At 69.8% G+C, this 112,440-nt stretch carries 116 protein-coding genes, 1 tRNA gene and 1 riboswitch (2 of these 118 running past the window's edge); of the genes, 50 read left to right on the top strand and 67 right to left on the bottom strand.

What is annotated here, in order from left to right:
- A protein-coding gene (locus BKA24_RS05985; RefSeq protein WP_184216122.1) for an anthranilate synthase family protein crosses the window boundary here: on the top strand, positions 1–174 show its 3' end. 1,737 nt of this gene lie to the left of the window's left edge; 174 of the gene's 1,911 nt are visible here — the last part of the coding sequence; its start codon lies beyond the left edge, outside the window; its stop codon occupies positions 172–174.
- Between the two features lie 21 nt (positions 175–195).
- Here the strand turns inward: BKA24_RS05985 and BKA24_RS05980 are convergent, their stop codons facing one another.
- Complete coding sequence (locus BKA24_RS05980; RefSeq protein ID WP_184216120.1) at positions 196–1,497, bottom strand: site-2 protease family protein; 1,302 nt, start codon at positions 1,495–1,497, stop codon at positions 196–198.
- A gap of 84 nt (positions 1,498–1,581) precedes the next feature.
- Between BKA24_RS05980 and BKA24_RS05975 the strand changes: the two genes are divergently transcribed.
- From BKA24_RS05975 to BKA24_RS05965, 3 genes are all read left to right on the top strand, one after another.
- On the top strand, positions 1,582–2,154 hold the full coding sequence (locus tag BKA24_RS05975) for a hypothetical protein (RefSeq protein ID WP_184216118.1): 573 nt from the start codon (positions 1,582–1,584) through the stop codon (positions 2,152–2,154).
- 71 nt (positions 2,155–2,225) lie between these two features.
- Entirely contained in the window at positions 2,226–2,900 is a 675-nt protein-coding gene (locus BKA24_RS05970) for a DUF1775 domain-containing protein (protein ID WP_184216116.1), read from the top strand.
- Between the two features lie 45 nt (positions 2,901–2,945).
- Positions 2,946–4,526 (top strand): Mur ligase family protein, encoded by a 1,581-nt coding sequence (locus tag BKA24_RS05965; RefSeq protein ID WP_184216114.1) that lies wholly within the window; start codon positions 2,946–2,948, stop codon positions 4,524–4,526.
- A 12-nt stretch (positions 4,527–4,538) separates the two neighbouring features.
- Here the strand turns inward: BKA24_RS05965 and dxr are convergent, their stop codons facing one another.
- Both dxr and BKA24_RS05955 read right to left on the bottom strand, forming a co-directional pair.
- Positions 4,539–5,621 carry a 1-deoxy-D-xylulose-5-phosphate reductoisomerase gene (gene dxr, locus BKA24_RS05960; RefSeq protein WP_184216112.1) on the bottom strand — a complete coding sequence of 361 codons (1,083 nt, stop codon included), beginning with the start codon at positions 5,619–5,621 and terminating at the stop codon, positions 4,539–4,541.
- A gap of 46 nt (positions 5,622–5,667) precedes the next feature.
- Complete coding sequence (locus BKA24_RS05955) at positions 5,668–6,618, bottom strand: FKBP-type peptidyl-prolyl cis-trans isomerase (RefSeq protein ID WP_184216110.1); 951 nt, start codon at positions 6,616–6,618, stop codon at positions 5,668–5,670.
- A gap of 124 nt (positions 6,619–6,742) precedes the next feature.
- Here BKA24_RS05955 and BKA24_RS05950 point away from each other — a divergent pair, with 124 nt between their 5' ends.
- Positions 6,743–7,522 (top strand): 1-acyl-sn-glycerol-3-phosphate acyltransferase, encoded by a 780-nt coding sequence (locus tag BKA24_RS05950; protein WP_184216108.1) that lies wholly within the window; start codon positions 6,743–6,745, stop codon positions 7,520–7,522.
- A 3-nt stretch (positions 7,523–7,525) separates the two neighbouring features.
- Here BKA24_RS05950 and BKA24_RS05945 read toward each other — a convergent pair whose 3' ends face one another.
- Complete coding sequence (locus BKA24_RS05945; RefSeq protein WP_184216106.1) at positions 7,526–7,996, bottom strand: OsmC family protein; 471 nt, start codon at positions 7,994–7,996, stop codon at positions 7,526–7,528.
- A 77-nt stretch (positions 7,997–8,073) separates the two neighbouring features.
- On the opposite strand from BKA24_RS05945, the gene BKA24_RS05940 reads away from it, so the two are divergent.
- Positions 8,074–9,063, top strand: coding sequence for an asparaginase (locus tag BKA24_RS05940; protein WP_184216104.1), 990 nt, complete (start codon positions 8,074–8,076; stop codon positions 9,061–9,063).
- A gap of 11 nt (positions 9,064–9,074) precedes the next feature.
- Here the strand turns inward: BKA24_RS05940 and BKA24_RS05935 are convergent, their stop codons facing one another.
- Together BKA24_RS05935 and BKA24_RS05930 are read right to left on the bottom strand one after the other, a co-directional pair.
- A complete protein-coding gene (locus BKA24_RS05935; RefSeq protein WP_343065959.1) occupies positions 9,075–11,819 on the bottom strand; it encodes an FtsK/SpoIIIE domain-containing protein in 2,745 nt (914 codons plus the stop codon).
- A gap of 66 nt (positions 11,820–11,885) precedes the next feature.
- Positions 11,886–12,671, bottom strand: coding sequence for a protein phosphatase 2C domain-containing protein (locus BKA24_RS05930; RefSeq protein ID WP_184216102.1), 786 nt, complete (start codon positions 12,669–12,671; stop codon positions 11,886–11,888).
- Between the two features lie 206 nt (positions 12,672–12,877).
- Here BKA24_RS05930 and BKA24_RS05925 point away from each other — a divergent pair, with 206 nt between their 5' ends.
- On the top strand, positions 12,878–13,429 hold the full coding sequence (locus tag BKA24_RS05925; RefSeq protein ID WP_184216100.1) for a DUF4870 domain-containing protein: 552 nt from the start codon (positions 12,878–12,880) through the stop codon (positions 13,427–13,429).
- 67 nt (positions 13,430–13,496) lie between these two features.
- On the opposite strand, the gene BKA24_RS05920 is transcribed toward BKA24_RS05925, so the two are convergent.
- The 13 genes from BKA24_RS05920 to prmC form a co-directional block, all read right to left on the bottom strand.
- Positions 13,497–14,246, bottom strand: a complete 750-nt coding sequence (locus tag BKA24_RS05920) for a peroxide stress protein YaaA (protein WP_184216098.1) — start codon at positions 14,244–14,246, stop codon at positions 13,497–13,499.
- A 67-nt stretch (positions 14,247–14,313) separates the two neighbouring features.
- Positions 14,314–14,574: a F0F1 ATP synthase subunit epsilon gene (locus BKA24_RS05915; protein WP_184216096.1), complete on the bottom strand. Its 261-nt coding sequence runs from the start codon at positions 14,572–14,574 to the stop codon at positions 14,314–14,316.
- A 1-nt stretch (position 14,575) separates the two neighbouring features.
- On the bottom strand, positions 14,576–16,024 hold the full coding sequence (atpD, locus tag BKA24_RS05910) for a F0F1 ATP synthase subunit beta (RefSeq protein WP_184216094.1): 1,449 nt from the start codon (positions 16,022–16,024) through the stop codon (positions 14,576–14,578).
- A gap of 22 nt (positions 16,025–16,046) precedes the next feature.
- Entirely contained in the window at positions 16,047–16,943 is an 897-nt protein-coding gene (locus BKA24_RS05905; protein WP_184216092.1) for a F0F1 ATP synthase subunit gamma, read from the bottom strand.
- A 23-nt stretch (positions 16,944–16,966) separates the two neighbouring features.
- Complete coding sequence (gene atpA, locus BKA24_RS05900) at positions 16,967–18,607, bottom strand: F0F1 ATP synthase subunit alpha (protein ID WP_184216090.1); 1,641 nt, start codon at positions 18,605–18,607, stop codon at positions 16,967–16,969.
- A 68-nt stretch (positions 18,608–18,675) separates the two neighbouring features.
- Positions 18,676–19,464, bottom strand: a complete 789-nt coding sequence (locus tag BKA24_RS05895; protein WP_184216088.1) for a F0F1 ATP synthase subunit delta — start codon at positions 19,462–19,464, stop codon at positions 18,676–18,678.
- A complete protein-coding gene (locus tag BKA24_RS05890) occupies positions 19,464–20,018 on the bottom strand; it encodes a F0F1 ATP synthase subunit B (protein ID WP_184216086.1) in 555 nt (184 codons plus the stop codon). Before BKA24_RS05890 ends, BKA24_RS05895 begins: the two co-directional genes overlap by 1 nt.
- A 28-nt stretch (positions 20,019–20,046) precedes the next feature.
- Complete coding sequence (atpE, locus tag BKA24_RS05885; protein ID WP_064001481.1) at positions 20,047–20,280, bottom strand: ATP synthase F0 subunit C; 234 nt, start codon at positions 20,278–20,280, stop codon at positions 20,047–20,049.
- Between the two features lie 46 nt (positions 20,281–20,326).
- Positions 20,327–21,151: a F0F1 ATP synthase subunit A gene (gene atpB / locus BKA24_RS05880; RefSeq protein ID WP_184216084.1), complete on the bottom strand. Its 825-nt coding sequence runs from the start codon at positions 21,149–21,151 to the stop codon at positions 20,327–20,329.
- Between the two features lie 93 nt (positions 21,152–21,244).
- Positions 21,245–21,745, bottom strand: coding sequence for a Cg1360 family ATP-synthase-associated protein (locus tag BKA24_RS05875; protein WP_184216083.1), 501 nt, complete (start codon positions 21,743–21,745; stop codon positions 21,245–21,247).
- The gene (locus tag BKA24_RS05870; protein ID WP_184216082.1) at positions 21,742–22,902 is read right to left on the bottom strand and encodes an MraY family glycosyltransferase; all 1,161 of its coding nucleotides are present in this window, start codon (positions 22,900–22,902) and stop codon (positions 21,742–21,744) included. The genes BKA24_RS05875 and BKA24_RS05870 overlap by 4 nt, the downstream gene beginning before the upstream one ends.
- A complete protein-coding gene (locus BKA24_RS05865) occupies positions 22,899–23,594 on the bottom strand; it encodes an L-threonylcarbamoyladenylate synthase (protein WP_184216080.1) in 696 nt (231 codons plus the stop codon). Before BKA24_RS05865 ends, BKA24_RS05870 begins: the two co-directional genes overlap by 4 nt.
- 57 nt (positions 23,595–23,651) lie before the next feature.
- Positions 23,652–24,542, bottom strand: coding sequence for a peptide chain release factor N(5)-glutamine methyltransferase (prmC, locus tag BKA24_RS05860; protein WP_184216078.1), 891 nt, complete (start codon positions 24,540–24,542; stop codon positions 23,652–23,654).
- 154 nt (positions 24,543–24,696) lie between these two features.
- Here prmC and cysK (BKA24_RS05855) point away from each other — a divergent pair, with 154 nt between their 5' ends.
- Genes cysK (BKA24_RS05855) through epsC form a run of 3 tightly spaced genes read left to right on the top strand, consistent with a single transcriptional unit; the run spans position 24,697 to position 27,190 of the window.
- On the top strand, positions 24,697–25,632 hold the full coding sequence (gene cysK / locus BKA24_RS05855; RefSeq protein WP_184216076.1) for a cysteine synthase A: 936 nt from the start codon (positions 24,697–24,699) through the stop codon (positions 25,630–25,632).
- A 35-nt stretch (positions 25,633–25,667) separates the two neighbouring features.
- Positions 25,668–26,615 (top strand): cysteine synthase A, encoded by a 948-nt coding sequence (gene cysK / locus BKA24_RS05850; RefSeq protein ID WP_184216074.1) that lies wholly within the window; start codon positions 25,668–25,670, stop codon positions 26,613–26,615.
- A gap of 11 nt (positions 26,616–26,626) precedes the next feature.
- Complete coding sequence (epsC, locus tag BKA24_RS05845; protein ID WP_184220473.1) at positions 26,627–27,190, top strand: serine O-acetyltransferase EpsC; 564 nt, start codon at positions 26,627–26,629, stop codon at positions 27,188–27,190.
- 7 nt (positions 27,191–27,197) lie between these two features.
- Here the strand turns inward: epsC and BKA24_RS05840 are convergent, their stop codons facing one another.
- The 11 genes from BKA24_RS05840 to BKA24_RS05790 all read right to left on the bottom strand — a co-directional run bounded on the left by BKA24_RS05840 (position 27,198) and on the right by BKA24_RS05790 (position 41,058).
- Complete coding sequence (locus BKA24_RS05840) at positions 27,198–28,367, bottom strand: MalY/PatB family protein (protein WP_184216072.1); 1,170 nt, start codon at positions 28,365–28,367, stop codon at positions 27,198–27,200.
- Positions 28,368–28,387: 20 nt separating this feature from the next.
- Positions 28,388–29,467 (bottom strand): peptide chain release factor 1, encoded by a 1,080-nt coding sequence (gene prfA / locus BKA24_RS05835; protein ID WP_184216070.1) that lies wholly within the window; start codon positions 29,465–29,467, stop codon positions 28,388–28,390.
- 12 nt (positions 29,468–29,479) lie between these two features.
- On the bottom strand, positions 29,480–31,435 hold the full coding sequence (gene rho, locus BKA24_RS05830) for a transcription termination factor Rho (protein WP_184216068.1): 1,956 nt from the start codon (positions 31,433–31,435) through the stop codon (positions 29,480–29,482).
- A 166-nt stretch (positions 31,436–31,601) separates the two neighbouring features.
- The gene (gene thrB / locus BKA24_RS05825; RefSeq protein WP_184216066.1) at positions 31,602–32,534 is read right to left on the bottom strand and encodes a homoserine kinase; all 933 of its coding nucleotides are present in this window, start codon (positions 32,532–32,534) and stop codon (positions 31,602–31,604) included.
- Positions 32,531–33,613, bottom strand: a complete 1,083-nt coding sequence (gene thrC / locus BKA24_RS05820) for a threonine synthase (RefSeq protein ID WP_184216065.1) — start codon at positions 33,611–33,613, stop codon at positions 32,531–32,533. The genes thrB and thrC overlap by 4 nt, the downstream gene beginning before the upstream one ends.
- 1 nt (position 33,614) lies before the next feature.
- Positions 33,615–34,952 (bottom strand): homoserine dehydrogenase, encoded by a 1,338-nt coding sequence (locus BKA24_RS05815; protein ID WP_184216063.1) that lies wholly within the window; start codon positions 34,950–34,952, stop codon positions 33,615–33,617.
- Positions 34,949–36,370, bottom strand: coding sequence for a diaminopimelate decarboxylase (lysA, locus tag BKA24_RS05810; protein WP_184216061.1), 1,422 nt, complete (start codon positions 36,368–36,370; stop codon positions 34,949–34,951). The genes BKA24_RS05815 and lysA overlap by 4 nt, the downstream gene beginning before the upstream one ends.
- 108 nt (positions 36,371–36,478) lie before the next feature.
- Positions 36,479–37,255, bottom strand: coding sequence for an LmeA family phospholipid-binding protein (locus BKA24_RS05805; protein ID WP_184216059.1), 777 nt, complete (start codon positions 37,253–37,255; stop codon positions 36,479–36,481).
- Between the two features lies 1 nt (position 37,256).
- The gene (gene argS, locus BKA24_RS05800) at positions 37,257–38,924 is read right to left on the bottom strand and encodes an arginine--tRNA ligase (protein WP_184216057.1); all 1,668 of its coding nucleotides are present in this window, start codon (positions 38,922–38,924) and stop codon (positions 37,257–37,259) included.
- A gap of 47 nt (positions 38,925–38,971) precedes the next feature.
- Positions 38,972–40,141, bottom strand: a complete 1,170-nt coding sequence (locus BKA24_RS05795) for an ATP-binding protein (RefSeq protein ID WP_184216055.1) — start codon at positions 40,139–40,141, stop codon at positions 38,972–38,974.
- 92 nt (positions 40,142–40,233) lie between these two features.
- Entirely contained in the window at positions 40,234–41,058 is an 825-nt protein-coding gene (locus tag BKA24_RS05790; protein WP_184216053.1) for a transglutaminase domain-containing protein, read from the bottom strand.
- A gap of 68 nt (positions 41,059–41,126) precedes the next feature.
- On the opposite strand from BKA24_RS05790, the gene BKA24_RS05785 reads away from it, so the two are divergent.
- Positions 41,127–41,912 carry an SGNH/GDSL hydrolase family protein gene (locus BKA24_RS05785; protein WP_184216051.1) on the top strand — a complete coding sequence of 262 codons (786 nt, stop codon included), beginning with the start codon at positions 41,127–41,129 and terminating at the stop codon, positions 41,910–41,912.
- 5 nt (positions 41,913–41,917) lie between these two features.
- Here BKA24_RS05785 and BKA24_RS05780 read toward each other — a convergent pair whose 3' ends face one another.
- A complete protein-coding gene (locus tag BKA24_RS05780) occupies positions 41,918–42,562 on the bottom strand; it encodes an SDR family oxidoreductase (protein WP_184216049.1) in 645 nt (214 codons plus the stop codon).
- Positions 42,563–42,702: 140 nt separating this feature from the next.
- The gene (locus BKA24_RS05775) at positions 42,703–43,416 is read right to left on the bottom strand and encodes an NUDIX hydrolase (RefSeq protein ID WP_184216047.1); all 714 of its coding nucleotides are present in this window, start codon (positions 43,414–43,416) and stop codon (positions 42,703–42,705) included.
- An 80-nt stretch (positions 43,417–43,496) separates the two neighbouring features.
- On the opposite strand from BKA24_RS05775, the gene BKA24_RS05770 reads away from it, so the two are divergent.
- A tRNA-Arg gene (locus tag BKA24_RS05770) sits at positions 43,497–43,569 on the top strand.
- Between the two features lie 139 nt (positions 43,570–43,708).
- Positions 43,709–43,975: a hypothetical protein gene (locus tag BKA24_RS05765; protein ID WP_184216045.1), complete on the top strand. Its 267-nt coding sequence runs from the start codon at positions 43,709–43,711 to the stop codon at positions 43,973–43,975.
- Between the two features lie 113 nt (positions 43,976–44,088).
- Here BKA24_RS05765 and BKA24_RS05760 read toward each other — a convergent pair whose 3' ends face one another.
- Positions 44,089–44,310: a DUF3263 domain-containing protein gene (locus BKA24_RS05760; RefSeq protein ID WP_184216043.1), complete on the bottom strand. Its 222-nt coding sequence runs from the start codon at positions 44,308–44,310 to the stop codon at positions 44,089–44,091.
- A gap of 200 nt (positions 44,311–44,510) precedes the next feature.
- Positions 44,511–45,089 carry a GIY-YIG nuclease family protein gene (locus BKA24_RS05755; RefSeq protein WP_184216041.1) on the bottom strand — a complete coding sequence of 193 codons (579 nt, stop codon included), beginning with the start codon at positions 45,087–45,089 and terminating at the stop codon, positions 44,511–44,513.
- A 73-nt stretch (positions 45,090–45,162) separates the two neighbouring features.
- On the opposite strand from BKA24_RS05755, the gene BKA24_RS05750 reads away from it, so the two are divergent.
- The 6 genes from BKA24_RS05750 (at position 45,163) to BKA24_RS05725 (ending at position 51,479) form a co-directional block, all read left to right on the top strand.
- Entirely contained in the window at positions 45,163–46,848 is a 1,686-nt protein-coding gene (locus tag BKA24_RS05750) for a hypothetical protein (protein WP_184216039.1), read from the top strand.
- A gap of 47 nt (positions 46,849–46,895) precedes the next feature.
- Positions 46,896–47,186: a hypothetical protein gene (locus BKA24_RS05745; protein ID WP_184216037.1), complete on the top strand. Its 291-nt coding sequence runs from the start codon at positions 46,896–46,898 to the stop codon at positions 47,184–47,186.
- A 199-nt stretch (positions 47,187–47,385) separates the two neighbouring features.
- The gene (locus BKA24_RS05740; protein WP_343065954.1) at positions 47,386–47,790 is read left to right on the top strand and encodes a helix-turn-helix domain-containing protein; all 405 of its coding nucleotides are present in this window, start codon (positions 47,386–47,388) and stop codon (positions 47,788–47,790) included.
- Positions 47,787–50,012, top strand: coding sequence for a protein kinase domain-containing protein (locus BKA24_RS05735; RefSeq protein ID WP_184216035.1), 2,226 nt, complete (start codon positions 47,787–47,789; stop codon positions 50,010–50,012). The genes BKA24_RS05740 and BKA24_RS05735 overlap by 4 nt, the downstream gene beginning before the upstream one ends.
- 54 nt (positions 50,013–50,066) lie before the next feature.
- Positions 50,067–50,738, top strand: a complete 672-nt coding sequence (locus tag BKA24_RS05730; RefSeq protein ID WP_184216033.1) for a vWA domain-containing protein — start codon at positions 50,067–50,069, stop codon at positions 50,736–50,738.
- A 24-nt stretch (positions 50,739–50,762) separates the two neighbouring features.
- The gene (locus BKA24_RS05725; RefSeq protein ID WP_343065953.1) at positions 50,763–51,479 is read left to right on the top strand and encodes a PP2C family serine/threonine-protein phosphatase; all 717 of its coding nucleotides are present in this window, start codon (positions 50,763–50,765) and stop codon (positions 51,477–51,479) included.
- Between the two features lie 223 nt (positions 51,480–51,702).
- Here BKA24_RS05725 and BKA24_RS05720 read toward each other — a convergent pair whose 3' ends face one another.
- Together BKA24_RS05720 and BKA24_RS05715 are read right to left on the bottom strand one after the other, a co-directional pair.
- The gene (locus BKA24_RS05720; protein ID WP_184216029.1) at positions 51,703–52,005 is read right to left on the bottom strand and encodes a hypothetical protein; all 303 of its coding nucleotides are present in this window, start codon (positions 52,003–52,005) and stop codon (positions 51,703–51,705) included.
- Between the two features lie 214 nt (positions 52,006–52,219).
- Positions 52,220–52,543, bottom strand: coding sequence for a DMT family transporter (locus tag BKA24_RS05715; protein ID WP_221417485.1), 324 nt, complete (start codon positions 52,541–52,543; stop codon positions 52,220–52,222).
- 13 nt (positions 52,544–52,556) lie between these two features.
- Positions 52,557–52,620, bottom strand: a riboswitch (guanidine-III (ykkC-III) riboswitch).
- 130 nt (positions 52,621–52,750) lie between these two features.
- Here BKA24_RS05715 and BKA24_RS05710 point away from each other — a divergent pair.
- Positions 52,751–52,930 carry a hypothetical protein gene (locus tag BKA24_RS05710; protein WP_184216025.1) on the top strand — a complete coding sequence of 60 codons (180 nt, stop codon included), beginning with the start codon at positions 52,751–52,753 and terminating at the stop codon, positions 52,928–52,930.
- A 6-nt stretch (positions 52,931–52,936) separates the two neighbouring features.
- Here BKA24_RS05710 and BKA24_RS05705 read toward each other — a convergent pair whose 3' ends face one another.
- The 5 genes from BKA24_RS05705 to BKA24_RS05685 all read right to left on the bottom strand — a co-directional run bounded on the left by BKA24_RS05705 (position 52,937) and on the right by BKA24_RS05685 (position 56,307).
- Positions 52,937–53,419 (bottom strand): pyridoxamine 5'-phosphate oxidase family protein, encoded by a 483-nt coding sequence (locus tag BKA24_RS05705; RefSeq protein WP_184216023.1) that lies wholly within the window; start codon positions 53,417–53,419, stop codon positions 52,937–52,939.
- Positions 53,420–53,508: 89 nt separating this feature from the next.
- The gene (locus BKA24_RS05700; protein WP_184216021.1) at positions 53,509–53,673 is read right to left on the bottom strand and encodes a hypothetical protein; all 165 of its coding nucleotides are present in this window, start codon (positions 53,671–53,673) and stop codon (positions 53,509–53,511) included.
- A 95-nt stretch (positions 53,674–53,768) separates the two neighbouring features.
- Positions 53,769–54,671 (bottom strand): CPBP family intramembrane glutamic endopeptidase, encoded by a 903-nt coding sequence (locus BKA24_RS05695; RefSeq protein WP_425488706.1) that lies wholly within the window; start codon positions 54,669–54,671, stop codon positions 53,769–53,771.
- A 2-nt stretch (positions 54,672–54,673) separates the two neighbouring features.
- Entirely contained in the window at positions 54,674–55,342 is a 669-nt protein-coding gene (gene trmB, locus BKA24_RS05690) for a tRNA (guanosine(46)-N7)-methyltransferase TrmB (RefSeq protein ID WP_221417484.1), read from the bottom strand.
- A gap of 131 nt (positions 55,343–55,473) precedes the next feature.
- A complete protein-coding gene (locus BKA24_RS05685) occupies positions 55,474–56,307 on the bottom strand; it encodes a DUF3097 family protein (RefSeq protein ID WP_184216017.1) in 834 nt (277 codons plus the stop codon).
- Positions 56,308–56,448: 141 nt separating this feature from the next.
- Between BKA24_RS05685 and BKA24_RS05680 the strand changes: the two genes are divergently transcribed.
- From BKA24_RS05680 to BKA24_RS05665, 4 genes are all read left to right on the top strand, one after another.
- The gene (locus BKA24_RS05680; RefSeq protein ID WP_184216015.1) at positions 56,449–58,422 is read left to right on the top strand and encodes a TPM domain-containing protein; all 1,974 of its coding nucleotides are present in this window, start codon (positions 56,449–56,451) and stop codon (positions 58,420–58,422) included.
- A gap of 77 nt (positions 58,423–58,499) precedes the next feature.
- Positions 58,500–59,234, top strand: a complete 735-nt coding sequence (locus BKA24_RS05675; protein WP_184216013.1) for a PspA/IM30 family protein — start codon at positions 58,500–58,502, stop codon at positions 59,232–59,234.
- Positions 59,235–59,297: 63 nt separating this feature from the next.
- Positions 59,298–60,113 (top strand): arginase family protein, encoded by an 816-nt coding sequence (locus BKA24_RS05670; protein WP_184216011.1) that lies wholly within the window; start codon positions 59,298–59,300, stop codon positions 60,111–60,113.
- Positions 60,110–60,556 (top strand): Fe-S oxidoreductase, encoded by a 447-nt coding sequence (locus BKA24_RS05665; RefSeq protein ID WP_184216010.1) that lies wholly within the window; start codon positions 60,110–60,112, stop codon positions 60,554–60,556. The genes BKA24_RS05670 and BKA24_RS05665 overlap by 4 nt, the downstream gene beginning before the upstream one ends.
- Before the next feature lie 5 nt (positions 60,557–60,561).
- Here the strand turns inward: BKA24_RS05665 and BKA24_RS05660 are convergent, their stop codons facing one another.
- Positions 60,562–61,275 (bottom strand): tyrosine-protein phosphatase, encoded by a 714-nt coding sequence (locus BKA24_RS05660; protein ID WP_184216008.1) that lies wholly within the window; start codon positions 61,273–61,275, stop codon positions 60,562–60,564.
- The gene (locus BKA24_RS05655; RefSeq protein WP_184216006.1) at positions 61,272–61,745 is read right to left on the bottom strand and encodes a carboxymuconolactone decarboxylase family protein; all 474 of its coding nucleotides are present in this window, start codon (positions 61,743–61,745) and stop codon (positions 61,272–61,274) included. Before BKA24_RS05655 ends, BKA24_RS05660 begins: the two co-directional genes overlap by 4 nt.
- Positions 61,746–61,801: 56 nt before the next feature.
- Here BKA24_RS05655 and BKA24_RS05650 point away from each other — a divergent pair, with 56 nt between their 5' ends.
- The 8 genes from BKA24_RS05650 (at position 61,802) to BKA24_RS05615 (ending at position 69,238) form a co-directional block, all read left to right on the top strand.
- The gene (locus tag BKA24_RS05650; protein WP_184216004.1) at positions 61,802–62,764 is read left to right on the top strand and encodes an alpha/beta fold hydrolase; all 963 of its coding nucleotides are present in this window, start codon (positions 61,802–61,804) and stop codon (positions 62,762–62,764) included.
- A gap of 98 nt (positions 62,765–62,862) precedes the next feature.
- The gene (locus BKA24_RS05645; protein ID WP_184216002.1) at positions 62,863–64,371 is read left to right on the top strand and encodes an ABC transporter substrate-binding protein; all 1,509 of its coding nucleotides are present in this window, start codon (positions 62,863–62,865) and stop codon (positions 64,369–64,371) included.
- On the top strand, positions 64,368–65,321 hold the full coding sequence (locus tag BKA24_RS05640) for an ABC transporter permease subunit (protein WP_184216000.1): 954 nt from the start codon (positions 64,368–64,370) through the stop codon (positions 65,319–65,321). Before BKA24_RS05645 ends, BKA24_RS05640 begins: the two co-directional genes overlap by 4 nt.
- Positions 65,318–66,205 carry an ABC transporter permease gene (locus BKA24_RS05635; RefSeq protein WP_184215998.1) on the top strand — a complete coding sequence of 296 codons (888 nt, stop codon included), beginning with the start codon at positions 65,318–65,320 and terminating at the stop codon, positions 66,203–66,205. The genes BKA24_RS05640 and BKA24_RS05635 overlap by 4 nt, the downstream gene beginning before the upstream one ends.
- Positions 66,202–66,993: an ATP-binding cassette domain-containing protein gene (locus tag BKA24_RS05630; RefSeq protein WP_184215995.1), complete on the top strand. Its 792-nt coding sequence runs from the start codon at positions 66,202–66,204 to the stop codon at positions 66,991–66,993. The genes BKA24_RS05635 and BKA24_RS05630 overlap by 4 nt, the downstream gene beginning before the upstream one ends.
- Positions 66,990–67,784, top strand: a complete 795-nt coding sequence (locus tag BKA24_RS05625) for an ABC transporter ATP-binding protein (protein ID WP_184215993.1) — start codon at positions 66,990–66,992, stop codon at positions 67,782–67,784. Before BKA24_RS05630 ends, BKA24_RS05625 begins: the two co-directional genes overlap by 4 nt.
- Before the next feature lie 37 nt (positions 67,785–67,821).
- Positions 67,822–68,880, top strand: a complete 1,059-nt coding sequence (locus tag BKA24_RS05620; protein ID WP_184215991.1) for a M4 family metallopeptidase — start codon at positions 67,822–67,824, stop codon at positions 68,878–68,880.
- Complete coding sequence (locus tag BKA24_RS05615; RefSeq protein WP_184215989.1) at positions 68,864–69,238, top strand: protealysin inhibitor emfourin; 375 nt, start codon at positions 68,864–68,866, stop codon at positions 69,236–69,238. Before BKA24_RS05620 ends, BKA24_RS05615 begins: the two co-directional genes overlap by 17 nt.
- 10 nt (positions 69,239–69,248) lie before the next feature.
- Here the strand turns inward: BKA24_RS05615 and BKA24_RS05610 are convergent, their stop codons facing one another.
- The 3 genes from BKA24_RS05610 to BKA24_RS05600 are packed head-to-tail and all read right to left on the bottom strand — an operon-like array spanning position 69,249 to position 71,078.
- Positions 69,249–69,875: a GNAT family N-acetyltransferase gene (locus BKA24_RS05610; RefSeq protein WP_184215987.1), complete on the bottom strand. Its 627-nt coding sequence runs from the start codon at positions 69,873–69,875 to the stop codon at positions 69,249–69,251.
- A gap of 16 nt (positions 69,876–69,891) precedes the next feature.
- Positions 69,892–70,575 (bottom strand): uracil-DNA glycosylase, encoded by a 684-nt coding sequence (locus tag BKA24_RS05605; RefSeq protein ID WP_184215985.1) that lies wholly within the window; start codon positions 70,573–70,575, stop codon positions 69,892–69,894.
- Positions 70,575–71,078, bottom strand: coding sequence for a phosphoribosyltransferase (locus tag BKA24_RS05600; RefSeq protein ID WP_184215983.1), 504 nt, complete (start codon positions 71,076–71,078; stop codon positions 70,575–70,577). Before BKA24_RS05600 ends, BKA24_RS05605 begins: the two co-directional genes overlap by 1 nt.
- A 225-nt stretch (positions 71,079–71,303) precedes the next feature.
- On the opposite strand from BKA24_RS05600, the gene BKA24_RS05595 reads away from it, so the two are divergent.
- A complete protein-coding gene (locus BKA24_RS05595; RefSeq protein ID WP_425488705.1) occupies positions 71,304–72,473 on the top strand; it encodes a DUF222 domain-containing protein in 1,170 nt (389 codons plus the stop codon).
- 302 nt (positions 72,474–72,775) lie between these two features.
- A complete protein-coding gene (locus BKA24_RS05590) occupies positions 72,776–74,203 on the top strand; it encodes an MFS transporter (RefSeq protein WP_184220463.1) in 1,428 nt (475 codons plus the stop codon).
- Here the strand turns inward: BKA24_RS05590 and BKA24_RS05585 are convergent, their stop codons facing one another.
- A complete protein-coding gene (locus BKA24_RS05585; protein ID WP_184215981.1) occupies positions 74,204–74,989 on the bottom strand; it encodes an SDR family oxidoreductase in 786 nt (261 codons plus the stop codon).
- A gap of 151 nt (positions 74,990–75,140) precedes the next feature.
- Here BKA24_RS05585 and BKA24_RS05580 point away from each other — a divergent pair, with 151 nt between their 5' ends.
- Positions 75,141–76,463 (top strand): bifunctional o-acetylhomoserine/o-acetylserine sulfhydrylase, encoded by a 1,323-nt coding sequence (locus tag BKA24_RS05580; protein ID WP_184215979.1) that lies wholly within the window; start codon positions 75,141–75,143, stop codon positions 76,461–76,463.
- A 115-nt stretch (positions 76,464–76,578) separates the two neighbouring features.
- Positions 76,579–77,025 (top strand): hypothetical protein, encoded by a 447-nt coding sequence (locus tag BKA24_RS05575; RefSeq protein ID WP_133400224.1) that lies wholly within the window; start codon positions 76,579–76,581, stop codon positions 77,023–77,025.
- On the opposite strand, the gene BKA24_RS05570 is transcribed toward BKA24_RS05575, so the two are convergent.
- Complete coding sequence (locus tag BKA24_RS05570) at positions 77,022–77,297, bottom strand: hypothetical protein (RefSeq protein WP_343065948.1); 276 nt, start codon at positions 77,295–77,297, stop codon at positions 77,022–77,024. The two genes, BKA24_RS05575 and BKA24_RS05570, sit on opposite strands and share 4 nt — an antisense overlap.
- The gene (locus BKA24_RS05565; protein ID WP_184215977.1) at positions 77,294–78,100 is read right to left on the bottom strand and encodes a hypothetical protein; all 807 of its coding nucleotides are present in this window, start codon (positions 78,098–78,100) and stop codon (positions 77,294–77,296) included. The genes BKA24_RS05570 and BKA24_RS05565 overlap by 4 nt, the downstream gene beginning before the upstream one ends.
- A gap of 165 nt (positions 78,101–78,265) precedes the next feature.
- Here BKA24_RS05565 and metX point away from each other — a divergent pair, with 165 nt between their 5' ends.
- On the top strand, positions 78,266–79,468 hold the full coding sequence (gene metX / locus BKA24_RS05560) for a homoserine O-acetyltransferase MetX (protein WP_184215975.1): 1,203 nt from the start codon (positions 78,266–78,268) through the stop codon (positions 79,466–79,468).
- Position 79,469: 1 nt separating this feature from the next.
- Here metX and BKA24_RS05555 read toward each other — a convergent pair whose 3' ends face one another.
- From BKA24_RS05555 to BKA24_RS05530, 6 genes are all read right to left on the bottom strand, one after another.
- Entirely contained in the window at positions 79,470–80,921 is a 1,452-nt protein-coding gene (locus BKA24_RS05555) for an FAD-dependent oxidoreductase (RefSeq protein WP_184215973.1), read from the bottom strand.
- Entirely contained in the window at positions 80,918–81,400 is a 483-nt protein-coding gene (locus BKA24_RS05550) for an SRPBCC family protein (protein ID WP_184215971.1), read from the bottom strand. Before BKA24_RS05550 ends, BKA24_RS05555 begins: the two co-directional genes overlap by 4 nt.
- A 63-nt stretch (positions 81,401–81,463) precedes the next feature.
- On the bottom strand, positions 81,464–82,693 hold the full coding sequence (locus BKA24_RS05545; RefSeq protein WP_184215969.1) for an MFS transporter: 1,230 nt from the start codon (positions 82,691–82,693) through the stop codon (positions 81,464–81,466).
- Positions 82,690–83,031, bottom strand: coding sequence for a thiamine-binding protein (locus tag BKA24_RS05540; protein WP_184215967.1), 342 nt, complete (start codon positions 83,029–83,031; stop codon positions 82,690–82,692). The genes BKA24_RS05545 and BKA24_RS05540 overlap by 4 nt, the downstream gene beginning before the upstream one ends.
- 14 nt (positions 83,032–83,045) lie before the next feature.
- On the bottom strand, positions 83,046–84,257 hold the full coding sequence (locus BKA24_RS05535) for a glycosyltransferase 87 family protein (protein WP_184215965.1): 1,212 nt from the start codon (positions 84,255–84,257) through the stop codon (positions 83,046–83,048).
- 34 nt (positions 84,258–84,291) lie between these two features.
- Entirely contained in the window at positions 84,292–85,104 is an 813-nt protein-coding gene (locus BKA24_RS05530; RefSeq protein ID WP_184215963.1) for an ADP-dependent NAD(P)H-hydrate dehydratase, read from the bottom strand.
- A gap of 29 nt (positions 85,105–85,133) precedes the next feature.
- Between BKA24_RS05530 and BKA24_RS05525 the strand changes: the two genes are divergently transcribed.
- Complete coding sequence (locus BKA24_RS05525) at positions 85,134–86,207, top strand: NADH:flavin oxidoreductase/NADH oxidase (RefSeq protein ID WP_184215961.1); 1,074 nt, start codon at positions 85,134–85,136, stop codon at positions 86,205–86,207.
- A 64-nt stretch (positions 86,208–86,271) separates the two neighbouring features.
- Here the strand turns inward: BKA24_RS05525 and BKA24_RS05520 are convergent, their stop codons facing one another.
- The 3 genes from BKA24_RS05520 to guaB1 form a co-directional block, all read right to left on the bottom strand.
- Positions 86,272–87,324: a hemolysin family protein gene (locus BKA24_RS05520; protein WP_184215958.1), complete on the bottom strand. Its 1,053-nt coding sequence runs from the start codon at positions 87,322–87,324 to the stop codon at positions 86,272–86,274.
- Positions 87,321–88,649 (bottom strand): hemolysin family protein, encoded by a 1,329-nt coding sequence (locus BKA24_RS05515; protein WP_184215956.1) that lies wholly within the window; start codon positions 88,647–88,649, stop codon positions 87,321–87,323. The genes BKA24_RS05520 and BKA24_RS05515 overlap by 4 nt, the downstream gene beginning before the upstream one ends.
- 185 nt (positions 88,650–88,834) lie before the next feature.
- The gene (gene guaB1 / locus BKA24_RS05510) at positions 88,835–90,289 is read right to left on the bottom strand and encodes a GMP reductase (protein WP_184215954.1); all 1,455 of its coding nucleotides are present in this window, start codon (positions 90,287–90,289) and stop codon (positions 88,835–88,837) included.
- 183 nt (positions 90,290–90,472) lie between these two features.
- On the opposite strand from guaB1, the gene BKA24_RS05505 reads away from it, so the two are divergent.
- The gene (locus tag BKA24_RS05505) at positions 90,473–94,186 is read left to right on the top strand and encodes a multifunctional oxoglutarate decarboxylase/oxoglutarate dehydrogenase thiamine pyrophosphate-binding subunit/dihydrolipoyllysine-residue succinyltransferase subunit (RefSeq protein ID WP_184215951.1); all 3,714 of its coding nucleotides are present in this window, start codon (positions 90,473–90,475) and stop codon (positions 94,184–94,186) included.
- Between the two features lie 11 nt (positions 94,187–94,197).
- Positions 94,198–95,100, top strand: coding sequence for a diacylglycerol kinase family protein (locus BKA24_RS05500; RefSeq protein WP_184215949.1), 903 nt, complete (start codon positions 94,198–94,200; stop codon positions 95,098–95,100).
- Positions 95,101–95,118: 18 nt separating this feature from the next.
- Here the strand turns inward: BKA24_RS05500 and BKA24_RS05495 are convergent, their stop codons facing one another.
- Together BKA24_RS05495 and BKA24_RS05490 are read right to left on the bottom strand one after the other, a co-directional pair.
- Positions 95,119–95,364 (bottom strand): zf-HC2 domain-containing protein, encoded by a 246-nt coding sequence (locus BKA24_RS05495; RefSeq protein ID WP_184215947.1) that lies wholly within the window; start codon positions 95,362–95,364, stop codon positions 95,119–95,121.
- On the bottom strand, positions 95,361–96,014 hold the full coding sequence (locus BKA24_RS05490) for a sigma-70 family RNA polymerase sigma factor (RefSeq protein WP_281385736.1): 654 nt from the start codon (positions 96,012–96,014) through the stop codon (positions 95,361–95,363). The genes BKA24_RS05495 and BKA24_RS05490 overlap by 4 nt, the downstream gene beginning before the upstream one ends.
- Before the next feature lie 45 nt (positions 96,015–96,059).
- Between BKA24_RS05490 and aroA the strand changes: the two genes are divergently transcribed.
- Genes aroA through bcp form a run of 3 tightly spaced genes read left to right on the top strand, consistent with a single transcriptional unit; the run spans position 96,060 to position 98,911 of the window.
- Positions 96,060–97,376: a 3-phosphoshikimate 1-carboxyvinyltransferase gene (gene aroA / locus BKA24_RS05485; protein ID WP_184215943.1), complete on the top strand. Its 1,317-nt coding sequence runs from the start codon at positions 96,060–96,062 to the stop codon at positions 97,374–97,376.
- Positions 97,373–98,410, top strand: coding sequence for a ribosome small subunit-dependent GTPase A (gene rsgA, locus BKA24_RS05480; protein WP_184215941.1), 1,038 nt, complete (start codon positions 97,373–97,375; stop codon positions 98,408–98,410). Before aroA ends, rsgA begins: the two co-directional genes overlap by 4 nt.
- Before the next feature lie 36 nt (positions 98,411–98,446).
- Positions 98,447–98,911, top strand: coding sequence for a thioredoxin-dependent thiol peroxidase (gene bcp, locus BKA24_RS05475; RefSeq protein ID WP_184215939.1), 465 nt, complete (start codon positions 98,447–98,449; stop codon positions 98,909–98,911).
- A gap of 7 nt (positions 98,912–98,918) precedes the next feature.
- Here bcp and BKA24_RS05470 read toward each other — a convergent pair whose 3' ends face one another.
- Positions 98,919–99,329 (bottom strand): histidine kinase, encoded by a 411-nt coding sequence (locus BKA24_RS05470; protein WP_184215937.1) that lies wholly within the window; start codon positions 99,327–99,329, stop codon positions 98,919–98,921.
- Between the two features lie 220 nt (positions 99,330–99,549).
- On the opposite strand from BKA24_RS05470, the gene BKA24_RS05465 reads away from it, so the two are divergent.
- Positions 99,550–99,798, top strand: coding sequence for a WhiB family transcriptional regulator (locus tag BKA24_RS05465; RefSeq protein ID WP_184215935.1), 249 nt, complete (start codon positions 99,550–99,552; stop codon positions 99,796–99,798).
- A 24-nt stretch (positions 99,799–99,822) separates the two neighbouring features.
- Here the strand turns inward: BKA24_RS05465 and BKA24_RS05460 are convergent, their stop codons facing one another.
- From BKA24_RS05460 to BKA24_RS05450, 3 genes are read right to left on the bottom strand one after another with little or no spacing between them, the layout of a single operon-like run.
- Positions 99,823–101,316 (bottom strand): histidine kinase N-terminal domain-containing protein, encoded by a 1,494-nt coding sequence (locus tag BKA24_RS05460; protein WP_184215933.1) that lies wholly within the window; start codon positions 101,314–101,316, stop codon positions 99,823–99,825.
- 56 nt (positions 101,317–101,372) lie between these two features.
- Positions 101,373–102,614, bottom strand: coding sequence for a CpaE/TadZ family protein (locus tag BKA24_RS05455; RefSeq protein ID WP_184215931.1), 1,242 nt, complete (start codon positions 102,612–102,614; stop codon positions 101,373–101,375).
- Positions 102,611–103,240 carry an SAF domain-containing protein gene (locus tag BKA24_RS05450; RefSeq protein ID WP_184215929.1) on the bottom strand — a complete coding sequence of 210 codons (630 nt, stop codon included), beginning with the start codon at positions 103,238–103,240 and terminating at the stop codon, positions 102,611–102,613. The genes BKA24_RS05455 and BKA24_RS05450 overlap by 4 nt, the downstream gene beginning before the upstream one ends.
- Before the next feature lie 98 nt (positions 103,241–103,338).
- Between BKA24_RS05450 and BKA24_RS05445 the strand changes: the two genes are divergently transcribed.
- From BKA24_RS05445 to BKA24_RS05435, 3 genes are read left to right on the top strand one after another with little or no spacing between them, the layout of a single operon-like run.
- On the top strand, positions 103,339–103,611 hold the full coding sequence (locus BKA24_RS05445; protein WP_246367031.1) for a helix-turn-helix domain-containing protein: 273 nt from the start codon (positions 103,339–103,341) through the stop codon (positions 103,609–103,611).
- A gap of 60 nt (positions 103,612–103,671) precedes the next feature.
- Positions 103,672–105,003 carry a D-alanyl-D-alanine carboxypeptidase gene (locus tag BKA24_RS05440; RefSeq protein ID WP_184215927.1) on the top strand — a complete coding sequence of 444 codons (1,332 nt, stop codon included), beginning with the start codon at positions 103,672–103,674 and terminating at the stop codon, positions 105,001–105,003.
- A 2-nt stretch (positions 105,004–105,005) separates the two neighbouring features.
- Positions 105,006–105,350, top strand: a complete 345-nt coding sequence (locus tag BKA24_RS05435; protein WP_184215925.1) for a LysR family transcriptional regulator — start codon at positions 105,006–105,008, stop codon at positions 105,348–105,350.
- Positions 105,351–105,356: 6 nt separating this feature from the next.
- Here the strand turns inward: BKA24_RS05435 and BKA24_RS05430 are convergent, their stop codons facing one another.
- Entirely contained in the window at positions 105,357–105,953 is a 597-nt protein-coding gene (locus BKA24_RS05430) for a hypothetical protein (RefSeq protein WP_184215923.1), read from the bottom strand.
- A gap of 141 nt (positions 105,954–106,094) precedes the next feature.
- On the opposite strand from BKA24_RS05430, the gene BKA24_RS05425 reads away from it, so the two are divergent.
- A complete protein-coding gene (locus BKA24_RS05425; protein WP_184215921.1) occupies positions 106,095–106,532 on the top strand; it encodes an Rv3235 family protein in 438 nt (145 codons plus the stop codon).
- Positions 106,533–106,534: 2 nt separating this feature from the next.
- Here the strand turns inward: BKA24_RS05425 and BKA24_RS05420 are convergent, their stop codons facing one another.
- A complete protein-coding gene (locus BKA24_RS05420) occupies positions 106,535–107,758 on the bottom strand; it encodes a pyridoxal phosphate-dependent aminotransferase (RefSeq protein ID WP_184215919.1) in 1,224 nt (407 codons plus the stop codon).
- Positions 107,759–107,830: 72 nt separating this feature from the next.
- Entirely contained in the window at positions 107,831–110,620 is a 2,790-nt protein-coding gene (gene secA / locus BKA24_RS05415) for a preprotein translocase subunit SecA (protein WP_184215917.1), read from the bottom strand.
- Between the two features lie 150 nt (positions 110,621–110,770).
- On the opposite strand from secA, the gene BKA24_RS05410 reads away from it, so the two are divergent.
- Both BKA24_RS05410 and BKA24_RS05405 read left to right on the top strand, forming a co-directional pair.
- Positions 110,771–112,096: a hypothetical protein gene (locus BKA24_RS05410; protein WP_184215915.1), complete on the top strand. Its 1,326-nt coding sequence runs from the start codon at positions 110,771–110,773 to the stop codon at positions 112,094–112,096.
- Positions 112,096–112,440: the 5' portion of a serine hydrolase domain-containing protein gene (locus BKA24_RS05405; protein ID WP_184215913.1), read on the top strand. The gene runs 486 nt beyond the window's last position; the window shows 345 of its 831 coding nt (coding positions 1–345); it begins with the start codon at positions 112,096–112,098; its stop codon lies beyond the right edge, outside the window. The genes BKA24_RS05410 and BKA24_RS05405 overlap by 1 nt, the downstream gene beginning before the upstream one ends.

Below are 112,440 nucleotides of genomic sequence, written 5' to 3'. Positions count from 1 at the left end.
CAGCACCTGGGTGAGACGGAGGTCGCGGCCGACCTGTCCACCGGCGATGTCTACGCCCTCCGCGGGCCGCGCTATGCGTCGATCCAGGGCCACCTCGAGTCGATCCTGTCCGGCGACGGACTCATCACGCTGGAGCGCCTCGTCACGCACGCGCTGACGCCGACGCACGCCTGAGCCGGCGCGGCATCCGCCCGCTCAGCCGAACAGCTGCACCGGGTTGACGATGTCGGCGAGGATCAGCGTGCCGCCCATCAGGATCAGTCCGATCACCACGACGTACGTCACCGGGACCAGCTTGGTCGCATCGACCGGACGCGGGTCTCCCCGCCGGGTGAGGCGAGCCCACAGCCGCTTCACCCCGTCCCACAGCGCCACGACGACGTGCCCGCCATCGAGCGGGAGGAGGGGGATCAGGTTGAAGATGAACAGTGCGATGTTGAGCGATCCCAGCAGCGCGAGAATGCCCGAGACGCGGTTGACGATCGGCTGATCCGTCGCCGCCACCTCGCCCGCCAGCCGACCCGCGCCGACGACGGAGAGCGGACCGTTCGGGTCGCGCCCGGCACCGGTGAAGGTGTCGACCGCCGTCTCGTACACGCGCACCGGCAGCTGCCACATGATGCCGACGACCTGTCCCGCCTGCTCGATGGCGGCCTGGGGACCCTGCCAGATCGGCTGCGGAACGTACTCGACGCTCGCCGTCATGCCGACGAAGCCGACCTCGGCGGTCCGCACCTCACCGTCGGCGCCCTGCACCTCGCGCTCGGCCAGCACGGGAGTGACCTGCAGAGACTCTCGCGCGCCATCCCGGTCGACCACGATGGTCACCGGCTCCTCCGGGGATTCCTGGATGATCGCCGATGCCTCGGCGAACGTCGCGACGTCGGCGCCGTCGACCGAGACGATGACATCCCCCGGCAGGATGCCGCCGGCGGCAGCCGGTGATGCGGGATCGCCCGGAGCACACTCGGTCTGCTCCGTGCCGGCGGGCAGGACGCATTCGTTCACGGCGGCGACCGTCGTGGTCGCCGTCTGCACCCCGATACCGGAGAACATGATCGCGAAGAGCACCAGGGCGAGGAAGAAGTTCATCGCCGGTCCGCCCAGCATGATGACGACACGCTTGAGGACGGGAAGCTGATAGAACGCACGTCCCGCGCCGTCGCCGGCGAGCGTCTCGTCGTTGACCGCGCGTGCGTCTTGGATCATCGTGGCGAACATCCGCCCTCGACGCGACGGCACGGCGTCGTCCGTCGACGAGGGCGGATACATGCCCGCCATCGAGATGTACCCGCCGAGCGGCAGAGCCTTCACGCCGTACTCGGTCTCGCCGAAGCGGCGCGACCACAGCGTGGGCCCGAAGCCGATCATGTACTGGCCGACGCGAACCCCGAAGGCCTTCGCCGGAAGAAGATGCCCGATCTCGTGGAGGGCGATCGAGACGGCGAGCCCCAGCACGAGGACGACGACACCGATGACGAATGCGAGAACGGTCACGAGGCGACGCTACTCCGGCCCGCTATGAATGCGCCGCCACCTCCCCCCGCCGGGCGGGGGCGGCGATCCCGGTACGCTCGGAGGGTGCCCGCCCGTCAGAACGCCGATCGTCGCATCCGCACGATCCGGGCAGGCGCAGCATCGGCCACGGCTGTGATGATCGCGGGCGCCTCACACACCCTCGCGGGCGGCGCCGCTCCCCCGGCGTGGCTCATGCTCGCCGTGGTCATCCTCGCCTGGCCCCTCGCGCTCACGCTCGTGAGTCGACGCGCGTCGACAGCCCGCACCGCCGCCGTCGTCGCCGTGGCCCAGGTGCTCCTGCACACGGCGTTCGCCACGGTCGGCACCGGATCGCCGGAGGGTCTCGGTCATCACCCGCACGGGATCGTCGAGCTCAGCGCCGTGACCGGGACAGCGACGGTCCACCCGTCGATGGTGGTCGGTCACATCCTCGCCGCGATCGTCACCACCGCGGCTGTGCGCCACGGCGAGCGCCTCCTCGCGGTGATCGCCGCCGGTGTCCGTGCGATCCTCCCCACGGTCCCGGTGCCCCTGCCCGCCCCGTCGTCCGTGCCGGCGACGGTCACCGCCTACGCAGCGCCCCACTCGTCGCCCGTCTTCCTCACCGGCCTCTCACGCCGCGGCCCTCCGAGCTGAGCCCCGTCGCCCGGCGCGACACACGCTCACCCTCATCCGCGGCATCCGCCGCACGCTCAGAGAGACCTGCAATGACCCTTCGTTCCTCGCGCCGTTCGGCGCTCGCGCTCACCGGAATCGCCCTCGGAGGCGCCCTCGCCCTCGCCGTGCCGATGGCCGCCTCCGCTCACGTCCACGCCCATGCCGACGGCGCCGCCGCCGGCGCCACCAGCCGCGTCGAGTTCAGCTTCAGCCACGGCTGCGACGGCTCGCCCACGACCGCGCTCATCGTCGACGTCCCGGAGGGTGTCGACAACGCGACGCCCGTTGTCGACGGTGCATGGACCATCAGCCGCGAGATCGGTGACGACGGACTCGCCACCCAGATCACCTACACGGCGGTGACCCCCGTCGAGGACGGTCTTGCCGCCTCGATCGAACTCGACGCCCTCTTCGGGTCGGAGACGGGCGGCACCGAGATCGCCTTCCCCGTCACCCAGACGTGCGAGACCGGCGAGACGGCGTGGGTCGAGGTCGCCGAAGACGGCGAGGACCCCGAGCAGCTCGAGTCCCCCGCCCCGACCGTCGCCGTCGCCGCAGCCTCGGATGCACCCGCCGACGAACACGGTGAGCACACGGATGCCGCGGACTCGGCGTCCGCCGCGTCCGACGACTCCGCCCCCGTCGCGACCTGGCTGGCCGGTGGCGCCCTCGTCGTGAGCGTGGCCGCGCTCGCGGCCGCGCTCATCCGCCGCCGCCGCGCCTGACCCGCTTCCGGCTGCGCCGGAGGCGGGTGAGATGATGGGAGGACCATGCCACAAGCAGCGTCCGCCCCTCTCCCGCCCGTGCTCCGGCCGTCGGAACCGCCGCGCCGCTCGCTCGCCGAGCTGGCCGATGTCTTCGATGCCGCGACGACCTCCGATCTGAGCGGGATCGAGGTGCGCGGGGTCACCCTCGCGACCGGCGACCTCCGCGAGGGAGAGCTGTTCGTGGCGGTGCAGGGGGCTAACCGGCACGGCGCCGAGGTCGCCGACGTCGCCATCTCGAAGGGTGCGGTCGCGGTCCTGACCGACGCCGTGGGTGCCGCGGCGCTCTCAGGCGCGGGTGTTCCGGTCCTCGTCGTGGACGACCCGCGCGCCCGCCTCGGCGCGATCTCGGCCTGGGTGTACGGCACCGGTGCCGACGGGGATCTCCCCCCGATCCTCGCGGTCACCGGGACCAACGGCAAGACGAGCGTGACCCACCTCATGCAGGGGATCCTCCACGGCCTCGGCGTCGTCACCGGACTCTCCTCGACCGCCGAGCGCCACATCGCCGGGCAGGTCGTCCCCTCCCGGTTGACCACACCGGAAGCCTCTGAGGTCCACGCTCTGCTGGCTCTCATGACGGAGCGGGAGGTGGGTGCCATCCTGCTCGAGGTGAGCGCGCAAGCACTCACCCGCCACCGCGTGGACGGCATCCGATTCGACGTCGCCGGGTTCACGAATCTCTCGCACGATCATCTCGACGACTACGGCGACATGGCGACCTACCTCGAGGCGAAGCTCCAGCTGTTCCGCGAGGGGCGCTCCCGTCGCGCGGTCGTCGTCGTCGATCAGCCTGAGGGTGTCGAGGTGGCATCCCGATCGGAGATCCCCGTCGTCACGATCCTGACCCCCGAGATCGCCACCGATCCCGACGTGCCGGCCGACTGGCGCGTCGACCTCGTGGGCGAGACGCCCGACGGCGTCACCTTCACCCTCACGGGGCCCGCCGGAGCACTCACCACGACGGTCCCCGTCATCGGTCCGCACATGGCGTCCAATGCCGCCCTCGCGATCGTGATGCTGCTGGAGGCGGGCTTCGAGTGGAGGCGCATCTCCGACCTCATCGGCGGGGCACGGATCGACGCGCACCTCCCCGGCCGGATCCAGCGCCTGTCGGGCGCGCGCGGCCCGGCGCTGTATTTGGACTTCGGACACTCCCCCGACGCCTTCGAGAAGACCCTCTCCGCCGTGCGGCGGGTCACGCCGGGCTCGGTGATCATGGTGTGCGGCGCGAACGGTGACCGCGACACCACCAAGCGCGCCGACATGGGACGCGCGGCCGCCCTCGGCAGCGACATCGTCGTGTTCACCGACCAGCACCCCCGCTCGGAGGACCCCGCCGCCATCCGGGCAGCGTTGGTCGCCGGCGCGCTGGATGCCGACCCTCACGCCGTCATCCATCAGGTGACTCCCCCCGAAGACGCGATCGCGTTCGCGGTGACTCTCGCCGGTGAGCAGGATGCCATCCTGTGGGCGGGGCCGGGCCACCAGCACTATCGAGAGATCGCCGGGGTGCGGACGCCGTTCGACGCCGAGGCCGCGGCTCGCTCGGCGCTGCGCGCGGGCGGCTGGCCGATGCCGGACTGAGACGACCGCGTCTCAGTGGGCCGCGATGAGCCGGTCCGCTTCAGCGCGCGCCCAGCGCTCGGCGTCGGCGAGCGCTTCGCGAGTGAGGTCCGCCGGGGCGTCGTGCGCGTCCACCACGCGCGCGATCGTCTCCACGATCCCGAGGAAGCCCAGCCGCCCCTCGTGGAAGGCGTCCACCGCCTGCTCGTTGGCGGCGTTGAAGACCGCGGGGTAAGTGCTCCCCGCGCCGCCGACGCGTTTGGCGAGGTCGACGCTCGGGAATGCCGCGGCATCCAACGGTTCGAACGTCCAGCTCGATGCCGTTGTCCAGTCCAGCGGCGCGCCGACGCCGGCGACACGATGGGGCCAGTCCAGCGCGAGCGAGATGGGCAGCCGCATGTCGGGCGGCGAGGCCTGGGCGATGGTGGAGCCGTCCACGAACTCGACCATCGAGTGCACGATCGACTGCGGGTGGACGGTCACGTCGATCCGGTCGTACGGCACGTCGAAGAGGAGGTGCGCCTCGATGACCTCGAGTCCCTTGTTGACGAGCGTGGCGGAGTTCGTCGTCACCACGCGCCCCATGTCCCATGTCGGATGCGCGAGCGCCTCTGCAGGGGTCACCTCGGCGAGTTCGTCTCGGCTACGTCCGCGGAAGGGGCCACCGGATGCCGTGAGCACGAGCCGCCGCACCTCGTCGGGCGATCCGGCACGCAGGGCCTGAGCGAGTGCGGAGTGCTCGGAGTCGACGGGCACGATCTGCCCCGGGGCGGCGAGGGCGGTGACGAGCTCGCCACCGACGATGAGGGACTCCTTGTTGGCGAGGGCGAGGGTTCGTCCGCACTCGAGTGCCGCCAGCGTCGGCCCGAGGCCCACGGACCCGGTGATGCCGTTGACGACCACGTCGGCGTCGACCGCGCGGACCAGCTGCTCCGCCTCTTCCGCTCCGAGGGCGGTGTCGGTGACGCCGAAGGTGCGGGCCTGCGCGGCCATGCCCTCGCGATCCCGGCCAGCGGCGAGCCCGACGACCTGGAAGCGATCGCGGTTGGCCGCGATCACATCCAGCGCCTGGGTGCCGATCGAACCTGTGGACCCGAGGATGACGACGCGCCGCATGCCGTTCAGCCTATCCGCGGGCGCGCGTCATGAACGGCCCGGCGCCTCACTCGGTGCCGGTTGCGGCCGCCTGTCCCCCGAGGATGTCGACCACGAAGACGATGGTCTCGCCCTTGAGGTCCTCTTCGTTGATGGTGCCTTCGCCGTAGCCCTCGGCGGGCGGGATGACGACGAGCACCTGGGAACCGACCTTCTGCCCCTCGAGCGCCTTCTGGAAGCCGGCGACGTAGTTGGTCGTCGGGTACGCGATGGGCGCGCCCCCGTCCCACGTCGAGTCGAAGGTCTCGCCGTTGGACCAGCGGACGCCGGTGTACTGGATCAGGGCGTAGTCGCCCTTCTTGATCTCATATCCGTCGCCCTGCTTGAGGGTGGCGATCTCGGTCTCCGTCGGTGCGTCGCCCTCCGGGATCGTGATCGACGGCGCTCCGTCGTCGGCGAGCTTCACGGTCGGCATGCCGGCCACGGGCTCCTGAGCATCGCCGGATGCCGCCGTGGGCACCGTGCCGAGCAGGTCGAGCACGTACACCTCGGAACCGGCGCTCTCGGTCGCGGGGAAGGCCGCGACGACGCGCTTGCCGACATGGCCGCAGCCGAAGACCTGGCCCTGGATCGTGTCGGCCGCCAGCTGCGAGGGCAGCAGCTCTCCGGGCTCGTAACCGACGGTGGCGAGCGGCTCGCCCGTCTCACCGTTGTAGGCGGTCATCGCGTAGGAGATGAACTCACCCGCTTCGACGGCCTCGCCGTCGCCCTCGTCGAGCACGGTGACCTCGAGGTCCTCGGGCGCGATGGGGGTGTCGAAGGTGGCCTCCGCGGCCTCGCCGACGTCGCCCGAGACCTTCACGGAGTCCGAGGCGCTGCCCGAAGCGGCCGCGGCGTCGCACAGGTTTGCGGCGGCGGTCCCGCTGGGGGACGGGGCGGCTTCACCGCTGGCGCAACCGGCCAGCAGGAGCGCGGAGACCGCGGCGGCGGACAGGGCAGCGAGGGGGCGCAGGCGCACGAGAAACCTCTCGATCGAAGCAGGGGATCGTCCCATCCTCCCCCATCTTCTTCAGAGCGGGGTGTGAGTGCGGGCGCCCGGCGCCATGCCAGGGGTGGCATGGAAATGGCAGTACCCTCTTCTGGTGACCGAAGCGACGACTCCCTCAGAGACCCCCGCCGAGGTGACCGATGACGAGCTCGCTCGCGCTGGCGCCCTGTACTACCTCGTCCGCTGGGGGCTCGGCCCCCTGGCCCGGCTCATCTACCGCCCCCGGATCGAGGGTGCCGCGAACATCCCGCGCAGCGGCCCCATCATCCTGGCGAGCAACCACCTGAGCTTCATCGACTCCTTCGTGCTCCCGCTGTTCGCTCCGCGCCCCGTGTACTTCCTCGCCAAGTCGAGCTACTTCGAAGGCGGCGGCCTCGCAGGGTGGTTCAGCAACCGCTTCTTCCGCGCACTCGGCGCGACTCCGGTGCGTCGTGGTGCGGGTCAGGCGGCGCTCGACGCCCTCGACCAGCAGCGCCGCATCCTGCAGTCCGGCCGCGCGATCGCGCTGTACCCGGAAGGCACGCGCTCGCTCGATGGGCGGCTGTACAAGGGGCGCACCGGCGTCGCCTTCCTCGCGCTCGAGACCGGTGCGAAGGTGGTGCCGGTCGGCATCAGCGGGACGAACGACGCGATGCCCGTGGGGGCCAAGTGGCCGGCGCTGTCTCCGCGCGTCACGATCCGCTACGGGGAAGCGATCGACCTGTCGGGGCACGGTCCCGCATCGTCAGGTCGTGCGCGGCGGCAGGCCACCGATGAGATCATGACGGCCATTCACGCTCTGTCCGGCCAGGAGCTGGCGAACGCCTATAACGAGGTGCCGGCACAGAACCCGGTCGAGCGGCTGAAGCAGGTCCTCCCGCACGAGCGGCGCTGACCCTCAGGCGACGGAGACCGTCGCCTCGTGCCGAACCGGGAAGTTCACGGAGTTCGCGATGAAGCACCATTCGTTCGCCTGCGCGTGGGCCGCGTGCGCCGCCGGGATCATGGCCGCGTCGGCGACGGTGACGCGCGGCCGCAGGACGACCTCGCGGAAGGCGCCGCCTCCCCTTCCATCGAGCACCATGGTCCCGCTCGCGTCGTCCTCGTAGGAGGTGACCACGACGCCGGCCGTGACGCAGGCGTGCAGGTACGACAGCAGGTGACACTCCGACAGCGCCGCCAGGAGCATGTCCTCCGGATTCCATCGCGCCGGGTCACCGCGGAAGGGGCGGTCAGCGGAGGCGAGGAGCTCGGGCTTGCCCTCGACCTGGATCGTGACGGCCCGGTCGTAGTCGCGATAGCCGCTCGTCCCGGTGCCGCGATCGCCGGTCCAGCGGCTCGTCAGTCGGTAATGGTGTTCGCCGTGCACGTCGTCAGTCTCGCACAGGGGGCGATCCCCGCCGCGGCTCGACCGGGGCGAGGGGCACGCGTCGGTAGGCTGGTGCGGTGCCTGAGACCTTCGCCGTGACCGATGCCGTGGAACTCGCCGTCGTCGAGCGCAGCGGCTTCGTGGAGTCCCGTCACAGTGGCTCCGCGATCGTGCTCGCGCCGGACGGCGCGGTGGTGAACGCGCTCGGCCCCGTCGATGAGCCGATCCTCCCGCGGTCGACCCTCAAGCCCTTGCAGGCGCTGGCGAGCGTCACTGCCGGTGCCGCTCTCGAGGGCGCGCACCTGGCGGTGGCGACCGCGAGCCATTCGGGCACAGACCGGCACGTGTCCCTCGTCACCGACATCCTGTCCACGGCGGGTCTGAGCGAGGACGCGCTGCAGTGCCCGCCGTCGTGGCCGGGGGATGCCGCGGCGCGGGACGACATGACACGGGAGCTCATCGGACCTCAGCGCGTGCGGATGAACTGCTCGGGCAAGCATGCGGCGATGCTCCTGGCCTGCACCGCCAGCGGGTGGGACCCTGCGTCCTACCTCGACCCGATGCATCCGTTGCAGGTGCACACCCGAGAGGTGATCGAACGCCTCACGGGGACGAAGATCACGGCGACGGCGACGGACGGCTGCGGCGCCCCGGTCTACGGGATGAGTCTGCAGGCGCTCGCCCGCGCGGTGCACCGCATCGGAGCATCGTCTGAACGCTCCCCCTTTGCGCTGCACCGATCCGCGGGGGCATTGGTCCGCGCTGTACGCGAGAACCCGTGGGTCATCCAGGGGCCGGGCCTCCCCGACACCGTGGTCGTCGAGCGTCTCGGCGTCTTCGCGAAGCACGGAGCCGAGGGCGTGATGATCATGATCGCCCCCGACGGGACGACCGTCGCGATGAAGATGCTGGATGGCAGCAGTCGCGCATCGGCGGTCACCGCGCTCACCCTGCTGGTGCGGGCGGGGGCCCTCGGCGCAGCCGACGTCGCGGCGATGCTCGCCGATCTCCCCCTCACCATCACCGGCGGTGGGCGGGACGTGGGCGTCATCCGCCCGACCGTCTGACGCCCGCCCCGTCAGTCCGCCGCAAGGACGATACGTCGCGGCATCCGGTCCGGCGCATTCCACCAGGCGCGGTCCGCTCCGGGCAGCGCGAACGGCGGCAGGTCGCGCGCACCGACGAGCGCGCGATACTCCGCCGCGCACGCGGCATCCACGATGAGATCCGCCTCGGCGCGCGCCTGCGCGAGCAGCCGCCACTGCGCGAGCCACGCGTCGGGGGGTCCTACGAGGACCGTCCCCCGGCGGAGTTCGGTCGCCCCCTCGACCGTCGCCACCTCGACACCCCAGCTCTCCCACTGGGCCACCAGCCGCCTCGAGCGACGCCCCGCCGGGAGCACGACGGCCGCGGCGCGACGCCCGGGCTGCCACGATAAGACGCTCCCCGCCCCGGCACTCCGCACCGTCGCCTCGTCCGACGCGACGGCGAACTGCACGAGGGTGCGGCCGATCCGACCGCGACCGACCGGGAGATCCGCGACGTGGTCGGAGGCCTCCCCTCCTGCGGCGACGTGATCGGCCCGGGATGCGAACCCGAGGATCACGCGGCGATGCATCCCTTCGATCAACCGCGCGACACCTCCGTGAAGGCGTTGCGCCGAGACGCACACCCGGATGCCGCGGGCTCGACCGCCGCGCACCGCGCTCTCGAGCGCGTCGAGGACCTGGGCTCCGTACTCCCCAGGCAGCCGCGCGACGAGGGCGTCGAGATCGTCCACGACGACGGTCGACCCCGCGGGGAGGTCGGCCAGCCGGGTGATCCCGTCCCACGCGCCCTCCGCATCGGACGGGATGACCACGGCGCCGGTCTGGTCCGCGATCGTGCGGAGCACGCTCGAACGCCCGCTGGACGGACCGCCGATGACCGCGAGCGAGGTGTCCGCCGGGTGCCACACGACGGGGCTCTGCCGCTGGAGCTCGGGCTCGTCCGCGATCCCGAGGACGACGGCGTCGGCGCGCCGGATGCCGTCGAGGTCGATCCGGGGTGGCAGGGCGGGCAGCCAGGGCCTCCGCGCCGGATCACCGCCACGCCCCGCAATCTCCTCGATCGTCCCGCCCTCGCAGCGCGCGACCTGCGCCGCCTGCGGCACCGTGTCGCCGGCCCGCCGGATCAGGGCGACACCGCGGGCGTGGGGGCGACCCGAGAGTCGGCTGGCATCGTCGACGCCGAGGACGGCTCGAGAATCGGCGGCATCCGTCACGCGCAGAGCGATCCGCAAGGGCGCGTTCGCGAGGACGGCGTCTCGGAAGACACCCGCGGCTCGCTGGGCCGAGAGGACGAGGTGGATGCCGAGCGCCCGGCCGCGCGCAGCGAGATCGCCGAAGAGGTCATGGAGCCCCGGTTGGGCGGCGACGAGCGCCGCGTACTCGTCGACGACGATCACCAGCCGGCCGAGAGCGTCGCCAGCCTCGGCCACGTCACGTGCGCCGAGGCCGCCGAGGACCCGCTCGCGATGACGCACCTCGGCGCGCAGGCTCTCGATCGCCCGCACGGCTGCCGCTTCGTCGAGATCGGTCAGCACTCCGGTGACGTGCGGTAGCGGCAGGAGGTGGTCGAAGGTGCGACCTCCCTTGAAGTCCACGAGAAGGAAAGCGACCTGCTGAGGCGTGTGACGCGCGCACAGAGACACCACCCACGACGTCAGGAGTTCGCTCTTCCCCGACCCGGTGACGCCGATGACGACGGCATGCGGCCCGTCGCGGACGAGGTCCACGGCGAGCGCCTCGGCCGTCACCGAGGCGAAGGACGCCACCAGCGCGTCGGGGCGCGGAGCGGGCGCGAGACGGATGAGATCGTCGAGTGGGAGCGGGGCCTCACCTGCGCGATGACCGAGTGCGCTCTCCGCGCGCGTGGTCAACATGTTGGCTGCCTGAACCGCCTGGCCGAGGGAGATCGGCTCGACGTCGACATCGTGCGTGCGGCCGTCGATGTCGAGTCTCGCCCGCGCCGGACCGGTCAGACGGAGGACAGCCGCGCAGCGCGGCGGGGGCGGCGCGCCCTCCGCGACGACGACGATGGGGATGTCCACGTCGGCGCCGACCAGGCCGCCGTCTTCGCTGAGCTGCAGGAGGTGACCGGTGGCGGCGTGCCGGTGCGGCGCGGCATCCGCCCACGACGGGCCCTCGTCGCCGAGCCGCACCCTTCCGGGAGCCAGACACAGGCACGCCTGCAGCGCCAAGCCGCGCGCGACCGCCGCGGCGAACGGCTGCGGGCCGATCACGGCGACTCCCGCCGTCATCGGGACCAGCACAGGCACCCGCGCGATGCGCGCGGCGTCTCGGCGGACGTCGATCGCCTGCTGGTCCCCCTCCCCACCGCTGATCCTCACCTCGCTGCGCCCGTCCCCGGCACCGACGACCAGGACCCCCTCGCGCTCCGGCACCGCCCGCCAGATCGACGCGGGATGGCGCAGGTAGCCGAGCACGTCCGGATGCCGGGTCCACCGCTCCTCCCGTTCGACGTCGTGCCGTCGTGCGACCTCGCGTCGGGTGCGGTCGATGGCACGCGCGGCTTCGGCGGTGTCGCGACGCCGCAAACGCCGGGAATTCCGGGCGCCGTCCGCGATCGAGGCGACGGCGATCAACGGACCGAGGAGGGCGAACCACAGCGCGTAGACGGAGCCGGTGACGGCCCAGAGCACCACCGCGCCCGCGACGGGAACGATCGCGGTCAGCAGCGGCAACGGCGGACGAGGCGCCGGCATGGCGGCGCGAGGAAGCGTGAGCGGCTCATCGGGCAGGACGGGGATGGAGGTGGTCACCCCGCCAGGATCGTGCTGCCGCGGCACTGCGACCGGGGTCGGTGCGACCGACGGGAGGGAACCCGATCAGTCGGCGGCTGGGGAGGAGTCGGTGCGCGCGACGTTGAGGACGATGATGGTCACGTTGTCACGACCGCCGTTCTCCAGGGCGGCCTCGAGCATCGCGTCCACGGCCTCGGTGGGGTCTTCGTGCTGGAGCAGGAAGTGAAGGATGCCGTAGTCGGTGAGCTCTTTGGTGAGACCGTCGCTGCAGATGACGAAGCGGTCGCCGTCCAACACTTCGAGTCGCACGTAATCGGGCACCACACCGTCGCTCGGACCCACGGCCCGGGTGATCACGTTGCCGTAGGGGTGGTTCTCGGCCTCTTCGGGGCTGAGCCGTCCGGCGGAGATGAGCTCCTGGACGACCGAGTGATCAGTAGTGACCTGCGCGAGAGCACCATCGCGGAACAGGTACACCCGCGAATCGCCGATGTTCAGCGTCACCCAGGTCGGGTCATCGCCGGTCAGGTCGAGGAACACCCCGGTGACCGTCGTCCCGGTGCCGTCGTCGGTCGTCTCCGTGTGCGAGGCGATGTCGTCGACAGCCTGCTCCAGAGCCGACTCGATCGTCGCCGGGGACACCTCCCCCGCAGCGACCGCGGCCGACAGGCGCTCGATCGTGCGGGAGCTGGCGATCTCGCCGCCGATGTGGCCGCCCATCCCGTCGGCGACGACGAAAAGAGGGAAGGCCGAGAGGACGGCATCCTGATTGTTCTCGCGGCGTCGACCCCGATGCGTGACATCGGACCAACGCAGCTCGATCGTCCCGGACGCGAAAGGCACGACGCGGGATTCGGTGGCTTCGGGCACGCTCCCACCCTTTCGTGATCGGTGCGGCGGCGTCCTCACACTCTAGTGGACGGTGCCGCCCGAGCCGCGCGACGCCACGACCATTGCCTCCGAGGTCGTCACGGCGCTACGGTGACGCTGTGGCGGCGCGTGGGCGTCGCCGCAGGCGTACGCCGCCGGTCGCGGCTCATGCAGATGCCGCGACGCACAACAGAAGGGCACGAGCCATGACCGACCCGACCACGCCCGCCCCGCAGGGCGAGCCGACTCCCCCGCCGCCGGGCGCGACAACTCCCCCTCCCGCAGGCGGGCCCGCGTCGCCGCCGCCGAGCGGATACACCGCACCGCCTCCCGGCTACGGCCAGCAGCCCCCCGCCTACGCGCAGCAGCCGCAGGGATACGGCCAGCCCGGCGCCGCCCCCGCCGGCGCACCCCTGACCCCCGATCAGGACAAGCAGTGGGCGATGTGGGCCCACATCGGCGGCATCATCGGCTTCCTGCCGTCGCTCATCATCTGGCTGGTCTTCAAGGACCGGGGCCCGCGGGTGGACACGGAGGGCAAAGAGGCGCTGAACTGGCAGATCACGTTCACGATCATCTACATCGCCGCGTACATCGTGTTCACGATCCTGTCGTTCATCCCGTTCGCCGGGCTGATCGTGTGGATCCTCCCCCTGGGAGTCTGGGTCGTGAACATCGTCTTCAGCATCCAGGGCGGCATGAAGGTGAACGCGGGCGGCAGCTACCGCTACCCGATCAACTTCCGATTCATCAAGTGACGCGCTCCACGCACTGAACGGACTGAGGGCCGGATGCAGCTCGCATCCGGCCCTCAGTGCATTCCCGTCACATTAGGAGCTCGACGACACCGTCCCCGGCGTCGCGGAAGCTCCAGTCGTGCGCACGACCCCAGGCAATGAGGTCGGCGAGCGATGCGACCTCGGGGCGGGCCTGCGCGAGCGCGCGGACCAGATCGCCCTTCGCGTGCTTGTTGAAATGGTTCAGCGCCCGGACGACGCCACCGTCCGACTCCGTCACGACGCGGACGTAGGCCTGCGGCACCCCCGCCGGCACCGGCCCGAGCGCGACATACGCCTCCGAGCGGAGGTCGAGCACGAATGACGGCTCGGATGCCGCGATCGCCGCGCCCGCGGCATCCGCCCACAGCCGCCGCAGTGGCGGCAAGCCCGGCACCGACGTCCCCGCTGCGAGACGGTACGCGGGGATCTCGTCCAGTGCGCAGATCGGACCGAACGGCGCGGACTGGATCGCGACGTGCGCGCCGAGCCACTCGCGCGCGGCGACATCCAGCGAACCCGCGTCGAGCGCATCGAAGAGAACACCGGTGTACCGGTCGACGGCGGGCATGGTGGGTGAGGTCCGGAGTGTCGCGTTCGCGGCGACGTCACCGCGTTGCCGCTCCGACAGCTTGAGGACGCGCATCGCCGTGTCCGCGTCCGCGCTGAGCTCCACGAGCGCGCGCACGACCTGCGTACGCAGTCGCCGCAGCGACCCGAACGCGGGCGACGTCTTCGGCCACGGTGCACCGTCACCACCGGGACGCTTCGTCTCTGACGGCGGGAGGAGGATCAGCACGGGCGGCTCCAGGAAGAACGGCGCAGCGCCGCCCGACGAACCGGACGGCGCTGCGCGTGAAAGGCGATCAGGACTGCAGAGCTGCGTTCCCGGCCACGATGGTGAGCTCGTCGCCCTCCATCGAGAGGAAGCCGTCCTGAGCCGTGGCGACGATCTTCGCCCCGTCGGTCTGCGTGATGCGGACCTGACCCTCGGCGAGGATCGCCAGGACGGGCTCGTGACCGGACATGAAGCCGATCTCGCCCTCGACCGTCTTGGCGACGACAAGGCTCGCCTCGCCGTGCCAGACCTCCGCTTCAGCGGAGACGAGGGTGACGGTCAGAGCCATGTCAGCTGTTCTCCTTCTGGATCTGCGCCCACTTCTCCTCGACGTCGGAGATGCCACCGACGTTGAAGAAGGCCTGCTCGGCCACGTGGTCGAAGTCACCCTTGACGATCGCGTCGAACGACTCGATGGTCTCCTTGATCGGGACCGTGGAGCCCTCGACACCGGTGAACTTCTTCGCCATGTAGGTGTTCTGCGAGAGGAACTGCTGGATGCGACGTGCACGCGACACGACGATCTTGTCCTCTTCGGAGAGCTCGTCGACACCGAGGATCGCGATGATCTCCTGCAGCTCCTTGTTCTTCTGCAGGATCTGCTTCACGGCGGTCGCCACGCGGTAGTGGTCCTCACCGATGTAGCGCGGGTCGAGGATACGGCTCGTCGAGGTGAGCGGGTCGATCGCGGGGTACAGACCCTTCGAGGCGATCTCACGCGAGAGCTCGGTGGTCGCGTCGAGGTGCGCGAACGTCGTCGCCGGGGCCGGGTCGGTGTAGTCGTCGGCGGGGACGTAGATCGCCTGGAGCGACGTGATCGAGTGTCCGCGGGTCGAGGTGATGCGCTCCTGGAGCACACCCATCTCGTCGGCGAGGTTCGGCTGGTAGCCCACGGCCGAGGGCATGCGGCCCAGCAGCGTGGAGACCTCGGAACCGGCCTGCGTGAAGCGGAAGATGTTGTCGATGAACAGGAGGACGTCCTGCTTCTGGACGTCACGGAAGTACTCCGCCATCGTCAGCGCCGACAGGGCGACGCGGAGGCGCGTCCCCGGCGGCTCGTCCATCTGGCCGAAGACGAGCGCGGTCTTGTCGAAGACACCCGCCTCTTCCATCTCGCCGATGAGGTCGTTGCCCTCACGGGTACGCTCACCGACACCGGCGAACACCGACACACCACCGTGGTCCTGCGCGACGCGCTGGATCATCTCCTGGATGAGGACGGTCTTGCCGACACCGGCACCGCCGAAGAGGCCGATCTTTCCACCCTGGACGTACGGGGTGAGGAGGTCGATCGACTTGATGCCGGTCTCGAACATCTCGGTCTTGGACTCGAGCTGGTCGAAGTTCGGCGCCTGGCGGTGAATGCCCCAGCGCTCGGTGACCTCGATGGTCTCGCCCTCGGCGGCGTTGAGCACGTCGCCGGTGACGTTGAAGACCTTGCCCTTGGTGACGTCGCCGACGGGGACCGTGATGGGGCCGCCGGTGTCACGGACTTCCTGGCCGCGGACCATGCCGTCGGTGGGCTTCAGCGAGATCGCGCGGACGAGGTCATCGCCCAGGTGCTGCGCGACCTCGAGCGTGATCTCGCTCGACGTGTCGCCGATCGTGATGGTGGTCTTGAGGGCGTTGTAGACCTCGGGGATCGAGTCGTGCGGGAACTCGATGTCGACGACCGGCCCGGTGACGCGCGCGACGCGACCGACGACGGGGGTCTCCGTCTTCTCAGCGGTGAGGCTCATGGCTTCTCTTCTTTCGTGTGGTCTATTTGCCCGACGCCAGCGCGTCGGCGCCGCCGACGATCTCGGCGATCTGCTGCGTGATCTCTGCCTGACGCGCGTTGTTGCGCAGGCGGGTGTAGTCGGTGATGAGCTTGTCGGCGTTGTCGCTCGCAGACTTCATCGCCTTCTGCGTCGCGGCCTGCTTCGCGGCGGACGACTGCAGCAGTGCGTTGAAGACGCGGCTCTGCACGTACACCGGGAGCAGTGCGTCGAGCACCGTCTCGGGGCCGGGCTCGAACTCGTAGAGCGGGTAGATCTGGCTGGACGCCTCGTCTTCCGCCTCGACGACCTCGAGCGGGAGCAGGCGGACCGTCTCCGGCGTCTGCGTCATCATGCTGACGAAGCGGTTGTACACGAGGTGGATCTCGTCCACGCCGCCGTCGGTGCCGCCCAGCTCGTAGGCCTCCAGCAGCGCGCCGGCGATCTCCTCGGCCGTCGAGAACTGCGGGGTGTCGGTGTCACCGATCCACTCCCCGGCCGTCTCGATGCGCCGGAACTGGAAGAAGCCCACGGGCTTGCGTCCGACAAGGTAGTACACCGGCTCGCGTCCCTCGGAACGCAGCAGCTGCCCGAGCTCCAGAGCCTCGCGGATGACCTGCGAGTTGAAGGCGCCGGCGAGTCCGCGGTCGGAACCGAAGACGACGACGGCGGACCGACGGATCTCTTCGCGCTCCGTCGTCAGCGGGTGCTGGACGTTCGAGTGCGTCGCCACGGCGGAGACGGCCCTCGTCACGGCACGCGCGAAGGGATTCGACGCGCGTACGCGCGCCATCGCCTTCTGGATGCGCGAAGCCGCGATGAGTTCCATCGCCTTCGTGATCTTCTTGGTCGTCTGAGCAGAAGAGATCTTCTGCTTGTAGACCCTGAGTTGTGCGCCCATTGGTTATGAGTCTCCCGTCGGCGTCAGCCGCGGCGGCCCTTGACGATCTTCTCCTGGTTCACGTCGTCGACGTCCGCAGCAGCGACCTCTTCGTGGCCGGGCTTGTTGATGGCCTGGCCCTTTCCGCCCTGGAACTCGAGCACGAAGGCATCGGTCGCCTTGTCGAGCTCGGCGAGCGTCGCGTCGTCGAGGACGTTCGTCTCGCGCAGGGTGTCGAGGATCGACGAGTTGCGCTTCAGGTGGTCGAGCAGCTCGCGCTCGAACCGCAGCACATCCTCGACCTCGATGGAGTCGAGCTTGCCGTTGGTTCCGGCCCAGATCGAGACGACCTGCTCCTCGACGGGGTACGGCGAGTACTGCGGCTGCTTGAGCAGCTCGGTCAGACGTGCACCACGCGCCAGCTGGCGACGCGATGCGGCATCCAGGTCGGAGGCGAACATGGCGAACGCCTCGAGCGAGCGGTACTGCGCCAGCTCGAGCTTGAGCGTGCCGGAGACCTTCTTGATGGACTTGACCTGTGCGTCACCACCGACACGCGAGACCGAGATACCCACGTCGACCGCCGGACGCTGGTTCGCGTTGAAGAGGTCGGACTGCAGGAAGATCTGGCCGTCGGTGATCGAGATCACGTTGGTCGGGATGTAGGCCGAGACGTCGTTCGCCTTGGTCTCGATGATCGGGAGACCCGTCATCGAACCGGCGCCCAGCTCGTCGGAGAGCTTCGCGCAACGCTCGAGCAGACGCGAGTGCAGGTAGAAGACGTCACCGGGGTACGCTTCGCGGCCCGGCGGGCGGCGGAGGAGCAGCGACACGGCACGGTAGGCCTCGGCCTGCTTCGACAGGTCGTCGAAGATGATCAGGACGTGCTTGCCCTCGTACATCCACTGCTGGCCGATGGCCGAGCCGGTGTAGGGGGCGAGGTACTTGAAGCCGGCGGGGTCGGATGCCGGGGCCGCGACGATCGTCGTGTACTCCATGGCACCGGCGTCCTCGAGGGCGCCCTTCACCGAAGCGATGGTCGAGCCCTTCTGGCCGATGGCGACGTAGATGCAGCGAACCTGCTTGCTGACGTCGCCCGACTCCCAGTTGGCCTTCTGGTTGATGATCGTGTCGATCGCGATGGCGGTCTTGCCGGTCTGGCGGTCGCCGATGATCAGCTGACGCTGGCCGCGGCCGACGGGGATCATGGCGTCGATCGCCTTGATGCCGGTCTGCATCGGCTCGTGGACCGACTTGCGCTGCATGACGCCGGGCGCCTGGAGCTCGAGGGCGCGACGACCGGTCGTGGCGATCTCGCCGAGACCGTCGATCGGGTTGCCGAGCGGGTCGACGACGCGGCCGAGGTAGCCCTCCCCGACGCCGACCGAGAGGACCTCGCCGGTGCGGGTGACCTTCTGACCGGCTTCGATGCCGGCGAAGTCGCCGAGGACGACGACACCGATCTCGTGCTCGTCGAGGTTCTGCGCGAGGCCCTCGACACCGTTCTCGAAGCGCACGAGCTCGTTCGCCATCACGCCGGGGAGACCCTCGACGTGGGCGATGCCGTCTGCGGCGTCGACGACCGTGCCGACCTCGGTTGCCGCGGCGCCCGTGGGTTCGTACGCGGCGACGAAGTCTTTCAGCGCGTCCCGGATGACATCGGGGCTGATGGACAGTTCTGCCATGGTCTTCCTTCTTGTGAGGTCTTGGACGGGCTCAAAGCCCGCCGGGTCCGCTCCGGTGGAGCGGGAAGTCAGCCCGCCAGGCGGTGGCGGAGGTCGCCCAGACGGGACGACACGGTGGCGTCGATGACGTCGTCACCGATCTCGATACGGACACCGCCGACGACAGCGGGGTCGATGACGACGTTGAGCGAGACGTCCGTGCCGTAGCGACCCGCGAGGGTGCGCTCCAGACGGGTGGTCTGCTCCTCGGTGAGGGCGGATGCCGCGAATACGGTGGCGACCGTGCGGCCGCGCTGGTCTGCGACGATGCGCAGCGCGCGGCTGAGCATCGAGCGCACCCGACGCTCACGAGGAAGCTGGGCGAGCGACGACGTGATCAGCACGGTCGGTTCCGACGCGCGTCCGACCAGCAGCTTCTCGATGAGCGCGCCCTTCGCCGACGCGTCACCGAGTCGGCTGCCGAGCGCGAGCTCGAGTTCGGGGTTCGCGGCGATGGTGCGCGCCACGGCGAACAGCTCGGCCTCGACGTCCACGGACGGCTGCGCGATGGCGGCGGCACGGATGCCGGCCTCCTCCACACCCGAGAGCAGGTCGTCGACCGACGACCAGCGCTCGGCGACCGCCGCGTGCAGGACTGCCACCGTGGCCGGCGAGTAACCGGCGAACACACTCGTGACGACCTGCTGGCGGGCCTGCGCCGGCGCCGACGCGTCGGACAGCGCGCCGCTCAGCTGCGACGAGCCGGCCAGGGTGCGCACCGCAGCGAAAAGCTCGCGGGCGACGCCGAGGTCGACGCCCGGCGCGGCCTCGAGGGCCGACGTCGTCGCCGCGAGGGCCTGAGTGGTCGCGCTGCCCATTACTGGGCCGCCTTCTCGGAGGCTTCGAGGTCGGCGAGGAAGCGGTCCACGACGGCCTGGGCCTTCGCGTCGTCGGACAGCGTCTCACCGATGACGCCACCGGCGAGGTCGAGGGCGAGGGTGCCCACCTCGCTGCGGAGGGTCACGAGCGCCGTCTGACGCTCGGCTTCGATCTGCGAGTGCGCAGCGGCTGTCATCCGCGAGGCCTCAGCCGACGCGGTGTCCTTCGCCTCGGCGACGATCTTCTTGCCGTCCTCGCGGGCGGCATCGCGGATCTCACCGGCTTCCTTGCGGGCCTCGGCCAGCTGAGCGGTGTACTCCTCGAGCGCCGCCTCGGCCTTGCGCTGGGCCTCGTCCGCCTTCGCGATGTTGCCCTCGATGGCGGCTGCGCGCTGGTCGAGGAGCACCTGCATCTTCGGAAGGGCGACCTTCCAGAAGACGAAGAGGATCACCGCGAAGCAGACGGCCGACCAGAGGATGTCGTAGACAGCGGGGAAGAGGGGGTTGTGAACCTCCCCATCCTCCGCCGCGTACGCGACAAGAGCGTTCAGCATCCTGTCTCCTTAGAAGTCTGGGTCTGGATCAGACGAAGATGAAGTAGGTGGCGATGCCGATGAAGGCGAGCGCCTCGGTGAAGGCGATACCGATGAACATCAGGACCTGGAGGCGACCGGCCAGCTCAGGCTGACGGGCCACACCCTCGATCGTCTTGCCGACGACGATGCCCACGCCGATGGCGGGGCCGATGGCGGCGAGGCCGTAACCCATCGTCGCGACGTTGCCCTCGAGGGCGGCGAGAACCGTAGTTGCGTCCACGGAGGTGTTTCCTTTCGGTTGGATGGCTCGGCGTGCGCCGGACCGCTTAGTGCTCTTCTGCCACCGCGAGCTGGATGTAGACCGCGGTGAGGATGGCGAAGACGTAGGCCTGGAGGAAGGCGACGAAGATCTCGAACAGCGTGAAGGCGAACCCGAAGGCGAGCGTGCCTACTCCGAGGGCCGAGTACCAGCCGCCGAGCTCCGTGATGAAGAAGTTCGTCGCTGCGAAGAACAGGACGAGCATGAGGTGCCCGACGATCATGTTCATCAGCAGACGGAGGGTGAGTGTCACCGGACGGATGATGAAGGTCGACAGGAACTCGAGCGGGATGATGATGATGTAGAGCGGCCATGGCACGCCCGACGGCATCAGCGAGTTCTTGAAGAACGCGGCCGGATTGCGCTTGATGCCTGCGTAGATGAAGGTCACGTACGCGACGATCGCGAGCAGGAGGGGCACGGCGACGATCGAGGATCCCGCGATGTTCAAGAAGGGGATGACACCGGTGATGTTCATGAACAGCACCATGAAGAAGATCGTGGTGAGGATCGGCAGGAACCGCTTGCCGTCCTTCTTGCCGAGGATGTCCTCCGCGATGTTGACGCGGACGAAGTCCAAGCCCATCTCGACGATGCTCTGGAACCGGCCCGGGACGACAGTCATGCGACGGGTGCCGAGCCAGAAGATGAGCACGATAGCGATCGTCGCGAGGAACTGGATCAGGTGGATCCGGTTGATGACGAGGTCGCCGATCTGGAAGACCGCTTCCGGGAAGAACTCGGAGATGGAAGGCCCGTGGAATTCAGGGGCTTCTTCGGCGGCAGTGGCGATCAGGGTCGCAGCTTGAGTGAACAGCGCTAGCTCCAGCATTGGGGCGTCGGTTGCGAGACCGAGGCGACGATGGTCGGTGAGCTTACTCCGCAGATGTTCCCGTCGGGATCAGGCGGGCTCGAGATAAGCCTATCAGTCTCGGAGCGGCGGCGAGTCCCCGCCCGGTCCTCCTTCAACGCCGAGGTCTTCGGCGGTGGGCAGGGAAACGTCGCTCACGTGGGGAATGCGCATCTTCAGCATCACGACGACATCGATCACCAGCGATCCGATGATGCTGACGACGAGCGAGACGAGGAAGATGAGCGGCTGCAGCCACGGCAGGTCGCGCACGACGAACAAAACGACGAGGAACAGGACGAACTTCAGGATCCAGGCGCCCATCACCGATCCGAAGAAGATCGGCACGAACAGCGCCTCCCCATACCAACGGTTCGCGAACAGGATCGAGCCGGCGGTCATGGCGAGGAAGACCGCGGCCGTGAGAACCGCGACGAGTGCGCTCCACATCCCGGGAACGCCTGCGATGAGCAGCCCCACGACCGCGCCGACGACGACGAGCGCCCCGGTCACGGCAGCGGACCACAGCAGGGTGCGCCGGAGGACGAGCGTCGATGACAGGGAGGAGGTGGTCATGAGGAGGCTTTCGTATCGGATGCCACACGGGCGGCGCGGCGGGACGGCGGAAGGGTGACCAGCACGCAGGCCACTCCCCCGATCAGGAGGTAGGCGAGGCCGGGGAGATAGAGCCCGGGCCAGCCGGCGGTGGTGCCGATGTACATGAGGAGGACCGAGAGGGAGACGACCGCGGTCCACGCGTAGAACACGAAGACGGCGTTGCGGTCGGTGTGGCCCATGTCGAGCATGCGGTGGTGCATGTGCTGACGATCGGGAGAGAAGGGTGATCGGCCTTTCGCGGTGCGCCGGATCACGGCCAGGCCGAAGTCCAGGAGCGGCAGCAGCACCACGACGATGGGGAGGATCATCGGAATGTAGGCACCGATGAGCTGCGAGCGACCGAACTGGTCGTTGTCGGCGAGCAGCTGCGGCGGCAGGTTCCCCGTCACGACGATCGCCGAGGACGCCATCATGAGCCCCAAAAGGAGCGCGCCGGCATCCCCCATGAACATCTTCGCGGGGTTCCAGTTGAACGGCAGAAAGCCCGCGCAGACGCCCAGCAGGACGACGGTGATGAACACGGCGGTGTTCGTCTCGGGGCTGTTGTCGAAGTCGCGGGCGAGCAGGGCGGAGTAGGCGAAGAACACCGCGTTGGCGATGAGGCACACTCCCGCCACGAGCCCGTCGAGGCCGTCGATGAAGTTGACGGCGTTCATCACGATGACGATTGCGAGGATGGACAGGCTGATCGAAAGCCAGCTCGAGACGACGACCTGACTGCCGAAGGGGAGGAACAGGATCTGGATCCCGCCGATGCCGACGACGATCCACGCCGCGGCGAACTGCGCGCCCAGCTTGATCATCCAGTCGAGATCCCACAGGTCGTCCGCCACGCCCACCACGACCATGAGGGCGGCCGCGGCCAGCAGGGCCCACATGCGGATCGGCTGCTCCCAGACGATCGCGAAGCCCGGCAGCTGCGTCGAGATGAGGAAGAAGGCCACCAGGCCGAAGAACATCGCGATGCCGCCGAGGCGCGGCGTCGGCGTCTTGTGGACGTCGCGTTCGCGGATCTCGGGGTGGAGCCGGTACCGGATCGCCACCTTCCAGACGATCCACGACAGGACGAAGGTGATCGCCCCGGTGGTGAGGAAGGCGATCAGGTAGTCCCTCACGCGTCGTCGTCTTCGTCGGGATCCGCAGGATCGGGCTCGAGGAGGTCGCCGAGGACCTCCCGCAACTCCGCGCGGCTCACGGCGCCCTCGCGCAGCACCGCGACCGGGCGCCGCTCATCGCCCACGAGACCGGTCGCGTCGACGATCGTGGAGGAGACACCGGTCGAGACGAGACCGCCGTCGAGGTAGACGGCGACGCTGTCGCCGAGCATGTCGACGGCGGCATCCACCTGCAGAGCCGCCGGCCGGCCGGTCTTGTTCGCGCTGGAGACGGCGAGCGGCCCGCACTCCTCCAGCAGTTCGAGGGCGAACCGGTCGTCGGGCATCCTCACCGCGACGGTGCCGTGGGTCTCCCCCAGATCCCAGGTGAGCGAGGGCTGAGCGGGCAGGACGATCGTGAGCCCACCCGGCCAGAACCGCTCGACGAGGCGGTCGACCTCGGCCGGGACCTCCGCCACGAGCGCGCGCATGGTCGCGGGTCCCGACACCAGCACCGGCGGCGGAGACTGACGTCCGCGGCCCTTCGCGGCGAGCAGCCGGGCCACCGCGGCGGCACTGAAGGCATCGGCCGCGACGCCGTACACGGTGTCGGTCGGCATCACGATGAGCTCGCCGCGGCCGATGGCCTGGCGGGCACGGCGAAGCGCGGGGAGCAGCTGATCGGCATCGCGGCAGTCGAGCACAGGAGACATGTCGGGATCAGTCTACGGGCCCGCCCTGCCGGTCACCCGTGCGCCGGGGCGCGCGGATCAGGGCCGGAGAGCGGTCGTCGCCCGGTCTCGGGTCGTCAGGTCGGGATGCGTCGCCGCGGACCGCCATCCGTCCGCCGTCAGGAGCCGACGGATCGGCTCCCCCTGCCACTCGCCGTGCTCGATCACGAGCGTCCCGCCGGGGTGGAGCAGGCGCAGGGCGACGCCGGAGAGCACGCGCACCACATCGAGGCCGTCGGGGCCGCCGTACAGCGCCGCCGGCGGGTCCCAGAATCGCACCTCGGGGTCGCGCGGGATCGCCTCGTCGGGAACGTAGGGCGGATTGGAGACCACGACCGAGACGCTGCCGTCGAGCTCGGGGAACGCCTGGGCGAGATCGACGAAGGCCAGTCGTGCGTGGGGTGCGTGGGCGGCGAAGTTCTCCTTCGCCCAGATGAAGGCGTCGACGGAGTTTTCCGCGGCGTGCACACGGGCGTGGGGCACCTCCGTCGCGAGCGCGAGGGCGAGCGCGCCGCTCCCCGTCCCGAGGTCCACCGCCACGGGCGCCGGCGCGGCGGTCGCACGCAGCGCGTCGATCGCCAGCTGGGCGACCATCTCCGTCTCGGGTCGCGGGACGAACACCCCGGGACCGACCCGCAGCTCCAGGTGCCGGAACGGCGCGGTGCCTGTCAGATGCTGGAGCGGTTCGCGCGCGGCGCGGCGCACGACGAGTTCCTCGAGTCGGGCGGCATCCTGCGCACTCAGACGGTCACCGCGGAACGCGGCCGCGGCGAGCTCTCCCCGACTGCGTCCGAGCACGTGAGCCGCCAGCAGCTCGGCGTCGGCGTCGGGCGTGACGACCCCGGCGGCGCCGAGCCGCGCGGATGCCGCGCGGATGATCTGCCCGAGGTCGGGCTCGACCGGCGCGTCGGAAGGAGGAGGAGTCGACATGGGAACCTCCAGCGTACCGCCGCGCGATGGGTCGCCCAGGAGGATCCGGCGCGGAGCACGGCGTCACACTCGGCCCCTCGTTCCCTGTGCCGCGTAGGCTTGTGGCGTTTCTGCGAACCGCATCCGACCGTTCTCTCCGCACGAAAGGCATCCCATGCCCGGCATCCACTCCGACATCACGAGCGCATTCGGCAACACCCCCCTCGTCCGCCTCAACCGCGTGTCGGAGGGTCTGCCCGGCACCGTGCTCGCGAAGCTCGAGTTCTACAATCCGGCGTCATCGGTCAAGGACCGTCTGGGTATCGCGATCGTGGATGCCGCGGAGGCGTCGGGCGAACTGAAGCCCGGGGGCACGATCGTCGAGGGGACGAGCGGCAACACCGGCATCGCACTCGCGATGGTCGGCGCCGCGCGTGGGTACAAGGTCATCCTCACCATGCCGTCGTCGATGTCCGTCGAGCGCCGGATGCTCCTGAAGGCCTACGGTGCGGAGCTCGTGCTCACCGACCCGTCGCTCGGCATGAAAGGCGCAGTCGCCGAGGCCGAGAAGATCGCCGGCGAAACGCCCGGCGCCGTGCTCGCGAAGCAGTTCGCGAACCAGGCCAACGTCGAGGTCCACAAGAAGACGACGGCCGAGGAGATCCTCCGCGACACCGACGGCGAGATCGGCTACTTCGTCGCCGGCATCGGCACCGGCGGGACGATCACCGGTGTCGGCCAGGTGCTGAAGGAGCGCGCCCCCGAGGCGAAGGTCGTGGCTGTCGAGCCGAAGGACTCGCCGCTCCTCACCGAAGGCAAGCCCGGACCCCACAAGATCCAGGGCATCGGCCCGAACTTCATTCCGCCGATCCTCGACCAGGGCGTCATCGACGAGGTGCAGGACGTCACGTTCGACGACGCGATCGCCACGGCCCGCGAGGTCGCGACGAAGGAGGGCATCCTCGTCGGCATCTCCTCCGGCGCCGCCGTCTGGGCGGCACTCCAGGTCGCCGCTCGCCCCGAGGCCGAGGGCAAGAACATCGTCGTCATCATCCCGTCGTTCGGCGAGCGGTACCTCTCGACCGCGCTGTACGAGCACCTCCGCGACTGATCCGCACCACCGCCCACCCGATCGAAAGCGAACCCGTGCCCGGCATCCTTCCCGACATCACCCACGCCTTCGGACGCACCCCGCTCGTGCGGCTGAACGCCCTGACCGAGGGCCTCCACGCCGAGGTGCTCGTGAAGCTGGAGTTCTACAACCCCGGGGCCAGCGTGAAGGACCGGCTCGGGTTCGCTCTCGTCGAGGCGGCAGAGGCCGCCGGTGAGCTCGCTCCCGGCGGGACGATCGTGGAGTCGACCAGCGGGAACACCGGGATCTCACTCGCCCTCATCGGCGCGGCGCGCGGGTACAAGGTCATCCTCACGATGCCCGCCTCGATGTCGAAGGAGCGCCGCACCCTGTTGAAGGCCTACGGTGCCGAGCTGGTCCTGACCGACCCGCACAAGGGCATGACGGAGGCCGTCGACACGGCGAAGCGCATCGTGGCCGAGACCCCGGGGGCGATCCTCGCCCGCCAGTTCGAGCATGAGGCGAACGCCGCCATTCACCGCCGCACGACCGCGGAGGAGATCTGGGCAGACACCGACGGTCGCATCGACTGGTTCGTCGCAGGCTCCGGCACCGGCGGCACGGTGACCGGGGTCGGCCAGGCCCTCAAGGCGAAGGATGCCGCCGTGAAGGTCGCCCTCGTCGAGCCGAAGGACTCCCCCGTCCTCACCGAGGGGCGCGCGGGCGGCCATCGCATCCAGGGCATCGGCCCGAACTTCGTCCCCGCCGTCCTCGATCGGGAGGTCGTCGACGAGATCTTCGACGCCGAGTTCGACGACGCGCTCACCGTCGCGCGGGACCTCGCCACCCGTGAGGGGATCCTCGCGGGGATGTCGGCGGGCGCCGCCGTGTGGGCAGCCCTCCAGATCGCGCGCCGGCCGGAGTCCGCGGGCGGTCGGATCGTCGTCATCGTCCCCGACGCCGGGGAACGCTACCTCTCGACCGCGCTCTACGCACACCTCCGCGAGGAGGAGACGGCGTGAGCGTCGGTGACATGCTCCGCGCGGCGCGCGAAGACATCGCCGCCGCGAAGCTGCGCGATCCCGCCGCCCGCGGTGGCGTCGAGATCGCGCTCCTCTACCCCGGTCTCCACGCCGTCTGGAGCCACCGTGCGGCGCACGCCCTCTGGGTCCGAGGGCTCCGCTTCCCCGCTCGCGCCCTGTCACAGATCACCCGATGGCTGACCGGCATCGAGATCCATCCCGGCGCCCGCATCGGGTCGCGATTCTTCATCGACCACGGGATGGGCGTGGTCATCGGCGAGACGGCCGAGGTCGGTGACGACGTCATGCTGTACCACGGCGTCACCCTCGGAGGGCGCACGCGGGATGCCGGGAAGCGGCATCCGACGCTCGAAGACGGCGTCGCCGTGGGGGCGGGGGCGAAGATCCTCGGTCCGGTGCGGATCGGCGCCCACTCCGTCGTCGGTGCGAACGCTGTCGTCACGAAGGACGCACCCGCGGACTCCGTGCTCGTCGGGGTTCCGGCCCGCGCGCGACGTCGCACAGCCAGTGAGGACACCCGCGCGCTCCTGACCGCGCCCGAGTACCACATCTGAGCGCAGCTCAGCGGAGTGGAACTCCCGCGAGAGCGGCTCCGATCCGCTCGATCGCGACCTCCAGCAGCGGGCGCGGGAGGGCGAAGACGAAGCGGACCTGCCCCACGCCGGCCTCCCCGCACGCGCGGCCGTCGGTCATCGAGACCTGAGCATTCTCGCGGAACCACTCCCCCAGGTCTCCCTCGAGGGCATAGGCCCGCAGATCGATCAGCGCGATGTAGGAGCCTTCGGGCATCGCCACCCGTGCGTGCGGTGCGTGCCGAGCGAGGCCGTCGACGAGCGCTCGGCGATTGCCGTCCAGATAGTCGACGACGCCCTCGAGCCACGATTCACCGTCACGGTACGCCGCGATGTTCGCGATGACTCCGACCGTGGCCGTGCCGTGCCCTGCCCACGGACCGAACTCGGCCCAGGCCGCCGCGTCCACGTCGTTGGACAGGATGACCTGCGCGCACTTGAGCCCTGCCAGGTTCCATGCCTTGGAGGCGGATGCCGCCGTCACGGTGTGCCCTGCTGCGACCTCCGACACCGACGCGTAGGGGACGTGGACGGTATCCCCGTAGACGATCGGGGCGTGGATCTCGTCCGAGAAGACGCGCCCGTCGTGGGCGTCCACGACCTCCGCCAACGCGAGCAGCTCGGTGCGGGTGAACACGGTGCCGAGAGGGTTGTGGGGATTGCAGAGCACGACGAGTCCGCCGCCGTCCTCGAAGGCCCGGGAGATGCTGTCGAGGTCCATCGTCATGCGCCCGTCGACCTCGATCGAGGGCACTTCGATGACGCGCCGATCCTGCATCGGCGGCACGAACAGGAACGGCATGTACGCGGGCGTCGGCACGATGACCGCAGACCCGGGAGCGCTGAAGCGCTCGATCGCGACCTGATATGCGGTGATGACATCGGGGACGGGATGGATCCGCTCCGGGTCGGGCCGCCATCCGTACCGGCGTTCGTACCACTGCGACGTGGCCGCAGCGAGGTCCGTCGACAGCGCCGCGGGGAGGTACCCGGTCAGCCCTGACGACAGGGCGTCGGAGACCGCTGATGCGATGGGTTCGGCGACACCGAAGTCCATCTCCGCCACCCACGCGCCGATCGTGCCCGGGTACGCGCTCCATTTCATGCTGCCCGCGGCGCGCAGACGCTCCTCCGAGATCGCATCGAAATCAGTGGGCATGCGCGTCCTTTCCGCGGGAGTCAGTCGTCGGCGCCCAGCGCCGCCAGCTGCGCCTCTTCGTCGGCGGAGATCGCCGACTCGATGATCGGCGCGAGAGCGCCGTCCATCACCTGGTCGAGGTTGTAGGCCTTGTACCCCGTGCGGTGATCCGCGATGCGGTTCTCGGGGAAGTTGTAGGTGCGGATGCGCTCCGAGCGGTCCATGCCCCGGATCTGCGATCTCCGGGCATCGGATGCCGCGGCATCCCGCTCTTCCTGCTGTTTGGCGAGCAGGCGCGCGCGCAGCACGCGCATGCCCGCCTCGCGGTTCTGCAGCTGGCTCTTCTCGTTCTGCATCGACACGACGATGCCGGTGGGCACGTGCGTGATCCGCACGGCGGAGTCGGTCGTGTTCACCGATTGGCCGCCGGGGCCGGAGGAACGGAAGACATCGATCTTCAGATCGTTCGGGTCGATCTGAACCTCTTCGGGCTCGTCCACCTCGGGGAACACGAGCACGCCCGTGGTGGAGGTGTGGATACGGCCCTGCGACTCGGTCGCGGGCACGCGCTGCACGCGGTGCACGCCGCCCTCGTACTTCAGGTGCGCCCAAACGCCCTGCGCCGGATCGGAACTGGAGCCCTTGATCGCGACCTGCACGTCCTTGTAGCCGCCGAGGTCGCTCTCGTTGCGCTCGAGGAGCTCGGTCTTCCACCCCTTCGACGCGGCGTACTGCAGGTACATGCGCAGCAGATCTGCGGCGAACAGCGCGGATTCCGCGCCGCCCTCGCCCGCCTTGATCTCCATGATCACGTCCCGCGCGTCGTCGGGGTCACGCGGGATGAGCAGGCGCCGCAGCCGTTCCTGAGCCGCCGCGAGGCCGTCTTCGAGGACCGGAACCTCATCCGCGAACGCGGCATCCTCGCGGGCAAGCTCACGCGCCGCCGCCAGATCGTCGGACGCAGCCGTCCACGCGTCGTACGCCGCGACGATGCGCGACAGCTCCGCGTACCGACGGTTGACGCGCTTGGCGCGTGCCGCATCGGCGTGCACCGCGGGGTCGGAGAGCTCCTCCTGCACCGCGCGGTGCTCGTCGATCAGCGACTGGACGGACTCGAACATCGCCGCGCCGGCTCAGCGGATGCTGTTGTCGTGCCCGCCACCGTGGCCGCCGGCTGCGGGTGCCGGGATCGACTTCTGCATCTGCACGAGGAACTCGACGTTGGAGCCGGTCTCCTTGAGCTTGCCGAGCACGACCTCCAGCGCCTGCTGCGGGTCGAGGCCCGCGAGGGCCCGGCGCAGCTTCCACGTGATCTTGACCTCGTCGTTCGAGAGCAGCATCTCTTCGCGGCGGGTCGAGGACGCGTTGACGTCGACGGCCGGGAAGATGCGCTTGTCGGCGAGCTGGCGCGACAGTCGCAGCTCGCTGTTGCCGGTTCCCTTGAACTCCTCGAAGATGACCTCGTCCATCTTGGAGCCGGTCTCCACGAGCGCGGTGGCGAGGATCGTCAGCGAGCCGCCGTTTTCGATGTTGCGGGCCGCGCCGAAGAAGCGCTTGGGCGGGTAGAGCGCCGAGGCGTCGACGCCACCGGTGAGCACGCGACCCGAGGTGGGCGCCGAGATGTTGTACGCGCGGCCGAGGCGGGTGATCGAGTCGAGCAGCACGACGACGTCGCGACCCAGCTCGACGAGACGCTTGGCGCGCTCGATGGCGAGCTCGGCGACGGTCGTGTGGTCCTCGGCGGGACGATCGAAGGTGGAGGCGATGACCTCTCCCTTGACCGTGCGCTGCATGTCGGTGACCTCTTCGGGCCGCTCGTCGACGAGCACCACCATGAGGTGGACCTCGGGGTTGTTCGTCGCGATCGCGTTCGCGATCTGCTGCAGCACGATCGTCTTGCCGGCCTTGGGCGGCGCGACGATCAGGCCGCGCTGTCCCTTGCCGATGGGAGCCACGAGGTCGATGATCCGCTGGGTGAGCTTCTCGGGCGCCGTCTCCAGACGCAGGCGCTCCTGCGGGTAGAGGGGGGTCAGCTTCGAGAACTCGACACGGGATGCCGCGTCGTCCACCGACAGACCGTTGATGGCGTCGACCTTGACCAGCGCGTTGTACTTCTGGCGGCTGGACTGCTCGCCCTCGCGGGGCTGCTTGATGGCACCGACGACCGCGTCACCCTTGCGCAGGTTGTACTTCTTCACCTGACCGAGCGAGACGTAGACGTCGCTCTGGCCGGGGAGGTATCCCGTGGTGCGGACGAAGGCGTAGTTGTCGAGGACGTCGAGGATGCCGGCGATCGGGATCAGGACGTCGTCCTCGCCGATCTCGGTGTCGAACTCGTCTGCGGGACCGTTCTGGCCGCGGCGCTTGTTGCGCTGGCGGCCGCGGCCCTGGCCCTGCTCGTCGTCGTTCCGGTCGTCGATCGCGGGCTTGTCGGAGCCGCCCTGGTTCTGGTTGCCCTGGGTGTTCTGGTTTCCCTGGCCGTTCTGGTTGCCCTGGCCGTTCTGACCGTTCTGGGAAGCCTGGCCGTTCTCGCCCTTATTGCGGTTGCGGCTGCGGCTGCGCGACCGGGAGCGGCTGCGCGCCGACCCCTCGCCCTCGGCGGGCTTGTCGCCCTCGGCAGACGTGTCGCCGTCGGCGGGCGCGTCGGCCTCGGCGCCCTGCTCGGGGGCGCCCTGCTCGGGAGCGCCCTGCTCGGGCGCGGACTCGTCGGGCGCGACCTCGGGAGCAGACTGCGCGGGCGCCTCGGTGGCTTCCGCTGCGGCGGCTTCCTCGGCGGCCTTGGCGGCCGCAGAACGGCGCGCGGGCTTCTTGCGCGCGGGGGCGGCGGGGGCCGCCTCGTCGGCCTCGACGGGCGCCTCCGCCGCGTCGGCGGCGGGGGCTGCGTCGGCGGCTGCCGTGTCGGTGCCGGCTGCAGCGTCCGGAGCGTCGGTGCTCTTTGCGCGGCGCGGTGCGCGCTTGCGCGGCGCCTTCGCGGGCTTCTCAGCCTCGGCGGGTGCTGCCGCTTCGGTGTTCTCGACGGCGGCGGATGCCGGGGCGTCGGTGGTGGTGGCGACGTCGTCGCCGGTCTGGATCTCGGAGATGGACTCCACGAGTTCTCCCTTTCAGATGTGGAAAGTCATGAACCGCAGCTGGCCCCGTCCACGACGGAGACCGATCCTCAGGTGGGTGTTCACGCGAACACAGGTGACGCGCCGACCCGGATGAGAGGGGATGTGCGGTGCTTCGCAGATTGCGATGGAGGGCAGATTCACGTGATTACGTGGCATCCTCCGCGTTGTCCCTCACTGTACCACCCTTGACATCGACGGCCAGCAGGCGTGGAAGCCACCGCGTGTCGGTGAGCGCAGCGGCATGGTCGACGGCATCGAGCCGCCTTCCGGGGCCGTCCGCCAGGACGAGCACGCTCGGCCCGGCACCCGAGACGACGGCGGCGAAACCGCCCGCTCGGAGCCCTCGGACGAGCTTGTCGGTCTCGGGCATGGCCTGCGCGCGATAGGACTGGTGGAGCTTGTCCTCGGTCGCCGCCATGAGGAGTTCCGGGCTCTGGGTGAGCGCGGCGATCAGCAGCGCCGACCGCGACACGTTGAAGACCGCATCCTCACGGGTCACCTGGAGCGGCGCCAACCCTCGGGCGACGGAGGTGGACATCGTGAAATCCGGTACGAACACGAGCGGCGACACCCCACGGTGCACGGCGAGCTTCTTGTGCTGAGGACCGTGGTCGTCGACCCACGCGATCGTCAGTCCGCCGAACAGGGCGGGTGCGACGTTGTCGGGGTGTCCCTCGAGTTCCGTCGCCAGCCGCAGCAGCGTCTCCGGGCCGAGCTCGACGTCGCCGGCCAGAAGTCCCTTGGCCGCGAGGAGTCCCGCGACGACGGCAGCCCCGGACGAGCCCATGCCGCGCCCGTGTGGGATCGCATTGCGCGCCTCGAGGCGGATACCGGGCATCGCCCGCCCACACGCCTCGAACGCGTAAGCCATCGAGCGCACGACGAGGTGGGACGCATCCGTCGGCACGTCCTGCGCGCCCTCTCCGGCGACGACGATCTCGAGGCCGGGCCCCGGGAGCACAGTCACGACGAGCTCGTCGTGGACGCTGAGAGCGAGACCGAGCGTGTCGAACCCGGGGCCGAGGTTGGCGCTGGTCGCCGGCACGCGGACGGCGACGCTGCGGCCGGGGAGGGTCATCCCTGGACGGGCGTCAGGTCGAGCGCGGACGCGACTTCGCTCGTCGCGGCATCCACCACGAGAGGCTCGACCTGCGATCCGTCGGTGTTGCGGAGGGCCCACTGGGGGTCCTTGAGCCCGTGACCGGTGACCGTGAGCACGACGGTCGCCCCGGCCGGGATCACGCCGGCCTCGGCGCGGTCGAGAAGGCCGGCGACGCTGATCGCCGAGGCCGGCTCGACGAAGACGCCGACCGTGCCGGCGAGCAGCTTCTGCGCGGCCAGGATCCGGTCGTCGTCGATCGCGCCGAACCAGCCGTCGGTGGCGGACTTGGCCTCCAGCGCGAGCTCCCAGGACGCCGGGTTGCCGATGCGGATCGCGGACGCGATCGTCTCGGGGTGCTTCACGACCTCACCGCGCACGAGCGGCGCGGAGCCCTCGGCCTGGAAACCGAACATGCGGGGCACCTTCGTCGCGACGCCGCGCGCGGCCTCCTCGCGATAGCCGCGGGAGTAGGCGGTGTAGTTGCCGGCATTGCCGACGGGGATGAAGTGGAAGTCGGGGGCGTCGCCGAGCTGGCTGACGACCTCGTATGCGGCCGTCTTCTGTCCCTCGATGCGGTCGGGGTTCACCGAGTTGACGAGGTGCACCTTGTACCCGGTGGCGAGCTCGCGTGCGATCTCGAGACAGTCGTCGAAGTTGCCGCGGATCTGGATGAGGCGTCCGTCGTGGGCGACCGCCTGGCTCAGCTTGCCCATCGCGATCTTGCCCTCGGGCACGAGCACCGCCGCAGTGATCCCCGCGTGTGCGGCGTACGCCGCGGCGGATGCCGACGTGTTGCCCGTCGAGGCGCAGATGACGGCTTCGGCGCCATGCTCGACCGCGCGCGAGAGCGCGACCGTCATGCCGCGGTCCTTGAACGAGCCCGTGGGGTTCATTCCTTCGAACTTGACGTAGACGTCGGCGCCGGTGAGGCGCGACAGCGACGCGGCGGGGATGAGCGGGGTGCCGCCCTCGCCGAGCGTCACGACGGTGGAGGCATCGGTGACACCGAGCCGATCGGCGAATTCGCGGAGGACTCCGCGCCAGACGTGTGCCATGTCAGTCTCCTTCTACGCGCAGGACCGAGACCACCCGGCGCACGGCGGCGTTGGCCGCCAGGCGCTCGACGGTGTCGGCCAGGTCCTGCTCCCGGGCCGTGTGGGTTCCGATGACGAGGTGCGCGACGGCATCCTCGCCCTCCTCGGCGGCGGCGCCGCCGGAGGTGGTCTGCTCGACGGTCGCGATCGACACGTTCCCGTCGCTGAGGATGCCGGCGACCGTGGCCAGCACACCGGGACGGTCGTCGACCTCGAGGGTGATCTGGCAGCTCGTCGTGATGCGGCCGATCGGGACGATCGGCAGGCCCGCGCGGGTGGACTCCCCCACCCCCGGCCCGCCGACGATGTGGCGTCGGGCAGCCGAGACGACGTCGCCGAGCACGGCCGAGGCCGTCTGAACGCCGCCGGCGCCGGCGCCGTAGAACATGAGGGGACCGGCGGCTTCGGCCTCGACGAAGACCGCGTTGTTGGCGCCGTGCACCGAGGCGAGCGGGTGGTCCCGGGGAACCAGAGCGGGGTACACGCGGACCGAGATGGCCTCCCCCGACGGCGCCGCGTCGGGCTGATCGACGAGGCGCTCGCACACGGCGAGCAGCTTGACGACGTATCCGGCCTTGCGGGCGGCGTCGATGACACCGGCGTCGATCGAGGTGATGCCCTCGCGGTGGACGGCCGTCAGCGGCACGGAGGTGTGGAACGCCAGGCTGGCGAGGATCGCCGCCTTCTGGGCCGCGTCGAATCCCTCGACGTCGGCGGTCGGGTCGGCTTCGGCGTATCCGAGGCGCTGCGCCTCGGCGAGCACCTCGTCGAAGTCCAGCCCTTCACGGTCCATCCGATCGAGGATGTAGTTGGTGGTCCCGTTGACGATGCCCATGATGCGCCGAACGCGGTCGCCGGCGAGGGAGTCGCGCAGCGGCCGGATGATGGGGATCGCCCCGGCGACGGCGGCCTCGTAGGCGACCGTGGCACCCACCTGGTCTGCCGCCTCGAAGATCTCGGTGCCATGGGTTGCCAGCAGGGCCTTGTTGGCCGTCACGACATCGGCGCCCGACGTCAGTGCGTGCAGGATCCGCGTCCGCGCGGGCTCCAGCCCGCCGGTCACCTCGATGACGATGTCGGCCCCCGCGATGAGCGTGTCGGCGTCGGTCGTGAACAGCTCGGCGGGCAGATCGGCCTCACGGCGGGCGTGGACATCGCGCACGGCGATGCCGACGAGATCCAGCGGCGCGCCGGCGCGCTCGGCGAGCTCGTCGGCGTGGGCCAGCAGCAGACGCGCGACCTGGGAGCCGACCGCGCCGGCTCCCAGCAGCGCGACGCGCAGGCGACGGGGTTCGATCATGCGGACTCCTCCGAGGTGCCGGGGCGGACGATGCCGACGTCGCGCGAGAGGAGGTCGTCGACCGTCTCCCCTCGGACGATGAGCCGCGCCTCACCTCCGGCGACAGCGACCACGGGCGGTCGCGGCACGTAGTTGTAGTTGCTCGCGAGCGAGAAGCAGTAGGCGCCCGTAGCCGCGACGGCCAGGAGATCGCCGGGCTCGATGTCACCCGGCAGATACTCGGCGTCGACGACGATGTCGCCGGATTCGCAGTGTCGCCCGACCACGCGCGCCAGCGCGGCCGCGGCGTCGCTGCGGCGGCTCGCGATGCGCGCCGAGTAATCCGCTCCGTACAGGGCGGGCCGAGCGTTGTCGCTCATGCCGCCGTCGACGCTGACGTAGAGCCGCTCAAGATCGTCCGACACCCGGACCGGTTTGACGGTGCCGACGCGGTACAGCGTGATCCCCGCTCTGCCGACCACGGCACGTCCCGGCTCGAACGCGAGCTCCGGAAGCGGGATGCCGCGGCTCGCGCACTCACGGGCCACGGCCGCGACGATCCCCTCGGCGAGGTGGGCGATGGGGGTCGGGTCGTCGGCGGCCGTGTAGGCGATGCCGAAGCCGCCGCCCAGGTTCAGGAGGGGCACCTCGCCGCCGGCGAGGAGGTCGGCGTGCAGTTCGACGACGCGCGCCGCCGACTCCGCGAACCCGGCGGTTCCGAAGATCTGGGAGCCGATGTGGCAGTGCAGACCCGCGAACCGGAGCGAGGGCAGTTCCCGGATCCGGGTGACCGCCGCCGCGGCATCCGTCATCGCGAAGCCGAACTTCTGGTCTTCGTGCGCGGTGGCGAGGAAGTCGTGAGTCTCGGCGTGCACGCCGCTGTTCACGCGGACGAGGACCGTCTGGACGCGTCCCGCGGCAGCGGCCGCCTCGGCGACGCGCTCGATCTCGACACGGGAGTCGACGACGATCGACCCGACACCGGCGCCAACGGCCTGCGCGATCTCGGGGAGCAGCTTGTTGTTGCCGTGCAGACCCAGTCGAGCGGGGTCGGCCCCCGCCGCAAGGGCGACGGCCAGCTCACCGCCGCTGGCGACGTCAACTCCGAGTCCCTCGGCGCTCACCCACCGCACGACCTCGCTCGAGAGGAACGCCTTGCCGGCGTAATAGACCCGCGCCGTGCCGCCGTGACGGGATGCCGCGTCACGGAAAGCGGCGAGCACCTCGCGCGCGCGGGCACGGACGCCGTCTTCGTCGAGCACGTACAGCGGCGTCCCGAACCGGGCTGCCAGATCATCCGCCGCGAGACCGCCGACCCGCAGGACGCCGTCCTGATCACGCTCGGCCCCCTCGGGCCACACGATCGGCACGAGCGCATTCGCGTCGTCGGGCGCCGCGAGCCACGCGGGCACGGCGGGACGGTCGGAGGCGGTGGACACGCAGGGGCACCAATCGAGCGGGGTACGGGTGTTCCCGGGCGGTGTGGCCACGCCCGGACGGTGCCCACAGTCTAGGGCACCGGGCGCGCCGGCCCTGGCCGGGTGACGCTACGAGGCGTCCCCGCACGTGCCCGGCTGCTGGGCCTTCTCGTCGCTCAGGATGGCGCTGTCGATGTCGAAGGATGCCACGACCCCGCGATCCTCCACCGCGACGTCCGTGAGGGTGAGTGCGGACGGCAGGTATTCGGCGAGGCAGACCGGCCAGCTCTCGGCGAAGGAACCGACGAGGGGGCCGACCTGCTGGCGGAGCGCGTCCGCCGAGACGTCCACGCCGCCCAGTCGGAAGGTCGTCGGCGATAGGACCAGGTCGCCGTCTTCGGCTGTCGCGGCCAGGCGGACGCCCAGGGGGACGCTCGCACCGAAGAGGCTGAGCTCCGTGTCGAGTGCGACTTCGGGGGCGTCGAGACTGACGGCATCCACGGGGAAATCATCGACGCGGCCCAGCAGGGTGCGCAGCTGCTCCTCGTCGAGGACGACGACCGCACGGGCGCTGCTCCAGTCGCCGCTGCCCCACACCGGTGCATCCTGGATGTCGACGCGGGCGTCCCCGGAGATCCCCTCGATCTCGACGTCGTCGGCGCGCAGGCTCATCTCGGCGATGCTGCCCACCGCGAGCTGGGGCAGGAGAACGCCGGGCACGTCCACGTCGATCGCCTGATCCTCCGGAAGACCCAGGTTCGCCACGATCTGAGAGCGGACGACCTGGGGCACGATCGCGCGGGCGGCGAGTTCGAGGGCGACCAGCAGGGCCGCGATCACCGCGACGACGATGATCGCGGCGATCCACCCGCGGGAGCGACGCCGACGGGCGGGGACGCCGGTCACGTCACATCCGCTCGGGCGCGCTGACGCCCAACAGGTCGAGGCCGTTGCGGAGCACCTGACCGGTGGCGTCGTTCAGCCACAGGCGTGTGCGGTGGACGTCGGTCACGGCCTCGTCTCCGAGCGGCGTCACCCGGCAGGTGTCGTACCAGCGGTGGTACAGGCTCGCGAGCTCCTCGAGGTAGCGCGCGACGCGGTGGGGCTCGCGCAGCTCGGCGGCGAAGGCGACCAGGCGCGGGAACTCCTGGAGGGCGCCCAGCAGCGCCGACTCGGTCTCGTGGTCCAGGAGCTCGGGCACGAACGCGTCGCGGGCGACGCCGGAGTCGGCGGCGTTGCGCGCGACGTTGTGGGTGCGCGCGTGGGCGTACTGGACGTAGAACACGGGGTTGTCGTTGGTGCGCTTGCGCAGGATCTCGGGATCGAGCGTGAGCGGCGAGTCGGCCGGATACCGCGCGAGCGAGTAGCGCAGCGCGTCGGTCCCCAGCCACTCGCGGAGGTCGTCGAGCTCGATGATGTTGCCCGCGCGCTTCGACAGACGCGCACCGTTGACCGACACGAGCTGCCCGATGAGCACCTCGATGTCCTTCTCGGGGTCGTCCCCGGCGGCACCGGCGAGCGCCTTGAGGCGGTGCACGTACCCGTGGTGGTCGGCGCCCAGGAGGTAGATCTTGTGCGCGAACCCGCGGTCACCCTTGTTGAGGTAGTACGCGGCGTCGGCGGCGAAGTACGTGTACTCCCCGTTCGACCGGCGGATGACGCGGTCCTTGTCGTCGCCGAAGTCGGTCGTCCGCACCCAGACCGCACCCTCGTCGTCGAACACGTGTCCCTGCTCGCGGAGGCGGTCGACAGCGTCGTCGACGAGGCTCGGTGCGCCGTCTGCGCCCGCAGCGTGGAGGGTGCGCTCGCTGAACCAGACGTCGAAGTGCACGTTGAACTTCTCGAGGGATGCCTGGAGGTCGCCGAGCTGGAACTCGTAGCCCCGGTCGCGTGCGACGATGACCTGTTCCTCGTCGGGGAGGTCGAGGATCGCAGGCTCGGCGGCCTTCACGCGGGCGGCGAGATCGTCGATGTAGGCACCGGGGTACCCGTCCTCGGGCGTGGGCTCACCCTTGATCGCAGCCAGCACGGACCGGCCGAACCGCTCCATCTGCGCACCGGCGTCGTTGATGTAGAACTCGCGGACGAGCGTGGCACCGCTGGCGAGAAGCAGACGCGCGATCGCGTCGCCGAGCGCGGCCCAGCGGGTGTGCCCGATGTGCATCGGTCCCGTCGGGTTCGCGCTGACGAATTCCAGGTTGATCGTGTTGCCGTCCTGCGAGCGGTTGGCGCCGAACGCGGCGCCTGCCTCGACGATCGTCTTGGCGAGGGCGCCGGCGGCGGCGGCATCCAGCCGGATGTTGATGAAGCCGGGTCCGGCGACCTCGACGGACGCGATCCCTTCCGTCTGCGCCAGGGCATCGGCGACCTCGGCGGCGAACTCCCGCGGGTTCACACCGATCGCCTTGCTCAGCTTCAGCGCAGCGTTGGAGGCCCAGTCGCCGTGGTCGCGGTTCTTCGGCCGCTCGACGGGGAAGTCCGCGGCGGTGAGCGCATCACCCGCGCCGGGTCGTCGCGCCTCGGCGAGAGGGACGATGACGGCGAGCAGGGCGGCGGAGAGGGCTTCGGGATCCATAGCCCGTCAAGTCTACGGTCGCTCGGACGGCCCGCCGAAGTCCGCGTTCAGGCGGGCAGGATCACCCAGATCCGGGCGCCGCCGAGCGGCGAGTCGTCGATCCCGATCCGTCCGCCGTGGGCGGCGACGACGCGTCGACAGGTGGCCAGGCCGATCCCGAAGCCGGGCGCGTCGGTGTTCGAGCCTCGCTCGAGCGGCTCGAAGACGAGATCGCGCTCGGCAGACGGGACGCCGCGGCCGTTGTCGTCCACGGTGAGCCGGACTCCGCCGACGACCGTTTCGACCCCGACGGCGATGCGAGGCTGCGGCCCGTGCGCCGCCGCGAACTTCACGGCGTTGCCGACGAGGTTCTGCACCAGGACGGCCAGGAGCGTGGGATCGCCGTTGACGGTCGTCTGCGCGTCGACGGCGACGTCGACCCCGCCGTCTTCGCCCGCGCTGCGAAGGTCTTCGATCGTCGACGACACCAGAGCCCGGACGTCCACCGGCTTCGGACGAACCGGAGCTCCGCCGACACGCGCGTAGTCGAGGAGACGGGCGATCATGCCCGACATCCGGTCGGCAGCCGATTCCGCCCGCGCGAGCGCGCGCGAGGCGGTCGGCAGACCCGCGACTTCGGGGACCTCGGAGGCGAGCTCGATGTAGCCGGCGAGCGCCGTCAGGGGGTTCCGGAGGTCGTGGGCGACTTGAGCGGCGAAGTTCTCGAGCTGCTCGTTCGATTCGCCGAGTTCCCGGCTGATGCGACGCAGTTCGAGGACGTCGACGATCTGGTGGGCGATGAGCTTGAGCGCGTCGCTGTCGTCGTCGGCGAGGTCGCGCGGGCGCTCGTCGAAGACGCAGATGGTGCCGATCGGCACACCGACCGGAGTGACGAGGGGGCTCGACGCGTAAAAGCGGACGTTGCCGATCTCGCCGGTGACGAACGGATTCTCCGCGAAGCGGTCGTCGAGGGTCACGTCCCGGATGACGGTGTGGCCGGGTTTGCGGAAGACCACGGCGCACATCGAATCCTCGCGAGCGCAGATGGCGGGCTCCATGCCGACGGCGGCGATCTGATGCTGGAAACGGTCGTCGATGATGTTGATCACGGCGGTGGGGACGTCGCACACCGTCGCCGCGAGTCTCACGAGTCCTTCGAGGTCGGGCTCCGGCGCTCCGCCGAGGACGCCGTAGTCCTCGATGATGGCGCGCCGAACCGCGTCGTCCGCTGTCTTCACGTGAGCTCCCGGGTCCCTGCTGGTCCCTACACCTTAATGAGCGAGGCGCTCGCGGGCACGGGAAGATCTGCGATCGGAGGAGAAAGTATTTCTCATGCGATGGCGAGCAGCTCCTGGCGATCGTCCCGCAGCGGATCGGATGCCGCGGCCACCTCGTCGTCCGTCCCCTGCACCTCGGCGTCGACGAGCAGCCGGCGCAGGGCCAGATTGCCGCCGTAGTAGCTGAGGAACGCGCAGTCGGCGGCGTCGCGACCGGTCGCGATGCGGACCAGTCCGCGACGATTGGCCAGTCGGGTCGCATCGAGCACGTGCCATCGCCCGTCGAGGTAGGCCTCGGCGACGGCGTGGAAGTCCATCGGAACGAGTCCCGGCGCATAGCAGGAGACATAGCGGGCGGGGATGTCCATCGCGCGCAGCAGAGCGATCACGAGATGGGCGTAGTCGCGGCAGACGCCCTGCCCGGTACCGAGCGTCGTAAGCGCCGAATCGGTCCCCTGCGACAGTCCCGGCGAATAGGTGACCGTCTCGAACACGTACGACTCCACCGCCCGGATCAACTTTTCGCCCCGGAGCCCCGAGAACTGCCGGCGCGCCTGACCGAAGACCGCGTCGGACGGCGCATACCGGCTGGGACGGAGGTAGACCGCGGTGTCGAGCTCTGTCGCGCCCAGCGGCGGGGCCTCTCCCACCACGGTCGCGCGATAGCGGATCTGCAGCGGCCCGGGTCCGACCTTCAGCCGGTGCAGCCGAGATCCGGCGGCGTCTTCGAGGACGTCGGGGCTGAGGTCGACACCGGATCGTGAGATCGCGAGCGACTCCCCCTCGCGCGGCGCCGCATCTGCGACCGCGACGGACAGGAAAAGGTCCAGCGCACCCTCGATCTCGAGGTCGAGTTCGGCTCGGACGACGCGCTGCACCGGGCAATCCTCGCACGCGGACCGGTGCATGGCGCCGGCGGCATCCGGAATCGCTTACCCTACTTCGCATGACCTCTGATCGCCGCGCGCGCACCTGGGGCCTCGGCGTCCTCGCGGCCGGGGTCGCCGCTGTCGTCGCGCTGTCCGCGTGGCAGCCCTGGAGTCGCACCCCCGGGATCGACACCGCCGCGTCCGGCGCCTACGGCCTCGGCTCCCAGCCGCTGTCGGTCCCCGCCGGAGCGGACGTCCTCGTCTTCGGGGACTCCTGGACGTACGGGTCGGCCGCAACACGGCCCACCGACGGCTACGCGTACCGGCTGGGCGACCTGATGGGGTGGGACGTCACGGTGGACGGCGTCCGCGGATCGGGCTACATGAAGCCCGGGATCGACGGACCTGATTTCGGGACCCGCGCCAGTTGGCTGGACCCCGAGGCGGATTACGACCTGGTCGTCATCCAGGGGTCGATCAACGACCGTCTGCAGGGCGAGCGCGGATACCGCGACGCCGTGTCTGAGACGTGGGATCGGTTCGAGCGCGCGTATCCCGGCGCACAGTTCGTGATCTTCGGTCCGACGCCGCACGAGTTCCCGGTCTTTGAGGGCACGGCGCGGATCGACCGCGACCTCGCCGCAGAATCCGCCGAACGCGGCTGGTGGTACATCTCTCCGCTCGCGGAGGAATGGATCACCCCGGCGAACTATCTCGACATGATCGACACCGGAGTCGGCGCCAAGCATCCTTCGGACGCCGGGCATCGCTACCTCGCCGAGAAGCTCGCGCAGGCCCTGCGGGACCGGAGCGCCACCACCGATGCCGGTGTGGACGCCCCGCTCGACCCGGCAGGGCCGTAACCGCCTCAGCGGGAGACGGCGTCTTCGATCGGCACGTCGCCGGCGTTGAAGGAGATCGTGCGTCCGGCGGTGCGGGGCTCGTCAACGGATGCCGCGATGACGTGGGCCACATCGGCGCGTGACACCGAGGCGGCGTCGGCCGCGTCGACGTCGATCCTGCCGGTCGCGTCGTCGAGGGTGAGTGCGGAGGGCGCGAGGATCGTCCAGTCCAGGCCGCTGGAGCGAAGGTGCTCGTCCGCGGCCGCTTTCGCCTCGGCGTACGGGAAGAACGCGTCGCCGGGGTCGACACCGTGGTCGGGGCCGGCTCCGAAGTACGACACCATCACGTAGCGACGCACGCCCGCCGCCACGGCGGCGTCGATGGAGCGGATCGCCGCGTCTCGGTCGACCGCGTAGGTACGTTCGGGCGAGCCGCCGCCCGCGCCGGCCGACCAGATGACGACGTCGTTCCCCGAGACGAGGTTCGTGAACTGGTCGGCGTCGAAGCTCTCGACATCGGCGACCAGCGGGGTCGCACCCGTCGCCGCGACGTCGTCTTCGTGCTCGGGGTTCCGGATGACAGCGGTGACGTGGTGACCGACCGCGACCAGTCGGGGCTCGGCGAGGAGCGCGACTTTGCCGTGCCCGCCGATGAGGAGGATGCGTGCCATGAGTGTTCCTTTCCGGTGCCTCGATCGTAGGCACGGCTCACGGGCGTGAGCGGGCCCTTGCGCTTGTACGCTCGACGTGAGATTGGGCCGCACGGAGGTCGCCGGACGAGAGCGACAGCGAGTCGTTCATCGAGTTCTGATCACCGCGGCGGCGGTGCGAGAGGGATCTCCCAGCGGTCGTCCCACGGCTCCGCCCACCCCAGTCGCGTGAACAGCGCATCGAGGATCATGGCGGTGAACCCCCAGACGAGCCGGTCTCCCGCCTCGCTGGGCAGCAGGAACGCGGGGCCGCGGAAGGTGACGCCCTCCCGGCGGAGCACCGTGACACCGCGGTGCGCGGGATCGATCAGGTCGGCGATGGGTGCCCGGAAGACGTCCGCCGACTCCGCGTGATCCACCACGCCCACCGGGGACGGTGCACGCCACCAGCCGAGCACCGGTGTGACGAGATGGCGGGAGTGCTCCAGCGGGATGGGCTCCAGCGAGCCGAGGACCTCGACGCCGTCCGTGTCGAGGCCGGTCTCCTCGCGGGCCTCACGCAGGGCGGCCGCCGTCTCGTCGGCATCCCCCGGGTCGACGCGACCGCCGGGGAAGGCGACCTGCCCCGGATGAGACCGCAGCGTCTCGGCGCGCGAGAGCAGGAGCACGTCGAGGTCGCGCGAGACCGCCGCGGCCTGTGCCTCATAGGCGCTCGCCCGGCCGTCGAGGATGCCGAACAGGATGAGCACCGCTGCCGAGCGCGGGTCGGCCACCGTCGGCATCCCGCGGAGCAGCTCGAGACCCGCGCCGCCGGCGACGGATTCGGCGAGCGCCGCGAGCTGGGCGCGCGCACCGATCGGCGGAGTGGATGCCATGCTCCCAGGCTAACCAGCCGCCATGGACGCGTCGCCGCGGTGCGGGAGACGGCTCAGCCGGTGATAACCTCGACCGGTACGCCTCCGTAGCTCAGGGGATAGAGCGTTGGTTTCCGGTACCAGAAGTCGGGGGTTCGAATCCCTCCGGGGGCACGGCGTACACAAGGGGAGTCGAGGAATCGGCTCCCCTTTGGTGTACCCGGAGGTGTACCCGATCTCCGCGAAGCGACCGATCGAGAGTGTCGGCCACGTGCCGTACATTGTTCGAACAGATGTTCGAAGGGGGAACCACATGCATCACATCGGCATCGACGCAATGACGCTCACTGAGGTCCGCGACGCGGCTGCCGCCGAGGGGCGCTCGACGGCCGACTTCTACCGCCGTCACAGTGACTTCTCTGCCCGAGTGATGACGTCGGCAGGGTCGAGCTCCAGCACGGAGGCGATCCGTCGCAGCGCAGAGCTGTTGGCGGTGGATTCGACGCTGTGGGGCGGCTATATCAGTGGCGTCCGCGTCGATGGGTCGAATGTACGTGACACTGCAGGTGTCGGCCGATGATCCCGACCGCCAGAGTCTCGGCAAACGGGCCACGAATGCGATGTCGACTCTGCTCCCCGCATCTGCGGTTCAAGGTGTCGACTGGATCATCGTGGAAGATGCGTCCGGGGCGGTCACCGCGCAAGAGCAGCCGAACCCTTTGTGAGTCTCGTGACTCGGTGAGCTGTCACGGGGTCGCGCGCCTGCCCCTCGATCGCGTCGGCCGCGCGCACCAGAAGCTGGTAATACCTGGCGGCCGGCATCCCGTCGAACGCGGCCTCGATCTCGTGGACCTTCGATCCCGGGTGGCCGGGGTGTGTGGCTTCGAAGTCGAGGAGTTCGGCGGCGGTGGGCATGGGTCGATTCTCTGACCGGCCGCCAACATCAGCTGGTGCCTCATGTTCGCGGGATCTTCTCGATGGCAACGGCAACTACCTGCGCTCGAAGAAATCGAAGGGCAAGTACAAGGGCGTTGAGACTCGGCGAGCGAAGAAACCGCCCCGCGGCTGACCAAAACCTTTGCAGGGCCGCTCAATTCACCCCCTGGGAGTGCGAGTCATCGGGTCCAGGTGCGCGCTTCGTTCGCCATCGTGGCACGAGCCGATTTGAGGTGAGGCGCCGGGTGCGGGTTCCCGGCGAGGTTCAACGGCGGAACCCATTTCCTGATGAGGGCGCTCTCGACGTCGCGGAGCGGCACCGTGAGCTCGTGGGCCGGCCAGACGGCGAGCGTCAGGTACCGGTGCATCCATGCTGTCAGGAGGCTGTCGTGCTCAGCGCTCAGGCCGTAGTTGCTGAAGTGGCCTGGATTCGCGGGATTGCGGGGTATCCCTCTGAGGCCGAGCGCGTCGTGCAAGAGTGCGGCGAAGGATCTGCGCACGGTGCTGCTGCCCGTCTGAGCGCGCCGAGTGGGATCAGCGGTGAAGTGGCCACGGAGTTCTCGACTGACGAGGCTGTCTTCTGCCTTGCCGACATATAGCAGGCTGTCCGGGCGATGAGGCAACCCGAGCTGTCCCCAACCGCCATCGTTGCCGAAGATAGCGTACAGCCCCGGTTCATCGGGAACGTGGCTCCCGGCATCCGCTATGGACCAGCGGGCACCGGTCAGCGCCGCTACCGCGTCATCCAGATGGGTCATGGAGGCACGCTAACGGAAACCGCGGGTCTCGGTCATCGTTGGCTCTGTCCGACCATCGCGCGATGATGTGGCCATGAGACATATCGACTCCGCGGACGGGGCAGGCGTAATCGCATCGGAGATTCTCCGGGACCGGTCACGGCCTCTCGTCCTGATCAGCGCGAACGCAGAAGGCGAGTTCGCGTTCGATGCGGAGGCCATTGCCCATGCTCTTGCGGGGGATGCGGACGTCGCGACGATAGAGACTGGCGAGCCAACATACGCACTTGAGAGACTTCTTCCCCCGAAAACGCATGTCTTCGGGGGCGCTGCTCGCTCCTACCCACCGGACTTCGCAGCGAACCCGGAATGGCAGAGATCCCTATTGCGCTTCCCGGGCCGGCGGGACGACGACCTCGTGGAAGACGCCCTGGCGCAGATCGTGATTCGTCCAGTCGTCGCACCGGTCCGCCGCTCATGGGTCCGCGCAACGGTCGACCTTCTCTCAGGGTCGGCTGCAGGCAACGTCGCGCACCTCGAAGATGGTCAGCGAGTGATGATTGTCGCCGATGGACTCCCGGCGAGCATCCGAATCGCAGACGCGCTCGAGGTAGGCGCGCACGTCGAAGGGTGGCTCACTGGCGTTGATCTTGCCCCAGAAGCGGAGCCGGTTGACCTAGCGCCGCTCACCGAAGGGTCGGTGACGTTGGCCCGTGTGATCAAGGTGACCGATCTTCGAGCGAGTCTTGTGCTCCATCCCCTCGCGCCCGAGTTCGTTCTCCGGAAACGCGCTGTCGTGCCCGGCGTTGATAACGGTGAGAACGAAGACGTGCGGGTGAGTGATGTGCTCCGCGTGGGTGAGACGGTTCGTGTTCGGATCACGTCCGACAAGGCGGGCGTCGGACTGACCTTGATCAACGCCGGGGGCGAGCTCCCGTTCGTTAAACCGCTCCCAATCCTTCGCGGCGGCCCACCGTGGCTTCGCGAGGGGGTGCATGCCGTCGCCGACGCCGAGCCAGTCGCCGCCGCGAGGGACGTCACGCCAGAACCTTCGCTCGCTCCGGCTACCCCGTCGGCGCCGAGCGCGGGTAACGGTGCGATTGCCACCGCCGAGCTCGCGATGATCAGGGAAGAGATGGCGGGCCTCAAGGACGCGTTCTTACGCCTCGGGCGCGAGGTGCGCGCTGGCACTGACTTGGAGACGCTCGACCAACTTCGTGACCAGAACACCAGCCTCTCCGAGGAGCTTCATCGCGCACGCACCGCTCTTCGCGACCAGACCAGCGCGGCCTCAAGACTGAGACAAGAAGCTCGAGATGCGCGCAACCAGCGCCCAGAACCGCAACTCTCAGGAATACGTACCGGTCGGTCGGCATGGCCGACTGAAGAGTCGTGGCTAAGGCACGAGATCACCGGAACCTGGGCGGCACGCACGCTGGCCTCCGAGAAGCTTGAACATCCGCTCGCCGACTACATCGTTGGCCCTCGTTTCCTTGCGAGCATGCGCGAGGTGGGTGACGCCTACACGGAGAAGGTTCTCCGCGGAGTTGTCGACGCCCTTACTGACCGCGCCGCCGACATACCCGGTCGTCAGCTGCATCGCCTCCGCAGAGGACAAGGCGGGAGCGACCCGTACGTCACGCGCAGCGACGGCGCAGTCTGCTGGCGGCTGTCGTTGGAGACCAACACGCCATCAGCTCGACGCCTGCACTATTGGCAGATGACCGGCGGCACGTACGAACTCAGCCGCGTTGTCCTCCACGATGACGTCGAACCCTGAGCGACCTCCCTCGGCCCGCACATGACTACAACTGGAAGAGGACACCTATGACGCAGAACTCACGCCGACGGTCGGGAAGCCGCCCGTTCGATGTCGGCCTCCGCAAGTCAGAACAAGAGGCACGCCAGAGGCGTCGTGATGCCGCTGAGGAAGCTCGCAACCGGACGCCTGAACAGCAAGCAACCTTCGAACGCCAGCTCTTGGAGGCTGCAGCGCTGATGCGCGAAGGGGCAAGCAAGAAGAAGCTCGCCGAACTGAGCCGGAAGTTCCAGCAGGAGCGTGACGCCGATGCGGCCGCCGCCTCGGAGTCGGATCTGAACGGAGAAGCTCCGCGGTAGCCCCGGCGCTACCGCCCCGGAGGCGAGGCCTTGGTTGCACCCTCCGCGTCTTCTCGCGCTCACGCTCTCATCTACGAAATGGCTGATCCCATTTCGAACTGATCCGCACGAGACGGCGCGACAGCTGCGCCATTCCAGCTTGCTCTTGATTTCACTTGTTGCAGATGCCTACAGTTATTTCACTTAGACGCTAACGCCCGTGGGAGGCACGATGTCCTCGGTCCTACCGGACGATATCCAAGCACTACATGATGCCCTGGAAGCTTCCCCGGGTGAGGTGACCGTGACGTTGAGTCTGAGTCGGACCAGCGCCGAGAAGGTCCTCGAGCTCCTCGAGGCTGAGCGCTCAACGGGAGCACTCGTCGTCGCGGTGAAGGATCTCTTCACCAGCACCGAAGCCGCCTCCATGCTGGGGATGTCTCGCCCGACATTGATGAAGATGGTCGACGCGGGGGTTGTAGAGCACGTGAAGGTCGGAAGCCATCGCAGAATCCCGATGAGGGCCATCGCGGAGGTTCAACGAGCCCGGGCTAGCGAGCACGAGCAGTCAATCGCGGCTGCGGAAGAGTTCCGGAGCAACATCTCGTTCGGTGGCAGCCAGTGACCGGGCCGCAGGACGAACTCCTTGATCCCCTTGAGTTCGTCGGCCCGGACGGACGGATGTTTGTCGATACCAACGTGTTCATGGAAACGCGTCCTGAGCTTCAGGGCGGACTGAAGGCTCTGATCCAGCGGTCCGCGGACAAGATCCTCGCTGGGGGCTCTGCCCTGGTCGTCCCGTCCAAGGTCCAGGACGAGCTCACGCGGAACCAGCACAAGCTCCTCCAGACCTACCCGGAACGCGCAGCCAAGGCCCGCAACGCGTTGGCGTTCCTCGCGAGTGCGTCGACCCAAGGGCTCATACGGAATGACCTTGGGCACGCCAGCAACCCGTACGCCGACGACCTCTTCCTCGATGTCTTCGAGCAGTTCGCGGATCGCTACGACATGTGTCTGCTGACATTCGACATCACCCCCAAGCTGCGTGTCCGACTCCTAGCCCAGCAGCTCAACCGACGCCTTGTCGCGGGGCACCCCACCCAGCACGGCGACATTGCAGTCGAATCCGCCGAGCTGCTGCTCCGAAAGGGCCACCAGAAACTCGAGCGCCTCGTTGCTGGAGGAGGCGACTCTCGCGAGATCAGCACCCTCCAGGAAGTGTTGCCCGAGTTCGCGAGGGCCTTTGCTCTCGTGAGCCCGGGCAGGGCCCGCACTGCGCCGCAGCGACCAAATCCTGACCTCCGCCCCGCCGCCGCGTTCGATGGTGCGGCGACACTGCAAGCGCCAGACACGCTGCTCCCTTTCACAAGCCTCCCGACCGAGGGGCACCACGTGACATGGAAGAGCACGGACAACAGTGGCGAGTACCTGCTCACCGCCCAGCTCGGGGAAGGAGGTGAAGGCACCGTCTTCGAAGTAGATAGCCACACAGTGGTGAAGATCTTCGACACGGACCACGTCACCGCCCATCGTCGCGCCAAGGTCGAGCTCCTCGTCAACAGCGGCTTCAACGTCGTCGGAGTGTGCGCGCCTACGGCGCTCGTTCTCAACGAGGCGGACGAGTTCGTCGGCTACGCCATGCCCCGCGCGGCAGGACGAGAACTTCAACGCACGCTGTTCAACCGCCGCAAGTTCGAACGAGAGTTCCCCTCCTGGAAAAAGGCCGACCTGGTCGACATCTGCCTCTCGTTTCTCCGAAAGGTGGAGTACCTGCACTCCAAGAACGTCCTGCTCGGCGACATCAACCCGAAGAACGTCATGGTCGACGAAAACAAGCACGTCTCGCTCATCGACGCAGACTCGTGGCAGATCAACGGCTACCCCTGTCCAGTTGGAACACCGATGTTCACGTCGCCTCGAATGCTCGGCACCGCGTACTCCGAGGACCTGCGCACGCCACAAGACGAGCTGTACGCCGTGGCCACCATGCTGTTCATGATCATCATGACCGGCCAGTTTCCATACATTCGCAAGGGGACAGACGGCAACATCGTCGAGCTGATCAAAGAAGGCAACTTCGCGTTTCAGTACGGCAGTCGGAACAACAAGGATCAGCCAGACGGGGACTGGAAGTACATGTGGAGCCACATCCACAAACCCGTCAAGGACCTGTTCTGGCACACCTTCCACAACGAGGGACAGCGGCACGCCCAGCGCCCCACGGTCATCGAATGGATCGAAGCATTCCAGGGCTATCGACGATTCCTCGATGACCCGAGGCTCAACTTCGACCCGATGTCGAACGATCTCTACCCGATTCGGCCAAGAGCCTTCAGGCCGGACACGCCTATCCTCGACTGCGGCGAGTGCGCGCGGAAGCACGCCATTGCAGGCATCTGGGACGACTCGGAGCGCGAATACCACCTGCCCCAGCAATGCCTGAAGTGTCGCGATGCACGCCGCGCCACCATCGCACAGCACCCCAGTTCTCCGGTCGCTCGCACAGCGACACCAGCGACGGCCGCCTGCAAAGACTGCCACGCGACATTCCCGCGCGCTCAAATGCAGCACGGTCGATGCTCAAGCTGCTCGGCGAAAGCAACGGCCCTCGACGCAAGCCGAATCTGCAGCGACTGTCTGTGGCCGTTCATCACCAACGAGCACGTTGCCTGGTTCGTCAGCCGAGGACTCAACGTCCCGAAGACGCACGCCGGCGCCAAGAAGACGTGCCCGCCCAGACGGAACTACAGCTCGCCGCCGCGTCCGGCCGGTGCGCGAGTCAAGGCCGGCCCGACACCGGTCAAGCTCGGGTTCTGGGCTCGACTCAAGAACTTCTTCAACAACTAGACGCTCTCGCTGGCGGCCTTTCGGCTCGCCTTCACTCCCACGAAAGGATTCCGCATGGCATCGCTCAACATCGCCGCTGGCGATCTCGTCGACAACCCAACACCTCGGGTTCCCGTGTCACTCTGCTTGGACACGAGCAGTTCGATGGCTGGATCGCCCATCGAGGAGCTCGTGCGAGGAATCAACCTGTTCTACGACGCCATCGACGAGGACGACGACGCCCACGACTCTGCGGAGATCAACATCGTCGAGTTCAACTCGTTGGCCGCCGTCGTTCATGACTTCGCGAACATCGAGCGCCTGCAACGAGTATCAGCGATGAACGCGAGAGGCACCACAGCCATGGGCGCGGGGGTGAATCTCGCCCTCGACACGCTCGACGCTCGAAAGGCAACTTATTCGGCGAGCGGCGTCCTTTACTACCAACCATGGCTTGTGTTGATGACCGACGGGGCGCCCACCGACGACATCAACGGCGCCGCGAAGCGCGTCGGTGACATGGTCAGCGCAGGGAAGCTCACGGTGTTTCCCATCGGCATCGGCGGCGCCGACATGAGCACCCTTGCCCGATTCAGCCCCAACCGCCCACCTCTACGACTCGAAGGGCTCAAGTTCAAAGAGTTCTTCGAGTGGCTCTCTAAGTCTGTGGCGCGTGTATCGCGGTCGACGCCAGGAGACCGCGTCAAGCTCGACCTCGAAGGCCTCGCCGGCTGGGCGGAGCTCTAGTTGTTCAAGGAGTTCCACCACCATGTGAGAGGGCTCAGCCACGTGCGCGAGGGCACCCCCGGCCAAGACCGGACCGGCTACCGTTCACAACGCGGTGTTCAAGCCCTGTGCCTCGCCGACGGCGCTGGTTCTGCGACTCACTCCGACATCGGCGCTCAAGCCGTGGTCGATGCCGGATGCTCCCTCCTAGTCGAGAACTTCGAAACGTTCGCATCCGAAGCGGACGGCGCGGGCGTCAAACAACATCTTCTTCACACGCTGCGGAACAAGCTCGAACAGGTCGCCTCCCGTCATGACGTCGAGCCCGGCGCGCTCGCATGCACGTTTCTGTGCGTTGCCGTCTCCGCCGAACAGTTCATCGGAGCGCACATCGGAGACGGTGTCATCGGCTACCAGAAGGACGGCGCCCTCCGGGTCGTATCCCGGCCCGACAACGGCGAGTTCGCTAACCGGACGACGTTCGTCACCTCACCTGACGCCGCAAGCTCGATGCGACTGTTCCGCGGACAACTGACAGGGATCTCCGGCTTCGTCTTGATGAGCGACGGAGCGGGCGAAAGCCTCTACAACCCTCGCACCGGTGAGCTGGCACCCGCCTGCGCGAAGCTCATCACATCGGTCGGCCTCGCCTCCGGGCACCGCAAGAACTCGGCCCATCGAAAGCGCCTGCGCCGTTTCACTGAGGTCCCCCTCCGCAACGCGACTCGGGACGACTGCGCGGTCGCGATCTTCGGTCGCTGAGCGACGATCATCGACGAGCACGAGCGATGCAACGACGAGTCACGTGCCGAAGACCACAAATCGCGATGCCATCGGCGCTCAGCCTTCGTCGTCCTCGTCGCCCTCGATCTTGCCCATACCGTCGCAAGCTGGGCACTGGAGCGCCCCGATGTAACCTGACCTGCGCAGTGGTCGCACTCGTACAAGTACTCATCTGGAGCATCATCGGCATCGACGCGCTTCATCAGTTATCTACCTCGACGACTTCGTAGCCGGGATCATCATCCGGGTCGTCTTCGTCGTAGTCGCCTGGGTTGGAAAGATGCAGAACCTCGGCGCCGGCGTGATAGTTGTCGATCTCGTTCGCAGCGTGTGCCTCGGCCTCCTGCTCAGTCTCGAACACCTCGTCGTCTTCGTCGCCGTCGTCCCACACCACTTTGAATCCCATGAACGTCTCCTCGAGTTCGAACTCCGCTGTACGACACTCGCCGCGAAGCTGACGAGCTGTCAAGCGCATCGCGTTGTTGCAGCGCAGAACAGCATCCACCGCGACGCGCGTAACCCAGGTGCAGGTCGCGGGCGCCGAACCGGATGGCAGCGGGATGTCCAGGCGAAAGTAGAGGATTACCGTCGAGTCCGTGGAGGATTGACCCCGTGACACCCGCTCAAGACCCCCGGAATCACGCGGCAGAACAGGTTCCGCGTACAAACCCACGGCGTACGGAAAGGCCCGAATCTCAGCGAGATCCGGGCCTTCGTCGTCAGTGCTCGCCGCCGACGAGCTTGAGCCCGACGATGCAGGCGACGAGCCCGAGCAGGAGCAGGACCTTCACCAGCGACACCGACTCCGTCCCGGACGCCATCCCGTAGGTGACGGTCAGCGCGGCGCCGATGCCCACCCAGACGGCGTACCCCGTGCCGGTGGGGATCTCGCGCAACGCGAAGGCCAGACCGCCCATGCTCGCCACGAGCGCGACGCCGAACACGACGGTCGGCCAGAGCTTGGTGAACCCCTCGGACTTGCCGAGGGCGGTCGCCCACACGGCTTCGAGGACACCGGAGACGACGAGAATGATCCACGACAACATGACTGTGCTCCCTGGCCAGTCTTGTCGCTCACCGGGTACTGAACCGTCGTCCGGGGGTCCGGTCGGGACCCGTCTCGATCGTATCCGCGCCTCTCGGGCAACGCTTGAGCAGAACGTCGCGGGCAGCGGGATCATCCCGGAGGATGACGGACATCGTCCGCCCGGCCGACGCGGGCAGAGGATGCCGATCCGTAGCGTCGGATCATGGTCACCGCGCACACGTTCGTCCACCCCCGCCGTTCCGCCGCGGCATCCTCCGGCTCGGCTGCCCTGCTGTCGATCCTGGGGAGCATCGTCGCCATCGGGGTGGTAGCCGCCGGCCTCCTGGTCGTCCCGGCTGCGGCGCTCCTGATCTTCGGACCGGCCCTCCTCGCTGCGTTCTGAGCGCCCCTACAGTTCGACGGACGCGTTGCGTCCGTCGTAGGTGTCGCCGGTGAGTTTCGCCTTCACGTAGCCGATCAGGGAGGCGACGGCACCACCCGCACTGCTCCAGTACTCGCCCGAGACCGCGTTGATCTTCAACAGCGTGACGTTCGGGTCGGTCGGGCCGTCGGGGAACCAGGCGTCGAGTGCGGGCGACCAGTACTGCCGGAGGCGACCCCGGTCGTCGACGACCTCGGCATCCCCCGCCAACGACACCCAGGCGTCGTTCGAGGTCAGAGCGACGCCCACGCCGGGGCGCACGGCGGTCTCGGCCACCACGGACGACTCGCGGCTGACCACGAACCACAGATCACCGTCGAACTCGTGCTCCTGCACGGTCAGCGGCCGCGATGTCAGCTTCCCCTCGGCGTCGACCGTCGTCACCATCGCGAAGCGGAACTTCGGGAGGAGATCGGCGAGGGTCTTGCGGGCGTCATCGGCGGTGGTCATGGGGTCTCCTTCGGTCGAGGAGTCCACGCTCCCACGGCCGTGCCGGCGGCGGCTGCCCCTTGACAGACGCCGCCGGCGCGGAGGTCGGATCAGCCCCCGGAGGGGTTGTCGACGGGCGCACCGTTCTCATCGGTGGTGAGGTCCTGATCCTCGGGGGCGCCCCCCGAGGCGGTGTCGGCCTCCACCTCCTGGTTCGGCTCGCCCTGGGTGTTCTGGGGCGGATCGCTCCGCTGCGGGTCGCTCGTGTCGCTCATCTGACCGTTCCCTTCGCTCATCGCTCGGACGGGTGTCCGAGTTCGCGACGGTACGCGCGAGGCATCGCTGTCGCGGACCCCCTTGACACCTTGGGTCAGGGCGCCGGGACGAGGAAGACCGCGTCCAGCAGTCCCGGGTTGTGAGCATGCACGAGCACTCCGAACACGACGGCGTCGAAGAGGAGATGGACGGTGACGACGTAGGCGAGCGACCGGGTGCGCAGGAAGATCACGGCCTGCAGCAGCGCGAAGGGGATGGTCAGCACCGGCCCCCACGCGCGGTAGCCGAGCTCCCACAGGAACGACACGAAGACGACCGCCTGCAGCACGTTCGAGGTGGCATCCGCGAAGTGCCGGCGCAGGAGGGCGAAGCACGTGCAGATGAAGAAGAGTTCGTCCCAGATCCCGACCGCACCGACGCCCACGAACAGTCGGGCGATGAGGTCGGGGGTGTCGACGACGGGCCAGTTCTCGTAGACACCCGAGGTGATGAAGTAGAACGGCAGGATCAGCCACCCCAGCACGAGCACCGCGGCCAGCCAGATCCATTGCCACGTCTTCCAGCTCCCCCCACCGCGCCAGGGGAACCGGATCGCGTGGTCCCGGTAGACGAACCTCGACACGAGGTAGGGGACGAGCACCGCTCCGCCGAGGGCGAGTGTGAATCGCACCATCGCGGCGTTGTCGAGCTCGGCTTTCAGCGGCACCGCGCTGACGATGAGCAGCCCGATCGCGATGAGCGACAGGTCGCGCGTCAGGCTCGGCCGACGGGCCACGCCGACGACCGCCGCCGTGTCGAGGCGGGCCCCGGCGGCGACGACCGCACCCGGCTCTCGCCGACGGTCGACGAACACGGCCAGAACGAGACCCACGGTAAGAAGCAGCCATCCCAGCCACGGCGTCAGCAGCACGAAGAACGCCGGCGCGGCAAGGCACACCAGGAGCGCCGGAAGGACGCCGATCGACAGCGTCGGCCGATCCGTCGCGGCGCCCGCCACGGTCAGGCGTCCCGGGGTCGGCGTCGGTAGGCGAGGTCTCGGATGTCGCGGCCCTTCGCGATGCCCTTCCGCTCGAAGGCGGTCATCGTGCGCCCGTCGAACCGCGGTGCCCACTCCCCCTCGAAGACGGGAGCGAACTCGGCGGCATCGGCCATGACCTCGCGCATCTGCAGCGCGTAGTCCTCCCAGTCGGTCGCCAGACGCAGGATGCCGCCGTCGCGGAGGGCCCGGGCGACGATCGGCGGGAACGACGGCGCGACGAGGCGGCGCTTGTTGTGCTTCGCCTTGTGCCAGGGGTCGGGGAAGAAGATCCAGACCTCGTCGACGGATGCCGCGGGCAGCAGGTGCTCGAGCACTTCTGGCGCGTTCGCCTCGACGAGTCGGAGGTTCCGCGCACCGGCACGGTCGGCGTCGAGCATGGTGCGCGCGAGACCGGCCCGGAAGACCTCGACGGCGATGAAGTCGGTGTCCGGATCCGACGACGCCGCGTGGACGATCGCGTGACCCTGCCCCGACCCGACCTCGACGACGAGCCGAGCGGCACGACCGAAGACCTCGACCGGGTCGATGTGCGATCCCGGCAGGATGCTCGTGGCCGCGGCATCCCGCTCGACCGGCAGCACGTAGTGCGGACCGAGCTCGTTCCAGGCACGTTCCTGACCGTCGCTCATGCGACCGCTGCGGCGGACGAACGACACCGGCTTGTCGCGGTAGCGCGGCGGTGAATCGGGGGTGTCGGACACGCCTCCAGCGTATCCGGCGGCCGGGTGACTCTCGGGTGCGGGACCCTTCCTGCGGCCGGTCACGAGGTCACGAAATCGATGAGCTCCTCGACGCGGCCGAGGAGGGCCGGGTCGAGGTCGCGGTAGGTCTTCACCGAGGCGAGGATCCGCTGCCAGTTGCGGGCGATGTCGACGTGGTCGTCGGCGGGCCAGCCGAGCGCACGGCTGACACCCGTCTTCCAGTCCACGCCGCGGGGGACGTTCGGCCACGCTGCGATGCCGAGCGTCGCCGGACGGACGCACTGCCACACGTCGATGTGCGGGTGCCCGACGATCTTCAGGTGGCGGCCGTGGGGACCGCGGCGGATCTGCTCCGCGATGCGGGTCTCCTTCGACCCCGGGACGAGGTGGTCGACGAGCACGCCGTACCGTCGCTCCGCGGTCGGCGGCTCCGCGGCGAGGAGGTCTTCGAGCAGATCCAGACCCTGCAGGAACTCCACGACGACGCCCTCGGCGCGGAGGTCATCGCCCCACACCTTTTCCACGAGCTCGGCGTCGTGCTTGCCCTCGACGAGGATGCGCGACGCACGCGCCACGCGCGCGCGGCTCGGTCCGGCGGCGAATGACCCCGAGGCGGTGCGGGTGCGCCCTGCCGGCGCTTCTGCGGCGGGCACGACGAGCTCCACCGGCGCTCCGTCCACGAGGAAGCCGCGCCCCAGCGGGAACAGACGCACCCGGCCGTGGCGGTCTTCGAGCTCGACGTGACCCGACTCGATCCGGGTCACCGCGCCCACATAGTCATCGCCGGCCACCTCGACGACGAGGTCGCGGCGCGCTTCCACCCGAGCGACCTGCTTCCGCCCCGCGTTCCGCCAGCCCGCAGCGAGCACGTCCGTTCCGTACCGATCGTCCATGGCACCTCCGAACCGGTGAGCCTAGGTCACGAACACATGGCGAACGCACAGGCGCACCGCACGGATGCCGCTATCGAGACATGCAGGTCGCGGCATAGACTCGCGACGGGCGGCATCTTCCGCGCCCGGAGGAGGGAACCGATGCGATCTCGACGGCTGCCGGCGCTCGCGGCGGCGCTCCTGATCGGGCTCGGCACGCTGCTCCCGGCCTCCCCCGCCACCGCGGTCGACCCGGTGGACCTCGACTCCGATCAGGTGCTCGACGACGCCGGTGTGCTCTCCGACGCGCAAGAGGACGCGATCAACGCGCGCCTCGACGCTCTGGCCGACGATGCCGGTGTCGGGCTGTGGGTCGTCTACGTCACCGACTTCGGCGAGTCCTCGGCTGAGGACTGGGCGAACGCGACCGCCGAGCGCGGCGGCCTCGGCCCGAATCAGTACCTGCTCGCCGTCGCCACCGAAGCCCGATCGTTCTACCTGTCCGCCGATTCCTCCGGCCCCATCTCGGAGACCCGCATCGCCGCGATCGAGCAGGAAGACGTCTACCCCGTCCTCGCCGAGGACGACTGGCAGGGCGCCGCGATCGCCGCGGCGGACGGCCTGCAGGAGGCCCGGAGTGGCGGAGGCCTGGGAGGCGGATTCTGGGTCGTGGTGATCGTGGGCGCGGCGTTGGCGGCCCTGCTGATCTGGGCCCTGCTGCGGCGCCGGCGGCGGGCGGCCGAGCCTTCCACGCCCGCGCAGGTTCCGCTGGAGGAGCTCGAGCGGAACGCGGCATCCGCTCTGGTCCGCACCGACGACGCCCTCACCGCGAGCCGGCAGGAGCTCGGGTTCGCGAAAGCGGAATTCGGGGATGCCGCCGCCGCCGAGTTCGAACAGGCCGTCGCGGATGCGCGCGCGTCCCTCGACCGGGCGTTCGGGCTGAAGCAGAAGCTCGACGACGAGGTGCCCGACAGCGCCGACCAGCAGCGCGCCTGGTACGCGGAGATCGTGCAGCTATGCGAAGCCGCGGACGCGGCTCTGGACGAGAAGGCCGACGCGTTCGACCGACTCCGCGACCTCTCCCAGAACGCCCCCGAGGCTCTGGGCCGGGTGCAGCAGCAGCACGCCGCGGCCACCGCCCAGGTGGACGACGCCGCCGCCCGGCTGACCGAGCTGCGGGGCACCTACGCGGAGGGCGCTCTCGCCACGATCCACGACAACCCCGACCAGGCTCTCGCGCGCCTGCGCTTCGCCGGCGAGCAGCTCGCTGTCGCACAGCGGGCGGTGCAGAGCGGCGACGGACCCGCGGCAGCGGTGGCCATCCGCGCCGCCGAGCAGGCGGTCGAACAGGCCACCCGCCTCGAGGACGCCGTCGAGACCGTGGGCGCCGACCTCGCGGCCGCCGAGCGCAGCGCGGCGGCCCTGCTCGCCGAACTCGACGGCGACCTGGCCGCAGCGGCGGCCACGGACGATCCGGACGGGCGGCTCGCCCCGATCATCGCGGCCACCCGCCAGCAGGTGGGTGCCGCTCGCACCGCGCTGGAGGGATCAGCTCGCGACCCGAAGACGGCGCTGGGGCTGCTCGAGAAGGCGAACTCCGAGATCGACTCCGCGCTCGGGAGCATCCGCGACGCGCAGCAGCGCGCCGATCGGGCCCGCACCGTCCTCGCCCAGACGCTCCTGCAGGCCAAAGCCCAGGTGTCTGCCGCCGAGGATTTCATCTCGTCGCGGCGCGGCGCCGTCGGCGCGACCGCGCGCACCCGGCTCGCCGAAGCGGGCGCGACCCTCGTGCAGGCCACACAGCTCGAGCAGACCGATCCCGAACGCGCCCTGACACTCGCTCAGCGGGCGGGCGCGCTCGCCTCGCAGGCCACTCAGCACGCCCAGCAGGACGTCGGTGCGTTCTCCGCTGGCGGAAACGGTGGCGGCGGTGGAGACTTCGGCGGCATGCTGGGCGGGATCATCCTCGGTTCACTGCTCAACGGCGGCGGCGGGGGCGGCGGATTCGGTGGCGGATTCGGCGGCTCACGCGGACGCAGCAGTGGCGGATTCGGGGGCGGACGACGCAGCAGCGGGTTCGGCGGCGGGCGCAGCAGCGGCGGCTCCCGATCCCGGCGAGGAGGCGGTCGCTTCTGATCTTCCGTCGCCGCAGACCCTCCCCTCCCACGACCTCACCCTCAACCTCGGGACTCCCCGTCAGGAAAGGAAACACGATGGCAAAGCAGTCCATCTTCGGCCGCATCTCGACCCTGGTGAAGGCGAACATCAACGCCCTGCTGGATTCCGCCGAAGACCCGCAGAAGATGCTCGACCAGCTCGTCCGCGACTACACGAACAACATCGCGGACGCCGAAGCGGCCATCGCCGAGACGATCGGCAACCTCCGCCTCCTCGAGCGTGACCACGACGAGGACGTGAAGGCCGCCGCCGAATGGGGCAACAAGGCCATCGCGGCCAGCCGGAAGGCGGACGAACTCCGCGGCGCCGGCAACAGCACCGATGCCGACAAGTTCGACAACCTCGCGAAGATCGCCCTCCAGCGTCAGATCAGCGAGGAGAACGAGGCCCGCGCCATCGCCCCCTCGATCGCCGCGCAGACCGAGGTCGTCGAGAAGCTGAAGGACGGCCTCAACGGCATGAAGCAGAAGCTCGACCAGCTTCGCTCGAAGCGTTCCGAGCTGCTGGCGCGCGCCAAGACCGCCGAGGCGCAGAACAAGGTCCACGATGCCGTCAAGTCGATCGACGTACTCGACCCTACGAGCGAGCTCGGCCGTTTCGAGGACAAGGTCCGCCGTCAGGAGGCACTCGCCGCCGGCAAGGCCGAGATCGCGGCATCCTCGATCGACGCGCAGTTCAACCAGCTCGAGGACATCGGCGAGCTCACCGAGGTCGAGGCGCGCCTGGCCGCCCTCAAGACCGGTGGCAACGCCGGCGCGATCGAGCAGTAAGCGGTACCGCCGCGCGGCGCCGGACCCCGAGGTCCGGCGCCGCGCGCATCCCCGGAGGACCCCATGACCCGTTTCCTGGTGGCGCCGCAGTGGCAGGGCTCTCCCTCCTCACGCGCGATGCGCCTCATCGACGGCGCCGAAGCGCTCGCCGGCGATCTGCCGCGGTCCGCCGTGACCCGCATCGACGTCCCGGCCGAGGCCGGGGAATCCCTCGGCTCTGGCATTCGGCGCTTCAGCACGCTCGGCCGGGTGCGCGATGCGATCGCCGCCGCACTCGCGGAGCGTGACGAGCGACCCCTCGTCATCGGCGGCGACTGCGCCGTGGCGGTGCCCGCGATCGCGCACGCCGCGTCGCGGCATCCGTCTCTCGCCGTCGTCTGGTTCGACGCCCACGGCGACCTGCACACCGTCGACTCCTCCCCCTCGGGCGCGCTCGCGGGTATGGCGCTGCGGGCCGTATCCACGCCCGGTCCGTTCGTCGACCGCACGCTCGTGCCGGCGGAGCGGATCATGGTGGTCGGAGCGCGCTCATTGGACGACGCGGAGGCCGACCATCTCGCCACGAGCGGAGTCCGCACCCTCTCGGCCGACACCGTCACAGCCGACCCCGCCGCTCTGGCCGAGGCGATCGCCGCGACGGGTGCGGAGGCGGTCTTCGTCCACGTCGACCTCGACGTCCTCGATCCGTCGGCGATCTCCGGCGTGCTGGAGCCGGTCCCGTTCGGGCTCGATCCCGGTGCCCTCACCGCCGCGGTCCACCGCCTCCGCGAGCGCGTCCCCCTCGTGGGAGCGTCGATCGCCGGATTCGCCCCCGCGTCGTCCGACGACGCCGTCGAGGACCTCGGAACGATCCTCCGCATCGTCGGAGCCCTCGCATGAGCGCAGCCCCGCCACGGGGGTGGGAGGAGCGCGCCGAGCAGGCCCTCGCCCGCGGACGCCGATTCGACCGCTGGATCCCGCCGTTCCTGCTCGACTCGCCCGTGAGCCTGCTCGGGTACGCGGCGGGCACCGCGTTCGGGTGGGTCTGGGGCATGGTGTGGTCGACGGGGCGGGTGGAGCGCCGCGGCGGCCTCCTGGTGTTCCGTGGCATGCCGGCGGCGACGTTCGGACGAGGCGGCGTATGCGTCGGCGGCTGCTTCCTCACCGGGGACGGTCGGATCGACGATCGGCTGCTCCGGCACGAGGCCGTCCACAAGCAGCAGTGGCGTCGGTACGGCTTCCTGATGCCCGTGCTGTACCTGCTCGCCGGCCGGAATCCGCTCACCAACCGCTTCGAGATCGAGGCGGGACTGGCCGACGGGCGCTACGTGCCGCGCTCCTGAGCCGCTCAGCCCACGAGTGCGCGCCGCAGCGCGGTGACGTCATCGTCGGTGAGCCCATGGGCTCGCAGGTAGTCGACCGGGCCGCCGTAGCGGACCCGCAGGTCGTCGAACACCCGCACCATGGCGGCGGCGGGCGAGCGCGTCGCGAGGTCTTCGAGGTGACGCGCACGCGGGTAGGTCCTGCGGAGGAACGCCAGCACGCGCCGGTTCCTCTCGGCGGGGAGCTCACCCTCGGTGCGGGCGTAGTCCGCGATGATCGCATCCTCGCGGACGCCAGCGGCGGCCAGCAGCAGGGCAACACTCACGCCGGTGCGGTCTTTGCCGACCGTGCAGTGCACGAGGACCGGCTGCGTCTCCGCGACGGCGCGGGCGACCTCGACCAGGCGCGCGGCGGAGCCGTCGATCAGCGCGCGATACAGGTCGTCGAGCGAGAGGTCGTCGTCGAAGAACGACGCCGCCGATCCCGCGAACATCGGCACGCGCACCGTCTCGACGTCGGATCCCGTCAGCTGCGAGGGCTCCCAGCGGATCTCGTCGTCGTCGCGCAGATCGACGATGCGTCGGATGCCGCGTGCGCGCAGCTCCGCGCGACCGGCATCCGTCAGATGAGCCAGATTCCCCGAGCGGTACAGGACGCCGTGCCGGGTGCTCCCCTGCCCAGCCGGGAGTCCGCCGACGTCACGGAAGTTCAGCGCGCCAGGGACCTCGAGCGCACTCACGCCCGATCCCGCCGCGGCGGGACGGGGTACTTCCCGGCGATCGTGATCCGGTTGAACGCGTTGATCGACACCAGCAGCCAGCTCAGCGCGACGTACTCCTGCTCGCTGAGGATGCCGCCCACCCGGTCGTAGACCTCGTCGGGGATGCCGTCGTCGTGGATGAACACGTAGTGCTCGGCAAGTTCGAGGGCCGCCCGCTCCCGCTCCGTGAAGATGCCGGAATCACGCCACACCGCGATCTGCCCCACGTCGTCGACAGTGAGACCGGCGCGCACACCACGGTCGGTGTGCACCCGCACGCAGTAGGCGCAGCCGTTGAGCTGCGAGGCGTGGATGAGGGCGATCTCCTTCATCCGGTCGTCGATCCCCGCGTCGGCGGCGAGCGCGCCGACCGTCGTCGCGAACGCGTCGAGGGCGTCGTAGGCCGGACGCGCCGCGCGGGAGAGGTGGACGCGGTGTTCATCCGTCATGACGCCACACTACCGACGCGCGTCCGGCGGGACGCGGCATCCGTCACAATGGGCCGGTGACCGACGCGACCGATGAGTTCTCGTTCCTTCCCGCCCAGGCGGACGCCGCGGGGGTCGTCCCGCCGGCGGTGCGCCGGCTCTCGTTCGCCCTCCCGGACGGGCGGACGCTCAGCGCGCTGCAGTACGGAGCGCCGGGCGCGGACGTCTTCGCCGCGCCGGTCGTGACCTTCCTCCACGGCGCCGGCCTGAACGCGCACACGTGGGACACGACGGTGATCGACCTCGGCCTGCCGGCGCTCGTGCTCGACCTGCCCGGTCACGGCGACTCCTCCTGGCGGGCGGATGCCGCCTATTCCGGCGCCACGATCGCCGCCGACGTCGCACCGGCGATCGCCGCGTGGACGACGGCTCCGCAGGTGCTCGTCGGCCACTCGCTCGGAGGACTCAGCGCCGCCGCCCTGGCCGCGACGCATCCGGAGCTCGTCGCGGCGCTCGTCGTGGTGGACATCTCCCCCGGCATCGACCCGAACGGCGGAGCGGCGCAGATCCGCGCGTTCTTCGCCGGTCCCAAAGACTGGGCGTCGCGCGAGGAGCTGCTCGAGCGCGCACTGTCGTTCGGGCTGGGAGGCTCCCGCGAGTCCGCGGAGCGCGGCGTCTTCCTCAACTCCCGCGTCCGTGCCGACGGCCGGGTCGAGTGGAAGCACCATTTCGCGCACCTCGCGAATGCCCTCGCCGGCGACCCCGCCGCGGCCGCAGCGCTCGACGCCGGGCAGCGCGAAGGCGCCGCAGTCCTGTCCGCAGCCGGCTGGGACGATCTCGCCCGGGTGACGGCGCCGGTGACCCTCATCCGCGGCACGCGGGGCTTCCTCACGGAGGCAGACCGGGACGAGTTCGCGGCCCGCGTCCCCGGTGCGCGGGTCTTCGAGATCGGCGCCGGCCACAACATCCACGAGGAGCTTCCCGCCGACCTCGCACGACTCATCGCCGACGTCGCCCGGGACGTCCGTGACGGCGCGTGACCGAAGCATCGGCGCGGGACTCTAGGCTGTAACCCGCACCCGAGCATGGGGCGCCGGCAGCAACGACGCCCCACGTCCTCGTGAAAGGATCCCCCCACATGTTCCGCCGCACCGCTTTGGCCGCCACGGCACTCCTCGCCGCCGGCGCACTGGCCCTCTCCGCCTGCACCGCCTCGAGCCCCGGCCCCTCCGAATCAGCCGGCGAGCCCGACCCCGCGGCATCCGTCGCCATCCGCCTCGTCCTCGAGCCGGGCAACCTCGACATCCGCGAGACCGCGGGCGCCGCGCTCGATCAGATCCTGATCGACAACGTCTACCAGGGTCTTGTGTCGCGGACGGCCGATCAGGAGATCGTCCCCGCCCTCGCGAGCGACTACGAGGTCTCGCCCGACGGTCTCACCTACTCCTTCACCGTCCGCGAAGGCGTCACCTTCCACGACGGCCAGGAGCTGACCCCCGACGACGTCGTGTGGTCGCTGACCCAGGTGCGCGACAACGAGGCGTACCGGGACTCCGCGCGCCTCGCGAAGGTGGCCGACATCGCCGCCGACGGCCAGACGGTCACCCTCACGCTGAGCGAGCCCGATTCGACGCTGCTGTGGAGCCTCACCGGCCGCGCGGGCCTCATCCTCAAGCAGGATGACGAGATCGACCGCCAGACCGCGACCAACGGCACCGGCCCGTTCGTGCTCAGCGATTGGAAGCAGGGCGACAGCATCACCTTCGAGCGCAACGAGCAGTACTGGGGTGCGCCCGCCGGAGTCGCGGAGGTCGTCTTCTCGTACGTCGGCGAGAACCAGGCAGCTCTCAGCGGCGCTCTGGCAGGAGACTTCGACGTGTTGACCGGCTTCGACGCGAACCTCAAGGAGCAGGTCGAGGCGAACGGCGACTTCGCACTGGTCCTCGGCGACTCCACCGACAAGGGGACGCTCGCCTTCAACACGACCGACGGCCCCCTCGCCGACGTGAAGGTGCGTCAGGCGATCCGTCAGGCGATCGACAAGCAGTCGATCGTCGACGCCCTCGGCGCGGGGAAGACGCAGTACGGCCCGATCCCCTCGCTCGACCCCGGGTTCGAGGACCTCGCCGACGTCGCGCCGTTCGATCCCGAAGCCGCACGTGCGTTGCTCGCCGAGGCCGACGCCGAGGATCTCGACCTGACCCTGACGATCCCGTCGGCCTACGGCACGACGGTCTCGCAGATCCTGGTGTCGAATCTCCGCGACGTGGGAATCACCCTCACCGTGAACCCGGTGGAGTTCCCGGCGTGGCTCAATGACGTGTACATCAACCAGGACTACGAGCTGAGCTTCGTCCTGCACACCGAGGCGCGCGACTTCGAGAATTGGGCGAACCCCGCGTACTACTTCACCTACGACAACCCCGAGGTCCAGGACCTGTACGCGCAGGCGGTCGCCTCGACCGATGAGGCCGAGGCTGCGGCGCTGCTCACCGAGGCCGCCCGCCTCGTGTCCGAGGACCACGCCGCCGACTGGCTCTACAACGGCGCGTCCGTGCTGGCCGTCTCGACGGCGGTGACGGGGATGCCGTCGACGAACGTCAACGAGCGCCTCAACCTCGCCGAGCTGGCCAAGAGCGAGGGGTGATCCGCTACGCGCTGACCCGACTGGCCCTGCTCCTGCTGGGCCTGTTCGTCGCCAGTGCGCTGATCTTCACGACGCTGCGGGTGCTGCCCGGCGACGTCGCCCAACTGATCGCGGGGGTGAACTCCTCCGCGGCGCAGGTGGCGGCCATCCGGGAACGCCTCGGCCTCGACCAGTCGCTCCCGGTGCAATACGGCACCTGGATCCTCGGCGTCCTCCGCGGCGACCTCGGCACCTCGCAGCTCACCGGCACGCCGGTGATCGACGAGATCGTCGAAAAGGCCCAGGTCACCATCCCGCTGGGGCTGCTCTCGCTGACGATCGCCCTGCTGATCGCGGTGCCGTTCGGTGTCGTCGCCGCCGTCCGCCGCCACCGCGTGGACGGGTCGATCGTCTCGTTCGGCGCCCAGGCGCTGGCCGCCGTCCCGGTCGTCTGGGCGGGCATGATGCTCGTGGTCGTGTTCGCCGTCTGGCTCGGCTGGCTGCCCGCGCAGGGCTTTCCGCGCGCGGGGTGGGACGATCCGGCGGCCGCGCTGCGGGCGCTCATCCTCCCTGCGCTGACGATCGGCGTGGTCGAGGGCGCGGTCCTGTTGCGCTTCGTCCGCTCCGCCACCCTGCAGGCCCTGGGCCAGGACTTCGTCCGCACCGGCGCTGCGAAGGGCCTCACGAAGACGCAATCGCTGATACGGCACGGCCTCCCCTCGGTCGGCCTGTCGGTCATCACCGTGATCGGACTCCAGGTCGCCGGCATCATCGTCGGCGCCGTTGTGATCGAACAGCTCTTCAGCCTCCCCGGCATCGGGCGGATGCTCGTGGCCGACACCGGCAACCGCGACCTCGTGAAGGTCCAGAGCGAGCTGCTCGTGCTGACCGGGTTCGTGCTGATCGTCGGTTTCCTCGTCGATCTGCTCCACCGCGTCATCGATCCCCGCCAGCGGGAGGGGGACGGATGATCCGCTCGGGGTGGGCCGGTCGCCTGTGGGCGTCGTGGCCGGGTCGTTTCGGCGCGATCGTGGTCCTCGCGATCGTCGCGATCGCGGTCGTCTCGCTGTTCTGGACCCCGTTCGACCCGCTGCGTGTCGACATCGCGAACCGGTGGGCCGGGCCGGGGGCCGATCACCTGCTGGGGACCGACGGCTCGGGTCGGGACATCCTGAGCCTTCTGATGGCCGGGTCGCGCACGACGCTCTGGGTGGCGGCGGGCGCCGGGGCGATCGCGACGATCACCGGTCTCGCCCTCGCCGCGCTCGGCGCTCTGGCCGTCCGCGCCGTGCGCGAGGCGGTGGCCGTGATCGTCGACATCCTCATCGCGTTCCCCGTGCTCCTGCTGGCGATGATGATCTCCGCCGTCTGGGGCGGGTCACTGCTCGTCGTCGTCGTCTCGGTCGGCATCGGCTTCGGCGTGAACATCGCACGCGTCACCCGTCCGGAGCTCCGGCGCGTGCTGCACAGCGACTTCGTGCTCGCCGGACGCGCGAGCGGACTGACGCCGTGGCAGAACCTGTGGCGCCATCTGCTTCCCAACGTCGCGCCCGTCTTCATCGTCCAGCTCTCCTGGGGAATGGCCGTCGCCGTCCTCGCCGAGGCGGGGCTGTCGTACCTCGGCTTCGGGGCGACGGTCACCGAGCCCTCGTGGGGCCTGCTGCTGGCAGAGCTCCAGCAGTACATCACCGTGCACCCGGGATCGGTCGTCTGGCCGGGTCTGGCCATCACCCTCACGGTGCTGGGCTTCAATCTTTTGGGCGACGGTCTCCGGGACGCCACCGATCCGACGCTCTCCCGGCGGGGAGGGTCGCACCGCGCCGCCACCATGCACACCCCGGCGGTGACGGCATGAGCCTGGACGTCCGTGGCCTCACCATCGACATCGCGGGTCGACGGGTCGTCGACGACGTGTCCTTCGTCGTCGATCCCGGCGCGCGGATGGGGCTCATCGGCGAGTCCGGGTCGGGAAAGTCCCTCACCTCCCTCGCGCTGCTTGGTCTCCTCCCCGACGGCGCGACGGTCTCGGGCAGCGTCCGGTGGGAGGGACGCGAGATCCTCGGGATGCCGGAGCGCCGGCTGGCCGGCATCCGCGGCGACGAGATCGGGATGGTCTTCCAGGAGCCGCAGACCGCGCTCAACCCGATCCGCACCGTCGGTCGGCAGATCGCCGAGTCGATCCGCATCCACCAGCGAGGCGTCTCGCGGCGCGACGCGTGGGCGCGGGCCATCGAAGAAGCGCGCCGCGTGCGCCTGCCCGATCCGGAGCGCCTCGTCCGTCGCTACCCGCACCAGCTCTCCGGAGGGCAGCGTCAGCGCGTGGCGATCGCGATGGCTCTCGCCTGCCGCCCCCGCCTCTTGATCGCGGATGAGCCGACGACGGCCCTCGACGTGACGATCCAGGCCGAGATCCTCGACCTGCTGGCTCAGCTCGTCGACGACGACGGCATGTCGCTCGTCTTCATCACGCACGACCTCGCGGTCCTCTCGCAGGTCGCGGACGATGCGGTCGTCCTCGACGGCGGCCGGGTCGTCGAGCGAGGCCTGCTCGCGACCCTCCTGACGTCTCCGACCTCGCCCGTGACCCAGGGCCTCCTCCGCGACGCGACCGCCACGCTGTGGAAACCGGGGGGAACCCGATGACCGATCTCGTCACCGCACGTGGGCTCACCCGCCGGCATCCCCTGCCGCGGACCGCGCTGTTCGCGCGACGGACCTTCGCCACGGCACTGGAGGACGCCGATGTGGACGTGCGCGCCGGTTCGGCCCTCGGGGTGATCGGAGAGTCCGGCTCCGGCAAATCGACCCTCGTGCGGCTGCTGCTGGGACTCGACGTACCGACATCGGGGACGGTCCGTTTCGACGGGCGGGATGTGGATGCCGCGGCATCCGCCACGTCGTTGCACTGGCTCCGGCGCGAGACGGGCATCGTCTTCCAGGATCCCTATGCGTCGCTCGACCCGCGGATGAGCGTCGGCCGCATCGTCGGCGAGCCGCTGTGGGCACTGGGCGTGGACGTGGACCGGCGCGCACGGGTCCGGCAGGTGCTGGATGACGTGGGACTCCCCTCCGACAGCGCGGACCGCTATCCGCACGAGTTCTCGGGCGGCCAGCGACAGCGCATCGCACTCGCCCGGGCGCTCGTCCACCGTCCGCGGCTTCTCGTGGGCGACGAACCGCTGTCCGCGCTGGATGTGACCGTGCGGGCGCAGATCCTCGATCTGATCCGGGAGCTCCGTGCGCGCGACGGCCTGACCCTCGTCATGGTCTCGCACGACATCGGCGTCGTGCAGAGCCTGTGCGACGACGTGATCGTGATGAAGGACGGCAGGGTCGTCGAGGAGGGGCCGACCGAGAAGGTGCTGCTCCAGCCGCAGGTCGCCTACACCCGCCGCCTGCTGGCCTCGATCCCGGTGATCGATCCGCGGCGCTGACCGCGCCGGTGTCGCCGGTCGGGGCTAGCGTGGGGCCATGCACGCGATCGTCCCTCCCTACCTGCTCGCCCGACTCGCGGCAGCTCCCGTCGATCGCTTCCCCGCCGCTGTCGCCGCCGCACGCGCGACCCTCGCCCTGCCGCGGGCGTATCGACCGATGCCGGCGCACATTGACCTCTCCGTCGACGGTGACGCCCTCGTCCTCGCCGCCAGTCCCGACCCCGACCGACGGATCTCCGATGCCATGGGCCGGGAGGAGCTCCCCGGCGTCCTGGTCCGCAGCGAGGGTGGGGCGCCGACCGGCGACACCGCCGTCGATGAGGCGTACGACGGCCTCGGTGCCACCTTCGACTTCCTGTGGCAGGCCTTCGAGCGGATCGGATTGGATGCCGCGGGCGGGCCGCTGAACGCCTCCGTGCACTACGGTCGCGACTACGACAACGCCTTCTGGGACGGAAGCCGCATGGTCTTCGGCGACGGGGACGGAGAGATCTTCTCCGGCTTCACGCAATCGGTCAGCGTGATCGCCCACGAGCTCGGACACGGTGTCATCGAGCACGCCGGCGGCCTGGACTACTCGGGGCAGTCCGGCGCCCTCAACGAGTCGATCGCCGACGTCATCGGTGCTTTGACCGAGCAGCACCTGCGCGGCCAGTCCGCAGCGGAGGCGACGTGGCTCATCGGCGCCGGCATCTTCACCGACGCGGTCAGCGGTTCCGCGCTGCGGTCGATGGCCGCACCCGGCACCGCCTACGACGACGACGTGCTGGGCCGCGACCCGCAACCGGCCCACATGCGCGACTACGTCGAGACCTCCGGTGACAACGGCGGCGTGCACATCAACTCCGGCATCCCGAACAAGGCCTTCCACCTGGTCGCGCTCGCACTCGGCGGCTTCGCGTGGGAGCGCGCGGGGACGATCTGGTACCGGACCCTCACCTCCGGCACGCTCTCCCCCGCGTCGAGCTTCGCCGAGTTCGCCGCCGCGACGATCGACACCGCCGGGCGGGAGTACGGTGAGGAGTCGGAGGAGGCCGCCGCCGTGCGCACCGCGTGGCAGGGCGTCGGAGTCACGGGAGATGTCGCCAACAGCTGAGCACCTGACGATCCTCGTCGTGCGCACCGGAGGCTTCGCGGGGCTCCGACGGGCCTGGCGGGTCAGCGCGGCCGGCAGCGAGGCCACCGAATGGTTCGACCTCGTCTCGGCGTGCCCCTGGGAGGCGGAGCGACCATCCGGCGAGGCGCCGGGCGCCGACCAGTTCACGTGGGAGATCACCGCCGCGGATGATGTACGCAGCGGCGAGGCGGCGATTGCCGGCGCTCCGGTTCGGGGCGACGCGGTGCCCGGCGAGCGACGCGCGGTCCTCGCCGACGCGGAAGCCGGTGGCGCGTGGCGCGATCTCATCGACGCCGTCCGGGACCGTGGCGAACCCTGCGCCGCCGACGCGCCCTGACCGGGCGCTGTCAGCGCGAGCGCAGTCGGGACAGGAGCGACGGCCGTTTGACCGGCGTCAGGTGCTTCTGCAGGTAGACCGTGCCGAGGGTGCGCCCGAACTTGTACCCGACCTTGCCCATTCGTCCCACCTCGACGAAGCCGAGCTTCTCGTGGAGCGCGACCGACGCTTCGGCGCCTTTGTCGCTGATCACGGCGACCATCTCGCGGATGCCGCGTTCCTCGCACGCCGCGATGAGGGCTTCCAGCAGCGCCCTGCCGAGCCCCTTCCCCGCGGCGGCCTGACCGAGATAGATGGAGTTCTCGACGGTGTAGCGGTACCCGCTCTTGCCCCCGGTCCACGGCGAGACGAGGCCGTAGCCGAGCACCTGGCCTGCCGGCGAGACCGCCACGAGGAAAGGCAGTCCGAGCTTCGACAGGTGATCGAACTTCTCCACCCATCGACGATGCGTCCAGCGCTTCTCGTCGAACGTGACGACCGAATTGGTCACGTAGTAGTTGTAGATCTCGCGGACGTCCGCCATGTCGGTGCGGACGGCAGGCCTCAGCTCGAAGGCGAAAGGACGCTCCGGCTCGGGCCGCGAGCGCAGATGCCGGGGAAGACGACGCCGGTCGCGGTCGTACTCGTCCTCCAACATGCGGCCAGCATACGGGTCAGGGTGCGACCCGCCAGTCGACGGGTTCCGTCCCCTGGTCCGCCAACAGCTCGTTCGCGCGGGAGAAGGGTCTCGACCCGAAGAAGCCACGCCGCGCCGACAGCGGCGACGGGTGGGCGGACTCGACGATCGGCGTGTCCCCCAGCAGCGGCCGGAGATTCGCGGCATCCCGGCCCCAGAGGATCGCGACCAGCGGCGAGCGCCGCGCGACGAGCGTGCGGATCGCGTGCTCGGTGACCTTCTCCCACCCCCACCCGCGATGCGAGCCGGCGAGCCCAGGGCTGACCGTGAGCACCCGGTTCAGGAGCATGACCCCCTGGTCGCTCCACGCCGAGAGGTCGCCGTGCTCCGCGCGCGGGATGCCGAGATCGGACTCGAGCTCGGCGTAGATGTTCGCGAGACTCCGAGGCAGGGGGCGCACGTGCCGCTCCACGGCGAACGACAGACCGATGGGGTGACCCGGCGTGGGGTAGGGATCCTGCCCCACGATGAGGACTTTGACATGTCCCAGCGGACGGGAGAACGCGCGGAGGACGTGGTCTCCGGCGGGGAGGTACCCGCCCTCGGCCGCACGCAGGCGGTCCCCGAGAGCGGCGATGTCGTCCGCGACGGGGGCGAGGGCGTCCGCCCACGCGGCATCCATGAGCCCGGAGGCCGCCAGGTCGGCGAGACTCTTCGCCATCAGGCGCTCGCAGGCAGGCCGGCGTCCTCCTGCGCGACGGTTCCCTGGAACGACCACGGGAAGTTGATCCAGAGATCGGTCTCGCGCCAGGAGTAGTCGGGGGTCGCCACCGAGCCGGGCTTCGTGTAGATGCAGACGGAGCGGACGTCGGCACCGGCATCTTCGAGCATGCGGACCGCGAGCGCGAGCGTGCGGCCGCTGTCGGCGACGTCGTCGACGAGGAGCACGCGCTTCCCTGGCAGGTAGCCCAGGTCCAGGTCGGGCGGGAGGAGTTCGGGTGCGTCGAGGACCGTGCCGATGCCGGTGTAGAACTCGACATTCAGCGCACCGCAGCTCTTGACGCCGAGTCCGTACGCGATCGCACCGGCGGGCAGGAGTCCGCCGCGGGCGATCGCGACGACGACATCGGGCGCGAACCCGTCGGCGACGATCGATCGCGCCAGGTCACGGGTCGCCAGGCCGAAGCCGTCCCAGGTCAGCGTCTCTCGCTCGGTCACCGGCATCCTTTCGTCGGAGATCTCCAGGATAGGCCGCGCGGGACTCGCGATTTCGGTCGCTGAGCGAGGACGCGCAGCGACCGAGACGAAACGCCCAGCGAATCGCGGATGCCACGGCGCCAAAGTTGCGCGATCTGGACGCTCGAAGATGAATGTTCTCTCATGTTGATCTGGGGTTGAGAGGGTCGATTCGGCCCGCTCAATGTCGGAACCCCTCGCCACAATGGAGGTATGACCAGCCCCGCAGAGACTCCCGGATCGGACGCTTTCATGGCGTCTCTTGCCGGGCTCGCGCACGGGCTCGAAGGGCTGGCTCAGGATGCCACTGCCGTGCAGATCCGCGAAGTCCGGCTGCTCGCTGCAGCGGCCGCCCTGGCCGAGCAAACGGCGGCGGGCTCACCCGCTCGGGTCCGTGAGCAGGACATGGTGCTGCGGTCGATCGCGGCGGAGCTCGGCGCGATCATGCGGGTCGCGGACAGGACGATGCAGCGCCGGATCGACGAGGCCCGCACGATCGTGGAGGACTACCCCACCGCCCTCGAGGCGTGGGAAGCCGGGCGCATCGTGCGCGCGCACGTGCTGACGATCGTCGCCGCGGGGAGTGTGCTGCCGCCCGACCTGCGGGGCGTGTTCGCGGACGCCGCAATCCCGAAGTGCGAACGCGACACCCCCAACCGGGTCCGCCCGACCCTCGAGATGCTCGCGCAGCACCTGCACCCCCGGTCGTTCCAGGAACGCCACGAGGAAGCCGCCGCCGGGCGGTGCGTGCGGATCGTGCCCACCTCAGACGGGATGAGCGAGCTGATCGCGAAGATGCCCACCGCCCTCGCGGAAGGCATCCACGACCGGCTCACCCGGATGGGGCGGGCGATCGTCGACACCCGTGGCGAACGCGCCGCGGGTGTAGACGCCGAAATCGTCGCCACTGACGCGCGCACCATGGAGCAGGTCCGCGCAGACCTCCTCGCCGACCTCCTCCTCGCAGGAACCCCTGCCCTCGACGACACCAGCGGAACCACCGCCGGGCCGCTCGGAAAGATCCGAGCCCGCATCCAGGTCGTCATCCCCGCCCACGCACTCGCCGGCGACGACCACGATCCTGCGACCTGGTGGGTCGTTCACCGATCGACCCCGCCACCGCCCGCGTCCTCGCCGGCGGGAACACGCAATGGGAGCGACTCGTCACCCATCCCGTCACCGGCTCGGTACTCGCAGTCGACTCGTACCGGGTCCCGGAGAAGATGCGCCGCTACCTGCAGGCCCGCGACCAACACTGCAGGTTCCCGGGATGCCGGCAAGCCGCGATACGCTGCGAAATCGACCACAACGTGGATCACGCGCTCGGCGGGAAGACCCACACCTGCAACCTTTGCCACCTGTGCCAGCGACATCACTCGATGAAGCAATTCACGAGCTGGAGGGTCCGACAACTGTCGGGTGGCGTCCTCGAATGGACCTCACCCCTCGGCAGGACCTACAGAGAAGACGCACCCACCCCGGCCGTCGCCTTCACCCCTGCCGACCTCACACTCCCCCCGTTCTGACCCCGCTCCGCTCGGGCGTTTCGTCTCGCTCCGCTCGCGGGGCGAGACGAAACGCCCGACCCGGCCAAAGCGTCGGAGCGGCGCCGCGCCGCTAGGCTCCCGAACGTGACCAGCCCGACCGCGTCTCCCCTCGCCACCTCCACGCTGCGGACCTCAGCCATGGGGATCACCGCGAGCCTCATCGGCTGGTTCATCGTGGTCGAGATCGTCAGCGGCATCCTGCAGGGGTACTACATCCCCCTCTTCAGCGACATCGTGCTCGAACTCGGCATCCGCGACGCCGACGTCAACTGGTTCGAGGCCGGCCAGCTGCTCCTGTCGGCGATCGTCGTCCCCATCCTCGCCAAGCTCGGCGACATGTTCGGGCACAAGAAGATCCTGCTGCTGGCGGCGATCCTCACTGCGCTCGCCTCGTGGGGCCTCGTCTTCGCGGACTCCTTCTGGTCGTTCCTGCTGTTCTGGTCGCTCCAGGGCTTCTACGTCGTGTGGCTGCCGCTCGAGATCGCTCTCATCTTCGAGCGCGGCCGTGAGCAGAACCGCGGCGTCTCCCTCACTCGCCGCGCGGCGGGACTGCTCGTCGTCGGTCTCGAAGCCGGAGCCATCATCGGCGCGCTCGCCGCGGGCCGCGTTTACGCGGCGACGGGCGACCTCGCTCTGACCCTCATGGTGCCGGCGATCGCCGTCACGCTCGTCGCGGTCGTGATCTGGGTGTTCGTTCCCGAGTCCACGCCCTCCGGCGCGAGGTCGATCGACACCCTCGGGACGGTGATCCTCGCCTGGGGGCTCCTGCTCGTCACCGGCGCCCTGGCGTGGATGCGACTGATCGGGGAGCTCGATCTGGGCGGAGGCGCCTGGTGGGGCGTCGCGGGCCTGCTCGCCCTGGGAGTCGCGCTGCTCGCCGTCTTCGTCTGGTACGAGCTGCGACAGCAGAATCCCATCATCGACATCCGGGTGCTGATCCGGCCGGAGATGTGGCCCGTGCAGGCGACGGCGTTCCTGATCGGCATCAGCCTGCTCGGCGCCCAAGGGCCGCTCTCGACGTACGCCGGCACGGATCCCGCTCTCGGCTACGGTCTCGGACTCGATGCCTCCGAACGCTCGTACGTCATCGGCCTGTACCTCGTCTCGCTCATCGTCGGCGCCGTGATCTTCTCGCTCACCTCCCGTCGCATCAGCCCTCGCCTCATGCTGATCGCCGCCGCGCTCCTCGTCGGTGTGGGATACACGCTGTTCCTGCCGTTCCACCTCGAGTTGTGGCAGGTGCTGCTGAACCTCTCGATCGCCGGCATCGGCTGCGGCGCTCTCGTGGGCGCGATGCCCGCGGCCGCGGCGGCCGCGGCGCCGCTCGGACACACGGGCGAGGCGTCGGGGATGACGAACACCACCAAGACGATCGGCGGTGCCTTCTCGTCGGCGGTGTTCGGTGTCGTCCTCGCCGCCGGGGTCGGCACGGTGGCCGGGCACACCGCCAGCTCCCTCGGGGGCTACATCACCGTCTGGGCGATCTGCGCCGCCGGCGGCTTCCTGGCCGCGCTTCTGCTCCTCGTCGTCCCGAAGGTGGCGTTCGCCGACGCGCCGCCCGCCTGATCAGATCGAGGGGTCGCGCGGCTGCAGCGGGCCCCGCGCGAGCAGGTGCTGCGCCGACTGGGCGACGGGTCGCATCGTGACGAGGTCGAGGTTCACGTGACCCGGCGCATTCATCGCGTAGGCGATGACGTCGGCGACGTCTGCGGCGACGAGAGGCTCGGCGACCCCGTCGTAGACCGCCTCGGCCGCGGCCTGATCGCCGCCGAGCCGGTTGAGGGAGAACTCCTCGGTGAACACCATGCCCGGCGCGATCTCGACGACGCGGATCGGTTCGCCGTTCAATTCCAGCCGCAGCGCGTGCACGAGCATCGACTCGCCGGCCTTCGCGGCGTTGTACCCGCCGCCGCCCGCGTACGCGGTCTGCGCGGCGGTCGAGGTCACGAACACCGCATCGGCGTGACCGCCGTCGTGGCTCGCGCGCCGCAGCAGCGGCAGCAGCGCCGCGGCGAGCAGCTGGGCCGACAGGACATTCACCTCGAACATCCACCGCCAGTCGGCAGGGTTCCCTTCCTCGACCCGATCGGTGCCCCGCGCTCCCCCGGCCACGTGCACGAAGGCGTGGACCGGTCCCGTCTCGGAGAGGTGGGCGGCGAGCGCCGTGACGTCCGCCTCGTTGGTGAGATCGGCGGCGAACGACCGCGATCCCAGCTCGGCATCCAGCGCCTCCAGGCGCGCCGCGCGCCGCGCCACGCCCACGACGTCCCATCCCGACGCGCGGAGTGCCCGCACCGTCGCCTCGCCGATCCCCGAGCTCGCACCGGTCACCACTGCACGTCGATTCGCCATGCGACCACGCTAGCGAGTCGCGCAGGGCCCGGCCGTCCCCGCACGTTACGTCACGTGTCCGCGTCGTTGTCCAGGATGCCGCCGCCTCGTAACGTCGGAGCAGTCGCGGCATCCGTCGCACCCCACCCCACCCGACCGTAGGGAGCCCGTCATGTCCGCACCCGAGAACTGGCGCTTCGAGACCAAGCAGATCCACACCGGTGCCGCTCCGGACCCGGTCACGAAGGCCCGCGCCACCCCGATCTACCAGACGACGTCGTACGTGTTCGACAATGCCGACCACGCCGCGAATCTGTTCGCGCTGGCCGAGTTCGGCAACATCTACACCCGCATCCAGAACCCCACCCAGGACGTGCTCGAGCAGCGCCTCGCGGGGCTCGAAGGGGGCACCGGCGCCCTCCTCGTGGCATCCGGTCAGGCGGCAGAGACGTTCGCGGTCCTCAACATCGCGCAAGCCGGCGACCACATCGTCTCGTCCAGCTCGATCTACGGCGGCACCTACAACCTGTTCAAGTACACGCTCGCCAAGCTCGGCATCGAGACGACGTTCGTCGAGAACCAGGATGACCCCGAAGAGTGGCGCCGCGCCGTCCGGCCGAACACGAAGCTGTTCTTCGCCGAGACGATCGGCAACCCGCAGATCAACGTGCTCGACATCCGCACGGTCGCCGACATCGCCCACGAGGCGGGCGTGCCGCTCATCGTCGACAACACGATCGCGACCCCGTATCTCATCCGCCCGTTCGAGCACGGCGCCGACATCATCGTCCACTCGGTGACGAAGTTCCTCGGCGGCCACGGCACGACCATCGGCGGCGCCATCATCGACGGCGGCACCTTCCCGTGGTCGGAGCACTCCGACCGCTTCCCGGGCCTGACCACCCCCGACGAGTCGTACCACGGCGCGGTCTACACCGCGGCCGTCGGCGACGCCCTCGCGTACATCATCAAGGCGCGCGTGCAGCTGCTGCGCGACCTGGGTTCGGCCATCTCCCCGCAGAGCGCGTGGAACCTCATCCAGGGCGTCGAGACCCTCTCGCTGCGCATCGAGCGTCACGTGCAGAACGCGCAGGAGATCGCCGAGTGGCTGGAGAACCACCCCGACGTCGCCTCCGTGAACTACTCGGGCCTGCCCACCTCGCCCTGGTACGCGGCGGCGAACCGCTATGCGCCGAAGGGCGTCGGCGCGGTGCTGTCGTTCGAGCTCAAGGGCGGCGTCGAGGCCGGCCGCGAGTTCGTCAACTCGCTGACCCTGTTCAGCCACCTCGCCAACATCGGCGATGTGCGCTCGCTCGTGATCCACCCGGCATCCACGACGCACTCGCAGCTGACGCCGGAGCAGCAGCTCACCTCGGGCGTCACGCCGGGCCTCGTCCGTCTGTCGGTCGGCCTCGAGAACATCGACGACCTGAAGGCCGACCTCGACCAGGCCCTCGCCGCCGCGCGCCGCCTCTCGGAGGCCGCCCGCGCCTGACCTCCCCTCCTCAGGAGACCGACACCCCGCCCGGGTCCGCCCGCGGCGGGGTGTCGTGCGTCCGGCCCGATACGCTCGAGGGAAGACGATGAAACGCTACGGACCTCTTCACGCTGTGCCTGACGGGCTCGCGATCGGCGATCCCGGTCGGCGTCACCTCGTCCTCGGCGTGGACACCATCAGTCACCGAGATGGACCCGCCGTGACGCAGCAGGTCGACTGGACCGAGATCCGGGGTGCCACCCTGGACCTGAGGACCACACGGTTCCCGTTCCCCGGCGCGTTCTCGGGCCTGTGGAGTTCCGTCCTGGTCATGATCACGCAGACCGACCCGGACCTCGACCTGGCGCCCGGCACCGCCGTGCTCACGACGGACCACGGGTCACTGCGCCTGGATCTGGACCGGCACCACCCCGGCGGTTACTGGCATCCCATCGTGTCGAGGACCCAGCTGCTCATGGACCGTCTGGTCGAGGATGCCGCGTCCCGCCCGCTGCTGCGTCAGTCGAACGCTGTGCTGGACTCGATCGTCTCCTCGGTCCGCCGCGCGCGGGTCGCCTAGCGATCCGCGCGACGGAGCAGTGCTCGCCGCTTGCGGTGGAGCCGCCACCAGCTGAACGAGCTCCGCGCCTGGATACGGCCGAGCTCCACCAGACTCGGGAGCCCTCGAGAGGCCAACTCGCGCGAGATCGCATCGGAGTCGTCCGTGCCCCCGTGCGCCTCGATGACGGCATGCGCCTGCGTAACGCGTTCGCTGGACAGCGGGTGCGCCGCGATCTGAGAATCGACCTTCGCGATCCTCCGTGCCAGCTCCTCAGGTTGCACGGCGATCACTTGCCCAGTGCGCAGGCGAGCACGGCCGCGCCGAGGCCACCCCAGATCGTGCCGGTGGCGAAGGCCTGCGTGATCTGCGGCCCTTTGAGCCCGAGGCCCAGGAGGCACTTGAACACCCACGGAGCGATCCAGATCGGATCCGCCACCACCGGGTAGGCGACCCCCGCCGCGCGGTGATCGACGACCTGGATGAGCGTGGAGCCCTCGATCTCGTAGTGCGTCGCGACAGGGTCGCCGTCCGCGTCGAGTGCCCAGGCATCCGCGACCACGGCGAGGACAGTGTCGTCAGCGGCGACGACCGCGGCGCCGTCCTCGGTCGATCGCAACGACTCGCCGACGCCGAGGTCGACGTCGTACTCGAGATGCTCCGGCGCGTCGGCGGAAGTGATCGTCGTCAGCATCTGCACACCCGCGTCACCGACGATCACAGAATTGGTCAGGGACTCACCCGGGTAGGTCACCGCCCCACCCTGGAGGAGGACGGCATCGCCCGCCGCGTCCGCCTCGGGGAGATCGATCGTCAAGGGCGACCGCCCGGGAGAGTGTATAGACACCCCGTCCGTCAACCGCGACGGGACACCGATAGTGCCCTGGCTGGTCTGCACCGTCCCGGTCCCGGCTCCATCGGATGCAGCAAGGAGCAGTGACTCATCCAGATTCGCCAGTGATTGCGCAGCGACGGCGATCGAGGCCGCGTCGACCTCGTCGTCCGCCGATGCGATGGAGGGGAATGCCACGATGGTCGACGCCAGGAGCGCTGTAACCATCGTGAGGGAGGCGGTGCGGCGCCAGGAACGTATCATCAGGGTCTCTTCCGGTGGAGCGATCAGGTCACAGAATGGTGATCTCCCCGACGCTAACGACGGGTCCGAAGGTCCCGCGCCCGCCTTTCGGCGGAAACTTTCGAAGGTGTCCGTGCCCCCCGTAACACTGCGCTGACCCTCCCCATCGGCCGGGAGAATGGTCGTATGGACTGGCAGACCTCGGAAGACACGGTGCCCTCGGCACCGGTGACCGAGGCCGACGCGCGACTTCTCCTCGGGCGTCCCCCCGCCACCGGTGCGTGGCGTGACGGCGACCCGATCGGCGATCGCCGCTTCGCCGCCTTCGGGTCGTTCACCACCGAGAGTGGGGCGAGCCTGCCCGGCATCCGCCTCGCGTACGAGACCTGGGGCGAGCTCTCCCCCGCGCGCGACAACGCCGTGCTCGTCCTCCACGCGTTGACCGGCGACAGCCACGTGCGCGGCGATGCCGGCCCCGGGCACGCCACGGACGGCTGGTGGGGCGACGTCGTCGGCCCGGGCGCCGCGATCGACACCGACCGCTGGTTCGTGGTGGCCCCGAACATGCTGGGCGGATGCCAGGGCTCGACCGGCCCGTCGAGCATCGCGCCCGACGGCTACGAGTGGGCTTCGCGGTTCCCGTTTCTGACGATCCGCGACCAGGTCGCGGCGCAGGCGATGCTCGCGGATGCGCTCGGCATCGACGTCTGGGCGGCCGTGGTGGGCGGTTCCATGGGCGGCATGCACGCCCTCGAGTGGGGCGTCGGGCATCCCGAGCGCGTCGAGCGACTCGCGGTGCTGTGCTCCCCACCCACGACGACGGCCGACCAGGTGGCCCTGAACTCCGTGCAGCTCGCCGCGATCCAGGTCGACCCGCGTTTCGCGGGCGGCGAGTACTACGACGCCGCCGACGGCGACGGTCCCCACCGCGGGTTGGCGCTCGCCCGCCGCATGGCCCTGCTGAACTACCGCACCCCGACCGAGCTTAACCAGCGATTCCAGCGCTCGTGGCAGTCCGACAAGAGCCCGTTCGGCGAGGGCGGGCGGTATGCGGTCGAGAGCTATCTCGACTTCCACGGCAACCGGTTCACCCGCCGGTTCGACGCCAACAGCTACATCACCCTGGTCGAGGCCATGAACTCCCACGATGTCGGGCGCGGGCGCGGCGGCGTCGAGGAGGCGCTCGCCCGGGTGCGTGCGCGCACGCTGGTGCTCGGGGTGGACAGTGACCGCCTGTTCCCGGTCGACGGGCAGCATCGCATCTTCCGCGGCATCCCGACGACGATCGATGACGGGGCCGTCGTGCTCTCCAGCGACTTCGGCCACGACGGATTCCTCATCGAGACCGCCGCCGTGGGCGCTCACCTGCGCCGGCTGCTCGCGTCCTGACTCAGCGGGGCGAGAGGTCGGGCGAGATCGTGGTGCCGAACTCGTGGCGGAGCGCACTCCGAGCCGCGTACCACCCCGCCAGTCCGTGCACACCCGGCCCCGGGCTCGTCGACGCCGAGCACAGGTAGATCCCGCCGGCCGGCGTCCGCCACGGGTCGGAGGAGACGACGGGGCGCTTCAGCAGCTGCCACAGCCCCGGTGAGCCCGCGGCGATGTCGCCGCCGGGGTAGTTCGGGTTCTCGTCGGCGACCTCGATCGCCGTGCGGGAGCGCGTCGCGACGATCACGTCGCGGAACCCGGGCGCGAACCGCTCGATCTGCGAGATGACGGCGTCGGCGCGATCGGCTCCGCTCCCCGCCGGAACGTGCGTGTACGCCCAGAGCGTGTGCGCGCCGGCGGGAGCACGCGTCCGATCGAACAGCGAGGGCTGTGCCACAAGCACGTAGGGCCGTTCGGGCAGTCCGCCTCGGGAGATGAGGTTCTCGGATGCCGCGATCTCGGCGCGCGTGCCACCGACGTGGACGGTTCCCGCCTCCCCCACCGCCGGGTCGCGCCACGGGACGGGCGCACTCAGAGCGAAGTCGACCTTCGCGACGGCCCCGCCGTACCGGAACCGCTCGAGCGCGCCGCGATACGCGGAGGGAAGCCGGTCGCCGGCGATCCGCAGCAGCGCACTCGGGACGACGTCGAGCAGGACGGCGCGTGCTGGAGGCAGCTCCGCGAGCGAGGTGACCTCTCGCCCGGTCTCGATCTCGCCGCCGTGGGCGCGGAAGTCGTCGACCAGCGCATCGACGATGCCCTGGCTCCCGCCGATCGGGATCGGCCACCCGAGCGCGTGACCGTAGGTCGAAAGGGCGAGCCCCGCGCCGGCTGCGGCGAGGCTCGGCAGCGGGAGGATCGTGTGTGCGGCGACACCGGTCAGCAGTGCCGGTGCAGCATCGCCCGTGAACCGCGTGTTCCACAGCGCACTCCCCTGCTCTGCCGCGCGGGCGGCGAACCAGGCGGCCGCGGACGGATGCCGCGGCAGCCGCAGCAGAGGATGCCCCGTGAACTCCGCGACCTCGCTGTGCCGATCGACCAACGGGCGCAGGAGCCGCGCGTACGCGTCGCCGTCACCCCGCAGGGTGTCGCCGGTGCGCTCCAGATCGCGGTAGGCGATCGCGGCGGGCCCGTCATCCAGCGGCTGCGCGAACGACGCGTCGGGAACGGCGAATTCCACGCGCCGCGCGAGTCCGAACTCCTGGAAGAACCTCGATTCGAACGCGAGTGGGTGCACGGCCGAGCAGACGTCGTGGCGGTAGCCGGGGAGGGTCAGTTCGGCCGTGCTCGCCCCGCCGCCGAGATGATCAGCCTTCTCGATGAGGGTGACCGCCAGCCCCGCCCGCGCGAGGGTGACGGCGGCGGCCAGACCGTTCGGGCCCGAGCCGACGACGACGGCATCACGTCGGCTCACGCGTCGGCGTCCTCTGCTTCGGCGGTGGTCTCCTCTGTCGGGCGAGACGCCATCCCTTCGGCGAGGTACGCCAGGCGGTGGAGTGTCTCCGCGTTGCGCAGCTGCAGCGCGACATCCATCACGGGGCGTGGGACGAGGCTCCCGGGGCCGGCGACGGCCTCCTCCTGGATCCGGACGAGACAGCCCTCCGGGTGCGGCTTCACCTGGATGTCGACGCGGGCCTCCCCGAGGGGCCACCCCTTCGCCGTCAGCACCAGTCGGCGCGGGGGGTCGTAGACGACGACCTCCGTCGCGTCGTCGATGAGCACCGGCCACACCCCGAACGAGTGATGGAGCCGAGACCCGGGGGCGGGCCACTCCTCGGCGACATCACGCATCCGCGACGCTCCGACGACCCAGGAGGGGAAGAGCCATCCGTCCGCGAGGACGCGGAAGACGTCGTCGGGTGTGCAGGCCAGCAGGCGCGTGTTCCGGGACATGGTGCCAGGCTAACCAGCGGCAGGCCCGGGCCGGGATGGGCTTGCGCGGCGCCGGAGGACGTGTCAGACCCGGGCGAGTTCGGGCCGGGAGGCGCGTCGCCGCTCGAGGCTGAAGCTGACCGCAGCGATGCCGAGCCCGCCGAGCGCGAGGACGAGCCCGACCCACACCGGGGCCGTGTACCCGAGCCCCGCCGCGATCACGGCACCGCCCAGGGCTGCGCCGAGCGCGTTGCCCATGTTCAGCGCGGAGTGATTGAGCGCCGCGGCGATGGACTGGTTGTCGCCGGCGACGTCCATGAGCCGCGTCTGGATGGTGGGGCTCACCGCCGACGACGTGAACCCGACGGCGAACACGAAGAACACGAGACTCACGATCCATCCGGCCGTCAGCGCGAGGAGCAGCTGCGACAGGATGAGTCCACCCATCAGCCCGAACAGGGCCCGAGTGAGGTCTCGGTCGGCGAGGTGACCGCCCACGAGGTTCCCGACCGTCATGCCGACGCCGAGGATGATGAGGACGAGGGGAACGCTCCACGCGGGCGCGCCCGCCGCTTCGGTGACGAGGGTGGCCACGTACGTGTACACGGCGAAGAATCCGCCGAAGCCGACGGCGCCGATGCCCAGGGCGAACCAGACCTGCCCGACGCGGAAGACCCCGAGCTCGGCCCGCAGCGTCCGTGCAGGCTCGCCCGCCCGGTGAGGGACGGTGAGCGCGATCGCCGCGGTGGCGAGGGCGAAGATGACCACGACGAGCAGGAAGGCCCACCGCCAGCCCAGATTCTGGCCCAGGAAGGTCCCGAGCGGGACACCGACGACGTTCGCGACGGTCAGTCCGGTGAGGACGAAGGCGACGCCCTTCGCGCGGTTGCCCGGTCCCATGACCTCCGCGGCGACGAGCGCGCCGATCCCGAAATACGCACCGTGGGGCAGGCCCGCGAGAAGGCGGGATGCCGCGACGAGCTCGAACGTCGGCAGGATGAGGGTCAGTGCGTTGAAGACGGTCAGCGCGAGCGCCAGCAGCACCATCACGCGGTGGCGCGGAAACCTCGCGACGGACCCGGCGATCGTCGGTGCCCCGATCACGACGCCGAGGGCGTACAGCGTGATGAGCCAGCCCGCCTGCGCGATGGCATCCTCCTGGCTCGCGGCCCAGACCGTCGGGAGGAGCTCTCGCGAGATCTCGGGCAGCAGCCCCATGACGACGAATTCCGTCATCCCGATCCCGAAGCTGCCGATGGCGAGCGCGAGGAGCGCTCCGGTTGTGGTGCGTCGGGAGGGGGAGGTCGTCGTCACTCCGAGATCGTACTCCCGTCGCCCACTGCGGGACGAATCGATTCGATCGCCGCCTCCAGGCGCTCGAGCTTGCCGTCGATCTCGCCGGAGCGACCCGGGCGGATGTCCGCCTTGAGGACGAGGGACACCCTCGAGCCGAACGGCTGCACGGCATCCACCGCCGCCTTCACGACGGCCATGACCTCGTCCCACTCCCCCTCGATCTCCGTGAACATCGACGAGGTGCGATGCGGCAGACCCGACGAGCGGACGACGGACACCGCCGCGGCGACGGCGTCGTGCACGGAGCCGTCGGTGCGGCCGGTCCCGGACGGGGCGACGGAGAAGGCGATGAGCATGAGGACCTCCGGATTCAGGGGACGGGATCGAGGAGCCGTGGCGGGACGGGCACGCGCGCCAGACGGACGACCATCCACACCAACAGTGCCACGAGCAGGAGGTTGCGCACCGTGAGGACGGTGACCGCGAGCGGCTCAGGGGAGAGGATCCCCATGTACAGCACCGGGTAGACCAGCTGGGTGAGGGCCGCGGCGGCCAGCACGACGAGCGCCGGCATCCACCACCGACGGCGATCGATCGCCAGCCCGAGGACGATCACCGGGAACAGCCAGGTCTGGAACTGCGGGGACCCGACCTTGTTGAAGACGATGAGCGCCGTCACCAGCGACAACGCCATCACCGGGAACAGCTGGACGAATCGGGCTCCGCGTCGGGCTTTCACCGCACCGAGGGCCGCGATGCCGACCGCGGCGAGCGCGAGGATCGGCGTCATCGCACCGATCACGACGTCGACCTGTGTGCCGGTCACCTGGAACGTCAGGAGCTCCTGGTCGTAGTAGACCCAGAAGCCGTCGACGCCGAGAAGCGCACCCCACAGGAACACGCCGCTGATCGGCGCCTCGACCTGCAGGCCACGGCCGGTCTGCCCCGAGACGAAGCCGAGCGCGTGCTCAGGTCCACCCGCGACGAGGACGGATGCCAGGACCGCGGCACTGACGAGCACTGCTCCCCCGACCACCGCGCTGCGACGCCGGAGCGCGACGAGTGCCGCAGCCAGGAGAGCCGCAGGCCACACCTTCATCCAGGTCGCCGCCGCCAGCAGCAGCGAGGCGAGCCACGGTCGCCCCACGAGCCACAGCAGCGCGAGGATCGCGATCGGCACGGTCACGCCGTCGATGCGGTACATCCCCACCGGCCCCAGGCACACGATCGCGATCAGCCAGAACCCCGCTGCGATCACCCGACCCCGGGAGTGGCCGCGCCCGAGGAGCACGGCGAAGGCGACGGCGTCGACGGCGGTGACCATCACCGCCCATCCCACGGTGTAATCGCCCAGGAGCACGCCGGGGCCGTGCGCGATGAGCATCGGCAGCAGAGCGAGCTGCGGGTAGACCCAGTGCTCGGTGATCCCGACGACACCGCGACCCTCCCAGGCGGCCGTCGACCACGGCTCGTACACCCTGTAGACATCACCCATCGGCTCGTTCGGCAGGACGAAGCCGAGCGTCGCGACGATCACGTGGACGACCACGAACCCGACCCACAGCACGGCCCGATTCCTCACCCCCTCATCCTACGGAGGCGCCCCGTGCCGGATCTCACCGCGCGAGGAGACTCCCGACCACCGCCGGGACGTGCTCGGCGACATCGAGTGCGGTGATCGGACCACCGTCACGGGCGATCGACGCGCGGCGAGCCGCGTCGCCGTGGATCCACACGCCCGACACCGCCGCCGAGCGCAGGGCATCAGCATCGCCGGCGTCGACCGTCGCGACGAGGGCGCCGATGATCCCCGCCAGCACGTCGCCGGTCCCCGCCGTCGCCAGCCACGAGGTCGGCGCGTCCACGGCGATCAGGCCACCACCCGGGGCGGCGACCAGTGTGCGGGCACCCTTTCGGACGACCACGCCGCCCAGCGCGTCGGCGGTCTCCACGACGGCATCGGCGTCATCCGGGTCCAGCCCGAGCAGCGACCGCAGCCGGGCATGCTCGCGCCCGTGCGGGGTGACGATCAGCGGAGCGGATGCCGCGATCGCGAGGCTCAGCGCACCGGCATCCACCACGACGGGAACGGGGCCCTGCAGCAGCTCACGGAGTTCCGCGGTCTCCGCCTCGGTCCGCGCGTCGGGGTCGGTCCCGGAGCCGACCACCCACGCCTGGACGCGCCCGGCGGCGGTCACCGTCTCGGGTCGGCGTGCGAGGACGAGATCCTCCGCCCGGCGGAGCCCGACGTAGCGGACCATACCGACGCCGGTGCGCCACGCGGCCTCGACACCGAGGGCGGCGGCGCCCGGATAGGCATCGGAACCGGTTCGGATGCCGACCACACCGCGGGAATACTTGTCATCTGATGCCGTTGGCATCCGAAGCACGGCGGCCACGTCCGCCCCGGTCCACCCGCGCCCTGTCATGGCGCCACCCTACTGCGACGGAGTACCGCATGAGCCTGCTGTTCACGCCCCTCGACCTCGACGGGCTCACCGTCCGGAACCGCCTCTGGGTCTCCCCGATGTGCCAGTACACCGCGACGGACGGAGTCCCGAACGACTGGCACCACGTGCACCTCGCGCAGTTCGCCTCGGGCGGGGCGGGACTGGTCATCGCCGAGGCCAGCGCGGTCGTCCCCGAGGGGCGGATCACCCCCGAGGACACCGGTATCTGGAACGACGCCCAGCGGGATGCGTGGCAGCCGATCGTCGCCGCGATCCACGCCCGTGGCGCCGCCGCCGGCATCCAGCTCGCGCACGCCGGCCGGAAGGCGTCGACGTGGAGCCCGCTCCTGGACGAGCGCGGGAGCGTGCCGGCCGAGCGCGGCGGGTGGGTCACGGAGGCTCCGTCCGCCCTCGCCTTCGATGGATACGCGGAACCGGCGGAACTGACCGTCCCGCGCATCGACGACCTCGTCGCCGCGTTCGGTGCGGCGGCGCGCCGCGCCGACGAGGCCGGCTTCGACGTGCTGGAGGTGCACGGCGCCCACGGCTACCTGATCCACGAGTTCCTCTCGCCGCTGTCCAACCAGCGGAGCGACGAGTACGGCGGGACGCTCGAGAACCGGGCGCGGTTCCTCCTCCGCGTCGTCGAGGCCGTGCGCGCCGCCGCGCCCGACCGCGTCATCGCGGTCCGGTTCTCGGCCACCGACTGGGCCGAGGGAGGCTGGGGTGTCGAGGAGACGGCCACCGTCGCCGCGTGGGTCGCCGAGCGCGGCGCCGCCGTCATCGACATCTCGACGGGTGGGCTCGTGGCTCACCAGAAGATCACCACCGGCCCCGGCTACCAGGTCCCCTTCGCGGCCACCGTGCGCGAGGGGACGGGGCTCCTCACGACCGCGGTCGGAGAGATCACCGACGGCCCGCAGGCGGAGCAGGTGCTGCGCGACGGTCTGGCGGATGCCGTGATGATCGGCCGCGAGTGGCTCCGCGACCCGCACTTCGGCCTCCGCGCAGCCGGTGAGCTGAATGCGCCGGGTGCCGCTTCGCTCTGGCCTGCGCAGTACGCGCGAGCACGCCGCCACTGATCCCCTGCGTACGCGACGACGCCCGCCCCCGCATCGCGCGGGTGGCGGGCGTCGTCGTGCGGGGTCAGAACCGCCGGGTGGCGTCGTGCACTTCTCCGACGAGCTCCTCGATGATGTCCTCCAGGAACAGCACCGCCGTCGTGTCGCCGGCGGCGTTGCGCACCTGCGCGAGGTGACGGCTGGAGCGTCGCATGAGCGCCAGTGCGTCCTCGAGGTCGGTGGTCTCGCTGATCGGCAGCATGTGGTGGATGCGCTTCGGCTTGATCGGACGGGCGACGTTCGCCTCCGAATCGGGGCCCTCCGCCGCGCGCAGGACATCCTTCAGGTGGACGTAGCCGAGCGGCATCCCCTCCTCGTCGACGATCACGTACCGCGAGAATCCGTGACGCGCGACGGCGCGCTCGATCTCGTCGGGCGTGGTCGTCTCGGGGAGCGTCACGAGCTCCCCGAGCGGGACGGCGATGTCGCCCGCCTTCTTGTCGGTGAACTCGACCACCGCGGCGACCGCGCCGGAGGCGTCATCGAGCACGCCCTCCATTCGGGACTGATTCACGATCGTGGCGACCTCGTCGAGCGTGAAGGTCGAGGCGGCCTCGTCCTTCGGCTCGACGCGGAACAGGCGGACGATGTGGTTCGCGATCCAGTTGAGCGCGACGATCACGGGGTGGAAGACCCGCGAGACCCACACGAGCGGCGGCGCAAGCAGGAGCACCGCGCGATCAGGCACCGAGAACGCGAGGTTCTTGGGGACCATCTCACCGAACACCACGTGGAGGTACGACACGAGCAGCAGGGCGATCACGAACGCGACGACGTCGACGACCGCGTACGGCCAGCCGAGGAACTCGAGCGGCACCGCGAGCAGGTGGTGGATCGCCGGCTCCGACACGTTCAGGATCAGCAGCGAGCAGATCGTGATGCCGAGCTGACAGGTTGCGAGCATGAGCGTCGCGTGCTCCATCGCCCACAGCGCGGTCTTGGCGGCGCGGGACCCCTTCTCGGCGAGCGGCTCGATCTGCGATCGGCGCGCGGAGATGACGGCGAACTCGGCGCCGACGAAGAACGCGTTGGCGACCAGGAGGACGACCAACCAGGCGATACCGGCCCAATCGCTCATCGACGATCACCTCCTTCGACCTCGGCACCCGCCGGCACGGGGACGGGCACGAACTTCACTCGGTCGACGCGACGGCCGTCCATGCGCTGCACCGCGATCGTGCCGTCCTCGATCTGGATCTCGTCGCCGACGGCGGGGATGCGCTCGAGCGTGGCCATGATGAAGCCGCCGACGGTGTCGTAGACATCGCCTTCGGGCACACGGATGCCGGTGCGGTCAAGCACCTCGTCGGGGCGAAGGTCACCCGGGAAGATGATCGACCCGGCAGCGCGGACGACGCCGGCGCGGCTGCGGTCGTGCTCGTCGAGCACCTCGCCGACGATCTCCTCCACGAGATCCTCGAGCGTGACCACGCCGGCCGTCCCGCCGTACTCGTCGACGACGATCGCCATCTGGTACCCGCGGGAGCGCAGCTCCGACATCAGTCCGTCGAGGTGCACCGCTTCGGGCACGCGCAGCGGCTCCTCGGCGATGGCGGCAGCGGGAACGTCGGCGCGGCGCTCACGCGGCACGGACACGGCCTGCTTGAGGTGCACGATCCCGGTGATGTCGTCCATCGACTCGGCATAGACCGGGAAGCGGCTGTGGCCCGTTCGCCGAGCCAGCTGGATGACGTCTTCGACGCTGTCATCGGATGCCACGGCGTGCACGCTCGGCCGCGGAGTCATGACATCGGCCGTCGTGAGACGCGAGAACGTGAGGGTGCGATCCAGCAGCGACGCGGTGTCCTCCTCGAGGACGCCGGCGCTCGCGGATCGACGGACGAGGCTGGAGAGCTCTTCGGCGGTTCGAGCGCCCGACAGCTCCTCCTTGGGCTCGATGCCCATCGAGCGCAGAACGCCGTTCGCGCTGCCGTTGAGCAGCACGATCGCCGGCCGGAAGACGGTCGTGAAGACGGTCTGGAACCCCATGACGAGCTTCGCCGTCTGCCGCGGAACGGCGAGGGCGAAGTTCTTCGGGACGAGCTCGCCGATGATCATCGAGAACACGGTCGCGACGACCATCGCCACCACGGTCGAGATCGGTCGCGACGCCTCTTCAGGAATCCCCCACGCGGCGAGCACGGGGCTGAGGAGGTTCGAGAGCGCCGGTTCCATCGTGTAACCGGTGAGGAGCGTGGTCAGCGTGATGCCGAGCTGCGCGCTCGAGAGGTGCGTCGACGTGATCCGCAGCGCGTTGATCGTCAGCGACAGGCGGGACTCGCCGGCCGCGCGCCGCGCTTCGAGGTCGGCTCGGTCGAGGTTGACGAGCGCGAATTCACTCGCCACGAACAGACCGGTGCCGATCGTCAGGAGGAGCCCCACGCCCAACATGACGTAGTCCATCACACGTCACCCCCGTTCATCAGGGGGAAGGGTCGGTGGGGCGAAGGTCTACTGGGAGGGTCGTCCATTGTGCGGACGATTCTACGGCACGCGCGCCCGCACGCGCGCGGCATCCACCCGCATCACCGCCCCGCGCACCGGTGCCCGACCTCGCCTCTGCGCGTCGCGTCCCGGCGAGCTCCCGGTCACCAGCTGACGGGGAGGGCCTTGCCTTCCTCGTACCCGGCGGCGGACTGCAGGCCGACCGTCGCGCGTTCGTGGAATTCCGGCACCGTCGCAGCCCCCGCATAGGTGAAGGAGGAGCGGACGCCGGAAGTGATCATGTCGACGAGGTCCTCGACGCTCGGCCGGAGCGGATCGAGGTAGATCCGCGAGGACGAGATGCCCTCGGCGAACAGTTCCTTCCGCGCCCGCTCGTACGCGTCGAGCCGCCCGAATCGGCCCTGCACGGCCTTGGTGGATGCCATCCCCCAGGACTCCTTGTACACCCGCCCGTCGGGATCGACGCGGAGCTCACCCGGCGCCTCGATCGTTCCGGCGAACCAGGAGCCGATCATCACGGATGCCGCGCCGGCGGCGAGCGCGAGCGCGACGTCGCGCGGATACCGGACGCCGCCGTCAGCCCAGACGTGGGCGCCCACGGCCCGCGCGGCTTCCGCCGTTTCGAGGACCGCGGAGAACTGCGGGCGGCCGACCGCGGTCATCATGCGGGTGGTGCACATCGCGCCGGGTCCGACTCCGACCTTCAGGATGGTCGCGCCCGCGTCGACGAGATCGGCGACTCCCTCCGCCGTGACGATGTTGCCGGCCACAACGGGAAGACCGAGGCCGAGGCCTGCCACGGTCCGGAGTGCGCGGAGCATGCTCTCCTGGTGGCCGTGCGCGGTGTCCACGACGAGGACGTCAACGCCGGCCGCCGCCAGCGCCTCGGCCTTCGCGCCGACATCGCCGTTGATCCCCACGGCGGCCGCCACGATGAGCCGGCCGTCGCCGTCGATCGCGGGCTGGTACAGCGTCGCCCGAAGGGCGGTGCGCTGCGACATCGTCCCGACCAGATGGCCGTGGTGGACGACGGCGGCGAGATCGGCATCGGCCGCGACGAGGAGGTCGAACGCCGCCCGCGGAGACGGGACGTCGTCGGCGTCGATAGAGATCGCGCGGCTGCGCACGAGGTCCCCGAGCCGCGCGTCGGGGAGTGCCGTTCCCAGCCGTTCCGCGGAGACGATCCCGACGATGTCGTCGACGTGCACCTGCGGACCGCCTGCGGCGACGACGATCCCGTGACCGGATGCCGGCGGGAGGAGCGCGGCCGCGTCGGAGACGAGGGCGTCGGGAGGCAGCACGAGCGGCGAATCCCAGACCACCGGCTGCTCCTTCACCCAGCGGATCGCCCGGTCGACCTCCTGCAGCGGCATGTCCTGGGGCAGGACGGCGAGGCCGCCGCGCCGGGCGAGCGCCGCCGCGAGCCGAGGCCCGGTGACCGAGTTCATGTTCGACGCGACGAGCGGCAGCGTCGCGGTCGTGCCGTCCCTCGGCGCCAGGTCGACGTCGAGGCGGCTCGCGACCCCCGACCGCCGCGGAACGAGGAAGACGTCCGAGTAGGTGAGATCGACTGTGGGACGCTCGCCGGAGAAGTGCATGACGTCCACGCTACCCACCGGACCCGGTGGCGGGCCGATCCTCGGCGACGGCCCCGCGCCCCGCCTTCCGGGGGGATCGCGAGCGGTCGGCGGGCGCGCAACCTGGGATACCCTTGTTCTCTGTGCGCGTGGCCGCGCGGGCTCCGCACATTCTGAACGTCAACGACGAAAGCAGGCGGATCCGTGTCCAGTCAGGCGACCGGCGTGGGAACTACGAACGACGGGGAGTTCGGAGCCAACGAATGGCTCGTCGCCGAGCTGTACGAGCAGTACAGCCGCGACAAGAACTCCGTCGACAAGGAGTGGTGGCCGATCCTCGAGGCCTACACGCCTGAGGGCTCCACCCCGGCGGCATCCACCCCGGCGGCCGCGCCGAAGGCGGACACCCCTGCACCGAAGGCCGAGACGGCAGCCCCGAAGGCGGATGCCGCGGCCCCCAAGGCCGAGGCCGCCTCCGGCGCCCAGCCCGTGGCCCGCACGACCGCCCGCCCCGCCGCGCCGCAGCCGATCCCCGCCGAGGCACCGAAGTCGGCGCCCGCGTCCGAGCAGGCAGCCGGTGAAGACAAGGTCACCCCCCTGCGCGGACTCCCCAAGACCCTCGCCGCGAACATGGACGAGTCGCTGACCGTCCCCACGGCCACGAGCGTCCGCACGGTGCCCGCGAAGCTGATGATCGACAACCGCATCGTCATCAACAACCACATGTCGCGCACGCGCGGCGGCAAGGTGAGCTTCACCCACATCATCGGGTGGGCGCTGATCCAGGCGCTCAAGGCATTCCCGACCCAGAACGTGTTCTACGCCGAGGTCGACGGCAAGCCGTCGGTCGTCGCGCCCGCGCACATCAACCTCGGCATCGCGATCGACCTGCCCAAGCCCGACGGCACCCGCGCGCTCATGGTTCCGAGCATCAAGCGCGCCGAGTCCCTCACCTTCGGCGAGTACCTCGCCGCCTACGAGGACCTCGTCCGCCGCGCCCGCGGCAACAAGCTCACCGCCGCCGACTTCCAGGGGACGACCGTCTCCCTCACGAACCCCGGCGGCATCGGGACGGTCCACTCCGTCCCCCGCCTCATGAAGGGGCAGGGTTGCATCATCGGCGCCGGTGCCCTCGACTACCCGGCCGAGTTCCAGGGCGCGAGCGAGAAGACACTCGGCGAACTCGGCATCGGCAAGACCATCACGCTGACCAGCACGTACGACCACCGCGTGATCCAGGGCGCGGGCTCCGGCGAGTTCCTGAAGATCGTCCACCAGCTCCTGATCGGCCAGAACGACTTCTACGAGGACATCTTCGCGGCCCTCCGCATCCCGTACAAGCCGATCCGGTGGTCGAGCGACATCAAGGTGGACATCGCCGAGCGGGTCGACAAGACCGCCCGGGTCCAGGAGCTCATCAACTCGTTCCGCGTCCGCGGCCACATGATGGCCGACATCGACCCCCTCGAGTACGTCCAGCGCACCCACCCCGACCTCGAGATCGAGAACCACGGTCTGACCTTCTGGGACCTCGACCGCGAGTTCGTCACGAACGGCTTCGGCGGCAAGCGCACCTCGAAGCTGCGCGACATCCTCGGCATCCTCCGCGACTCGTACTGCCGCACGATCGGCATCGAGTACATGCACATCCAGGATCCCGAGCAGCGCGCCTGGTTCCAGGCGAACCTCGAGGTCAAGTACCAGAAGCCCACTCACGACGAGCAGTTGCGTGTGCTGGGCAAGCTGAACGAGGCGGAGGCCTTCGAGACGTTCCTGCAGACCAAGTACGTCGGGCAGAAGCGCTTCAGCCTCGAGGGCGGCGAGTCCCTCGTCCCCCTCCTCGACCAGATCCTGCAGGGCGCAGCCGGCATCGGACTCGACGGCGCCGCCATCGCCATGGCGCACCGTGGCCGCCTCAACGTCCTCACCAACGTCGCCGGCAAGACCTACAGCCAGATCTTCCGTGAGTTCGAGGGCTCCGTCGCCATCGGCTCCAAGAGCGGCTCCGGCGACGTCAAGTACCACCTCGGAACGCAGGGCACCTTCGTGGCCGACGGCGGCGAGGAACTCCCGGTCTACCTGGCCGCCAACCCGTCCCACCTCGAGACGGTGGACGGCGTGCTGGAGGGCATCGTCCGCGCGAAGCAGGACCGCCTGCCCATCGGCTCGTTCTCGTGGCTGCCGATCCTCGTCCACGGTGATGCGGCCTTCGCGGGCCAGGGCGTGGTGATGGAGACGCTGCAGATGTCGCGCCTGCGCGGCTACCGCACCGGCGGCACCATCCACGTGGTCGTGAACAACCAGCTCGGATTCACAACGCTCCCCCTCGACGCCCGGTCCTCGATCTACGCCACCGACGTCGCGAAGACCATCCAGGCGCCGATCTTCCACGTGAACGGCGATGACCCCGAAGCCGTTGTCCACGTCGCCGAGCTGGCCTTCCGCTACCGGCAGGAGTTCAACCGCGACGTCGTCATCGACCTCGTCTGCTACCGGCGCCGTGGTCACAACGAGGGCGACGACCCCTCGATGACCCAGCCCCTCATGACGAACCTCATCGAGGCGAAGCGCTCGGTGCGCAAGCTCTACACCGAGGCGCTCGTCGGTCGCGGCGACATCACCGAGGAGGAGTACGACAAGGCCAAGCAGGACTTCCAGAACCGTCTGGAGATCGCCTTCGCCGAGACGCACGCCGCCCAGACCGGCACCTCGCCGATCGTCTCCGAGGAGACGCCGGAGGTTCCTGTCGCCGGGGAGCCCGACACGACCGGTGTCGCCCGCGCGCTGATCGAACGCATCGGCGATGCGTTCGTGAACAAGCCCGAGGGCTTCACGGTCCACACCAAGCTCCAGCAGCTGCTCGACAAGCGTCACGAGATGAGCCGCAACGGCAAGATCGACTGGGGCTTCGGCGAACTGCTCGCCTTCGGCACGCTCCTCGCCGAGGGATCGAACGTGCGCCTGGCCGGCCAGGACGTGCGGCGCGGCACCTTCGTGCAGCGCCATTCGGTCCTCCACGACCGGACGAACGGCCAGGAATGGCTGCCGCTGTCGAACGTCAGCGAGAACCAGGGTCGCTTCTACGTGTACGACTCGCTCCTCAGCGAGTACGCGGCGATGGCCTTCGAGTACGGCTACTCCGTGGAGCGCGCCGACACCCTCACCCTGTGGGAGGCGCAGTTCGGCGACTTCGCCAACGGTGCGCAGTCGGTCATCGACGAGTTCATCTCCTCCGCCGAGCAGAAGTGGGGCCAGCAGTCCAGCGTCACGCTCCTGCTTCCCCACGGCTACGAAGGCCAGGGACCCGACCACTCCTCGGCCCGGATCGAGCGGTACCTGCAGATGTGCGCGCAGGACAACATGACGGTGGCCCGTCCCTCCACGCCGGCGTCGTACTTCCACCTGCTGCGTCGCCAGGCCTACGCCCGCCCGCGTCGCCCGCTGATCGTCTTCACGCCGAAGGCGATGCTGCGACTGCGCAGCGCGACGAGCCCTGTCGAGGACTTCCTCGAGGGCAAGTTCCAGCCGGTGATCGACGACCAGCGCGGTCTCGACCGCGGCGCCGTCACGCGCGTCCTGCTCCACTCCGGCAAGATCCACTGGGATCTCGTCGCCGAGCTCGAGAAGAACCCGAACGATCGGGTGGCCCTCGTGCGGCTGGAGCAGTACTACCCGGCCCCGGTCGACGAGCTCAACGCGATCCTCGACAGCTACCCGAACGCGGAGCTGTTCTGGGTTCAGGAGGAGCCCGAGAACCAGGGCGCGTGGCCTTTCATCGCGCTCGAGGTCGTCAAGCACCTCCACGGTCGCACCATCCGCCGCATCTCGCGCGCCGCCGCCGCATCGACGGCGACCGGGTCGCCCAAGGTGCACGCTCGCGAGCAGGCCGCGATCGTCGAGCAGTCCCTCCACTTCTGACCGGCATCCCGGTGCGCGTCGGCTTCATCGTCAATCCCGCCGCGCCCGCCGGGTCGGGGTCTGCTCTCGCGCAGCGCGTCGCCGACAGGCTTCGGAGCGCGGGGGTCGACGTTCGCACGTGTGAACCGGTTGATGCGGCGGGCACGGCGGACGCCGTCCGCGCGCTCTCCCGCGATCCGGGCGACGGGATCCTCGTCGCCGGGGGCGACGGCACGGTCGGCCTCGCACTCCGGGAGCTCCACGGGTCCGGCATCCCGCTGGGAGTCGTTCCGACCGGGACCGGCAACGATCTCGCCCGCACCCTCGGCCTCGGAGACCGAGACGCCGACGCCGCCGCGGATGCCGTGATCGGCAGCGCCTCTCGGCACATCGACCTCGCTCGGGTCACAGCACCCGACGGTCGCGTGTCGTGGTTCAGCACGGTCCTCGCAAGCGGGTTCGACTCGAAGGTCAACGACCGGGCGAACCGGATGCGCTGGCCGCGCGGGCCCCTACGCTACACGATCGCCATCCTGCGCGAGTTCCTGGTGCTGCGCGCGATCCCCTACGAACTCGAACTCGAGCTCCCAGGCGGCGACACGGTGCGCGTCGCGGAGGACCTGCTCGTGGCGGCGGTGGGCAACACGCGCTCGTACGGCGGCGGCATCCCGATCTGTCCCGATGCCGCTCCGGACGACGGTCTCCTCGACGTCACCCTGGTGCGCTCGGCCGGGCGTCTGCGGCTGCTCCGACTCCTGAGGAAGGTCTACGCCGGCACTCATGCAGGCGAACCCGAGGTGTCGACCTACCGCGTCTCCGCCGTGACCCTCCGGGCGGTCGGCGTCACCGCGTATGCGGACGGCGAGCCATTGGGTTCGCTGCCCCTCCGGGTCGATGTGGAGCCGGGCGCACTCACCGTGTTCGTCCCCCGCTGAGCGAAAGCGGGGACCCGCTCAGTGGTGGGTGGCCTGCTCCGCGCGCAGGCGGCTGAGCACCTGGTCGCGCAGTTCCTCGGGAGCGGTCTCCTTGCAGGCGCGGGCGACGACCGCGGTGAGGGTGGTGGCCACGAGCGCCTCATTCCGGCAGGCCTCGCACTTCTCGAGGTGCTCCGTGATGTCGGAGTGCTCCGTCTTGCACACTTCGTTGCGCAGGTACTCCTCCAGGTCCTTGCGCGCCTTGTCGCAACCGCAGTCGGTCATTTCGCACTCCTCGTGGCGGGCACGTCGATGCCGCGCTCTCTCGCGTAGTCGGACAACAGGTCTCGCAGCTGCCGCCTGCCTCGGTGAAGGCGGCTCATGACCGTTCCGATGGGGGTTTTCATGATGTCCGCGATCTCCTGATACGCGAACCCTTCGACGTCCGCCAGGTAGACGGCGAGTCGGAAGTCCTCGGGAAGAGCCTGCAGGGCGTCCTTGACGACGGATGCCGGCATGTGGTCGATCGCCTCGGCCTCGGCCGATCGGGCCGAAGAGGCCGTGGTCGACTCCGCGCCGCCGAGCTGCCAGTCCTCGAGCTCGTCGATCGTGCCCTGATAGGGCTCACGCTGCTTCTTGCGATACGTGTTGATGTACGTGTTCGTGAGGATGCGGTACAGCCAGGCCTTGAGGTTCGTCCCCTGCGTGAACGACGCCCACGCGGAGAACGCCTTCACGAACGTCTCCTGGACGAGGTCCGCCGCGTCCGCGGGATTGCGCGTCATACGCATCGCCGCCGCATAGAGCTGGTCCATGAAGGGCAGCGCCTGCTCCTCGAACTGGGTACGCGGGTCGTCAGCCGCCTGATCGTTCATCGCTCGCCAGTCTACGTCTGGCGAGTCGACGGACAGGGGTACGTCAATCGTCGCGAACATCCCTCTCCTTCGGCGCTCGTTCTGCGGTTCAGTAGGCTGGAACCGATGACCGCCGACTCGTATTCCCCCGCTCCGACGCCCACCCCGTGGGAGGCCCCCACGCCCGGTGCGCCCGTCGAGGCGACCGTCGCCGTGCCGGGGTCGAAGTCGATCACGAACCGCGAGCTCGTCCTCGCCGCGTTGGCCGACGGTCCGAGCCTGCTCACCGGCGCCCTGCACTCCGACGACTCCGCCCGGATGGTGACCGCGCTGCGCGCCCTGGGCGTCGTCGTCGAGACCGTTCCGGGCGACAACCCCTTCGGCCCCGACCTCGAGGTCACCCCGCCGGCGACGTTCGCGGGCGGCACCACGATCGACTGCGGGCAGGCCGGCACCGTCATGCGCTTCGTGACCCCGATCGCCGGTCTCGCTGTGGGCGATGTCCACGTGACGGCGCATTCGACCGCCCTGCACCGCCCCATGGGCGCGATGATCCAGGCGCTCCGCGAAGTGGGTGCCGACATCGACGACGCCGGAACGTGGGCACTCCCGTTCGACATCCGCGGACACGGTCACCTCCGCGGCGGCGAGGTGACGATCGACGCGAGCCAGTCGAGCCAGTTCGTCTCCGGTCTGCTCCTGGCCGCGGCGCGCTTCGACGTCGGCCTCCGCCTCATCCACGAGGGCGAGCGTCTCCCGAGCCTCCCCCACATCGAGATGACCATCGAGGCCCTCGCCCGTCGGGGGGTCCACGTCGAGCACCCCGCGCCGAACGAGTGGCTCGTACCGGCGGGGCCGATCCGCGGAAAGGACGTGGCCATCGAGCCCGACCTGTCGAACGCGGCCCCCTTCCTCGCCGCGGCGGTCCTCACGGGCGGCTCGGTGACCATCCCCGGCTGGCCGGCGCACTCGACCCAGCCCGGCGCACTGCTCGCCGACATCCTCCCCGTCATGGGCGCCCGCGCGCACCGACGCGGCGGCGCCCTGACCGTCAGCGCCGGTGAGGGGATCGTCGGGGTCGACCTCGACCTGTCGGCCGCCAGCGAGCTCACGCCGACCCTGTTCGCCCTGGCCGCATTCGCCGACAGTCCCACGACCTTCCACGGGATCGGCCACATCCGTGGCCACGAGACCGACCGCATCTCCGCCCTGGTCGGCAACCTGCGTGAGCTCGGCGGCGAAGCGGAAGAGCTCGACGACGGCATCCGTGTCATCCCCCGTCCTCTGCATGGCGGCCTCTGGCGTGCCCACCACGATCACCGCCTCGCGACCGCTGGCGCCGTCATCGGCCTGCGGGTCGCCGGCGTCGAGGTCGACGACATCGGCACGACGGCGAAGACCATGCCGGAGTTTCCGCAGCTGTGGGCGGACATGCTCGCGTGAGTTGGCTCGACGACGGCGACGATGACGACCTCGACTACGACGAGGCGGACATCCGCGTCCGCCCCAACCCGAAGGCGAACCGTCCGCGGACCAAGCGCCGGCCCGCGCACGCCGACGCGCGCAACGCCCGCGTCCTGGGCGTCGACCGCGGCCGCTACACCGTCCTCGTGGACGAGGACGGTCCCGACGAGCACCAGATCCTCGCGTCCCGTGCGCGCGAACTGCGCAAGCAGCCGATCGTCAACGGCGATGTGGCCCGGGTGGTGGGTGACACGTCGGGCGACGAGGGCACGCTCGCCCGCATCGTCGGCATCCAGGATCGGACCTCTCTGTTGCGTCGTAGCGCCGACGACACCGATCAGGTCGAGCGGATCATCGTCGCCAACGCCGACCAGATGCTCATCGTGGTCGCCGCGGCCGATCCGGAGCCCCGCCCGCGACTCGTCGACCGCTATCTGATCGCCGCGCTGGATGCCGGGATCCACCCCCTCCTCGTCGTCACGAAGACCGACCTCGCCGATCCGACCGACTTCCTCGCGCACTTCGAGGGTCTCGACGACCTGGAGGTATTCACGAGCGGGCACGAGGCGATGCCGGTAGAGCTCATCGGAGAGCGGCTCGCGGGACACGCGACCGTCTTCGTCGGTCACTCCGGCGTCGGGAAGTCCACGCTGGTGAACGCCCTCGTCCCCCACGCGCTCCGTGCCACCGGCCACGTGAACGAGGTCACCGGTCGCGGGCGCCACACCTCCAGCTCCGCGGTGTCGCTCCGTTATGAAGGACCGGCCGGGAAGGGGTGGGTCATCGACACCCCCGGCGTCCGCTCGTTCGGTCTCGGACACGTCGACCCGGCGAACATCCTCCGCGCCTACACCGACCTCGCGGAGGTCGCACAGGAGTGCCCGCGGGGATGCACCCACCTGCCCGACGCGCCCGACTGCGCGCTCGCCGAGGCCGTAGCGGAGGGCCGTCTCGGCGAACGCGGCGCCGCGCGCCTGGACTCCCTGCAGCGGCTGCTCGCGACGTTCGCCTGAGCGCTCGGCGCCGAGCGCGGTGCCTAGACTGGACGGATGCCGCGTCTCGAGCCAGGTCAGCCCGCCCCCGATTTCGCCCTCGTCGACCAGGACGGCGACCCGGTCGCCCTCAGCGACCTGCGAGGACACAAGGTGATCGCGTTCTTCTACCCGGCGGCGATGACGCCCGGGTGCACCACCGAGGCGTGCGACTTCCGCGACAGCGTCGAGCCCCTCCGCGATGCGGGCTACACGGTGGTCGGCGTATCGCGCGACGAGCCGGCGAAGCTCCGCGAGTTCCGCGAGCGGGACGCCCTGCCCTACGACCTGCTGAGCGATCCCGACCACGCCGTCCACGAGGCGTACGGCGCCTGGGGCGAGAAGATGAACTACGGGAAGGTGGTCGAGGGTGTGATCCGTTCCACCTTCGTCATCGACGAGGACGGCACCCTCACCCACGCGCTGTACAACGTGAAGGCCACGGGCCACGTGGCCCGGATCCGCTCCGCACTCGGCGTCTGAGCAGCGCTCAGACCTCGTCCTCGTCGGCCGCCGTCTCGAGGCGGGTGCGGGGGCCGGCGGCGCGGGATGCCGCGATGAGCAGCGCCAATCCGACGAGGGCGGGCGCCGCGATGGCCAGCGCGATGGAACCGTCGGCGTCGGGGCCGGTGAGCGTGCCGCCGGCGACGGCGAGGATCAGCAGCTGCACGACGATGCCGCCGGATCTGCCCCACGAGCCGCCGCGCCAGACCACGACGGCGAAAGCGGCGACGGCGGCGGCGGCGACGACCGTGAGCACGAGCAGGGCGATCGAGCTCGGCACGGAGGCGCTGTCGCCCGAGATCAGGGCGAGCATCTCCCACGTGGACAGCGCGAGGACGGCCACAGCCTCGAGTGCCAGGTAGACGGACGCCGCCTTCTCGATGCCGGTGGTCCGCATCCGATCCCCTCCTCGGGCGCCGGTTGCGCCGCTGGGCGCGTCGAAGCGCCGAAATACTCCGTTAACCCTTGATTCACATGCCGGAGCATGGGACTATGAGAGGGCAAGTGTGCTCCCACAGCGCCGTGGGGCGAGCATCAGCTCGCACACCACCTCAGGTTAGTCGACGTCGCCCGGCGTCGCACATCCCGACCTCCCATCCCCACCTAGGAGCACCGCTATGGATTGGCGCGACAAAGCAGCCTGCCTGACCGTCGACCCCGAACTCTTCTTCCCCGTCGGGAACACGGGTCCGGCCGTCGACCAGATCGAGAAGGCCAAGGCTGTCTGCGCCCGCTGCACCGTCACCGAGCTCTGCCTGCAGTACGCCCTTGAGACCGGTCAGGACTCGGGCGTGTGGGGTGGACTCTCGGAAGACGAGCGTCGCGCCCTCAAGCGCCGCGCTGCGCGCGCCCGTCGCGCCTCCTGACGCGCCGGCCCACCGCCGTCACCCTCAGCCCCGGCTGCGTTCGATGTAGCGCATCGGGATCTCGATGGTCACTTCGGTTCCGCTCCCGACGAGCGTGTGCCAGTCGATCGTCCCGCTGAGCTCCCCCTGGATGAGCGTCCGGACGATCTGCGTCCCGAGCCCTCGGCCGACCTGGCCCTCGGGCAGACCGACGCCGGTGTCGCGCACGCGCACCTCGAGGCGCTCCTCATCGCGCTCGGCGACGATCTCCACCTCGCCCTCCTTGTCGGCGAGGCCGTGCTCGACCGCATTGGTGACGAGCTCGGTCAGCGCCAGTGCGAGCGGGGTGGCGTACTCGCTGGGCAGGGTGCCGAACGCTCCGGTCTTCAGCGTTCGCGCGCGCGTGTTGGGCGCGGCGGCCACCTCGGCCACCAGCTTGAGAACCCGGTCGAAGACGTCGTCGAAGTCCACGCTCTGTGTGAGGCCCTCCGACAGCGTGTCGTGAACGACGGCGATGGCGGACACCCGTCGCATCGCCTGCGTGAGCGCGTCCCGCGCCTCGTCGGAGTGCGTGCGGCGCGCCTGGATCCGCAGGAGCGAGGCGACGGTCTGGAGGTTGTTCTTGACGCGGTGGTGGATCTCGCGGATCGTCGCGTCCTTCGTGATGAGCTCCTGCTCCTGGTGACGGATCTCGCTCACGTCACGGCAGAGCACGATCGCGCCGATCCGGTTCCCGTTCTCGCGCAGCGGGATCGTGCGCAACGACACGGTCACCCCTCGGGCCTCGAGGTCCGCACGCCAGGGCGCGCGGCCGGCCATCACGATCGGCAGGGACTCATCGAATTGGCGGGATGCCGGCAGGATCGCCGTGGCCACCTCGATGAGAGCCTCCCCCTCGAGCTCGTCATCGAACCCGAGCCGGTTGAAGGCGGAGAGCGCGTTGGGGCTGGCGAACGTCGTGATGCCGTCGACGTCGAGACGGATGAGACCGTCCGACGCACGCGGCGCGCCCCGGCGTGGCGAGGTCGGCGCCGTGAGGTCGGGGAAGTCGGCCGAGGCGACCATGCCGAACAGGTCGTCGGCGCAGTCGTTGAAGGTGATCTGCTGCCGTGAGGGCGTCCGTGCTTCGCCGAGGTTGGTGTGTCGGGTGAGCACGCCGATCACCGTCGGCGCCGATCCTTCCGTGCCGCGCTCGCGCACGATCGGCACGGCACGCACTCGGGTCGGCGTCTCCTCGAACCAGTCGGGCGACGCCGAGTCCACGACACGAGCCTGGGTGAAGGCGTCCTTCACCTGCGTGCGCCACTGCGGCCGGACGAGGTCGCCCACGATGTCGCGATAGAACAGCGTGGCGGCGCCGCCGGGCCGGGCGTGCGCGACAGCGATGAAGGAATCGTCTGCGGTCGGCACCCAGATGACGATGTCGGCGAACGCGAGGTCCGCCAGCAGCTGCCCGTCGCCGGCGAGGCGGTGGAGCCATTCGACGTCCGCTGCGTGGGATCGGCCCTGGGCATAGACGAGGTCGCTGAGGGTGGACACGCTTCCACCCTAGAGTGCGCGCCCACCCGCCCCGTTCGCCCGTGCCACCCGAAGACTCAGCCGGCGCGCGCCAGTCGCCGCAGAGCGCGCGGACGCGGCTCGGGAACGACTGCTCGGGGCTGCGCCGAGAGGTTCTCGGTGACCATTCGGCGGACCGCCGTGGCCAAGGCCGACCGCGGAGCCGCGTGCGCCACCGGCCGGGCGGCGAGCATGGCGGCATCCACCCCCTTCGGGTCCCAGGGCAGGAAGGACACGTCGCCGATCCCGGCATAGCGCTCGAGCGTGCGCCGGATCTGGCCGCGCGCATCGATGCCGAGGACGGATGAGCGGGTCTTGTTGACGACGACCCGCACGGGCACTGTGCCGATCGCGGCCCTCACGTCCGGCCAGGCACGGACGAATCGGGCGATCCCGACCGGGTCGGCCGCGACGACGGCCACCACACTGTCCGCGGCGGTGAGGCACGCGAGCGTGGCGGCGTTGCGACGCGGCCCGTCCACGAGATCGCTCACGATCTCCTCGTCACGCTCCAGCGACGCCGCGACGTCGACGACGACATCATCCGCCCACGACCGGCTCACCTCCAGTGCGTCCGTCACGCGCGCCGCGCTCAACTCCGGCCATCGACCCGGTCGGTTCAGGCCGGTCAGCACGTCGACGTCCCCGACGCTGACGGCGATACGGGCGAGTTCGCTGACGGTCAGCGCGCCACGCTCTGCCTGGCGGCACGCGGCGGCGAAGCCCGGCCCCTCATCTGCGAGGCCCGCTGCCAGCGCGACCGATGGCGCATGCGAGTCGGCGTCGATGAGGGCGACGTGGCGGGAGCCCGTCGCGAGAGCGCAGGCCACCTCGATCGCGACGGTCGTGCGTCCCGGCGCGCCGTGCGGACCCCAGACCGCGATCACCCGCCCTCGCGTGGGTTCGGGATCGTCCCGTGCGGGCGCCGCGCTCAGCAGGTTCGCGACGGGGTCGTCGATGGATCGCACGTCGATCCCGACAGACGCGGCCCGGCGCGCATCCGAGGTCCGCTCGCACAGCGCGACGATGCGCACGGCGAAGCGGTCACAGGCAGCGATCAGTTCCGCGGAGAGCGCACCGGGCCGCCCCTCCAGCAGCAGGACGTCCGCGCGTCCGAGCACGGCGAGCAGCTCCGCGGCTTCGGGCGCCGAGAGCGCATCCGCCGTCGCCGCCGACGGCGCCGTTCGACCGACGACCGTGCCGACCTCCACGCCGTCGAGGCGAAGACGCTCGGCGAGCTCCTCCCCGGCGAACCCGTCGACGGCGATCACGACCTTCACGGCGTCGCCCCCGCCACGGGGACGACGGACAGGCCCGATCCGTCGCCCAGCGCCGTGAGTGTCGCCGCTACGTCGGCTCGCGGGATGACGAGCTCCATCGAGACCTGCGTCCCCGAGACCACCGCATCGTCACGTGACACCGACACCACGGTTGCCGACGGGACCAGGATGCGCGGCGTGCCGTAGTCGCCGCGGTCCGCCGCCGGTGCCGCCCAGACTTCCACGACCGAGCCCGGGGCGACGGTGGCCGAGACGTCACCGACCGTCGCGATGACGACGGTCGTCGTCGTCGACGCGGACGCCTCTCCCATCGCACCTCGCGGCACGAGTTCGCCCGCTTCGATGGTCCGCGTCGCCACCGCACCGGGCGCCAGCGACGTCGGCGATGCGTAGACGTCGCCCGCGCCACCGAGCGCCACCTCCACCACGCGGAGGTCATCGGCCGACACCGACTCTCCTGGGACGATCGTCCGGGCCGCGGCGAACACCGGCGCGGTCTGGCGCGCACTCGCCACGACAAGCCAGACGCCCGCCACCGAGATCACGATCAGGGCGATCCCGAGAAGGAATCGCGCGTCGGCCCAGAAAGGCCGGGGCCGCGGCCGGAGGGACTCAGGACTGGTCATGACCACATGCTGACCGAGCACGCTCGGCCTCGCCCCGGATTATCCACAGCCCGGCGTGCGTCGGCGCCCCACCCTCCGACGGCGCCCATAATGGCGACATGCCCGAAAACCCGAACTCGCGCATGCTGACACCCGCACAGGTCGCCGAGATGCTCCAGCTCGAGGTCGACGAGATCGTCGCCCTCGTCCTCGACGGTCGGCTGCGCGGCGCGAAGCTCGGCACGCCGGGAGCGTGGCGGATCGAGCCGCAGAGCGTCGAGGACTACCTGGATGACCAGGCGGAGAACGCCCGCCGTCACGCGCTGTGGCACGAGTCGAACGCGGCGAGCTTCCCCGAGCTGTGGGGACGGGGCAGCCGGCGCACGGAGTGACCTCCGCGGCATCCCTCATCAGGCATGATGAGGGGAGCCAATCGGACCGGGGGGAACCGAATGACCGTGCCGCGCGACCACAGCGACGCACTGACGGAGATCAGCGCGCTCTTCGATCCCGAAGCGGATGCCGCGTCTCCCCCCGCCCGCACCCGGCGCTGGCGCGGTCCGGTGGTCGTCCTCACGGTATTCGCCCTGCTGGCCGCCGCGGTCGGCGGGTACGTCGTGTGGGCCCTGTCCGCTCCCCTGCCGGCCGCGACGCTGTTCGCCAGCGCGCCGGAGCCGCCGACCACGGAGCCCGTGACGCTCGCGATGCCGACGCGGGCCGCCGCGGCCGTCGTCGTCACGGGGTTCGATGAGAGCGTCCAGACGGGTGGCACAATGTCCGCAGCGGTGGGCGGGTCGGAGCCGCGACCCATCGCGAGTATCGCGAAGCTCGTCACCGCGCTGACGATCCTCGATGCGTATCCCATCGCCCCGAACGAAGCCGGTCCGACCATCACCTTCGGCAAGGCCGCCCACGACCTGTACGACGACTACTACGTCCGAGGCGCGACGATCGTCCCGATGCCGACGGGCATCACGATGTCGCTGCGCGACGCGCTGAGCGTCATGCTCATTCCCTCGGCCAGCAACTACGCCGACGCGCTGGCGACCTGGGCGTTCGGGTCGACCTCCGGGTACCTCGGCGCGGCACGCGGCTGGCTGTCGGAGCAGGGACTGGACGACACGGTGATCGTCGACCCGACGGGCATCTCGCCCGCGAACACCGCGACGCCGGAGGACCTCCTCGCGCTCGCAAGGATCGCGTCCGCCAACCCGGTGGTCGCCGAGATCGCGGCGACGACGTCGTTCGATATCCGCGGCATCGACCGCGTCCAGTCCACGAACGCTCTCCTGGGCGTCGACGGCGTCACCGGGCTCAAGACCGGGAACCTCGGGATGGAGCAGTTCAACCTCCTCTTCACGGCTCGAATCGACGCGCCCGGCGGGCAGCGGCTCGACGTGGTGGGCGTCATCCTCGGCGGATCGACCCGGGCGAGCGTGGACGGCAACGTGCGCGCGCTGCTCGCCAGCATCCGTGACGGCTTCCGTCAGATCGCCCTCACCGAGCCACGGCAGCGGGTGGGAACGGTGGAAACCGTCTGGGGCGAATCGTCGGCCGTGGTGGTGGCAGGCTCTCCTGCGGTGCGCGTCTGGTCGGACGCCCCCATCGACGTCGAGCTGCGTGCCACCGCCCCCGTTCACCAGACGGCCGGAACGGGCGTCGGCGAGCTGGTGTGGACGACACCCTCGGGTGCGCAGTCGGCTCGGGTCGTCCTGGCCGAGGACATCCCCGAGCCCTCGGCGTGGTGGCGCCTGACCCACCCGGGTGATCTCGCAGACTGGTGACGATGAACATCACCCACCTCCAGCGCTTCGTCGTCGTGGCCGAGCATCTGCACTTCCCCCGCGCCGCGATCGCGCTGGGCATCCCGCTCGCGTCGCTCTACACCTCGATCGACAAGCTGGAGGCCGAGGTCGGCGAGCGCCTGATCGACCGCGAGAGGCCGACGACCCTGACTCCCGCCGGAACCGCCCTGCTCCGCGACGCTCCGCGACTCATCGCGGACGCACCCGAACCGGCACCCGCCCCGCCGGTCCCCGCCGGAGGCAAAGCGAAGGCCTCGAAGGGCAAGGGTCGTGCGCCGATCGTCAAGGGCCAGCCGAAGCCCTACAAGAAGCGTCAGGGTCGCTGACCGCGCTCACACGAGCGCGACGGGAGAATCGAGTCGCACCGTGACGACGGCGGCCAGCGGCACCAGCCGATGTCCCGTCACGCGGTCCGCCCGACGCGGTTCGTCCCGATCGTGCAGGGCCATGTCGAGGTGGTCGGATGCCGCGCGGTCGATCGTGCCGGTGTAGGTCCTGCCTCCGGTCGTCGCCACGGTGACGGGAACGCGTCGCCGGACGAGGTCGCGCAGCACGAAACCGAGAGTCATCCGCTCCTGCAATCGCCCGGGGCTCGCACCGTGCGCCGTCCGCAGCAGGTCGGCGTGCGGCATCCCGATCGCCGCGATGGACGCCCAGGGGACGAGGATCGCACCGGAGCGACCGCCGTCGGACGCGAGCGCCACCCAATCGGGGCCGACCGCCGCCAGCGGAGCGGTGATCCCGGTGCCGTCGCACAGATCGACGCTCACCGCGGCGGGGACGTCGCGCGCCACCGCGGTGAGCCGCTCGAGCAGACCAACCCGGGACAGGCGCAGGCGCTCAGCCTCGGTGTCCAGAGCGATCCGCTCGGCCTCCCATTCGGAGTCGAGCTGATCCTCGAGGTCTTCGAAGAAGCGATCCCAGCGCACCCGGCCGACGGTAGATGATCCCGCCGGCCCGCGGGGGTTCTGTCCACATGTTGGAGCATTCTCATCCGCCGTCGCGCACGGCTGTGCTGTACTCGGGTCCACTTGCGAAAAGCCCCCGTCCTGTCGACGAGAGGAACCGACATGGCCCACCACGCAATCCACGATGCCCCCGTCCCCCGGTCGGGGAGTTCGCTCGACGTCGCCGAATACTTCGCGCCGCAGCACACCTCGGCGAAGGATCTGCCCGACGTGGAACCGCTCGTCAAGAACCTGACCATCGGCGTCCTCGAGGTCCTCGCCGGAGTCCGCGAGGTCGACCAGTTGGCCCGCTGGCTCGGGGAGGATGCGTATCGCGCCCTGGTGACCCGCGCGAACCTGTCCGCCCGAGCGCGAAGCGCCCGAGGCGTGACCGCGGTGCGCCCCGCGCACTCGATCCTCAGCCAGCGACTCTGCGAACCTGCCGACGGTGTTGTCGAAGCCGTCGTGGTCGTCGCGGGCCCCGTTCGCACGCGGGCCGTCGCCATGCGCTTCGAAGGCTGGGACGGCCGCTGGCGCGCCAGTTCCCTCGCCCTGCTCTGACGCTACTGCCGATACGACGCGAGGAAGTTGCCCAGACGCTCGATCGCCTCGGTGAGCACCCGAGCCTCCGGAAGGGTGACGATGCGGATGTGATCGGGCGTCGGCCAGTTGAATCCGGTCCCCTGCACCAGCAGGACATGCTCTGCGACGAGGAAGTCGTACACGAACTTCGCGTCGTCATGGATCTCGTACACGTTCGGGTCGAGCCGAGGGAAGGCGTACAACGCCCCTTGCGGCTTCGCGCAGGTGACACCCGGGATCGACGTCAGCCCCTCCCACGCGGCATCCCGCTGCTCGTGCAGACGACCGGTCGGCGCGATGAGCGAATCGATGGACTGCACCCCCGACAGCGCGGCCTGGACGGCGAACTGCGCCGGGACGTTGGGACACAGCCGCGTCGAGGCGAGGAGCTGGATACCCTCCAGGAACCCCGCCGCGTGCTTCTTCGGACCCGTGATGACCATCCAGCCCGATCGGTACCCGGCGACCCGGTAGGTCTTCGACAGACCGTTGTAGGTGAGACACAGCAGATCCGGCGCCAGCGTCGCCAGCGGGATGTGAACCGCGTCGTCGAACAGGATCCGATCGTAGATCTCGTCCGAGAGCAGCAGCAGCTCCCGCTCGCGCGCGATCTCGACGATGCCCTCGAGCACCTCGCGGGTGTACACCGCGCCCGTCGGATTGTTCGGGTTGATGACGACGATGGCCTTCGTCCGATCGGTGACCTTGGCGCGGATGTCCTCGAGATCCGGCTGCCATCCGGCGTCGCTGTCGGTGCGGTAGTGCACCGGGGTTCCCCCCGCGAGGCTGGTCATGGCTGTCCACAGCGGATAGTCCGGAGCGGGGATCAGCACCTCGTCACCCTCGTCGAGCAGCGCCTGCATCGTCATCGTGATGAGCTCGGAGACGCCGTTGCCGAGGTAGACGTCGTCGGGATCGAACTTCGGGAAGCCCGGCACCTGCTCGTACCGCGACACGATGGCGCGCCGCGCCGACATGATGCCCCGGGAGTCCGAGTAGCCGTGCGCCTGCGGGATGGCCTCGATCATGTCGCGCACGATCTGGAACGGAGCCTCGAATCCGAACACCGCGGGATTGCCCGTGTTCAGCTTCAGGATCGTGTGGCCCTCGTCCTGCAGCCGATCGGCCTCGACCAGTGCTGCCCCGCGGATCTCGTAAAGGACGTCTTTGAGCTTGGACGACTGATCGAGGATGCGGGGTGTCATCGGATCAGAATATCTGGGCGCACCCGGTCCAATCGTCGGCCGGTGGCCTGATCGCCACCGACCGACGCGGGATCACTTCTTCTTGCCGCCGGCCCTGCGCTGCGCGCGGTTCTGCGGCGCGGCATCCGGCGTCTCAGTCCGCTGCCCGAACGCGCCACGCGCCCCCTCGGCCGGAGCCTGCTGCGGCGCCTGGGCCTGACGCACCTTGTTGGTCGCCGCCTGCTGGACCTGACCGCGCTCGTTGCGGACCTCGACCTCACCGGCGTCATTGGCTGCCGTGTACTGCAGCTTCTGCGGCTCCACCGTGGGCGCGGCGAGACCCTTCGCCTCGACCTGCGCCTCGATGTCCCCGCCGTCCTGCGGGCGGACCTCGACGTCGAGGTTGTAGAGGAAGCCGACCGACTCCTCCTTGATCTGGCCCATCATCGCCTGGAACATCTGGTACCCCTCGCGCTGGTACTCGATGAGGGGGTCGCGCTGCGCCATGGCCCGCAGACCGATGCCGTCCTTGAGGTAGTCCATCTCGTACAGGTGGTCGCGCCAGCGCCGGTCCAGCACCTGGAGGACGACGCGACGCTCCAGCTCACGCATCGCGGCGGCGCCCAGCTTCTCCTCACGGGCCTGGTAGGCGATCCGGGCGTCCGAGAGCAGCTCCCGCTTCAGCAGCTCAGGCGTGATCTTGCCCTTCGCGCCGCTGTCCGCGACGACCTCGTCGATGGTCACGCTCACGGGATAGAGCGTCTTCAGCTCGGTCCACAGCGCGTCGAAGTCCCAGCTCTCGTTGTGTCCCGAGCCGGTGTGGTCGTCGATGATGGCGCTGATGGCGTCTTCGATGAAGTGCTGAACGCGCTCGGTGAGGTCGTCGCCCTCGAGCATGTGGCGGCGGTCGGCGTAGATCGCCTCGCGCTGGCGGTTGAGGACGTCGTCGTACTTGAGGACGTTCTTGCGGATCTCCGCGTTGCGGGCCTCGACCTGGCCCTGCGCACTGCGTATCGCCCGCGTCACCATGGACGACTCGATGGCGACGTCGTCGGGGAAGTTCGTCCGCGCGAGGATCGCCTCGGCCGCGCCCGACTGGAACAGTCGCATCAGGTCATCGGTGAGCGACAGGTAGAAGCGGCTCTCGCCGGGGTCGCCCTGACGACCCGAGCGACCGCGGAGCTGGTTGTCGATGCGACGGGACTCGTGGCGCTCGGTGCCGAGGACGTAGAGCCCGCCGGCGGCGACCACTCGGTCGGCCTCGGCCTGGACGGTGTCCTTGACCGCCGCGTAGACCTCATCCCACGCCGCCTCGTACTCTTCGGGGGTCTCGACCGGGTCGAGGCCCTTCGCCTTCATCTCCGAGACGGCGAGGAACTCCGCGTTGCCGCCGAGCATGATGTCGGTGCCGCGACCGGCCATGTTCGTCGCGACGGTGACCGCCCCGTAGCGTCCGGCGCGGGCGACGATCTCCGCCTCGCGAGCGTGGTTCTTCGCGTTGAGGACCTCGTGCTTGATGCCCTTCTTCGCGAGCAGCCGCGAGAGGTATTCGCTCTTCTCGACGCTCACCGTGCCGACGAGGACCGGCTGACCAGACTCGTGCCGCTCGGCGATATCCTCGACCACCTGCGCGAACTTCGCCTGCTCGTTCTTGTAGACGAGGTCGGACTGGTCCTTTCGGACCATCGGGCGATTGGTCGGGATGGGAACGACACCGAGCTTGTACGTCGACATGAACTCGGCCGCCTCGGTTTCGGCGGTTCCCGTCATGCCGGAGAGCTTCTCGTACAGGCGGAAGTAGTTCTGCAGGGTCACGGTGGCGAGGGTCTGGTTCTCGGCCTTGACCGCCACGCCCTCCTTCGCCTCGATCGCCTGGTGGATGCCCTCGTTGTACCGGCGGCCCACGAGGATGCGACCGGTGTGCTCGTCGACGATCATCACCTCGCCGTTCATCACGACGTAGTCGGTGTCGCGCTTGAACAGCGCGAGCGCCTTGATCGAGTTGTTGAGGAACGAGATCAGCGGGGTGTTGGCCGACTCGTACAGGTTGTCGATGCCGAGATAGTCCTCGACCTTCTCAATGCCGGGCTCGAGCACGCCGATCGTGCGCTTCTTCTCGTCGACCTCGAAATCGACGCCTGCCTCGAGCGTCCGCGCGATTTTCGCGAACTCGAGGAACCAGCGGTTCGCCTCACCCGAGGACGGGCCCGAGATGATCAGTGGCGTACGCGCCTCGTCGATGAGGATCGAGTCGACCTCGTCGACGATGCAGAAGAAGTGTCCCCGCTGGACGAGGTCGTCCTTGCGCCACGCCATGTTGTCGCGCAGGTAGTCGAAGCCGAACTCGTTGTTGGTGCCGTAGGTGATGTCCGCCTCGTACTGCTCCCGGCGCACCTCGGGGGTCTGACCGGCGACGACGGTGCCGGTGGTCATCCCGAGAGCGCGGTAGACGCGGCCCATCAGCTCGGACTGGTACGAGGCCAGGAAGTCGTTGACCGTGATGACGTGGACGCCCTTGCCGGCGATCGCGTTGAGGTACGCCGGCAGTGCGGCGGTGAGCGTCTTGCCCTCACCGGTCTTCATCTCGGCGATGTTGCCGAGGTGGAGAGCGGCGCCACCCATCACCTGCACGTCGTAGGGACGCTGGCCGAGGGTCCGCTTGGCGGCCTCGCGCACCGCGGCGAAGGCCTCGGGCATCAGCTTGTCCAGCGACTCCCCCGCCTCGTAGCGGGCCCGGAGCTCGGCGGTCTCGCCGCGCAGCTCCTCGTCGGTCAGGTGCGCATAGTCCTCTTCGAGTGCACCGACGGCCTTGACGACCTGCTGCAGTCTGCGCAGGACGCGGCCTTCGCCGGCGCGAAGCAGTTTCTCGAGGGGGTTCGCCACGGAGGATCTCCATCTGTCGGGTCGCCTCGACGGACGGTGTCGAGGATCCCGCGCACACGGGCGCGCGGACATACTCCGCCATGTTATCGGTCTGTGACCTTCGAAGGTGCTGGACAGCTCCGCGCCTGAGAGGACACGTAAGATCGGCCCATGGCCGGTTTCTGGGGCAGACGCAAGCGCGAGGACGCGGAGATCGAGGCGCAGGACGCCGAACTGAGTCGGAAGGCGGGAGCGGCTCTGGTCGCCGCGGACGAACGCATCCGCGTCACCGACGACGAGCTCGCGTACGCCGAGATCGAACTCGGCCGGGATGCGACGAAGGATCTGCGCGATGCGCTCTCCGCCGTCCGGCAGCACCTGGGCGAGGCTTTCCACCTCAACCAGCTGAACTTCGACGAGATCCCCGACACCCCCGAGGAACTGCGTACGCGCAACGCCCGCATCGTCCAGCTGTGCGAGTGGGCCGAAGACCTCCTCGACGACCGGACCGAGTCGCTCGGCGAGGCGATCGCCCGCGCCCGTCGCGCGCCCGAGATCATCGAGGGCATCCGCCGCGACGTGACGCGGATGCGCGAGCGCCTCCCCGCACTGAACACCACACTCGAGCGCCTGTCGCAGCGGTATTCGGATGCCGCGATGCGCACAGTGCGCGGCAACGCGACCGAGGCCGCCCAGCTCCTCGACTTCGCCGAGCACAGCGCGGCCGTGTCGGAGCGGCGCCGAGACGACGGGCACCGCGAGCAGGCGAACCTCGCCCTCGAAACGGCGATCGAGGCGTCCCGCCGCGCGTCGACGCTGGTCGAGGCCGTCGACACCTTCGAGATCGAAGCGCTGCGTGCCGAGTCCACGCTCACGGCGATCGTCGAGGACTCGCGCGAGGACCTCGTCGTGGCGCAGCCGCTGCGGTCGACTCCCGAGGTCGGCGCGGCCGCAGCAGAGCTCGAGACGGCGTTGCGGTCTCTCACGCCGGCCGGCAGCAAGCCCGACCCGTTCACCGAACTCAGCCGCCTCCGCACGGCCAACGCGGCACTGGACGCCGCCGTCGCCAAGGCGCGGGAACGCGCGGAGCGCCCGATCCCCGCCGAGGCGCACGTCCGCCACGCCATCGACGACGCGGACCGCCAGATCGGTGTCGCGCGCAGCGTCATCTCCGGGCACCGCGGATGGATCGGCGCCGACGCCCGGACCCGTCTCGCAGAAGCCGAACGCATCCGCTCCGACCTCATGGCGTTCGCCGGCCCCATTCCCGAGGACGACCGGGAGCGGGCCATGAACCTCGCGCGGCGCGCAGGTCAGCTCGCCGGTCAGGCTCTCGAACTCGCCCAGCGCGACATCGATTCGTCGCGGCCCGACGAGTGGAACTCCGGCGGCTACGGGGGCGGACGTCGCGGAGGCGGGATGGGCGGCGGAGACATGGTCGGCGGCCTCCTCGGCGGTCTCATGATCGGAAGCATCCTCGACGGCATCTTCGACTGATGAGCGCTCTCCAAGACGCAGCCGCGACGGCGATGGAGTGGCCGGCACCGCGCGTGTCGGTCGCCGTCATCACGGCAGGCGGCGATGTCGCGGCATCCGCCGGCGATCAGAATCATCGGTACCGTCTCGCCTCGGTCACCAAGCCCTTGAGCGCCTACGCCCTGCTCGTCGCGATCGAGGAGGGCGCGCTGTCCCTCGATCAGCCCGCGGGCCCGGCCGGGTCGACGGTTGAGCATCTCCTCGCGCACACCGCCGGCTACGACTTCTCCTCACGAGAGGTGCGAGCGGAGCCGGGGAAGCGCAGGCTCTATTCCAACACCGGTTTCGAGGTCCTCGGCGACCTG

The sequence above is a fragment of the Microbacterium marinum genome, from assembly GCF_014204835.1.
Lineage (GTDB): Bacteria > Actinomycetota > Actinomycetes > Actinomycetales > Microbacteriaceae > Microbacterium > Microbacterium marinum.
This window is presented reverse-complemented; position numbering and strand designations above follow the sequence as displayed.

Coding starts and splice junctions, on each gene's coding strand:
- BKA24_RS05595 (WP_425488705.1), top strand. CDS start 71,304: ATGACCAGCCCCGCAGAGACTCCCGGATCGGACGCTTTCATGGCGTCT.
- BKA24_RS05540 (WP_184215967.1), bottom strand. CDS start 83,031: ATGCTCATCGCCTTCTCCGTCGCCCCGTCCGGGACCGGCCGCACCGAC.
- cysK (WP_184216076.1), top strand. CDS start 24,697: ATGCCCGGCATCCACTCCGACATCACGAGCGCATTCGGCAACACCCCC.
- BKA24_RS05490 (WP_281385736.1), bottom strand. CDS start 96,014: ATGTTCGCGACGATTGACGTACCCCTGTCCGTCGACTCGCCAGACGTA.
- guaB1 (WP_184215954.1), bottom strand. CDS start 90,289: ATGCACTTCTCCGGCGAGCGTCCCACAGTCGATCTCACCTACTCGGAC.
- thrB (WP_184216066.1), bottom strand. CDS start 32,534: ATGACCCTCCCCGGCCGCAGCGTCGCCGTCCGCGTGCCGGCGACCAGC.
- BKA24_RS05775 (WP_184216047.1), bottom strand. CDS start 43,416: ATGGCATCCACTCCGCCGATCGGTGCGCGCGCCCAGCTCGCGGCGCTC.
- BKA24_RS05450 (WP_184215929.1), bottom strand. CDS start 103,240: ATGACCAGTCCTGAGTCCCTCCGGCCGCGGCCCCGGCCTTTCTGGGCC.
- argS (WP_184216057.1), bottom strand. CDS start 38,924: ATGGATCCCGAAGCCCTCTCCGCCGCCCTGCTCGCCGTCATCGTCCCT.
- BKA24_RS05600 (WP_184215983.1), bottom strand. CDS start 71,078: ATGCCGGTGACCGAGCGAGAGACGCTGACCTGGGACGGCTTCGGCCTG.
- BKA24_RS05865 (WP_184216080.1), bottom strand. CDS start 23,594: ATGTCTCCTGTGCTCGACTGCCGCGATGCCGATCAGCTGCTCCCCGCG.
- BKA24_RS05625 (WP_184215993.1), top strand. CDS start 66,990: ATGACCGATCTCGTCACCGCACGTGGGCTCACCCGCCGGCATCCCCTG.
- BKA24_RS05420 (WP_184215919.1), bottom strand. CDS start 107,758: ATGACACCCCGCATCCTCGATCAGTCGTCCAAGCTCAAAGACGTCCTT.
- BKA24_RS05840 (WP_184216072.1), bottom strand. CDS start 28,367: ATGCCCACTGATTTCGATGCGATCTCGGAGGAGCGTCTGCGCGCCGCG.
- BKA24_RS05680 (WP_184216015.1), top strand. CDS start 56,449: ATGCGATCTCGACGGCTGCCGGCGCTCGCGGCGGCGCTCCTGATCGGG.
- atpB (WP_184216084.1), bottom strand. CDS start 21,151: ATGCTGGAGCTAGCGCTGTTCACTCAAGCTGCGACCCTGATCGCCACT.
- aroA (WP_184215943.1), top strand. CDS start 96,060: ATGACCGCCGACTCGTATTCCCCCGCTCCGACGCCCACCCCGTGGGAG.
- BKA24_RS05655 (WP_184216006.1), bottom strand. CDS start 61,745: ATGACGGATGAACACCGCGTCCACCTCTCCCGCGCGGCGCGTCCGGCC.
- BKA24_RS05585 (WP_184215981.1), bottom strand. CDS start 74,989: ATGGCGAATCGACGTGCAGTGGTGACCGGTGCGAGCTCGGGGATCGGC.
- BKA24_RS05750 (WP_184216039.1), top strand. CDS start 45,163: ATGAGACATATCGACTCCGCGGACGGGGCAGGCGTAATCGCATCGGAG.
- BKA24_RS05665 (WP_184216010.1), top strand. CDS start 60,110: ATGAGCGCAGCCCCGCCACGGGGGTGGGAGGAGCGCGCCGAGCAGGCC.
- prfA (WP_184216070.1), bottom strand. CDS start 29,467: ATGTTCGAGTCCGTCCAGTCGCTGATCGACGAGCACCGCGCGGTGCAG.
- trmB (WP_221417484.1), bottom strand. CDS start 55,342: ATGAGCGACGGTCAGGAACGTGCCTGGAACGAGCTCGGTCCGCACTAC.
- BKA24_RS05520 (WP_184215958.1), bottom strand. CDS start 87,324: ATGAGCGATTGGGCCGGTATCGCCTGGTTGGTCGTCCTCCTGGTCGCC.
- BKA24_RS05785 (WP_184216051.1), top strand. CDS start 41,127: ATGACCTCTGATCGCCGCGCGCGCACCTGGGGCCTCGGCGTCCTCGCG.
- BKA24_RS05610 (WP_184215987.1), bottom strand. CDS start 69,875: ATGTTGGAGGACGAGTACGACCGCGACCGGCGTCGTCTTCCCCGGCAT.
- BKA24_RS05890 (WP_184216086.1), bottom strand. CDS start 20,018: ATGCTGAACGCTCTTGTCGCGTACGCGGCGGAGGATGGGGAGGTTCAC.
- BKA24_RS05635 (WP_184215998.1), top strand. CDS start 65,318: ATGATCCGCTCGGGGTGGGCCGGTCGCCTGTGGGCGTCGTGGCCGGGT.
- BKA24_RS05755 (WP_184216041.1), bottom strand. CDS start 45,089: ATGACCCATCTGGATGACGCGGTAGCGGCGCTGACCGGTGCCCGCTGG.
- dxr (WP_184216112.1), bottom strand. CDS start 5,621: ATGCGGCGCGTCGTCATCCTCGGGTCCACAGGTTCGATCGGCACCCAG.
- atpA (WP_184216090.1), bottom strand. CDS start 18,607: ATGGCAGAACTGTCCATCAGCCCCGATGTCATCCGGGACGCGCTGAAA.
- atpD (WP_184216094.1), bottom strand. CDS start 16,024: ATGAGCCTCACCGCTGAGAAGACGGAGACCCCCGTCGTCGGTCGCGTC.
- BKA24_RS05970 (WP_184216116.1), top strand. CDS start 2,226: ATGACCCTTCGTTCCTCGCGCCGTTCGGCGCTCGCGCTCACCGGAATC.
- BKA24_RS05515 (WP_184215956.1), bottom strand. CDS start 88,649: ATGGACTACGTCATGTTGGGCGTGGGGCTCCTCCTGACGATCGGCACC.
- BKA24_RS05565 (WP_184215977.1), bottom strand. CDS start 78,100: ATGATACGTTCCTGGCGCCGCACCGCCTCCCTCACGATGGTTACAGCG.
- BKA24_RS05710 (WP_184216025.1), top strand. CDS start 52,751: ATGGTCACCGCGCACACGTTCGTCCACCCCCGCCGTTCCGCCGCGGCA.
- BKA24_RS05915 (WP_184216096.1), bottom strand. CDS start 14,574: ATGGCTCTGACCGTCACCCTCGTCTCCGCTGAAGCGGAGGTCTGGCAC.
- BKA24_RS05445 (WP_246367031.1), top strand. CDS start 103,339: ATGCCCGAAAACCCGAACTCGCGCATGCTGACACCCGCACAGGTCGCC.
- BKA24_RS05465 (WP_184215935.1), top strand. CDS start 99,550: ATGGATTGGCGCGACAAAGCAGCCTGCCTGACCGTCGACCCCGAACTC.
- BKA24_RS05685 (WP_184216017.1), bottom strand. CDS start 56,307: ATGGACGATCGGTACGGAACGGACGTGCTCGCTGCGGGCTGGCGGAAC.
- BKA24_RS05730 (WP_184216033.1), top strand. CDS start 50,067: ATGGCATCGCTCAACATCGCCGCTGGCGATCTCGTCGACAACCCAACA.
- BKA24_RS05525 (WP_184215961.1), top strand. CDS start 85,134: ATGAGCCTGCTGTTCACGCCCCTCGACCTCGACGGGCTCACCGTCCGG.
- BKA24_RS05965 (WP_184216114.1), top strand. CDS start 2,946: ATGCCACAAGCAGCGTCCGCCCCTCTCCCGCCCGTGCTCCGGCCGTCG.
- thrC (WP_184216065.1), bottom strand. CDS start 33,613: ATGGCACACGTCTGGCGCGGAGTCCTCCGCGAATTCGCCGATCGGCTC.
- BKA24_RS05645 (WP_184216002.1), top strand. CDS start 62,863: ATGTTCCGCCGCACCGCTTTGGCCGCCACGGCACTCCTCGCCGCCGGC.
- BKA24_RS05895 (WP_184216088.1), bottom strand. CDS start 19,464: ATGGGCAGCGCGACCACTCAGGCCCTCGCGGCGACGACGTCGGCCCTC.
- BKA24_RS05925 (WP_184216100.1), top strand. CDS start 12,878: ATGACCGACCCGACCACGCCCGCCCCGCAGGGCGAGCCGACTCCCCCG.
- BKA24_RS05905 (WP_184216092.1), bottom strand. CDS start 16,943: ATGGGCGCACAACTCAGGGTCTACAAGCAGAAGATCTCTTCTGCTCAG.
- BKA24_RS05435 (WP_184215925.1), top strand. CDS start 105,006: ATGAACATCACCCACCTCCAGCGCTTCGTCGTCGTGGCCGAGCATCTG.
- BKA24_RS05700 (WP_184216021.1), bottom strand. CDS start 53,673: ATGAGCGACACGAGCGACCCGCAGCGGAGCGATCCGCCCCAGAACACC.
- BKA24_RS05580 (WP_184215979.1), top strand. CDS start 75,141: ATGTCCGCACCCGAGAACTGGCGCTTCGAGACCAAGCAGATCCACACC.
- BKA24_RS05760 (WP_184216043.1), bottom strand. CDS start 44,310: ATGCCCACCGCCGCCGAACTCCTCGACTTCGAAGCCACACACCCCGGC.
- BKA24_RS05470 (WP_184215937.1), bottom strand. CDS start 99,329: ATGCGGACCACCGGCATCGAGAAGGCGGCGTCCGTCTACCTGGCACTC.
- BKA24_RS05875 (WP_184216083.1), bottom strand. CDS start 21,745: ATGACCACCTCCTCCCTGTCATCGACGCTCGTCCTCCGGCGCACCCTG.
- BKA24_RS05620 (WP_184215991.1), top strand. CDS start 67,822: ATGCACGCGATCGTCCCTCCCTACCTGCTCGCCCGACTCGCGGCAGCT.
- BKA24_RS05670 (WP_184216011.1), top strand. CDS start 59,298: ATGACCCGTTTCCTGGTGGCGCCGCAGTGGCAGGGCTCTCCCTCCTCA.
- BKA24_RS05765 (WP_184216045.1), top strand. CDS start 43,709: ATGCATCACATCGGCATCGACGCAATGACGCTCACTGAGGTCCGCGAC.
- BKA24_RS05675 (WP_184216013.1), top strand. CDS start 58,500: ATGGCAAAGCAGTCCATCTTCGGCCGCATCTCGACCCTGGTGAAGGCG.
- BKA24_RS05550 (WP_184215971.1), bottom strand. CDS start 81,400: ATGTCCCGGAACACGCGCCTGCTGGCCTGCACACCCGACGACGTCTTC.
- BKA24_RS05410 (WP_184215915.1), top strand. CDS start 110,771: ATGGCCGGTTTCTGGGGCAGACGCAAGCGCGAGGACGCGGAGATCGAG.
- BKA24_RS05745 (WP_184216037.1), top strand. CDS start 46,896: ATGACGCAGAACTCACGCCGACGGTCGGGAAGCCGCCCGTTCGATGTC.
- BKA24_RS05440 (WP_184215927.1), top strand. CDS start 103,672: ATGACCGTGCCGCGCGACCACAGCGACGCACTGACGGAGATCAGCGCG.
- BKA24_RS05590 (WP_184220463.1), top strand. CDS start 72,776: ATGGGGATCACCGCGAGCCTCATCGGCTGGTTCATCGTGGTCGAGATC.
- metX (WP_184215975.1), top strand. CDS start 78,266: ATGGACTGGCAGACCTCGGAAGACACGGTGCCCTCGGCACCGGTGACC.
- BKA24_RS05780 (WP_184216049.1), bottom strand. CDS start 42,562: ATGGCACGCATCCTCCTCATCGGCGGGCACGGCAAAGTCGCGCTCCTC.
- BKA24_RS05815 (WP_184216063.1), bottom strand. CDS start 34,952: ATGATCGAACCCCGTCGCCTGCGCGTCGCGCTGCTGGGAGCCGGCGCG.
- bcp (WP_184215939.1), top strand. CDS start 98,447: ATGCCGCGTCTCGAGCCAGGTCAGCCCGCCCCCGATTTCGCCCTCGTC.
- BKA24_RS05495 (WP_184215947.1), bottom strand. CDS start 95,364: ATGACCGACTGCGGTTGCGACAAGGCGCGCAAGGACCTGGAGGAGTAC.
- BKA24_RS05530 (WP_184215963.1), bottom strand. CDS start 85,104: ATGACAGGGCGCGGGTGGACCGGGGCGGACGTGGCCGCCGTGCTTCGG.
- prmC (WP_184216078.1), bottom strand. CDS start 24,542: ATGTCGACTCCTCCTCCTTCCGACGCGCCGGTCGAGCCCGACCTCGGG.
- BKA24_RS05705 (WP_184216023.1), bottom strand. CDS start 53,419: ATGACCACCGCCGATGACGCCCGCAAGACCCTCGCCGATCTCCTCCCG.
- BKA24_RS05605 (WP_184215985.1), bottom strand. CDS start 70,575: ATGGCGAAGAGTCTCGCCGACCTGGCGGCCTCCGGGCTCATGGATGCC.
- BKA24_RS05425 (WP_184215921.1), top strand. CDS start 106,095: ATGGCCCACCACGCAATCCACGATGCCCCCGTCCCCCGGTCGGGGAGT.
- epsC (WP_184220473.1), top strand. CDS start 26,627: ATGCTCCGCGCGGCGCGCGAAGACATCGCCGCCGCGAAGCTGCGCGAT.
- BKA24_RS05630 (WP_184215995.1), top strand. CDS start 66,202: ATGAGCCTGGACGTCCGTGGCCTCACCATCGACATCGCGGGTCGACGG.
- BKA24_RS05615 (WP_184215989.1), top strand. CDS start 68,864: ATGTCGCCAACAGCTGAGCACCTGACGATCCTCGTCGTGCGCACCGGA.